The organism is Actinomadura rugatobispora (assembly GCF_055379765.1).
Genome location: NZ_AP029191.1, coordinates 230,289 through 341,321, shown reverse-complemented (window position 1 = coordinate 341,321; position 111,033 = coordinate 230,289). Strand labels below are relative to the sequence as shown.

Annotated in this window: 112 protein-coding genes and 5 pseudogenes (2 of these 117 running past the window's edge); 73 read left to right on the top strand and 44 right to left on the bottom strand. The window is 68.7% G+C overall.

Annotated features, from left to right (window positions below):
• From ACZ466_RS01280 to ACZ466_RS01265, 4 genes are all read left to right on the top strand, one after another.
• A protein-coding gene (locus tag ACZ466_RS01280) for an SDR family NAD(P)-dependent oxidoreductase (protein WP_378280908.1) crosses the window boundary here: on the top strand, positions 1–397 show its final stretch. Its footprint begins 440 nt before the window's first position; 397 of the gene's 837 nt are visible here — the last part of the coding sequence; the start codon falls outside the window, past its left edge; the stop codon is at positions 395–397.
• Between the two features lie 164 nt (positions 398–561).
• Complete coding sequence (locus ACZ466_RS01275) at positions 562–876, top strand: Dabb family protein (protein WP_378280909.1); 315 nt, start codon at positions 562–564, stop codon at positions 874–876.
• 97 nt (positions 877–973) lie between these two features.
• Complete coding sequence (locus ACZ466_RS01270) at positions 974–1,408, top strand: alcohol dehydrogenase catalytic domain-containing protein (protein WP_378280910.1); 435 nt, start codon at positions 974–976, stop codon at positions 1,406–1,408.
• A 283-nt stretch (positions 1,409–1,691) separates the two neighbouring features.
• Entirely contained in the window at positions 1,692–2,012 is a 321-nt protein-coding gene (locus tag ACZ466_RS01265; RefSeq protein WP_378280911.1) for a hypothetical protein, read from the top strand.
• 314 nt (positions 2,013–2,326) lie between these two features.
• Here ACZ466_RS01265 and ACZ466_RS01260 read toward each other — a convergent pair.
• The 3 genes and pseudogenes from ACZ466_RS01260 to ACZ466_RS01250 all read right to left on the bottom strand — a co-directional run.
• Positions 2,327–2,572: pseudogene (locus ACZ466_RS01260) on the bottom strand (transposase); the annotation flags it as partial.
• Between the two features lie 200 nt (positions 2,573–2,772).
• Positions 2,773–3,720 (bottom strand): alpha/beta hydrolase, encoded by a 948-nt coding sequence (locus tag ACZ466_RS01255; protein WP_378280912.1) that lies wholly within the window; start codon positions 3,718–3,720, stop codon positions 2,773–2,775.
• 104 nt (positions 3,721–3,824) lie between these two features.
• Entirely contained in the window at positions 3,825–5,423 is a 1,599-nt protein-coding gene (locus ACZ466_RS01250) for a GMC family oxidoreductase (protein ID WP_378280913.1), read from the bottom strand.
• Positions 5,424–5,593: 170 nt separating this feature from the next.
• Between ACZ466_RS01250 and ACZ466_RS01245 the strand changes: the two genes are divergently transcribed.
• Together ACZ466_RS01245 and ACZ466_RS01240 are read left to right on the top strand one after the other, a co-directional pair.
• Positions 5,594–6,370, top strand: coding sequence for an SDR family NAD(P)-dependent oxidoreductase (locus ACZ466_RS01245; RefSeq protein ID WP_378280914.1), 777 nt, complete (start codon positions 5,594–5,596; stop codon positions 6,368–6,370).
• 51 nt (positions 6,371–6,421) lie between these two features.
• Positions 6,422–7,177: an SDR family oxidoreductase gene (locus ACZ466_RS01240; protein WP_378280915.1), complete on the top strand. Its 756-nt coding sequence runs from the start codon at positions 6,422–6,424 to the stop codon at positions 7,175–7,177.
• A gap of 59 nt (positions 7,178–7,236) precedes the next feature.
• On the opposite strand, the gene ACZ466_RS01235 is transcribed toward ACZ466_RS01240, so the two are convergent.
• The 3 genes from ACZ466_RS01235 to ACZ466_RS01225 are packed head-to-tail and all read right to left on the bottom strand — an operon-like array spanning position 7,237 to position 9,510.
• Positions 7,237–8,112 carry an alpha/beta fold hydrolase gene (locus ACZ466_RS01235; protein WP_378280916.1) on the bottom strand — a complete coding sequence of 292 codons (876 nt, stop codon included), beginning with the start codon at positions 8,110–8,112 and terminating at the stop codon, positions 7,237–7,239.
• Positions 8,109–9,032 carry a hypothetical protein gene (locus ACZ466_RS01230; protein ID WP_378280917.1) on the bottom strand — a complete coding sequence of 308 codons (924 nt, stop codon included), beginning with the start codon at positions 9,030–9,032 and terminating at the stop codon, positions 8,109–8,111. Before ACZ466_RS01230 ends, ACZ466_RS01235 begins: the two co-directional genes overlap by 4 nt.
• Positions 9,025–9,510, bottom strand: a complete 486-nt coding sequence (locus ACZ466_RS01225) for a Zn-ribbon domain-containing OB-fold protein (RefSeq protein WP_378280918.1) — start codon at positions 9,508–9,510, stop codon at positions 9,025–9,027. Before ACZ466_RS01225 ends, ACZ466_RS01230 begins: the two co-directional genes overlap by 8 nt.
• 123 nt (positions 9,511–9,633) lie before the next feature.
• On the opposite strand from ACZ466_RS01225, the gene ACZ466_RS01220 reads away from it, so the two are divergent.
• The 9 genes from ACZ466_RS01220 to ACZ466_RS01180 all read left to right on the top strand — a co-directional run bounded on the left by ACZ466_RS01220 (position 9,634) and on the right by ACZ466_RS01180 (position 20,069).
• Positions 9,634–10,824: a thiolase family protein gene (locus ACZ466_RS01220; protein WP_378280919.1), complete on the top strand. Its 1,191-nt coding sequence runs from the start codon at positions 9,634–9,636 to the stop codon at positions 10,822–10,824.
• 50 nt (positions 10,825–10,874) lie between these two features.
• A complete protein-coding gene (locus ACZ466_RS01215; RefSeq protein WP_378280920.1) occupies positions 10,875–11,354 on the top strand; it encodes a VOC family protein in 480 nt (159 codons plus the stop codon).
• A gap of 67 nt (positions 11,355–11,421) precedes the next feature.
• A complete protein-coding gene (locus ACZ466_RS01210; RefSeq protein WP_378280921.1) occupies positions 11,422–13,176 on the top strand; it encodes a thiamine pyrophosphate-binding protein in 1,755 nt (584 codons plus the stop codon).
• A gap of 15 nt (positions 13,177–13,191) precedes the next feature.
• A complete protein-coding gene (locus ACZ466_RS01205) occupies positions 13,192–13,974 on the top strand; it encodes an enoyl-CoA hydratase/isomerase family protein (protein WP_378280922.1) in 783 nt (260 codons plus the stop codon).
• A 1-nt stretch (position 13,975) separates the two neighbouring features.
• Positions 13,976–15,097 (top strand): acyl-CoA dehydrogenase family protein, encoded by a 1,122-nt coding sequence (locus tag ACZ466_RS01200; RefSeq protein ID WP_378280923.1) that lies wholly within the window; start codon positions 13,976–13,978, stop codon positions 15,095–15,097.
• Positions 15,094–16,104 (top strand): acyl-CoA dehydrogenase family protein, encoded by a 1,011-nt coding sequence (locus ACZ466_RS01195; RefSeq protein WP_378280924.1) that lies wholly within the window; start codon positions 15,094–15,096, stop codon positions 16,102–16,104. The genes ACZ466_RS01200 and ACZ466_RS01195 overlap by 4 nt, the downstream gene beginning before the upstream one ends.
• A gap of 150 nt (positions 16,105–16,254) precedes the next feature.
• Positions 16,255–17,880: an AMP-binding protein gene (locus tag ACZ466_RS01190; protein WP_378280925.1), complete on the top strand. Its 1,626-nt coding sequence runs from the start codon at positions 16,255–16,257 to the stop codon at positions 17,878–17,880.
• 112 nt (positions 17,881–17,992) lie between these two features.
• A complete protein-coding gene (locus tag ACZ466_RS01185) occupies positions 17,993–19,135 on the top strand; it encodes an acyl-CoA dehydrogenase family protein (protein ID WP_378280926.1) in 1,143 nt (380 codons plus the stop codon).
• Between the two features lie 181 nt (positions 19,136–19,316).
• The gene (locus ACZ466_RS01180) at positions 19,317–20,069 is read left to right on the top strand and encodes an SDR family NAD(P)-dependent oxidoreductase (protein WP_378280927.1); all 753 of its coding nucleotides are present in this window, start codon (positions 19,317–19,319) and stop codon (positions 20,067–20,069) included.
• A 48-nt stretch (positions 20,070–20,117) separates the two neighbouring features.
• Here the strand turns inward: ACZ466_RS01180 and ACZ466_RS01175 are convergent, their stop codons facing one another.
• The 5 genes from ACZ466_RS01175 to ACZ466_RS01155 form a co-directional block, all read right to left on the bottom strand.
• Positions 20,118–22,448, bottom strand: coding sequence for a xanthine dehydrogenase family protein molybdopterin-binding subunit (locus ACZ466_RS01175; RefSeq protein WP_378280928.1), 2,331 nt, complete (start codon positions 22,446–22,448; stop codon positions 20,118–20,120).
• An 8-nt stretch (positions 22,449–22,456) separates the two neighbouring features.
• Entirely contained in the window at positions 22,457–23,347 is an 891-nt protein-coding gene (locus ACZ466_RS01170; protein WP_378280929.1) for an SDR family NAD(P)-dependent oxidoreductase, read from the bottom strand.
• Between the two features lie 62 nt (positions 23,348–23,409).
• Positions 23,410–24,597: an NAD(P)/FAD-dependent oxidoreductase gene (locus ACZ466_RS01165; protein ID WP_378280930.1), complete on the bottom strand. Its 1,188-nt coding sequence runs from the start codon at positions 24,595–24,597 to the stop codon at positions 23,410–23,412.
• Positions 24,590–24,784 carry a ferredoxin gene (locus ACZ466_RS01160; protein WP_378280931.1) on the bottom strand — a complete coding sequence of 65 codons (195 nt, stop codon included), beginning with the start codon at positions 24,782–24,784 and terminating at the stop codon, positions 24,590–24,592. The genes ACZ466_RS01165 and ACZ466_RS01160 overlap by 8 nt, the downstream gene beginning before the upstream one ends.
• Positions 24,785–24,794: 10 nt before the next feature.
• Positions 24,795–26,015, bottom strand: a complete 1,221-nt coding sequence (locus ACZ466_RS01155; RefSeq protein WP_378280932.1) for a cytochrome P450 — start codon at positions 26,013–26,015, stop codon at positions 24,795–24,797.
• Between the two features lie 289 nt (positions 26,016–26,304).
• Between ACZ466_RS01155 and ACZ466_RS01150 the strand changes: the two genes are divergently transcribed.
• The 7 genes from ACZ466_RS01150 to ACZ466_RS01120 all read left to right on the top strand — a co-directional run bounded on the left by ACZ466_RS01150 (position 26,305) and on the right by ACZ466_RS01120 (position 31,732).
• On the top strand, positions 26,305–27,312 hold the full coding sequence (locus tag ACZ466_RS01150; RefSeq protein ID WP_378280933.1) for an alpha/beta hydrolase: 1,008 nt from the start codon (positions 26,305–26,307) through the stop codon (positions 27,310–27,312).
• The gene (locus ACZ466_RS01145) at positions 27,309–27,893 is read left to right on the top strand and encodes a carboxymuconolactone decarboxylase family protein (RefSeq protein ID WP_378280934.1); all 585 of its coding nucleotides are present in this window, start codon (positions 27,309–27,311) and stop codon (positions 27,891–27,893) included. The genes ACZ466_RS01150 and ACZ466_RS01145 overlap by 4 nt, the downstream gene beginning before the upstream one ends.
• 63 nt (positions 27,894–27,956) lie before the next feature.
• A complete protein-coding gene (locus ACZ466_RS01140) occupies positions 27,957–29,432 on the top strand; it encodes an aldehyde dehydrogenase family protein (protein ID WP_378280935.1) in 1,476 nt (491 codons plus the stop codon).
• Positions 29,429–30,193 carry an SDR family NAD(P)-dependent oxidoreductase gene (locus tag ACZ466_RS01135; RefSeq protein WP_378280936.1) on the top strand — a complete coding sequence of 255 codons (765 nt, stop codon included), beginning with the start codon at positions 29,429–29,431 and terminating at the stop codon, positions 30,191–30,193. The genes ACZ466_RS01140 and ACZ466_RS01135 overlap by 4 nt, the downstream gene beginning before the upstream one ends.
• Entirely contained in the window at positions 30,190–30,432 is a 243-nt protein-coding gene (locus ACZ466_RS01130; RefSeq protein ID WP_378280937.1) for a Clp protease/crotonase-like domain-containing protein, read from the top strand. Before ACZ466_RS01135 ends, ACZ466_RS01130 begins: the two co-directional genes overlap by 4 nt.
• A 2-nt stretch (positions 30,433–30,434) precedes the next feature.
• Positions 30,435–30,917: a (2Fe-2S)-binding protein gene (locus ACZ466_RS01125; RefSeq protein ID WP_378280938.1), complete on the top strand. Its 483-nt coding sequence runs from the start codon at positions 30,435–30,437 to the stop codon at positions 30,915–30,917.
• On the top strand, positions 30,914–31,732 hold the full coding sequence (locus ACZ466_RS01120; protein WP_378280939.1) for an FAD binding domain-containing protein: 819 nt from the start codon (positions 30,914–30,916) through the stop codon (positions 31,730–31,732). Before ACZ466_RS01125 ends, ACZ466_RS01120 begins: the two co-directional genes overlap by 4 nt.
• 13 nt (positions 31,733–31,745) lie before the next feature.
• On the opposite strand, the gene ACZ466_RS01115 is transcribed toward ACZ466_RS01120, so the two are convergent.
• Both ACZ466_RS01115 and ACZ466_RS01110 read right to left on the bottom strand, forming a co-directional pair.
• Positions 31,746–33,161 carry an MFS transporter gene (locus ACZ466_RS01115; RefSeq protein ID WP_378280940.1) on the bottom strand — a complete coding sequence of 472 codons (1,416 nt, stop codon included), beginning with the start codon at positions 33,159–33,161 and terminating at the stop codon, positions 31,746–31,748.
• A gap of 137 nt (positions 33,162–33,298) precedes the next feature.
• Positions 33,299–34,093, bottom strand: a complete 795-nt coding sequence (locus ACZ466_RS01110; RefSeq protein ID WP_378280941.1) for an SDR family NAD(P)-dependent oxidoreductase — start codon at positions 34,091–34,093, stop codon at positions 33,299–33,301.
• Positions 34,094–34,290: 197 nt separating this feature from the next.
• Between ACZ466_RS01110 and ACZ466_RS01105 the strand changes: the two genes are divergently transcribed.
• Entirely contained in the window at positions 34,291–35,343 is a 1,053-nt protein-coding gene (locus ACZ466_RS01105; protein WP_378280942.1) for a Rieske 2Fe-2S domain-containing protein, read from the top strand.
• 145 nt (positions 35,344–35,488) lie between these two features.
• Positions 35,489–36,151: a TetR/AcrR family transcriptional regulator gene (locus ACZ466_RS01100; RefSeq protein ID WP_378280943.1), complete on the top strand. Its 663-nt coding sequence runs from the start codon at positions 35,489–35,491 to the stop codon at positions 36,149–36,151.
• A gap of 19 nt (positions 36,152–36,170) precedes the next feature.
• Here the strand turns inward: ACZ466_RS01100 and ACZ466_RS01095 are convergent, their stop codons facing one another.
• Entirely contained in the window at positions 36,171–37,076 is a 906-nt protein-coding gene (locus ACZ466_RS01095) for an NAD(P)-dependent oxidoreductase (RefSeq protein WP_378280944.1), read from the bottom strand.
• 112 nt (positions 37,077–37,188) lie between these two features.
• On the opposite strand from ACZ466_RS01095, the gene ACZ466_RS01090 reads away from it, so the two are divergent.
• From ACZ466_RS01090 to ACZ466_RS01070, 5 genes are read left to right on the top strand one after another with little or no spacing between them, the layout of a single operon-like run.
• On the top strand, positions 37,189–38,367 hold the full coding sequence (locus ACZ466_RS01090) for a thiolase family protein (RefSeq protein WP_378281025.1): 1,179 nt from the start codon (positions 37,189–37,191) through the stop codon (positions 38,365–38,367).
• Between the two features lie 47 nt (positions 38,368–38,414).
• Positions 38,415–39,857 (top strand): aldehyde dehydrogenase family protein, encoded by a 1,443-nt coding sequence (locus ACZ466_RS01085; protein WP_378280945.1) that lies wholly within the window; start codon positions 38,415–38,417, stop codon positions 39,855–39,857.
• Entirely contained in the window at positions 39,850–40,806 is a 957-nt protein-coding gene (locus ACZ466_RS01080) for a PDR/VanB family oxidoreductase (RefSeq protein WP_378280946.1), read from the top strand. Before ACZ466_RS01085 ends, ACZ466_RS01080 begins: the two co-directional genes overlap by 8 nt.
• 23 nt (positions 40,807–40,829) lie before the next feature.
• Positions 40,830–42,287 carry an aldehyde dehydrogenase family protein gene (locus tag ACZ466_RS01075; RefSeq protein WP_378280947.1) on the top strand — a complete coding sequence of 486 codons (1,458 nt, stop codon included), beginning with the start codon at positions 40,830–40,832 and terminating at the stop codon, positions 42,285–42,287.
• Between the two features lie 44 nt (positions 42,288–42,331).
• Positions 42,332–42,571 carry a hypothetical protein gene (locus ACZ466_RS01070; RefSeq protein WP_378280948.1) on the top strand — a complete coding sequence of 80 codons (240 nt, stop codon included), beginning with the start codon at positions 42,332–42,334 and terminating at the stop codon, positions 42,569–42,571.
• A gap of 74 nt (positions 42,572–42,645) precedes the next feature.
• On the opposite strand, the gene ACZ466_RS01065 is transcribed toward ACZ466_RS01070, so the two are convergent.
• Complete coding sequence (locus ACZ466_RS01065; protein ID WP_378280949.1) at positions 42,646–43,563, bottom strand: MBL fold metallo-hydrolase; 918 nt, start codon at positions 43,561–43,563, stop codon at positions 42,646–42,648.
• Positions 43,564–43,935: 372 nt separating this feature from the next.
• Between ACZ466_RS01065 and ACZ466_RS01060 the strand changes: the two genes are divergently transcribed.
• From ACZ466_RS01060 to ACZ466_RS01030, 7 genes are all read left to right on the top strand, one after another.
• On the top strand, positions 43,936–44,286 hold the full coding sequence (locus ACZ466_RS01060; RefSeq protein WP_464042667.1) for an SDR family NAD(P)-dependent oxidoreductase: 351 nt from the start codon (positions 43,936–43,938) through the stop codon (positions 44,284–44,286).
• Positions 44,287–44,458: 172 nt separating this feature from the next.
• Complete coding sequence (locus tag ACZ466_RS01055) at positions 44,459–44,650, top strand: hypothetical protein (RefSeq protein WP_378280951.1); 192 nt, start codon at positions 44,459–44,461, stop codon at positions 44,648–44,650.
• A 495-nt stretch (positions 44,651–45,145) separates the two neighbouring features.
• Positions 45,146–45,907: an ABC transporter ATP-binding protein gene (locus ACZ466_RS01050; protein WP_378280952.1), complete on the top strand. Its 762-nt coding sequence runs from the start codon at positions 45,146–45,148 to the stop codon at positions 45,905–45,907.
• Positions 45,904–48,663, top strand: a complete 2,760-nt coding sequence (locus tag ACZ466_RS01045; RefSeq protein WP_378280953.1) for an ABC transporter permease subunit — start codon at positions 45,904–45,906, stop codon at positions 48,661–48,663. Before ACZ466_RS01050 ends, ACZ466_RS01045 begins: the two co-directional genes overlap by 4 nt.
• 58 nt (positions 48,664–48,721) lie before the next feature.
• Entirely contained in the window at positions 48,722–49,945 is a 1,224-nt protein-coding gene (locus ACZ466_RS01040; RefSeq protein ID WP_378280954.1) for an ABC transporter substrate-binding protein, read from the top strand.
• Positions 49,946–50,076: 131 nt separating this feature from the next.
• Positions 50,077–50,832 carry an SDR family NAD(P)-dependent oxidoreductase gene (locus ACZ466_RS01035; RefSeq protein ID WP_378280955.1) on the top strand — a complete coding sequence of 252 codons (756 nt, stop codon included), beginning with the start codon at positions 50,077–50,079 and terminating at the stop codon, positions 50,830–50,832.
• On the top strand, positions 50,829–51,275 hold the full coding sequence (locus ACZ466_RS01030; protein ID WP_378280956.1) for a MarR family winged helix-turn-helix transcriptional regulator: 447 nt from the start codon (positions 50,829–50,831) through the stop codon (positions 51,273–51,275). Before ACZ466_RS01035 ends, ACZ466_RS01030 begins: the two co-directional genes overlap by 4 nt.
• A gap of 234 nt (positions 51,276–51,509) precedes the next feature.
• Here ACZ466_RS01030 and ACZ466_RS01025 read toward each other — a convergent pair whose 3' ends face one another.
• Positions 51,510–51,650: a biotin/lipoyl-containing protein gene (locus tag ACZ466_RS01025; protein WP_464043999.1), complete on the bottom strand. Its 141-nt coding sequence runs from the start codon at positions 51,648–51,650 to the stop codon at positions 51,510–51,512.
• A 429-nt stretch (positions 51,651–52,079) separates the two neighbouring features.
• Positions 52,080–52,777, bottom strand: a pseudogene (locus ACZ466_RS01020) (biotin carboxylase N-terminal domain-containing protein); the annotation flags it as partial.
• A 267-nt stretch (positions 52,778–53,044) separates the two neighbouring features.
• Between ACZ466_RS01020 and ACZ466_RS01015 the strand changes: the two are divergent.
• Both ACZ466_RS01015 and ACZ466_RS01010 read left to right on the top strand, forming a co-directional pair.
• A complete protein-coding gene (locus ACZ466_RS01015) occupies positions 53,045–53,815 on the top strand; it encodes an SDR family NAD(P)-dependent oxidoreductase (protein WP_378280958.1) in 771 nt (256 codons plus the stop codon).
• Between the two features lie 188 nt (positions 53,816–54,003).
• Entirely contained in the window at positions 54,004–55,224 is a 1,221-nt protein-coding gene (locus tag ACZ466_RS01010; protein ID WP_378280959.1) for a cytochrome P450, read from the top strand.
• Positions 55,225–55,360: 136 nt separating this feature from the next.
• Here ACZ466_RS01010 and ACZ466_RS01005 read toward each other — a convergent pair.
• The 3 genes and pseudogenes from ACZ466_RS01005 to ACZ466_RS00995 all read right to left on the bottom strand — a co-directional run.
• Positions 55,361–55,921, bottom strand: a pseudogene (locus ACZ466_RS01005) (transposase); the annotation flags it as partial.
• Positions 55,922–56,343: 422 nt separating this feature from the next.
• On the bottom strand, positions 56,344–56,670 hold the full coding sequence (locus tag ACZ466_RS01000; protein ID WP_378280960.1) for a tyrosine-type recombinase/integrase: 327 nt from the start codon (positions 56,668–56,670) through the stop codon (positions 56,344–56,346).
• Positions 56,671–56,911: 241 nt separating this feature from the next.
• Positions 56,912–57,184: a hypothetical protein gene (locus tag ACZ466_RS00995; protein WP_378280961.1), complete on the bottom strand. Its 273-nt coding sequence runs from the start codon at positions 57,182–57,184 to the stop codon at positions 56,912–56,914.
• Between the two features lie 642 nt (positions 57,185–57,826).
• Here ACZ466_RS00995 and ACZ466_RS00990 point away from each other — a divergent pair.
• Positions 57,827–58,123 carry a hypothetical protein gene (locus tag ACZ466_RS00990; protein ID WP_378280962.1) on the top strand — a complete coding sequence of 99 codons (297 nt, stop codon included), beginning with the start codon at positions 57,827–57,829 and terminating at the stop codon, positions 58,121–58,123.
• 598 nt (positions 58,124–58,721) lie between these two features.
• On the opposite strand, the gene ACZ466_RS00985 is transcribed toward ACZ466_RS00990, so the two are convergent.
• Complete coding sequence (locus ACZ466_RS00985; protein WP_378280963.1) at positions 58,722–60,179, bottom strand: FAD-binding protein; 1,458 nt, start codon at positions 60,177–60,179, stop codon at positions 58,722–58,724.
• A 457-nt stretch (positions 60,180–60,636) separates the two neighbouring features.
• Positions 60,637–60,780, bottom strand: a complete 144-nt coding sequence (locus ACZ466_RS00980) for a hypothetical protein (RefSeq protein WP_378280964.1) — start codon at positions 60,778–60,780, stop codon at positions 60,637–60,639.
• Between the two features lie 971 nt (positions 60,781–61,751).
• Here ACZ466_RS00980 and ACZ466_RS00975 point away from each other — a divergent pair.
• Both ACZ466_RS00975 and ACZ466_RS00970 read left to right on the top strand, forming a co-directional pair.
• The gene (locus ACZ466_RS00975; protein ID WP_378280965.1) at positions 61,752–61,886 is read left to right on the top strand and encodes a hypothetical protein; all 135 of its coding nucleotides are present in this window, start codon (positions 61,752–61,754) and stop codon (positions 61,884–61,886) included.
• A gap of 372 nt (positions 61,887–62,258) precedes the next feature.
• Complete coding sequence (locus ACZ466_RS00970; protein WP_378280966.1) at positions 62,259–62,453, top strand: CsbD family protein; 195 nt, start codon at positions 62,259–62,261, stop codon at positions 62,451–62,453.
• 1,211 nt (positions 62,454–63,664) lie between these two features.
• Here the strand turns inward: ACZ466_RS00970 and ACZ466_RS00965 are convergent.
• From ACZ466_RS00965 to ACZ466_RS00950, 4 genes are read right to left on the bottom strand one after another with little or no spacing between them, the layout of a single operon-like run.
• Complete coding sequence (locus ACZ466_RS00965) at positions 63,665–63,961, bottom strand: cytochrome C oxidase subunit IV family protein (protein ID WP_378280967.1); 297 nt, start codon at positions 63,959–63,961, stop codon at positions 63,665–63,667.
• A 5-nt stretch (positions 63,962–63,966) separates the two neighbouring features.
• On the bottom strand, positions 63,967–64,548 hold the full coding sequence (locus ACZ466_RS00960; RefSeq protein WP_378280968.1) for a cytochrome c oxidase subunit 3: 582 nt from the start codon (positions 64,546–64,548) through the stop codon (positions 63,967–63,969).
• Positions 64,545–65,324, bottom strand: a complete 780-nt coding sequence (locus ACZ466_RS00955) for a hypothetical protein (RefSeq protein ID WP_378280969.1) — start codon at positions 65,322–65,324, stop codon at positions 64,545–64,547. Before ACZ466_RS00955 ends, ACZ466_RS00960 begins: the two co-directional genes overlap by 4 nt.
• Complete coding sequence (locus ACZ466_RS00950) at positions 65,321–66,061, bottom strand: hypothetical protein (protein ID WP_378280970.1); 741 nt, start codon at positions 66,059–66,061, stop codon at positions 65,321–65,323. The genes ACZ466_RS00955 and ACZ466_RS00950 overlap by 4 nt, the downstream gene beginning before the upstream one ends.
• 178 nt (positions 66,062–66,239) lie before the next feature.
• Here ACZ466_RS00950 and ACZ466_RS00945 point away from each other — a divergent pair, with 178 nt between their 5' ends.
• Positions 66,240–66,830 carry a TetR/AcrR family transcriptional regulator gene (locus ACZ466_RS00945; protein WP_378280971.1) on the top strand — a complete coding sequence of 197 codons (591 nt, stop codon included), beginning with the start codon at positions 66,240–66,242 and terminating at the stop codon, positions 66,828–66,830.
• A 52-nt stretch (positions 66,831–66,882) separates the two neighbouring features.
• On the opposite strand, the pseudogene ACZ466_RS00940 reads toward ACZ466_RS00945, so the two are convergent.
• From ACZ466_RS00940 to ACZ466_RS00925, 4 genes and pseudogenes are all read right to left on the bottom strand, one after another.
• Positions 66,883–67,153, bottom strand: a pseudogene (locus tag ACZ466_RS00940) (transposase); the annotation flags it as partial.
• Positions 67,154–67,312: 159 nt separating this feature from the next.
• Positions 67,313–67,729 (bottom strand): ATP-binding cassette domain-containing protein, encoded by a 417-nt coding sequence (locus tag ACZ466_RS00935; protein ID WP_378280972.1) that lies wholly within the window; start codon positions 67,727–67,729, stop codon positions 67,313–67,315.
• Positions 67,626–67,937 (bottom strand): iron chelate uptake ABC transporter family permease subunit, encoded by a 312-nt coding sequence (locus ACZ466_RS00930; RefSeq protein WP_378280973.1) that lies wholly within the window; start codon positions 67,935–67,937, stop codon positions 67,626–67,628. The genes ACZ466_RS00935 and ACZ466_RS00930 overlap by 104 nt, the downstream gene beginning before the upstream one ends.
• A gap of 223 nt (positions 67,938–68,160) precedes the next feature.
• A complete protein-coding gene (locus ACZ466_RS00925) occupies positions 68,161–68,388 on the bottom strand; it encodes a hypothetical protein (RefSeq protein WP_464042658.1) in 228 nt (75 codons plus the stop codon).
• A 163-nt stretch (positions 68,389–68,551) separates the two neighbouring features.
• Here ACZ466_RS00925 and ACZ466_RS00920 point away from each other — a divergent pair, with 163 nt between their 5' ends.
• The 3 genes from ACZ466_RS00920 to ACZ466_RS00910 all read left to right on the top strand — a co-directional run bounded on the left by ACZ466_RS00920 (position 68,552) and on the right by ACZ466_RS00910 (position 70,488).
• Positions 68,552–69,049: an SRPBCC family protein gene (locus ACZ466_RS00920; RefSeq protein WP_378280975.1), complete on the top strand. Its 498-nt coding sequence runs from the start codon at positions 68,552–68,554 to the stop codon at positions 69,047–69,049.
• Complete coding sequence (locus ACZ466_RS00915) at positions 69,046–69,891, top strand: SDR family oxidoreductase (protein ID WP_378280976.1); 846 nt, start codon at positions 69,046–69,048, stop codon at positions 69,889–69,891. Before ACZ466_RS00920 ends, ACZ466_RS00915 begins: the two co-directional genes overlap by 4 nt.
• A 474-nt stretch (positions 69,892–70,365) precedes the next feature.
• Positions 70,366–70,488 (top strand): oxidoreductase, encoded by a 123-nt coding sequence (locus ACZ466_RS00910; RefSeq protein ID WP_378280977.1) that lies wholly within the window; start codon positions 70,366–70,368, stop codon positions 70,486–70,488.
• A 1,004-nt stretch (positions 70,489–71,492) separates the two neighbouring features.
• Here ACZ466_RS00910 and ACZ466_RS00905 read toward each other — a convergent pair.
• On the bottom strand, positions 71,493–72,620 hold the full coding sequence (locus ACZ466_RS00905) for a homogentisate 1,2-dioxygenase (protein WP_378280978.1): 1,128 nt from the start codon (positions 72,618–72,620) through the stop codon (positions 71,493–71,495).
• A gap of 120 nt (positions 72,621–72,740) precedes the next feature.
• On the opposite strand from ACZ466_RS00905, the gene ACZ466_RS00900 reads away from it, so the two are divergent.
• Positions 72,741–76,073: an acetyl-CoA carboxylase family protein gene (locus tag ACZ466_RS00900; RefSeq protein ID WP_378280979.1), complete on the top strand. Its 3,333-nt coding sequence runs from the start codon at positions 72,741–72,743 to the stop codon at positions 76,071–76,073.
• Positions 76,074–76,122: 49 nt separating this feature from the next.
• Positions 76,123–76,716 carry an NADPH-dependent FMN reductase gene (locus ACZ466_RS00895; protein WP_378280980.1) on the top strand — a complete coding sequence of 198 codons (594 nt, stop codon included), beginning with the start codon at positions 76,123–76,125 and terminating at the stop codon, positions 76,714–76,716.
• 74 nt (positions 76,717–76,790) lie between these two features.
• Here the strand turns inward: ACZ466_RS00895 and ACZ466_RS00890 are convergent, their stop codons facing one another.
• The gene (locus ACZ466_RS00890) at positions 76,791–78,482 is read right to left on the bottom strand and encodes a class I adenylate-forming enzyme family protein (RefSeq protein ID WP_378280981.1); all 1,692 of its coding nucleotides are present in this window, start codon (positions 78,480–78,482) and stop codon (positions 76,791–76,793) included.
• Positions 78,483–78,592: 110 nt separating this feature from the next.
• On the opposite strand from ACZ466_RS00890, the gene ACZ466_RS00885 reads away from it, so the two are divergent.
• The gene (locus tag ACZ466_RS00885; RefSeq protein ID WP_464042654.1) at positions 78,593–79,231 is read left to right on the top strand and encodes a carboxymuconolactone decarboxylase family protein; all 639 of its coding nucleotides are present in this window, start codon (positions 78,593–78,595) and stop codon (positions 79,229–79,231) included.
• A 67-nt stretch (positions 79,232–79,298) separates the two neighbouring features.
• Here ACZ466_RS00885 and ACZ466_RS00880 read toward each other — a convergent pair whose 3' ends face one another.
• Positions 79,299–80,066: a dienelactone hydrolase family protein gene (locus ACZ466_RS00880; RefSeq protein WP_378280983.1), complete on the bottom strand. Its 768-nt coding sequence runs from the start codon at positions 80,064–80,066 to the stop codon at positions 79,299–79,301.
• A gap of 150 nt (positions 80,067–80,216) precedes the next feature.
• On the opposite strand from ACZ466_RS00880, the gene ACZ466_RS00875 reads away from it, so the two are divergent.
• From ACZ466_RS00875 to ACZ466_RS00865, 3 genes are all read left to right on the top strand, one after another.
• A complete protein-coding gene (locus ACZ466_RS00875; RefSeq protein WP_378280984.1) occupies positions 80,217–80,993 on the top strand; it encodes an SDR family NAD(P)-dependent oxidoreductase in 777 nt (258 codons plus the stop codon).
• 147 nt (positions 80,994–81,140) lie between these two features.
• Positions 81,141–83,147, top strand: coding sequence for an MFS transporter (locus tag ACZ466_RS00870; RefSeq protein WP_378280985.1), 2,007 nt, complete (start codon positions 81,141–81,143; stop codon positions 83,145–83,147).
• Positions 83,148–83,201: 54 nt separating this feature from the next.
• The gene (locus ACZ466_RS00865; RefSeq protein WP_378280986.1) at positions 83,202–83,765 is read left to right on the top strand and encodes a hypothetical protein; all 564 of its coding nucleotides are present in this window, start codon (positions 83,202–83,204) and stop codon (positions 83,763–83,765) included.
• Between the two features lie 175 nt (positions 83,766–83,940).
• On the opposite strand, the gene ACZ466_RS00860 is transcribed toward ACZ466_RS00865, so the two are convergent.
• Positions 83,941–84,561: a flavin reductase family protein gene (locus tag ACZ466_RS00860; RefSeq protein WP_378280987.1), complete on the bottom strand. Its 621-nt coding sequence runs from the start codon at positions 84,559–84,561 to the stop codon at positions 83,941–83,943.
• 162 nt (positions 84,562–84,723) lie between these two features.
• Between ACZ466_RS00860 and ACZ466_RS00855 the strand changes: the two genes are divergently transcribed.
• The 11 genes and pseudogenes from ACZ466_RS00855 (at position 84,724) to ACZ466_RS00805 (ending at position 94,183) form a co-directional block, all read left to right on the top strand.
• Complete coding sequence (locus ACZ466_RS00855; RefSeq protein ID WP_378280988.1) at positions 84,724–85,518, top strand: IclR family transcriptional regulator; 795 nt, start codon at positions 84,724–84,726, stop codon at positions 85,516–85,518.
• 159 nt (positions 85,519–85,677) lie between these two features.
• Positions 85,678–86,826 carry a cupin domain-containing protein gene (locus tag ACZ466_RS00850; protein ID WP_378280989.1) on the top strand — a complete coding sequence of 383 codons (1,149 nt, stop codon included), beginning with the start codon at positions 85,678–85,680 and terminating at the stop codon, positions 86,824–86,826.
• Positions 86,823–87,734 carry a 4-hydroxy-tetrahydrodipicolinate synthase gene (gene dapA, locus ACZ466_RS00845; protein ID WP_378280990.1) on the top strand — a complete coding sequence of 304 codons (912 nt, stop codon included), beginning with the start codon at positions 86,823–86,825 and terminating at the stop codon, positions 87,732–87,734. Before ACZ466_RS00850 ends, dapA begins: the two co-directional genes overlap by 4 nt.
• Positions 87,735–87,829: 95 nt before the next feature.
• Entirely contained in the window at positions 87,830–88,510 is a 681-nt protein-coding gene (locus tag ACZ466_RS00840; protein WP_378280991.1) for a DsbA family oxidoreductase, read from the top strand.
• A gap of 5 nt (positions 88,511–88,515) precedes the next feature.
• The gene (locus ACZ466_RS00835) at positions 88,516–89,352 is read left to right on the top strand and encodes an SDR family NAD(P)-dependent oxidoreductase (protein WP_378280992.1); all 837 of its coding nucleotides are present in this window, start codon (positions 88,516–88,518) and stop codon (positions 89,350–89,352) included.
• 44 nt (positions 89,353–89,396) lie between these two features.
• Entirely contained in the window at positions 89,397–90,365 is a 969-nt protein-coding gene (gene trxB / locus ACZ466_RS00830) for a thioredoxin-disulfide reductase (RefSeq protein ID WP_378280993.1), read from the top strand.
• 149 nt (positions 90,366–90,514) lie between these two features.
• Positions 90,515–91,273: an SDR family NAD(P)-dependent oxidoreductase gene (locus tag ACZ466_RS00825; protein ID WP_378280994.1), complete on the top strand. Its 759-nt coding sequence runs from the start codon at positions 90,515–90,517 to the stop codon at positions 91,271–91,273.
• Between the two features lie 373 nt (positions 91,274–91,646).
• Positions 91,647–92,267, top strand: a complete 621-nt coding sequence (locus ACZ466_RS00820; RefSeq protein ID WP_378280995.1) for a TetR/AcrR family transcriptional regulator — start codon at positions 91,647–91,649, stop codon at positions 92,265–92,267.
• Between the two features lie 208 nt (positions 92,268–92,475).
• Positions 92,476–92,734 (top strand): annotated as a pseudogene (locus tag ACZ466_RS00815) (integrase core domain-containing protein); the annotation flags it as partial.
• Positions 92,735–92,903: 169 nt separating this feature from the next.
• A complete protein-coding gene (locus tag ACZ466_RS00810) occupies positions 92,904–93,536 on the top strand; it encodes an RNA polymerase sigma factor (RefSeq protein ID WP_378280996.1) in 633 nt (210 codons plus the stop codon).
• On the top strand, positions 93,536–94,183 hold the full coding sequence (locus tag ACZ466_RS00805; RefSeq protein ID WP_378280997.1) for a hypothetical protein: 648 nt from the start codon (positions 93,536–93,538) through the stop codon (positions 94,181–94,183). The genes ACZ466_RS00810 and ACZ466_RS00805 overlap by 1 nt, the downstream gene beginning before the upstream one ends.
• 295 nt (positions 94,184–94,478) lie before the next feature.
• On the opposite strand, the gene ACZ466_RS00800 is transcribed toward ACZ466_RS00805, so the two are convergent.
• The gene (locus ACZ466_RS00800; RefSeq protein WP_378280998.1) at positions 94,479–94,604 is read right to left on the bottom strand and encodes a hypothetical protein; all 126 of its coding nucleotides are present in this window, start codon (positions 94,602–94,604) and stop codon (positions 94,479–94,481) included.
• Here ACZ466_RS00800 and ACZ466_RS00795 point away from each other — a divergent pair.
• Both ACZ466_RS00795 and ACZ466_RS00790 read left to right on the top strand, forming a co-directional pair.
• Complete coding sequence (locus tag ACZ466_RS00795) at positions 94,603–94,803, top strand: hypothetical protein (RefSeq protein ID WP_464042648.1); 201 nt, start codon at positions 94,603–94,605, stop codon at positions 94,801–94,803. The genes ACZ466_RS00800 and ACZ466_RS00795 overlap by 2 nt on opposite strands.
• Before the next feature lie 824 nt (positions 94,804–95,627).
• Positions 95,628–95,993, top strand: coding sequence for a hypothetical protein (locus ACZ466_RS00790; protein ID WP_378281000.1), 366 nt, complete (start codon positions 95,628–95,630; stop codon positions 95,991–95,993).
• Positions 95,994–96,275: 282 nt separating this feature from the next.
• Here the strand turns inward: ACZ466_RS00790 and rpmF are convergent, their stop codons facing one another.
• The 3 genes from rpmF to rpmB are packed head-to-tail and all read right to left on the bottom strand — an operon-like array spanning position 96,276 to position 96,990.
• A complete protein-coding gene (rpmF, locus tag ACZ466_RS00785; protein WP_378281001.1) occupies positions 96,276–96,440 on the bottom strand; it encodes a 50S ribosomal protein L32 in 165 nt (54 codons plus the stop codon).
• Between the two features lie 8 nt (positions 96,441–96,448).
• On the bottom strand, positions 96,449–96,754 hold the full coding sequence (rpsN, locus tag ACZ466_RS00780; protein WP_378281002.1) for a 30S ribosomal protein S14: 306 nt from the start codon (positions 96,752–96,754) through the stop codon (positions 96,449–96,451).
• Positions 96,754–96,990, bottom strand: a complete 237-nt coding sequence (gene rpmB / locus ACZ466_RS00775; RefSeq protein WP_378281003.1) for a 50S ribosomal protein L28 — start codon at positions 96,988–96,990, stop codon at positions 96,754–96,756. The genes rpsN and rpmB overlap by 1 nt, the downstream gene beginning before the upstream one ends.
• 74 nt (positions 96,991–97,064) lie before the next feature.
• Here rpmB and ACZ466_RS00770 point away from each other — a divergent pair, with 74 nt between their 5' ends.
• The gene (locus ACZ466_RS00770; protein ID WP_378281004.1) at positions 97,065–98,216 is read left to right on the top strand and encodes a CobW family GTP-binding protein; all 1,152 of its coding nucleotides are present in this window, start codon (positions 97,065–97,067) and stop codon (positions 98,214–98,216) included.
• Positions 98,217–98,722: 506 nt separating this feature from the next.
• On the opposite strand, the gene ACZ466_RS00765 is transcribed toward ACZ466_RS00770, so the two are convergent.
• Positions 98,723–99,754, bottom strand: a complete 1,032-nt coding sequence (locus ACZ466_RS00765; protein WP_378281005.1) for a dipeptidase — start codon at positions 99,752–99,754, stop codon at positions 98,723–98,725.
• Positions 99,755–100,023: 269 nt separating this feature from the next.
• Here ACZ466_RS00765 and ACZ466_RS00760 point away from each other — a divergent pair, with 269 nt between their 5' ends.
• A complete protein-coding gene (locus tag ACZ466_RS00760; RefSeq protein WP_378281006.1) occupies positions 100,024–100,611 on the top strand; it encodes a hypothetical protein in 588 nt (195 codons plus the stop codon).
• Positions 100,612–100,784: 173 nt separating this feature from the next.
• Positions 100,785–101,345, top strand: coding sequence for a sigma-70 family RNA polymerase sigma factor (locus ACZ466_RS00755; protein ID WP_378281007.1), 561 nt, complete (start codon positions 100,785–100,787; stop codon positions 101,343–101,345).
• 68 nt (positions 101,346–101,413) lie between these two features.
• On the opposite strand, the gene ACZ466_RS00750 is transcribed toward ACZ466_RS00755, so the two are convergent.
• From ACZ466_RS00750 to ACZ466_RS00735, 4 genes are all read right to left on the bottom strand, one after another.
• The gene (locus tag ACZ466_RS00750; protein WP_378281008.1) at positions 101,414–102,181 is read right to left on the bottom strand and encodes an ABC transporter ATP-binding protein; all 768 of its coding nucleotides are present in this window, start codon (positions 102,179–102,181) and stop codon (positions 101,414–101,416) included.
• The gene (locus ACZ466_RS00745; protein WP_378281009.1) at positions 102,181–103,188 is read right to left on the bottom strand and encodes a FecCD family ABC transporter permease; all 1,008 of its coding nucleotides are present in this window, start codon (positions 103,186–103,188) and stop codon (positions 102,181–102,183) included. Before ACZ466_RS00745 ends, ACZ466_RS00750 begins: the two co-directional genes overlap by 1 nt.
• Positions 103,189–103,234: 46 nt before the next feature.
• Entirely contained in the window at positions 103,235–104,314 is a 1,080-nt protein-coding gene (locus ACZ466_RS00740; RefSeq protein WP_378281010.1) for an ABC transporter substrate-binding protein, read from the bottom strand.
• 89 nt (positions 104,315–104,403) lie between these two features.
• Positions 104,404–104,991 carry a hypothetical protein gene (locus tag ACZ466_RS00735; RefSeq protein WP_378281011.1) on the bottom strand — a complete coding sequence of 196 codons (588 nt, stop codon included), beginning with the start codon at positions 104,989–104,991 and terminating at the stop codon, positions 104,404–104,406.
• Between the two features lie 437 nt (positions 104,992–105,428).
• On the opposite strand from ACZ466_RS00735, the gene ACZ466_RS00730 reads away from it, so the two are divergent.
• Positions 105,429–106,304 (top strand): hypothetical protein, encoded by an 876-nt coding sequence (locus ACZ466_RS00730; protein WP_378281012.1) that lies wholly within the window; start codon positions 105,429–105,431, stop codon positions 106,302–106,304.
• Between the two features lie 66 nt (positions 106,305–106,370).
• Here ACZ466_RS00730 and ACZ466_RS00725 read toward each other — a convergent pair whose 3' ends face one another.
• Complete coding sequence (locus tag ACZ466_RS00725) at positions 106,371–106,835, bottom strand: helix-turn-helix domain-containing protein (protein WP_378281013.1); 465 nt, start codon at positions 106,833–106,835, stop codon at positions 106,371–106,373.
• A gap of 471 nt (positions 106,836–107,306) precedes the next feature.
• Here ACZ466_RS00725 and ACZ466_RS00720 point away from each other — a divergent pair, with 471 nt between their 5' ends.
• The 5 genes from ACZ466_RS00720 to ACZ466_RS00700 all read left to right on the top strand — a co-directional run.
• Positions 107,307–108,320 (top strand): beta-ketoacyl-ACP synthase III, encoded by a 1,014-nt coding sequence (locus ACZ466_RS00720; RefSeq protein ID WP_378281026.1) that lies wholly within the window; start codon positions 107,307–107,309, stop codon positions 108,318–108,320.
• Positions 108,321–108,405: 85 nt separating this feature from the next.
• Positions 108,406–108,657 carry an acyl carrier protein gene (locus ACZ466_RS00715; protein ID WP_378281014.1) on the top strand — a complete coding sequence of 84 codons (252 nt, stop codon included), beginning with the start codon at positions 108,406–108,408 and terminating at the stop codon, positions 108,655–108,657.
• Positions 108,657–109,511: a (3R)-3-[(carboxymethyl)amino]fatty acid oxygenase/decarboxylase gene (gene scoE, locus ACZ466_RS00710; protein WP_378281015.1), complete on the top strand. Its 855-nt coding sequence runs from the start codon at positions 108,657–108,659 to the stop codon at positions 109,509–109,511. Before ACZ466_RS00715 ends, scoE begins: the two co-directional genes overlap by 1 nt.
• Positions 109,512–109,532: 21 nt before the next feature.
• Positions 109,533–110,117 carry an FcoT family thioesterase gene (locus tag ACZ466_RS00705; RefSeq protein ID WP_378281016.1) on the top strand — a complete coding sequence of 195 codons (585 nt, stop codon included), beginning with the start codon at positions 109,533–109,535 and terminating at the stop codon, positions 110,115–110,117.
• A gap of 41 nt (positions 110,118–110,158) precedes the next feature.
• Positions 110,159–111,033 carry the 5' portion of a long-chain-fatty-acid--CoA ligase gene (locus tag ACZ466_RS00700; protein ID WP_464042641.1) on the top strand. The gene runs 724 nt beyond the window's last position, so 875 of the gene's 1,599 nt are visible here — the first part of the coding sequence; the start codon lies at positions 110,159–110,161; its stop codon lies off the right edge, out of view.

Below are 111,033 nucleotides of genomic sequence, written 5' to 3'. Positions count from 1 at the left end.
CTACCAGAGCGCCAAATGGGCCGTGGGCGGCTTCTCCCTGGGACTGGCGCAGGAGGTCGCGCCGTTCGGTGTCAAGGTCACCGTCCTGCAGCCGGGCGGGATGCGCACCGACTGGGCCGGGTCCTCGATGAAGGTCCCGCCGGTCAGCGAGCCCTACCAGCAGACCGTCGGGACCTTCGCCGACATGATCCGCAACGCCGACCCCGAGGCCGCCGCCGCCGACTCCGCCGACCCGGCCCGGGTCGCCGAGATCATCGTCGACCTCGCCGGACGCGACGACGCGCCGACCCAGATCCTGCTGGGCCGCGACGCCCTGCAGTACTGGGACCAGGCCGCCCAGGCCCTGGCCGAGTCCGACGCCAGGTGGCGCGGCGTCTCCGAGTCCGCCTGGGGCTGAGCGCCGCAGCGCCGCCACGCCCGTCAGGCCGAAACGGCCCGAGCCGGGCTCACCGGTTGAAGGTGGGGCCGGCTTCGGGTGTGCGATCGGCGCAGAGCCGGACTGCCGGCCTCCAGCATCGGGCCCACCACCCCGCACCTTCTACCCGACCGGAGGAACCGGGCATGAGCACCTCGTCCGTCATCAAGCACGTCAACTTCTGGTGGCTCAAAGAGCCGGACAACACCGACCACCGGCACGCCCTGACCGAGGCGGCGCAGGCGCTGGCCGGCATCGACGGGGTCATGGACGTGAGCGTCGGGCCGCGCACCGGCACCGACTGGGAAGGTCCGGACACCACCTTCGACTACGGACTGATCGTCACCTTCGAGTCGATGGACGCGCTGCGCGCCTACCAGCCCCACCCGATCCACCTCAAGGCCATCGAGGTCAGTGAGCGGGTCTGCGACCGCTTCCACGCCTTCTACTTCACCGCGTAACCCACCAGCCCGGTATGTCCGCCCATCGGGCCGCGGTGTCGCCGACGACGACAAGGACTCTCCGACATGACCTATCCGGACGAACACCCCGTGATCGATGCTGGGGCGGTCCCGAGCAGCTCGCGCTGCGGGAGATCACCCGCCCGTACCCGGTCCCGGGCAGGTACTCCTCCAGGTCAAAGCCGCCTCGGTCAAAGCTGTGGACCGCCGGGTCCGCGAAGGCTACATGGACGGACACCTCCGGCTGCCCTACACCGCGGGCAGCGACTTCTCCGGCATTACCGCCTGGACCGCCGTGGTCGACGACGGCCAGGTGCACGCGGGGCGGCGTGTGCTGATCCAGGGCGCCGCCGGCGGTGTCGGCCACCTCGCCGTCCAACTCGCCAAGCACCGCGGCGCCCACGTGATCGCCACCGCCTCCCCGCCAAGCACGACTTCGTGCGCCGGCTGGGCGCCGACGAGGTCCTGGACTACGCCGCCCCCGGCTTCCCTGCCACGATCGGTGATCTCGATCTGGTCATCGACGGTGTGAGCGCGGCGAGCATGGCCGCCCTCCACCCCGCTATCAAGCCGGGTGGACTGGCCAGCTCTCTGTTCGACCCGCACCCGGCGCCTCCAGCGCAGATCCGGGCCCAGGTGGTCGGCACGGTCGCCGCCGCCCGGGCCCCTGCGACAACCTCCCCAGGCCCTCGCCGAACTGGTGGCCGACCGGCGACTGACGGTAGCCGTCACCGCGACCTGGCCGCTGGTCGTGGAGCGGATCTTTGCGATGCGGATGGCGGGATGCGGTGCTCGGCGCATTGCCAGGAGTCTGGATGGTGAAGGCATACCGTGCCCATCGGAGCATGACCGGGCCCGGAATCGGCATCGGACTGCTTCTGGCTGGAGGGCGGACACGGTCTTGGCCCATCTTGGGGAACCCTCGCTACACCGGTTACGAGGTCTGGAACAAGCAATTTAAGTTCGGGCGGGAAGGCAGCGCCTTGACACCAGCCACGGCCGCGCGGCTCTTGGTTGCCAGCGATGGGCTCCACGACTTAAGCACCTACGAGCGGGACGCCCGATGCAGCCAGGCGATCGGGATCAGGTTCAACGACAACGTGGCGATCAGGGTGGCGATCGTCAGCAACGGCTGACGGCCTGGAACTGCGAGTTCGATGACTGGGTCCAATCACTTGCGGCGCCTGGCACCGACCATGTTCGCTCGGGGGCACCGGCACCGGATGACAGGCGGTGACACGGGGTGGCACGCACGTGGTGCTGGATGGGTGCTCGACCGCCCCAACCCCGCCGCTGAACTTGATAGGTCCGGCTGTTGTAGGGCTACCTCTCGCCCATTGAATTCGTTCGCCTCCAACGACGAACTGCTGCGCGGGCCGGGCGGCTCCTCTACCAGGGAACGGGGCCGTGGTTGCCGTGGAACTCCCCGGAGGGGGCGGAGCCCTTCTCACACCGTCGGATCCGAGGCCACTAGACCGAACACCGCGGGCTGCTCCCGCAGGATCGTGATGTCGGCCAGGCAGTCCCCGCCCAGCGTGGCCGATACCGCCAGATCGAGCACGATCTTGCCCGGGCCGTGCGTGGCCAACGGCTTGCGCAATGGCGCGAGCGCCGCCGACAACGCCCTGGCCAGACCCGTCTTCTCGGCACAACGCAACAGCACGACCGCGCCGCCCCGCATGATGCGCGACGCCAAGATCACCCAGGTCTACGAACGTCACCAATCAGATGCAACGCCTCGTCATGGCCCAGGCTTTGCTGAAGCGTTGATCGCCCAAGGTGATTCCATTGATCAATTCCTGCCACCTCGCGGAGGTGGTGGGCAAGCACTGTGAGTGGGCGTGCAAACGACACAAACGTCGGTGGTCACTCTGGACGGAGACTGCGCCGGGAAAGCTACAGGCCGGCAGTGTCGAGTCGGGCCGCGATCCAGTCCGCGATGCGCTCTCGCGCCTGTGCTCCCACTTTCGGATACATGTTCAGGAATCCATGTACGCATTCGGACCAGACGTCCAACTGGGTCTCGTTTCCGGCCGTCCTCCACCGAGCAGCGAGGAAGAGCGAGTCGTCAACGAGTGGATCGAGGTCGCCGACGGTGAAGAGCGCTGGTGGCATGCCAGAGAGGTCGGCCGCGTATAGGGGTGAGTAGCGTGCGCTCCGAGTCTCACTCTCGGTCAGCCCCGGGAAGGCGTTCCTGTGGAACTGATCCAGCCATGTCGAGGGCAGTACCAGCGTTTCCTCCGTGGCGGCGGCCTGGCTCGGAGTCCTACCGACGTCGTACACCCCGAACATGAAGCTTGCCGCGACGACTCGTTCGATGTGGTTCTCGGCTTTCATCCAGTTCAATACCTGCGCCGCGAGGTAACCGCCGGCGGACGCGCCGGCGACTAGCAGGCGGTCTGTTCCGAACGATCGCTCGGCCGTGTCAAGGAGCCAGCGCGCAGCGCCGATGCAGTCCTCGAGGCACGCGGGGAAGGGGTTCTCGGGAGCCAGCCGGTAACTGGTGCTGACGACTGCGACGTGGGCATGGCGAGCGATCAGGTCGTTGATGAGGTCATCATCCGCGGGGTCTCCGATGCAGAACCCTCCGCCGTGAATGTTCAACAGTACGGCGCGAATAGGGCCGTCGGGACGGATGATGCGGGCACGCAGCCGGCCTTCTGGACCGGCGAACGTCGACTCGACCGGCTTCAGTGTCGGTCGTAGATCCGGGGAGAACTTCGCCGCGCGTAGTGCGGCAAGCCCTTCCTCTGTGGTGACGTCCGGGTGCGGCATGGACGCGAGGGCGGAGTTGATCTCGCGCACCTCGTCCATGTACTCGGAAGCAGGCAGAACGTCAGTCATCGGCACCCTTCCTATTGCGATCGTCGGTCGGCCGCGCGATCGCCGGAACGCGATGCGTGCTCTCGATCCGTTTTTAGTGGCGATGCCTCGGGGCGGTGGCCATCTCAGACGCTGACCGAGGCTGCTTTCACGGCCGGAGTCGCGGCGGCCTTGATCAGGTCTGCGCCCTTCTCGGCGACCATGATCACGGCCGCGTTGATGTTCGAGGAGGGGATGGCCGGCATGACGGAAGCGTCAACGACCCGAAGTCCCTCGACGCCGAGGACGTTGAGGTCGGTTCCGACCACGCGTCCGATGCCGGCGGTGCCGCACGGGTGGTGTGCGGTCATCGCCGTTCGACGGACAAACGACAGGATGTCCTCGTCCGTGCGCGATGCCGGTGCACTGATCGGCTCGGCGCCCAGTACCTCGGCCAGTGCCGGCGCGTCGCGGATCTCCCACAGTCGACGGATGCCTTCGGCGGTGAGGTGCTCGTCGGCTTCGGTGGTGAGGTAGTGGTGACGAATGACAGGACGCTGCAATGGATCTGTCTTCCGCAGGCTCACCGAGCCTCGGCTGCTCGGTCGGCAGACCCAGCCGCACAGTGAGAAGCCATCCTTGGCCAGTCCGATCATCGCTCCGACCATTGCCGGAACCCCGCTCACCTGGAAGTCGGGTGCTGTCGATCCGGTCGTCGCGCGGATGAAGCCCGCGGTCTCTCCGACATTGGAGGACACGGGGCCGGTGCCCGAACGCTCGTACTCGGCGAACGCCTCCGCGGTCAGTTGCGAGGGGAGCGAGGGGAGCGACGAGGCGAAGACCATGCCCACGCGCAGGTGGTCCTGTAGTGCCTGGCCGACCGGGAGGTCGGCCTGGACCGCGATGCCGAGTGCGCGAAGGTCGGCGGCGGGACCCACGCCGGAGTGAAGGAGCAGGTGTGGCGTGGAGTACGCGCCAGCGGCGAGAACGACCTCGCTGGTGGCTCGCACGAAGTGTGGGCGGCCGCTGACCAGCAGGTCGACACCGATGGCCCTGCCGGACTCGAACCGAACCGCCGTGGTGACCGCACCCGTGACGATCGTCAGGTTCGGGCGCCCCATGGCGGGCCGGAGATAGCCGCTCGCGGTGCTCCAACGGTGCCCGCGCTGCATGCTCACCTGGGGGTAGCCCACGCCTTCGACGTCCAGATCGTTGAGGTCGTCGTTGTACCGGTGTCCGACCTGGGTCGCTGCGGCAATGAACCGTTCGCTCAGGGCGCTGCGGTTACCGCACTCAGAGATGACCATCGGGCCGTTGGTGCCGTGCGCGGGCCCAGCGCGCGAGCTCGTCTCCAGCGTGGCGAAGTACGGCAGGACGTCCGCGGCCGACCACCCTGTCGCGCCCTGCCGGGCCCACTCGTCGTAGTCGAGCGCCGCGCCGCGCAGGAAGATCATCGAGTTGATCGTCGAGGAGCCTCCGAGTACGCGCCCGTGGTGCAGCGTCATCCGCCGGCCGTCGAGTCCGGGCTCGGGCTCTGAGATGTCGTTCCAGTCGTAGTCCGTGCCCAGGAACGTGGGCGAATTGATCGGCACATCGAGCCCTGCGGCGTCGTCGGCGCCGCCCGCTTCCACCAGCAGCACGCTGGCCGACGGATCCTCCGTAAGTCGGGCGGCGACCACGCTGCCCGCCGACCCCGCTCCGACCACGACGTAGTCGTATCCGTCGCCCGGCTCCTCTGATGTCACCTCATGCTCCTCGCGGTTCAACCCGGTGTCACACTGGCACTATATGCGAATCTTGTGTCAGTGTTGCACACGTCACCTCGCCGCGGAAGCGGCTCGGGCGGGACGAACCGCACTCAGCCACTCGCCCCGGCAGATCCGTTCCCGGGGCCACGAACAGGAAAGTAGGAGCCATGAGAGGTCTCGACGGAAAGGTGTCGCTCATCGCGGGCGCGGCGCCGGGCAACATCGGTGGTGCCACTGCCCACCGACTCAGCTCGGAGGGCGCTCGCGTGGTCGTGTCGGACATCAATGAGGACGCGGCCCGGGCGCTTGCGGAGCAGATCGTTGCGGAAGGAGGTGATGCGGTGGCGATCCAGGTCGACCTCTCTTCTGAGCAGTCCGTCGTCGGGATGATGAAGTTCGCGGTCGACTCGTTCGGTGGCGTGGACCACCTGTTCAACGTTGCTGCCGACCTCTCACCGGCGACGATCGGGGCGGACAGCTCGCACAACGTGCTCGATCTTCCGATCGAGGTCTGGTCGCGAACGATCGACGTTACGCTGACCGGATACATGTACACCATCCGCCACGCCATGCCGCTGATGATCGAGCGCGGTGGCGGGTCGATCGTCAACACGATGTCGGCGGCGGTGTGGATGGCGGAGCCCGTGCGGGCGTCGTACAGCGCTGCGAAGTCCGGTGTCGAGGCGCTGACCCGGCACGTCGCTCGTGTCGGTGGCCGCCAGGGCGTCCGATGCAACGCGGTCGCGCCTGGCACCGTCCTGACCGAGGCGCTGTTGCGGACCCTTCCTGAGGAGATCCAGCGACGGCAGCTGGAGGAGATTCCCTCGACGCGCCTCGGCAAGCCGGAGGACATCGCCGCGGCGGTCGCCTTCCTCTTCTCGGACGACGGCGAATGGGTCAACGGCCAGGCACTGTCGATCGACGGTGGCCTCATCATGCGCTGAGCCGTTCGACCCCGGCAGCCCAGTCTCGAACGAACAGTAGAGGAGAACGCAGTGGCGAAGTCGCTCGTGGGTCGCGTTGCGGTTGTCACCGGATCTGCGGCAGGCATCGGTCGCGACTACGCGCGAGGTCTTGCGCGTGAGGGGGCCCAGGTGGTCGTGGCCGACATCGACCCCGACGGTGCCGCCGGCACCGTGGAGCTGATCGCAGCCGAGGGCGGCGAGGCGGTCGCACTTCCGGTCGACGTCAGCAGTGAGGAGAGCACCCTCGCACTGGCAGAGCAGGTGGAGCAGCGATACGGAACCACGCACATCCTCGTCAACAACGCCGCGATCTTCCACAACCTGCGGAAGGACCCGCAGCTGACAGTGTCCGTCGCATACTGGCGCAAGGTGTTCAGCGTCAATCTCGACGGTGCTCTCTTGGCTACGCAGGCGTTCGCGCCGATGATGCGGAAGGCGGGCTGGGGTCGAGTGGTGGTGCAGACCTCGACTGCGGCCTACCAGGCAAGCGGCGTCTACGGGACCACCAAGTTGGCCATGCTGTCGCTGATCCGCGGCTTCGCCAAGGAGCTCGGCGAGTACGGCATCACAGTGAACGGCATCGCGCCCGGCGCGATCGCGACCGAGGCCATGTTGGACACGGTGACCGAGGCGCGGCGCCGGCAGCTCCTGGACGCCCAGTTCATCAAGCGACCCGGGACGACCGAGGACCTGGTCGGGCCGCTCCTGTTCCTGTGCAGCGACGCCGCCTCTTGGCTCACCGGCCAGACCTTGGTCATCGACGGCGGCGCGACTCCGCGACTGTAGGCGCCGTCGTACGGCGCCGCCCGGCACGACGTCGGGCGATGCCGTACGACCACCTTGCCTCAGGCGACCAGACGCGGGTCGACCTCGCCCAGTGCTTTGAAGATCATCTGGAGGAACACCTCGTTGGCGTCACCCGCCACCATGTGCCGGGCTCCAACCACGGTGACGTGGCGGGTGTGGGCGCCGAGCGCCAGGAAATCGTCCACATCGGACGGCAGGATCACGTCGCTGAGCTCGCCCCGCACCACCTGCACGGGACGGCCTGCGGCGTCCAGGGCTCGGGTGCCGGCGACCATGTCCCGCGTCTGCTTGGCGTACCACGGCGGGTTGGCGAAGTTGAGGGTCCGCGGGTCCCAGTGCCAGACCCACCGGTCGGTCTCGGGATCGTGGCGCAGGTTTCGCCGGAGGCCCGCCGGGGTCGCGTGGCGCTTGCGGTGGGGCTGGTAGCGCGCGATGGCGTAGGCGGCTTCCTCGAGCGTGGCGAACCCGTCCGGGTTGGAACGCATGAAGCCGACGATCTTGTCGACGCCTGTCAGCTGCATGGTCGGGGTGATGTCCACCAGCACTACCGCCGCGATGCCGTCCGGGTCCACCTGAGCAGACTTCAGGCTCGTCACGCCACCTAGAGAGGCGCCGACCAATATGACCGGCCGGGCGAAGACGTTCTGTCGCAATGTGGTCAGGTCGCGAGCGTGGTCGGGAAACGCGTATCGACCCCGCGGGTCCCACGAGCTCTCGCCATGCCCGCGTAGGTCGATGGCGGCTGTGGTCAGGCCGCGCTCGGCGAAGTGCTCACCGGTGCGTCCCCAAGCGCGCCGGGTCTGGCCGCCGCCGTGCAGCAGCACGACCTGCGGGTGTTCTGGGCCCCACACGTCGCCGACGAGAGTGTTGCCGTCGGGACCGGTCCAATGGTGGGCCACCGGGCTGATGCTCATGTCGAGCTCCTCTCGCCGTCGTGAAACTCGAGTTGCACTCCGAAGGTCCGTCGGTAGTCGGGCCGAATCACGTCTGTGCCCGGGTCATCCTCGAGCAGGCCCCCCTCGACGAGGGCCGCCACGGCGCTCGCCCGGTCGGTGACCTCGAGGGCCAGGGCATATGGCCCGAACCCCCAGGCCTGGTGATACTCCCGCGCCGGGCCGCGCTCGCCGGGCTCGACCACCTCGAGCGCCGCGGACCCCGGGTGGTCGAAGGTGAAGACCGCGACCCGATCGTCACGGCGCCGGGCGACCGCGGCGGAGGGACTCCAGCCGAGATTGTGATCGAGCGTGGTCAAGGTCGAGTCGATGTCGTCGACGATCATCGTCCGCGCCGACACGCGCTTCACCGGGTGGCCGGCCGGCGGCTGCTTCGTGTCGTCGGCCTTGGTCGGGAAGTTGAGCGCCGGCACGAACTCCAAGTAGAGGCCTCCGTCGGAGGTCGGATCGTAGTCGCCGGGTCGGTCAGCGGCACGCCCGAGCCACAGTCGGGGGAACGGGAGCTCCCCCTCGGGCTCGTCGAGCCGGAAGATCGCGCCGGCTCGGCTGAGCCGGCGCGCCAGCTCCTCGACGTCGTCGACCGCGATCGGCGTGGAGTGGGTCTTGTAGAGGCGACCTCCCTGAGCGTCGTACATCGCGCGCATCTGCGGATGTCCGATCGACGGGTCGGGTGAGTCGAGCGGCGCGATGATCTCGACGTGGGTCGGCGACACGGCCAGGTCGAGGTTGGTCCGGCACCATCTGGCGTCGAAACCCCAGTCCGGCCAGACCTGGCGCCAGATCCCGCGAGGCTCGAAGAGTCCGAGCGGTCCGCGCAGGACGTCGTACGCCCTCTGGGAGTCGTGCACGAAGAGGTCGGCGGACGCCAGCTGCTCAAACATCGGTGACCTCCGGGGCGGGGGCGAACTCGGGAAGCGCGACCTGCTCGCCCGCATCGTCTGTCTCGACCGCGAACCGTACGGCTACCCGCATTCCGATGTGCACCGCGGCGGGGTCGCAGTCGACGATGTTGGTCGTGAGACGCACATCGTCCTGCTCGACGAGTGAAACGATCGCGACGACATAGGGCGGGGGAAACGCGGGATGCCACGGATAGTGGTTGATCGTGAACGCCTCCACCCGGGCGCGTCCCGAGACGGGGCGCGGTGCGACGGCTCGTGATGAACACGAGGAGCACACCGGTAGCGGTGGGTGGCTGAGGTGGCCGCAATCGGAACAGGTGGTGATCACCAACTCGCCCGACAGGCCGGCGGTGAAGAACGGCCGGGTCTCCGGGGTCAGTGCGGGTAGGGGCCGGAGGGGAGGGGATCCGGCACCGGCGGGTGTTCCTGCGTTCACGATCGGTCGCCTCTCGTCCATGTGCCTCGGAGTGCGCTGGGCGGTCGCCCGAGTGCACCGCTAGGTTACAAAGACATGTTAACTGTGTCATCGTGTAACCAGCGTGCCCCCAGTGGCCGCGCGATCGACCACGCGGGAGGATCCATGACTCGGCACCAGTCCACGTTCGAGTCGAGCTCAGTGATCTCGGGCATCGGCCAGTCGCAGGTAGGGCGTCGACTCGGTCGGAGCGAGCTCGACCTGACCCTGGAGGCGCTACTGCGGGCGATCGCCGACGCCGGCCTGCGGACCTCCGACATCGACGGACTGTGCTCGTGGCCCGGCGCGGTCTACGTCTCCGACGGATTCAGCGGCCCTGGCGTTCCCCAGGTGCAGGATGCGCTGCGCTTGCAGTTGCGGTGGTTCGACGCTGGGCTTGAGGGCCCCGGTCAACTCGGCGCGGTGGTCAAGGCGATGCTCGCCGTCCATGCGGGGCTCTGCAAGCACGTGTTGGTCTACCGCACGGTGACCGAGTCCAGTGCGCAGATGGGCGCCTCGAGGGCCAGTGCATTGCCTTCGGACACGTCCACCGCGCCGGCATACCAGCAGTGGATGCTGCCGTACGGGTCGATTTCGTCGGTGACCTGGATGTCGCCGTATGCCACTCGCTACATGCACGACAACGGGATGACACGGGAGCAGCTGGCGCAGATCGCCCTGAACGGCCGGCGTCACGCGCGGCTCAACCCTCGGGCGGTGTTCCGCGACCCGCTCACGATGGACGACTACTTCAACGCCCCGGTCATCGCGACCCCGCTGTGCCTCTACGACTGCGATGTGCCCGCCGACGGCTCCACCGCGATCATCGTCTCCGCGGCCGACACGCGCGACGACCTGCCTCGTGACCCGGTCAGGTTCGCCGCCGCCGGGACGGCCCTGACCGGCCGGCCTTCGTGGGACCAGCGCGCGGACCTGACCACGATGGCCGCGCACGATGCGGCCCGTCACCTGTGGGGTCGCACCGACCTCCGGCCGGGGGATGTCGACGTCGCCGGTCTCTATGACGGTTTCAGCATTCTCACCGTGCTCTGGCTCGAGGCCCTCGGGTTCGCACCCAAGGGTGAGGTCGGCGGCTATATCGAGGGCGGCGAGCGAATCGCCATCGAGGGCGACCTTCCACTGAACACCGGAGGTGGCCAGCTCTCTGGAGGCCGACTCCACGCCTTCGGCCACCTGTATGAGGTCGTCACGCAACTGCGCGGCGATGCGGGCGATCGCCAGGTCACCGGCGCCGAAGTCGGCGTGGTGGCGGCAGGCGGAGGACCACTCGCCGGATGCCTCCTGCTGACACGGTAACGAGAATCGATGCGTTACAAAGTCGCAGATACTGTGACATCATGCAGGACATGACAGCCCCCACTCTGCCGAGCATCCTCGGTGAGCCGTTCCACACCGGCCTCATCGTCGACGACCTGGATGCGGCGATGGCCGACCTGGGAACCGCGATGGTTCTGAAGTGGGCACCCGTCGTTCGGCGCACCGGGATCATCCACACACCGGCGGGACCGCAGTTCCGAGACATGGTCATCACGTACTCGAAGGGCGTCGGCAACCACATCGAGTTGGTGGAGTACATCGACGACACCGCCTACACCTTCATGCGTGGGGGACCGGCCCATCACGTGGGCTTCTGGGTCGACGACCTCGAGGCCTCGATGGCGGCGCTCGACGCGCTGGGTTTTCCGTCGGAGGCCGCCGGCGCCGGCGACGACGGCTCGGTGTGCGAGTTCTCCTACCACTTCAACCGGCACAGCGGGATCTGGATCGAGATCGTCGACGTCGCTTCCCGCCCCGCCCTGGAGCGCTGGGCACGACCCGACTCCTGACCGACCTCCGACCGGTACGACAGCGCTCCGACGCCCGTCGGCACCGACTGCACCGAAAGTAGGAAGCATGGCAACCGAACGATTCACCGACACCGACATCCGCGTCGGAGAGGCCGTCGCCCGCGTACTCGAGGAGGCGGGCGTCGACATGGTCTTCGGGATCATCGGCGGTGACAGCTGGATGCTGTTCGATGCGCTCAACGAGCACAAGGACACGATCCGCGCGGTGACGGTGCGTGAGGAGTCGCTGGCCGGCGTCATGGCGGAGGTGTACGGACGTCTGACCGGCCGCCCCGGTGTCGTCTACGGCCAGGGCGCGTGGGTCATCTCGAACGCGCTGCTCGGCACGCTGGAGGCCAAGCTCTCCAGTTCGCCGATGCTGCTGCTCGCCGACCTCTCGGACGGGCACCCGTTCGCACACCACGGCTACTACCAGACCGGTGCCGGCGCGTACGGCGGGTTCGACGCCAAGACGACGCTCGACGGCGTCACGAAGAGGACGACGGTCGTCACCGAGGGGCCGATGGCCGTGCAGACGGTGCAGCTGGCCATCAAGCACGCCACCAGCGGTGAGCGCGGGCCGGTCGCCGTCCTCTTCTCCAGCCGGGCCCTGAAGAGCAAGGTCGGTCCCTCCACGGTGCCGACGATCTACCCGACCCAGCGCTACGTCGAGCAGCACAAGCCCGCGGCTCCGGACGCCGGCATCGCTGAGCTCGCACAACGGTTCGCGGCGGCGTCGAAGCCGGTCATCGTCGCCGGCAACGGTGTCCGGATCAGCCAGGCATACGACCAGCTGGCCGATCTGGCCGCACGGTACGGCGCCCCGGTGGCCACCTCGAGCAACGGCAAGGGGGTCTTCAACGAGAAGCACGAGCTCGGGCTGGGCGTGTCGGGCCAGTTCGGCACCCCGCTCGCGAACGCGACCATCGCCGCGGCCGACCTGGTGGTCGTGCTCGGCTCCAAGCTCGCTCCGACCGACACCGCCAACGAGTCGCCCGACCTGATGGACCCGACTCGCCAGGACATGGTCCAGATCGACATCGAGCCGCAGAACGCCGCTTGGACCTACCCGGTGGACCAGAGCCTCGTCGGCGACCTGGCCGCCACTCTCGACCGGCTCGCCGAGCTCGATGTCGACACGCGGCCGTCCGCCGAGGTCGTGGCCGAGCGGGTGGCCGCGGTGGAGTCGGCCCGCCGGGAGTTCGGCTGGTTCGATGACGAATCGAGCACGGACGACCGCGAGCCGATGCTGCCGGAGCGCGTGGTGAAGGTCCTGAACGAAGCGCTGCCCGACGACGCGATGATCACCTGCGACGCCGGCGAGAACCGCCTGTTCATGATGCGCTACTTCCAGTGCGCCGGTCGGGGCGACTACCTCCAGTCGGCCGGCGTGGGCGGCATGGGGTACGCCATCCCTGCCGCGCTCGCGGCCAAGCTGGTCGACCCGTCGCGTCCTGCCGTGGCGGTCTGCGGAGACGGCGGGTTCGGTATGAGCCTCAACGGCATCATGACCGCCCTGGAGCAGGACATCCCGATCATCGTCGTGGTCATGAACAACAACGTGCTGGGCTGGGTCTACAACGGCCTCGGCAAGCGCCACATCACCGCCGAGCTCGGCGAGTACGACTTCGGCGCCGTCGCTCGTGCCATGGGTGCCGAGGGGGCGCGCGTGTCGAACTCCGAGCAGTTCGCGAAGGCGATGGAAGAAGCGCTGGCGTCCAACAAGCCCTACGTCATCGATGTGGAGGTCGCCCTGGACAAGGAGCACACCTACCTCAAGACGGTGTCGCCGTTGATGTCCGGCAACACGAACAAGGCCTGAGCGCGAGGGACCTCGATGACCGATCTCCTCTACGACGTCAGCGGCCATGTCGCGACGATCACCCTCAATCGGCCGGGGCGGAAGAACGCCTTCACGCTTGAGATGGTCGACGAGTGGGCGGCCCGGCTCCGCGAGGCCCAGGCCGACCCGGTCGTACGCGCCGTCCTGTTGACCGGTGCCGGGGACGCGTTCTGCGCAGGCGTCGACCTTGACGCCTTCGCCGAGCGCGAACGGACGCCACTGGCGGAGAAGCGTCTGCTCGACGAGCGCGTGCACCAGGTCGCCTTCGCGGCCGAAGCGCTGTCGAAGCCGTACGTCGCCGCGGTGGGCGGCGTGGCCGTCGGTGCCGGGATGGACATGTCCCTCATGTGTGACATCCGCCTAGCCGGGTCCTCGGCGCGCTTCTCCGAGGGCTACGTCCGCGTCGGCCTTGTGCCCGGTGACGGTGGGTGCTACTACCTGCCGCGGATCGTAGGAACGGCGAAGGCTCTCGACCTGTTGTGGACCGGCCGCTTCGTCAACGCCGCCGAGGCGCTGGAGATGGGCCTCGTCAGCGCCGTCCACGCCGACGAGGAGCTTCCCGCAGCCGCACGCGAGTACGTTGAGCGCCTGGCGGCGATGCCACCCATCGCCGTCTCGATGATCAAGCGCTCGGTGCGTGACGCGCAGCGTCACGAGCTGCGCGCAGCACTCGATCTCATCTCGTCGCACCAAGCGGTGGTGACGTCCACCGACGACTCGCGGGAAGCCATGCAGGCGTTCCGCGAGAAGCGTCAGCCCGTCTACTCGGGGCGCTGAGATGCTGGACTTCGACGAAGGGCCCGCCGCCGGCACGGCAGAGCTGCGTGAGCGAGTGCGCGCGCTGACAGCGCGGTGGCGTGACACCGGACGCTACGAGCCGCGGCCTGACAACTGGATGCGCGGGTTCGACCCAGAGTTCTCGGCTGCTCTCGCGGCCGCCGGACTGATCGGCCTGACGTGGCCGGTCGAGTACGGTGGTGCCGCCCTGCGTAACGTGGACCGGTTGGCCGTAACGGAGGAACTCCTGCGGGCGGGGGCTCCGGTCGCCGCCCACTGGATGGCGGATCGCCAGATCGGCCCGGCGGTGCTGCGGCACGGTAGCGAGGAGCTGCGCCGGGAGCTGCTGCCCGACATGGTCGCAGGGCGAGCCGTCTACTGCCTGGGGATGAGCGAGCCGGAGGCCGGCTCGGACCTGGCGTCGGTCCGGACCACGGCGACCGAGCGACCGGACGGTACGTTCGTGCTGCGCGGCCGTAAGGTCTGGACGACCAACGCCCATCGGGCCACCCACATGTACGTGCTCGCCCGGACCGATCCCGGCGAGCGCAAGCATGAGGGCCTGAGCGAGTTCATCATCGACATGGACACTCCGGGCATCACGGTCTCGCCGATCCCGGACATCGCAGGGGAGCACCACTTCAACGAGGTGCTCATCGACGACGCCGTCGTGCCCGCGCGTCGCATCGTCGGTGAGCGCGGCCGTGGCTGGTCGCAGGTCGTAGAGCAGTTGAGCTTCGAGCGCGGGGGACCAGAGCGGGCCCTTTCGTCCTACATCTTGCTCGCCGGCATACTCGCCGGCCCGCGCGCTGCCGACGGCTCCCTCGATGTGCAGATCGGGCAGGCGGTCGCGCGTCTCGCGATGCTGAGGCGACTCGCCTATCGCGTGGCGCGGCTGATGGACAACGGAGCAGCACCGGTACAGGAGGCGGCGACGCTCAAGCTGCTGGGCAACACGTTCGAGCAGGACCTCGTCGACCTCGCCCGGCAGGCCCACGATGGACCGCTGACGGCCGACAGCCTGGTCGGGCAGGCACTGATGTCGATGCCCGGCTTCACCATCCGCGGCGGAGCGGCGGATGTGATGCTGTCCCTCATCGCTCGACAGGAGTCAGTCGCATGAGCCGACGTACCGCTGAAGGGACCGCCGTCCTCGCCGAGCGCCACCGCGACCTCGCGGGGCTGGTGCAGGACATCGCGAAGGACTCGCCATCCGCGTTCGGCCAGGAGCCGCCGGCGGCGTGGCCGCGGCTCGTGGAACTCGGGCTCACCGCGATCTCGGTGGCGGAGGACGCCGGTGGCTCGGGCGGCACGTTCCTCGACGAGGTCGTCCTCTGCGAGCAGGCCGCGCTGCGAGGGCTCGACCTCCCGCTTCCCACGAACCTGGTCGCGTCCTGGGTGCTCGGCCACGGCGATCAAGCCGTCACCCCCGTGACGCGTGGACTGATCGTCGACGATGGCTTCGACGACGGTCGCCTGGTCGTGCCGTGGGGCAGATGGCTCGACGAAGTGGTCTTGATCGCAGCCGACGGCACCGTGTCGGTTGCTCGCGAGGTCAACGTGGTGACGACCGGTGAGGACCTGGCGGGCGGACCTGTGGACACCGTCGCCCTCGGTGGGGTCGTCGAGGTCGGTCGGTGGGCCGGGCAGCGGACGACAGCGCGGGCTCGCGCGGGAATCCTGTGGAGCGCCCAGGTCCTGGGAGCCGCGCGCGGGGTCCATGCCCTGGCGCGGGCACACGTCATGACCCGGGAACAGTTCGGCAAGCCACTGGTGCGGATCCCGGCGGTCGCCGCGTCTGTGGCGCACATGCGGACCGGACTCATCCAGCTCGAGAGCGTCGTGGAGCGCGCCGCCCTGCTCGCCGAGCGGGACGCCGCCGGCGGCTTCCTCGAGGCCGCAGCCATCTGCCGCACCATCGCCGACGAGGTCGCGACCGATGTCGCGGCGCGGGGACATCAGCTGCACGGCGCCATGGGAATCACTGAGGAGTACGGACTGGGTGCCTACACGAGGCGGCTGTGGTCTTGGCGAGACGCCGATGGTGGCGCCCGGAGATGGTCCGAACTGGTCGGCCGCGCGGCTCGAGAGGGCGGCGAGTCGGCGGTCTGGGATGCGTTCACCGCATAGGTGGCACGCATTACGAGGTTTGTGTCATTGTGTCGAACAGTGGTTTGTCGCGGTGGCCCCGCGATGGACGAGCACAAGTCGTGGAGTGAGGATGAGAACGATGAGCTTCTCAGTCACTGAGGCGGGTCGACCGATCGCGAGGGGACGACGGTGACCGCGGCCTGGCAGCCCGACGACGCGGTCTCGCTGCCCGTCGTCCTCGACCGTCGCGCCGAGATGTCGGGTGATCGTGTCGCGGTGACGATCAATGGCGTCGACATCAGCTACGCGGACATGGCCACTCGCTCGATCCGCTACGCGAACGGCCTCCTCCGGCTCGGGGTGGGGCGCGGCGAGCCGGTCAGCATGCTCATGGCCAACTCGACCGACCACGTCCTCGGCTGGCTCGGTGCGTCTCGCCTGGGCGCGGTCGACATCCCGATCAACACGGCGTACACGGGCGACTTCCTGCGCCGTACCTTGCAGAACGCGAACAGCCGCGTCCTGCTGTGCGACGACGAGTACCTGGACACGGTGCGCGACACGGCCCGTGACGGGGGCGTCGAGATCGTGGTGCTGCGGGGCGGAGACTCGAGCGGGCTGGCGCGATTGCGCGCCGCCGGGCTGGACGCTGTGCCGTGGGAGCATCTCGAGGAAGGCGAGGCGTCCCGCCTCAACCTGCCCGGCGAGATCTCCTACCGTGACATGTCGTCGGTGATTTACACCTCCGGCACCACGGGTGCCTCCAAGGGGGTCACCTTCAGCCACAACTACCTGCTCTCGGCCGCAAGGCAGATGCTGGGGCTCTACCAGTCCACCGAGGACGACACCTACTTCGGCTCGATGCCGATGTTCCACCTCGCGGCGAAGGCGTGTGGCGTGGTCGGCTCGCTCCTCACGGGACAGCACACGGTTCTCGACCCCAAGTTCTCCGTGAGCCGAACCTGGCAGCGGGTCCGGGAGACGGAAGCCACCGTGGTGCACCTTCTCGGGTCCATGATCGTCATGCTCTACAACCAGCCCGAGACTCCGGAGGACGCCGAACTGCCGATGCGGGCGATCTTCGCTGCGCCCGTGCCCGGTACCATCCAGCAGCAGTTCGAGGAGCGGTTCGACTGCAAGATCGTGACGTGCTACGCCCTGAGCGAGGCGTGCCAGATCACCAAGGGCGGGCTGGACGTCCCGTATCCGCCCAATTCGGCCGGTCGAGTGAACGATGAGTTGTTCGAGGTGCGGCTGGTCGAGGACGGCGACGTCGACGTTCCCCTCGACACCACCGGTGAGATCGTCGTCCGGCCCAAGAAGTCGCAGGTGATGTTCAGCGGCTACTGGCGCAATCCGGCGGCGACACAAGAGGCCATGGACAACCTGTGGTTCCACACCGGTGACCTGGGCCGTATCGATGAGGACGGCTGGTTCTACTACGAGGGCCGCAAGAAGGACGCACTGCGGCGCCGGGGAGAGAACGTCTCGGCCGCCGAGCTCGAGGACGTGCTGCGTCAACACCCGGCAGTGAACGATGCGGCTGCTGTCGGCGTGCCGAGCGAGGTCATGGAGGACGACATCTTCGCCGTCGTCGAGCTCGTCGAGGACGCCACGGTCGACTACGCCGAACTCCAGGAGTTCTGCGCGCAGAAGCTCCCGTTCTTCATGGTCCCTCGCTACTACGAGATAGTCGCCAGCCTCCCGCGTAACCCGATCGCCAAGGTGGAGAAGTATCGCATCAAGTCCCAAGGCCTGACGACCTCGACGTGGGACGCCACGGCGAAGGACTTCGTCGAAGCGAAACCGGTCTGACCACCCTCTGTTCCCACCCCAGGGCGCCGTGCGCGCCCTGCCGCCGGCCGACATCGGGCGGCGGCAGGCTGCCTCATGCGCGGAATCGACCGCAAGACGAAGGACCAGCAACATGAAGCGCGACCTCTACGACGACGAGCACGAGGCTTTTCGATCGACGGTGCGCCGGTTCTACGCCGACCTCACGCTCGAGCAGGACGAGTGGCGCTCGGCGGGCGTTCCTCCTCGGTCGTTCTGGCTCGACGCGGGCAAACTCGGTCTGCTCGGAATCCAGATCCCCGAGGAGTACGGCGGGGGTGGGATCGACAGCTTCCTGTTCAACGCCATCCTCACGGAGGAGGCGCAGCGGGCCGGATTGGCACTCGGTGGTCTGCGCGTGCACACCGACATCTGCATGCCCTACTACCTGCACCTCGCCACGGACGACCAGAAGGCTCGGTGGCTGCCCCGATTGGCTTCGGGTGAGGCGGTCGCGGCTCTGGCGATGACCGAGCCGGGCGCGGGCTCCGACCTCCGTGGCATCACGACAGGTGCTCGCCGGGTCGGTGACGGCTTCGTCCTCAACGGCGCGAAGACCTTCATCTCCAACGGTGGCAATGCCGACCTGATCATCGTCGCGGCTCGCACGGGCGACGCCGGTGACCGCGGCAGGCTCAGCCTGCTGGTCGTCGAGCGCGGCATGAAGGGATTCGAGAGCGGCAAGCAGCTGCACAAGATCGGCCTGAAGGGTCAGGATCTCGCAGAGCTCGTCTTCGACGACGTCGAGGTCCCGGTCGAGAACCTGCTCGGCGAGGAGGGGCAGGGCTTCTCCTACCTCACGCGCAACCTTGCTCAGGAGCGGTTGTCCATCGGCATCAACAGCCAGGCGGCGGCGGCCGCGGCGGTCGAGGCCACCGTCGAGTACGTCAACACCCGCGGCGTCTTCGGCACCACGCTCTCGGCGTTCCAGAACACGAAGTTCGAGCTGGCCGCCTGCGCCACCGAGGTCGAGGCCGGCCAGGCGCTGGTCGACCGAGCGCTCGTGGCCAACGAGACCGGTGATCTCGACCCGGCCGACGCGGCCAAGGTGAAGCTGTTCACCACCGAACTGCAGGGTCGGGTGCTCGACCGATGCCTGCAACTCTTCGGCGGCTATGGCTTCATGGAGGAGTACCCCATCGCGCGGGCGTACGTCGACGCCCGCGCCGCCCGGCTGTACGCGGGCTCGAGCGAGATCATGAAGGTGATCATCGCCAAGTCGATGGGTTTGAGATGACGGCAGCGCCCGTTGGCGTGCCGGCCGTCGCAGGTGGCCTTCGGATCGGCGGAGCGGCTCTTCGCCCGCCCGGAGCGTTGACGTGATGGCGGTCACGGCGACATGATGTCGCATATCTCGTAACTCTGTGCCAGAACTGCCTTGGGGTGGTTCGGACGCACGACCCAAGGATGTGGATTGAATGGCGCAGGACTTCGACCGCAAGGTCGCGATGGTGACCGGTGCGGCGACCGGGATCGGGGCAGCGACCGCCCGGCTGCTCGCCGAACGCGGTGCCAAGGTGGGTCTCGTCGGGCTGCAGGAAGACCTGCTCGCGGGTGTCGCCGAAGAGTTGAACGGGGCTGCCGACGGATCCGCGATCGCCGTTCCGACGGACGTCGCCGACCCCACGCAGGTGGAGGCCGCCGTTACCCGCATCGTCGACGAGTTCGGCGGGCTTCACCACGCGGTCAACAACGCCGCGGTGCCGGGCCAGGAGGCCGATCTGCACGAGATCGACGTCGCGGACTGGGCGCGCACGATCGGGATCAACCTCAGCGGCGCGTTCTACGGGATGAGATACCAGATCCCGCACATGCTCGCCGCCGGCGGCGGCAGCATCGTCAACATCGCGTCCGTGAACGCCACCAAGCCGCTGACACAGCACGGCGCCTACACCGCGAGCAAGCACGGCATCGTCGGGATCAGCCAGAGCGCGCAGCTGGACTACGTCACCCGCAACATCCGGATCAACGTGGTCTCGCCCGGTGTCACCGACACCCCGATGGTCGGCAGCGGTGGCGACCTCGCCGACGTCATGAAGTCGATCGTGCCCTGGGGCCGCATGGCAACTCCCACCGAGGTAGGTGAGGCCGTGGTGTGGGCCTTGTCGGACCAGGCGTCCTACCTCGTGGGGCAGCAGATCATCGTCGACGGCGGTTTCGTTCTGCGCTGACCGAAGGTGCCGACAGAGCCGGAAGGGCAGCGGCTTGCCGCTGCCCTTTCAGACTCCGGTCCCGCTCCGGTCCCGGCCGGCTTCCCGAGCGTGCAACGCCCGCCACACGCGCTCAGGTGTCGCCGGGATGGACACCTGCCCGGCGCCGACGGCGCGCAACGCGTCGATCACGGCGTTGTGCACGGCGGCCAGGGACCCCGTAGCGCCGGACTCGCCGACGCCCTTGGCGCCCAGGGGGTTGAGGGGCGTCGGCGTGACCGTGTGCATGACTGCGATCGACGGGAGATCGGCGGCACTGGGCATGAGGTACTCGGCCAGGCTGGCCGTTGTCGGAAGACCGCCCGGATCGAAGGTGATCTGCTCGAAGAGCGCCTCGGCGATGCCGGTGCCGATCCCGCCATGAACCTGTCCATTGACGATCAACGGATTGATGACCGTGCCGCAGTCGTCGACGGCCAGGAAGCGTCGGATGCGCACCTTGCCGGTGCCGGTGTCGATCTCGACGATGGCGATGTGGCAACCGTACGGCGCAGTGCCCGCACCTTGGTCGAAATGATGCTCACCGGCGAGACCAGTGTGCTCGGCGAGGGCGGCCACCTGGGACCAGTCGTAGCGTGAGCCGCCCGCGATGAACTCCCCGTCTACGAGCCGAATCTCATCGGTACCGCACGTGACCTGCTCGGCGATGAGGGCGTGCGCCTGCTGGAGCAGGTGGACCGAGGCGAGGTGTACGGCGGACCCGCCGATCTGCGCGGACCTTGAGCCGCCCGTGCCCTGACCGAAAGAGGTGAGGTCCGTGTCCGCGGGCGCGAGGGTGAAACGCTCCGGTGCGATGCCAAGGACAGCGGAGGCGATCTGGCTGTACATCGTCCAGTGACCCTGCCCGTGTGCGGATGTGCCGACCCGGAGTTCGATGTCACCGCTGGACCCGAGGATGACGCGGGCGCCTTCGGCGGCGAGGCCGATCTTGGGGCTGGCCGATACCTCCACGTACGAGCTGATCCCGATCCCGAGGATGCTGCGTCCCGCAGGGTCCTGCGCGGCCTGCTCGCGGCGAAGCGCCGTGTAGTCGGCCGCGGACAGAGCGGTCTCGAGCGCGCGGTGATAGTCGCCGCTGTCGTACGTCTCCCCGCCCGCGTTCGTGTAGGGGAACTGTCCGGGCACCACGAAGTTGCGTCTGCGGACCTCGGCCGGATCCATCCCGAGCCGCGCCGCGAGCTCGTCCATGGCGCGTTCGATGACGTGAATCCCCTCCGGTCGTCCCGCGCCCCGCAGAGCGCCCGTCGGTGCGGTGTTGGTCATCACGCAACGAATGCGCGCGCGCAGGTTGGGAATGTCGTAGGTGCCGGTGAGCAGGCCCCGTGCGGTGTGGATGGGGCTGACGCCCACTCCTGGGTAGGCGCCCGCATCGCCGAGAGCCTCCACCCGCAGGCCGAGCACCTTGCCGTCCTCCTCCGCGACCAGGCGCACGTCGAAGGCGTATCCACGGCCTTGCATGGTGAGCAGGTTCTCGTGCCGGGTCTGCGTCCACCGGAGCGGAACGCCCAGGTGGCGGGCGACTGCGATCACCAACAGGTAGTCGGCGTCGAACGGGGTCTTGCCGCCGAACCCGCCTCCGACGGCGGGACAGCGAACCCGCAGCCGGTCAAGGGGGATGCCGAGCAGCGCCGAGATCATCAGACGTGACCGGTGTGGCATCTGGGTGGAGGCGATGACGTCCAGGCCGCCGTCTGCATCGAGTACGACCAGGACCGCTGCGGGCTCCATCGGCATGACACCCATGCGGGGCTGCTCGACGCGGACGGCGACTTCGACCGGCCCGGCGATGTCGGGGTCGCCGGTCTCGAGCAGCGTCTCGAGGCAGACGTTGCCGTCGAAGTCCTCGAAGAGCCGCGGGCTGCCCGGGGCCAGCGCGTCTTCGGCCGACGCAACCGCTTCGAGTTCCTCCACGTCGACTTCCACTCGGGCCGCGCCGGCACGCGCGGTGGACGCGGAGGTGGCCACGACGACGGCGATCGTCTCACCGACGAAGCGGACCCTGTCGCCCACCAGCAGCGGGCGGTGCAGTCGCGGATCCATGGGGAGGGTGGCGGGGGACGCGGCGAGCTTGGGCAGGTTCAGGTCCGTCGCCGTGAGCACGGCGACCACCCCCGGCAGGGCGCGGGCCGCGGCCGTGTCGACGGCCCGGATCCGGCCGTGTGCGGTGCGGGAACGGACGAGACTGACATATCGCATGCCTGGAACCTCGAGGTCGCCGGTGAACGCCGTGGCCCCGCGGAGCAGTCCATCGTCCTCGTGGCGGGTGCGGGGATCGCCGACCGCAGGACGCGATCGGTCCCCGCCGGTGCCCGGAACCGAGGTGGTGGTGCTGGTGGTCATCGCCGTCCTCAGATCGGGCGGCCGAGGTTGGAATCCTCGGTGAAGAGCACGTGGCCGTCGGCGATCGCCTTCTCCAGGTCGTCGAGGTCCCAGTCGTTGCCGCCGGGCACCCAGGTCTCCGCCCCGGTCCAGCGCATCTCCTGGATCGCGTCGGCGCTCGCGAAGAGAACACGGCCCGAGAGCGCGGCCGAGCGGTCGCTGGCCAGGTAGAGAACGACCCGGGCTGCGGCATCGCTGGTGTAGAACTGCCGCATCTCGGGAGTCAGGACGCCGCTGGAGGTCACCCGGCCGTCGCCCCAGGCGCGGCTCGCGAAGCGCGGGGAGATGGTGTTCGCGCGGATCCCGAAGGCGTCGCCCTCGATGGCCAGCGTGCTGGTCATGGCGACGATGCCGCCCTTGGCCGCGCTGTAGTTCGCCTGCGTCGACTTGCCCCGGACACCGCTGCGCGAGGTGGTGTTGACGATGGCACCGCCGCCGTGGTCGGCCATGTGCGCGAATGCCTCGCGGGAAACGAGGAACGTGCCCGTGAGGTGCACGTCGATGACCTTGCGGAACGCCGCGTCGCTCATCCGCGGGACAGGGGCGTCGATGACCACTCCGGCGTTGTTGACGAGGATGTCGATGGTCCCGAATGACTCGACCGCCGTTCTCGTGATGCTGGCGGCGCCCTCGGGGTCGGACACGTCCGCGTGGTTGACCACCGCGTGCCCGCCGGCCGCGACGATCTCGGCCACGACGTCGGCGGCGTTGTCCGATCCCAGCGCGTCACCCTCGACAGTGACGTTGAGGTCGTTGACGACCACCGCGGCACCCTCGCGGGCGAAGTCGAGCGCGTAGCGCCTGCCGAGGCCCGCTCCGGCTCCCGTGATCGCCGCGACCTTGCCACTGAGCTCACCCATCGGAGCCTCCTTCGTTCGTTCTCGTGCACGTGGGGAAGCCTGGACTGGGAGCAGGGCATGTCTCAGCCGGTGGCTGCCTTCATCCGCTCCACGAGCTGCCGGCGCAGGGCTCGAACCTCACGCGGCATGTTCCAGCTCAGTGCGCCGACGATCTCGCCTTCGACGCGGTAGACCGCGGCGAACCTGCCTCCTGTGTACGACCCGGCGACGACTTCGACCTCGCAGTCGCCACCCAGGTGGCCGTAGGCCTGGATCTTCACGTCGTACTGGTCGGTCCAGAAATAGGGGACCGGCGCGAACGGCACCGGGTTTCCCATGATCGCCTTGGCGACGTTCATGCCCTGCTCGGTGGCGTTCATGCGGTGCTCGATGCGCAGGTGCCGGCCGATGCCGGGGTGGTACCAGCGGGCGACGTCGCCGGCCGCCCATACGTGCGGATGGGCCTGGTTGTGCTGGTCGCATACCACGCCGTTCTCGATGGTCAGCCCGGAGTCCGCCAGCCACTCCGTGTTGGGCAGCGAGCCGATGCCCACCAGCACCGCGTCGGCCACGACCGGGTCACCTTGGTCGAGGTGGATGTGCGACCGCCCGTCCGAACCGGTCTCGATGGCCGGCACGGAGGTCCCGAGCCGGAACTCCACGCCGTGTCCGAGGTGCAGGTCGAGCACATGGGCGGCGATCTCGGGTCCGAGTTGGCGCACCAGAGGTGCGGTCAGCACGTCGATCACCGTGACGTCCAGGTCCATCTGTCGTGCCACGGCCGCGGCCTCGATGCCCAGGAACCCTGAGCCGATCACGGCCAGCCGAGCGGTGGTGCGCAGGTCTCGCCGCAGGCGGGTCGCGTCCTCAAGGGTTCGCAGTGTGTGCACGCCGACCTGTCGGGCGCTGGGGAGCGTTCGCGGGCGCACCCCGGTCGCGATCACCAACGCGTCGTACGGGATCTCGCGATCGCCAACGGTCACCACGCGGCGGCCGAGGTCCACGGAGTCGGCGGGTGCGCCGAGCACCCATTCGGCCTCGAGTGCCTGGAGGGTCTCCTCGTTCCGGAGGTGGGTCTTCCGCAGCGGCCAGTCGCCCTTGAGGACCTGCTTGGACAGCGGGGGACGGTCGTACGGCGGCTCGGTTTCGTCGCCCACCATCACCAGTTCGCCGGCGAAGCCCTCGCGGCGCAGTGCCTCGGCCACGGTGAGGCCCGCCGCCGAAGCGCCGACCACGACGACCCGGGCGGGCCGGGGGTGCCGTTCACTCATCGATCATGATGGCCAGGGCCGGGCACACGTGGGCGGCCTCGCGGGTCTCGTCGTGCAGCCGCTCGGGCGGGTCGGCGTCGAGGAGCACCACGATGCCGTCCTCGTCGCGCTGGTCGAAGACGTCGGGCGCGCTGAACACGCACTGGCCCGCGCCGACGCACTTCTCCTCGTCGATGGTCACCTTCATGGTCGTCCTCTCACCACTTCACGGGCAGTGCGTCGATGCCGTACACGACGTTGTCGGTCTTGAACACGATGTGGTCCATCGGTACCGCGAGCTCGAGCGTCGGGATCCGGCGGTAGAGCGTCGAGTAGACGACCTCCAGCTCGACCCGGGCCAGCGGCTGGCCCAGGCACTGGTGCGGGCCGTATCCGAAGGCGAGATGATGGCGCGCCGAGGGACGGTGGATGTCGAGGACGTCGGGGTTCTCGAAGGTTCCGGCGTCTCGGTCGGCCGCGTCGTGGGCGGCGACGATGCCGTCGCCGGACTTGATCTGGTGGCCGTGGAACTCGAAGTCCTCGGTGGCCACGCGCCGTCGCCCGACGTGGAGGATCGTCAGGTAGCGCAGCATCTCCTCGACCGAGTTCGCGTGCACCTTCGCGTCGTCGGTGGTCCGCAGTTCCTTCAGGGCCTGAGGGTTCCGGAGGAAGGTGAGCGTGCCGAGCGCGATCATGTTGGCCGTGGTCTCGTGACCGGCGACCAACAGCAGCTGGCACATGTTGACGACCTCGTCGCGGCTCAGCCGGCCGGTGCGCATCTGCTCGGTCACCAGCCGACTCACCAGGTCGTCTGCGGGAGCTTTGTCCTTCTCGTCCACGACCCGCGCGAGCAGCTCCATCATGCCCTGCATCGCCGCGACGGCCTCTTCGGCAGTGGACAGCCGCGAGATCATCGTCCGGCTCAGCTCGTGGAAGAGGTGCCGCTCCTCGTACGAGACGCCCATCATCTCGCAGATCACCAGAGACGGGACGGGCAGCGCGAGGGCTTCGACGAGGTCGGCCGGGTTGGGGCCGGCGAGGATGTCGTCGATCAGGCCGTTGACGATCTTCTCGATCTCCGGGCGTAGAGCGCGCATTCGCTTCACCATGAACTCCCGCGTGAGCATCCGGCGCAGTCGATCGTGCTCGGGGTTGTCCATGTTGATGAAGGTCTTCATGACGCCGCGGCGGCCCTTCTGCCCGGCGCTGTTCCAGGGGTACCCGGCCCGGTCCGTGTCTGCGCTGACCCGGGGGTCGGACAGGATGTCCCGAACTTCCCGGTAACCGGTCACCAGCCACGGCTGGGAGCCGTCCCAGAGCCGGACCCGAGTGATCCGCTCGCGCTCTTGGATGCTGAGCACCTCGGGCGGCGGGTCGAACGGGCACGTGCGAGCCATCGGGTAGTCGCTGACGGTGTCGGTGTCGGTGTCGGTGGTCACGGGCGCGGGCCTTCCTGGAGACGTGACAGAAGAGGGCGGACATGGCGTTGCACACTGCGCCGATATGTGTGTCATCGTAGCGTGTGATGCGGATCTCTGTACAGGTTGCCTGTACATTTTTCCCGGAGCACTTGTGTGACGGAATGTCCTCGTGATGTGCTTACGTCACAGATGCTCTATCGGTGTGACATAGTGCAGCGTGACCTCGGTCATGAGGAGTCCGTCGTCAGGCCCCTGCCTGGTCCTGATGAGGCCAGATTGGAAATAGTCCGAGATGAGGAGTGCCCAGATGGCGGTGACGTCCGAGACGATCAGCTTCATCAGCGGCCCTGGACTGTCGCTCCATGGCGTCATCTACCTGCCCGACCAGGCCCGGCGCCCAGCCGCCGGGGCGCCGGCGATCATCCTGTGTCTCGGCTACAGACCGGTGTTCGGGATGTTCGCCCCGAAGTACGCACGCGGCTTCGCCGAGATGGGTTACGTCGTCCTCACCTTCGAGTACCGAGGATTCGGGGAAAGTGAAGGCCCGCGCTGGCGCCACATCGCGCAGGAGCAGCTCGAGGATGTCCGCAACGCGATCACCTACGTGACCACCCGGGCGGAGGTCGACGCCGACCGTGTCGCCCTGTGGGGTGACGCCAGCTACGGCGGAGCACATGCTGTGATGGCCGGCGCCCTCGACCAGAGGGTTCGGTGCGTCGCTGCCACCACACCCTTCGCCGACGGCGAGGCTCTCCTGCGCGACACCCGCACACCGTGGGAGTGGCAGGACTTCCTCGCGCGCGTCGACGCCGACCGCCGTGCTCGCGTCCTCGGCGGGGGCGAAGCAGTCGCGCCCGAGGAGATCATGAACTTCGAGCCCGCTTCGCACGTGCGAGCGGCGAAGCACGCCGAGAAGCACCCCGAGCTCGCGGCGCTGCGCTACCCCTTGTCGGAGACGGCCGACTCGACGATGGCCTACAAACCGGTCGACTACGTCGACCGGCTGGCCCCTCGGCCGCTTCTGCTGATCGCCGCCGAGCTCGACCGTACGACGCCCACGAGTCAGGCAGAACAGCTCTACGGCGCCGCAGGACCCCCCAAACGTCTCGTGATCCTCAAGGGCGCCGGCCACACTGACGTCCACGGGGCACGACTGGCCGATGTGATGGAGATCGGAGCCCGGTGGCTTGCTCGTCACCTCGGCCCGCGAACCGCCGACATCGTGCGAGTCGAGGGGGACCCCGAGGCCGAGGACGTCGACGCCCGCGTCCCGGCCGACCTGCGCGACCTCATCGAGAAGGAGGCGATCCGGTGACCGCACCCAAGTCCCAGCCGTTCATCGAGCCGGTGCCGGCGGCGGATCGGGTCGGCGAGGTTCGTGAGCGGCTCAATACGCTGCTGCCCGCGGGAACGTCCTTCTCGGCCGCGACGCCGGATCGCAACCTCCCCTGCACGCTGGTCAAGCACCCGCACTTCTTCGAGCCGTGGTCGCAACTCGGCACTCGGTTCCGTACCGGTGTGCTTCCGCCGCACGACCGCGAGCTGATCACGCTCCGGGTCGCGCACCGGGTGGGCAGCCCGTACGAATGGGCCCATCACACCCGCTCGGCGAAGCTGTCCGGCGTCACCGACGCGGAGATCAGCGCGGTGATCGCAGGTCCGGGCGACGACGCGTGGGACACCACGACCGCCGCCAAGCTCCAGGCCGTCGACGACGTCTACGACGACCAGAGGGTCTCGGCGGAGACCTGGCGGAGGATCGCCGAGGAGTACGACGAGCAGCAGCTCATCGAGCTCCTCATGCTCATCGGCTTCTACTCGATGACGGGATGGATGCTCAACTCCATCGGTATCGAGGTCGACGGTTGGCTCAGCGAGCCGCACCGCACACCCTGACCGACGACCCACGCGACCCGAGCGACGGCCCGAACGGCCTCTGAGTAAGCCCGAAGGAAGTTCATGAAGCAGTACGAGTGGGACCGGCTCTACATCGACGGGGCCTGGAGGCCACCGCATGAGCCGACCCAGGCCGATGTCATCGGCCCCGCGACCGAACGTGTCATCGGCCGTGTGCCTGTCGCCACCGCGAAGGACGCGGAGGACGCGGTGCTCGCGGCCCGGGTGGCCTTCGAGGAAGGACCGTGGCCGCGGCTCACCTACCGTGAGCGCGCTGAGGTGCTGCTCAAGATGAGCGGCATCATGGTGAAGCGACGGGACGAGCTGGCCGGTATCGACTCCGTCGAGGTCGGCCGCACCCGCGCGGCGACGACCTCGTTCGTCGACGTCCCGATCGAGCGCTGGATCGACTTGATGGAGCGGGTCGTCCCGGGGTTCGAGTTCGTCGAGCCGATGCTGCCCAACATCGTCGGCTCCCTGGTCGGCCAGGGCGTGGTGCACCGTGAGCCGTTCGGTGTGGTCAGCGCGATCAGCCCGTTCAACGCGCCGTGGATGCTGAGCCTGTTCAAGCTCGGCCCGGCAATGGTCGCAGGGTGTACCACGGTGCTGATGCCTTCGCCGCTGGCGCCACTTTCCGCGTTCGTGCTGGCCGAGATCGCGGACGAGGCCGGCCTGCCGGCAGGAGTGCTCAACCTCGTCACCGGGTCGCCCGAGGTCGGCGAGGTGATCACTACGCACGAGGCCGTCGACTTGGTGAGCTTCACGGGCTCCGACGCGACTGGACGCCGCATCATGGCGCAGGCCGCCCCGACCCTGAAGAAGGTGGTTCTCGAGCTCGGTGGCAAGTCCGCCAACATCGTGCTCGAGGACGCCGACCTCGACCGGGTCGCCACCGACGTTCTCCGCAACTTCACTGCGAACTGCGGTCAGGGGTGCGGCATGCTCACCCGCACCCTGGTGCACCGATCCCTCCACGACGAGCTGGTCGAGCGGGTCACGGCCCTTGCGAGCGGGGTCAAGATCGGCGACCCGGCCACCGACCCCACCGTGACGGTCGGGCCGATCATCAGCGCCGGCCAACGCGAACGTGTCGAGTCGATGATCGCGCGTGGCGTGGAAGAGGGCGCCCGGATCGCTGTCGGCGGCAAGCGGCCGGAGGGCCTGGACACGGGCTACTTCCTTGAGCCGACTGTGATGGTCGACGTCGAGAACTCAATGAGCGTCGCTCAGGACGAGTTCTTCGGCCCGGTCATGGTGGTGATCCCCTTCGATGACGACGAGGAGGCGATCAAGATCGCCAACGACAGCCGCTACGGGTTGGCCGGGGGAGTCTGGTCGCGCGACGTCAGCCGCGCCTACTCCGTTGCGCAGCGCATCCGGACCGGGTCGGTCGCCGTCAATGGCGGCGGTGGCCGGGTCACCCCCCACGGTCCTTTCGGCGGCTACAAGCACAGCGGCCTTGGCCGGGAGTGGGGGCGGTGGGGCCTCGAGGAGTACCTACAGCACAAGACGATCACGTGGCCGGTGGCTGCCGGATGAGGCTTGAGAACGCGTCCGCGCTGGTGACCGGTGGTGCGTCGGGCCTCGGCCTGGCGACGGTCCGCTCGCTTGTCGAGCGCGGGGTCCACACCGTCGTCGTCGACCTGCCTTCCTCCCAGGGCGCCGAGATCGCCGACGGTCTCGGCGACCTGTGCACCTTCGCCCCCGCGGACGTCGCCGACGCCGAGGCCATGTCAGCCGCGGTCGAGGCCGCTGCAACGGTGGCGCCGCTGCGTGCGCTGGTGCACTGCGCCGGTCGCGGGGGCACCGTCCGGGTGGTTGACCGACACGGTGTGCCGGGCGCCCTCGACACCTACCGATCGCTGATCGAAACCAACCTGGTCGGCAGTTTCAACGCCCTGCGGCTGGCCGCGGCCGCGATGGTCGGCAACGAGCCCGTCGAGGGTGAGCGCGGCGTTTGCATCATGACCGCCTCGGTTGCCGCGTGGGAGGGGCAGACCGGCCAGACGCCGTACGCCTCGGCCAAGGCCGGCGTGGTCGGCATGACGCTGGTGGCCGCGCGTGACCTGGCATCGCGGCTGGTTCGGGTATGCACAATCGCCCCCGGCACCTTCGACACCCCGATCCTGTCCCGATTCTCCGACGAGATCCGGGCCAACCTGGCCGCCGCGGTACCCCACCCTGCCCGGCTCGGCCGGCCGGAGGAGTACGCCGGGTTGGCGATGCACATCATCGACAACCCGATGTTGAACGGCGAGACGATCCGCCTCGACGGGGCGATCCGGATGCCCGCTCGATGAGCGGTGAAGTCCTGACCGAGCGGATCGGCGGAGTGCCGTCGATCGTGGTCAACCGACCCGAGGTCCGCAACGCGATCAACGCCGCGGCCTCGGTGGCGATCGCCGAGGCGCTCGACGAACTCGACAACGATCCTGCCCTTGCGGTCGGCGTCATTGAGCCGGTGCGCTCCTCCGAGAACGCCCGCGAAGGCGCCCTGGCGTTCAAGGAGAAGCGCACGCCCCACTGGAAGGGACACTGAGCATGTCCGAGCGCTTGCGCATCTTCTTGACGGTGAATGGCGCGCAGGCCGAGCTCGAGGTAGAGCCGCGCACGTTGCTCCTCGAGGCACTGCGCGATCATCTCGGGTTGCGCGGCACCCGCACCGGCTGCGAGACGACGACGTGCGGCGCCTGCACCGTGCTGCTCGACGGGCGCTCTGTGAAGTCGTGCACGGTCCTTGTCGCTCAGGCGCGGGACCGTACCGTCACCACGATCGAGGCGCTCGCCGGCGAGACCGACCTTCACCCGGTGCAGGAGAGCTTCAGGAACTGTCATGCCCTGCAGTGCGGCTTCTGCACGCCGGGCATGGTGATGGCCGCCGTGAGCGCGCTCGAGGAGGGTCGCGTCTGCGACGAGGAGAGTGCGCGGCGGGCCTTGAAGGGCAATCTGTGCCGCTGTACCGGGTACCACAACATCGTGGCTGCGCTGCTCGCGACCGCCGATGCTCAGAAGAGACCGTCGTGATCGACCACGACTTCGCGCTTGATCTGCCAACCGATCTGCATGCGGCGCTGGCTGCCTTGCTCGATCCGAGCCGACCTGCCATTCCGTTGGCCGGCGGACAGAGCCTCCTGGTGGCGATGAAAGCAACGCAGACCGGACCTGAGCGTCTGGTCGACCTGTCCGGCGTACGGGAGCTGCGTGGCTTCGACGTAGCCGGCGAGCGGGTGCGGATCGGGGCGATGACGCGGCATGCGGAACTCGAGCTGGATCCGCACATCCGCCGGGTCGTCCCCTTGCTGGCGCAGGCGGCATCGGCCGTGGCCGATCCGCAGGTGCGTCATCTCGGCACCCTGGGAGGGTCGCTGTGCAATGCCGATCCGGCGGCCGACCTCCCCGCTGCGCTGGTGGCGCTGCGAGCCCTGGTCCACTACCGCGACCAGGATGGCGAGCACGTCGACGACGTGGAGACTTTCCTGAACGCACGCAGGGCCGCGGCGCGACCGCTGCTCGTGACGGCTGTCGATGTGCCCGCTCATGATCGACTCCCGTGGGCGTTCCAGAAGTTCCGCCCGCGCGCGATGCTCTGGGCGGTCGTGGGTGTCGCCTACGTCGGTGGGGAGGTGCCCGGGATCGGACTGGCTGGAATGGGCTGGACCACGCTTCGTGCGGCGCAAGCGGAGTCGGCGCTACGCCTGGGGCGGCCCTACGACGAAGTGGCGGCTTTGGCTGACGCGGGCTCTGATCCACTCTCGGACGCCACGGCGACGGCGGACTACCGGCGTCATCTCGCCCGTGTCCTGCTACGGCGAGCGCTGGCGGGCGAGAGCACGCACTGACTGCGACACGACCTCAGCTGCGCACTCCGGCATCCTGGGGAGGGTCGTGGGTCGTGCGCGCCAGTGTGCGATCGGCGAAGGTGAGCACGGACACCGCGAGTCCAACGATCACCAGAGCGATCGAGATGATGCGGAAGCCGCCGTCGTCGACGCCGTCGGCGTACGCGACGGCAGTGAGGGCGCTCGAGCCGATGGCGCCAAGGTACGTCGCTGTTCGGTACAGGCCGGACGACGTGCCGAGGTCGCAGGCCGGCGCCTGAGCGTAGAGCGCGTTCTGGTTACCCGTGCTCATGCCGCCCAGGACGATGCCGAAGCCGAACGCCGCGAGTAGGAGGAACGGGATTGGCGTGTCGTCCCGGAGCAGGATCAAGCCGGCGGCGGTGACGGTCACGGCCACGGCGGCGACACGCAGCGAGGGGCGGATCAAGCCGCGGCGCGACAGCAGCCAGCTGAGGGCGGCGGCGACGCCGGTCATCGGAACCATCACCAACCCCGCGACCCAAGCGTCGAGGCCACGGCCTTCCTGCATCCACTGGGTGTAGGCGTACATCATCGTGTACGTCGTGCCGTAGGTGAGCCCGGTCCGCAGGTAGGTGCGGGTCAACGCGCCGTTCCGGGCCAGCGATCGTACGTCGATGAACGGTGACGACGCGCGTCGTTCCCAGCACAGCAGCACGACAAGACCGATGACGGAGACGGTGAGAGCTGTCCAAGTGACGCGGCCCAGTGTCTGCATGGCGGCGAGGAGGCCGCCGATGGTCGCTGTGAAGAGCACGACGCCAATGGGGTCGATGCGCGTCAGCGCTGCCCCCGGCCTGAGTGGGGCGCGCTCGTCGCGGGGAATCCAGAGCATGGTCATGGTCAGACAAAGCGCGACGACGGGCACGTTGAACAGGAAGACGGCGCGCCATCCGGCCAACTCGACCAGCAGCCCGCCGATCGGCAGACCGGCAGCGGTCGTCACTTGTGCTGCGACCGTCATCACGCCCAGGCTGGGGCGAGGATCCCAGCCTTCCTCGCGTTGCTGACGGGCACGGATGATGAGCATCGCGTTCGGGAAGGCCGCCGAGGTGCCGACGCCGATGAACACGCGCGCGAGCACCAGCATCCCAAGGCTGGTGCCCAGTGCGCCGACGACGCCGAAAACGGCCACCAGTGCCGAGCCGATGAGGAAGACGCGGCGCGCTCCGAACACCTCACCGATGCGTCCGAGCGTCGGTTGCGCCACCGCGCACACAAGATAGAGGACCGACACGAGTACGGCGGTTCGTCCCGGCGAGATGCCCAGATCGCCGCCGATCGGGACGAGCGCTGTCGCGATCATGGAGGAGTTCACCGGGTTGAGCATCGAGCCGAGCGCGAGGGGTGTCAGGAACTGCCACTCGCGGGGCCGAGCGTCGGCGGTACGCCGGTCACGGCGCTGCGCCATCTCGCCCGGGGTCGTTGCGCGACGAGAGCGTGACACGCTGTCCCGACCTCCTGTCACAATGACACGCTGACGGTGTTGCCGGTTCGGCTCGCCGGCGTCGCCGCCCCGTGTGTCCGCCGAAGCCGCCGCGACGAGGATCAGATCTCGGGGATTCCGTCCATCTTGGGACCGCCATCGGCGTGGAGCACCTCGCCGGTGAGGTACGAGGCATGGTCGGAGACGAGGAACAGCACCAGCTTGGCGATCTCGAGCGGCTCGGCCACTCGACGCAGCGGCATGCGTTCCTCGCTCCCGGACACATCAAGATTGCCCCGGCTCCAGGAGCGCTCAGCGCCCTCGGAGCGAGTCAATCCGGGCGCCACGCAGTTGACGCGAATGCCTCGTGGTCCGAGCTCGGCCGCGGCGACCTTGGTCAGCATCTCCACGCCGCTCTTCGCGGCGCTGTAGGCCGCACCGCCGAGCGTGCCGGTCGACGCGGATGAGGAGGAGATGTTCACGATGGAACCGCCTCCATCAGCCTCCAAGTGGGGGATGGCCGCCTTCGTCGCCGAGAAGACGCTGGTCAGGTTCAATGAGATGATCCGGTCCCACTCGGCGATGTCCAGGTCCACCATCGGCTTCAAGTAGGAGCCACCGGCATTGTTGACGAGCACGTCCAGGCGACCGTGGGACGCGACGGCGGCGTCGACGAGGGCGCGCATCTGGTCGTCGTCCCTGACGTCGGTCGGTACCACCTGTGCCTTGCGGCCGGTTGTCGCTGCGATCTGCTCGGCGGTCGCGATCAGCCGCTCCTCGTTGCGTGCCGCCAGGACCACGTCTGCGCCGCGCCGCGCGAGCAGCAGTGCGATCTCTCGGCCGATGCCGGTCCCGCTGCCCGTGATGATGGCGGCCTTGCCGGTCAGGTCAGTGACATCCGTTGCGGGAGAACTCAAAGCCGGGCCTTCCGTTTGTGCCGTCCGGTGGGTGTCTGAGGACCTGGTGAGGTAGGTCGTTTGACTCGATGTCATTACAGCACACATTCAGGTACAATGTGACATGGTCGGAGTGTGAGTCCGGCTCGCGAGATCGCGATGTGAGCGGGTGAGCTGGAGAGCGGCGCCCGGCGTGGTGCCACGACAAGGGAGTTCCCATGGCCGAGGTTGAGATGATCCGCCAGTACGGCACCGGCTGGTACCACGCGTTCTGGAGCGGGGAGCTCCAAGCCGGCGGGGTGATGCCGCTCCGGTACTTCGGGCGCGACCTGGTCGCCTTCCGAGGTGAGAGCGGTGATGTCCACCTGCTCGACGCGCACTGCCAGCACATGGGAGCTCACCTCGGACACGGCGGCGAGGTGCGCGGCGAGAGCATCATGTGCCCCTTCCACAACTGGGAGTGGAGCGGCATCGATGGCGCCAACACAAAGATCCCGTACCTCGACCGGTGCATCAAGAAGAGCCTGGGCACGCACCGAACCCAGGAGCAGGACGGCATTGTTTACATGTGGTTCTCGCGAAAGGGCGACGAGGAACCGACATACCTGCCGCCTCGAGTGGCAGAGTCGGAGGACCCGGCCTTCTACCCGCTGTATCCGCACGGCGCTCAGCGGGCGAACGTGACCTTTCCGCCGCAGTTCGCCTTCGAGAACGTTGCGGACATCAGCCACCTCCGGACGGTCCACAAGTGGGCGGACGTGCCGTTGCTCAACGGCGGAGGTGCCGACGGCGACATGTTCTTCACCGACTTCACCGGACACGTCCCGACCCGCGAGGGGGACGTCAAGGTGCGCATTGAGAACTACCAGTGGGGCCTGGGCGTCGTCTACAGCCGACTCCACGGACTTCACCCCACTGCTCAGATCAGTGCCATCACGCCGATCGACCACGAGACGTCGGTCTACTCCCTCTCGATCTGGGTCGGTCGGCTCGACGACACCGACGAGCCCAAGGGGCGCGCGAAGGCCGTGATCGACGAGCAGCGCAAGCAGGCCCTCAACGCCGGAGGCAACGACCGGATCATCTGGGACAACCAGATCTACATCGAGAACGCTCCGCTCGTGGGTGACGAGCGCAAGACCATCGGCGCCTTCCGCGCCTGGGCCCGCCGCTTCCGCGAGGACAACGCGCCGCAGCCCCCGAAGGCGGCGCCGGTCCCTGCGGACCTGCCGTTCCCGGAGTCGCCGACCACCTACACGCCGGCGTCGTGACCGACGGCGCCGGCACGGGACCGGCAATTCCAGCGCGGACGACGGCGCCGAGTCGGGCTCGTGGCGCGATGATGCGATAGTCTCGCGCCGACGTCCGACCCGGCGGGTAAGAGTCACAAGAAGAACAATTGTAGGGAGTTCGAACATGGCACGCCGCGCCGAGAACCTGGCTCCGGGTGATGCCACCCGGGCCCGGCTGGTCGATGGGGCCGCCGCGTGCTTCTACCGCTACGGAGTCGGCAAGACGACGATCGACGAGATCGCCCGTGAGGTTCGACTGTCCCGTCGGACGGTCTACCGCTACTTCGCGTCGAAGGAGGACATATTCGTCGCGGTCATCTCCCGCGAATTCGAGGAGTTGAGCCGCGAGGGCCGGCTCATCTACGAGAGGGCGTCGTTCGGCGAGGGCGTCATCGAGGTCGCGCTGTTGATGTCCCGGCGAGTCAACGAGAGTCCGACCTTGTCCCGTCTCTTCGCAGTCGAGGAGTCCGGCCAGACGATGGAGGCGTTGTTCGGCGGCACGGAGTTCACTCGCCTCGTTGAACGCTTCCTTGCGCCACTGATCCGCCGCGCGCAGCAGCGCGGAGAGTTGCGCAAGGACATCACGGTCGCCGACGCGACCGAGTGGGTCACGCATCTGGTGTTCTCGATGCTCGGGCCCAACCCGGTCATCAGTCGCCATGACGACGAGCACGTGAAGTTCATGCTTCGCACGTTCGCGTTGCCGGGGCTGATGCTGCCCGAAGCCGAGCAGGCGGTCGAGGCGCCGAAGGCCGGCACGCGCCGGTCGCGTGGCAAGGAGCAGTAGCCCTCGCCGCGGCGTCGGGTCAGCCGGTGAGGCCCTGAGCACCGACCTCGGGAACGATGTGCTCGATGAGGAAGTCGGCGATGGGGGTCGGCACGTCGTGCTGACCGGCGAGACCGGCGGCCAGTGCAAGGTCTTTCGCCCACATCCGTGCCATGCCCTCGCGGCCGGTCGTGTAGGTCTCCTCCTGGGCGCGAATCCGGTCCCAGTTGTTGCTGACCCAGCTCGAGCCCACTCCACCGGCGCCGATGACCTCGAGCAGCGACTCGTCGAAGCCGCAACCCCGGGCGATGGCCAGGGCCTCCCGCACCAGCGCGACGTTGCTGGTGGCGAGGAAGTTGTTGACGATCTTGGCGCTGACGCCGGCGCCGGTCTCGCCGACGTGGAACACGTTGCTCGCCATGAGGTCGAGCACCGGGCGGCAGCGCTGGACCGCTCGAGTGGGCCCGCCGACCATGAAGGTGAGGGTCCCGGCCCGAGCGGCCACGTCGCCGCCCCCGGTCATGGCCACGTCGATGACGTGCACGTCCTGGCGCATCGCGATGTCCGCGAGCTCTCGCACGAAGGCAGCGGAGACCGTGCTGTGGATGGCGATCACGGTGCCGGGTGCGGCGGTCGTGAGCGCTCCCGGGCCGGTGGCGTCGCCGAGCAAGGCCGCCCGCACCTGCGTCTCGTCGAAGACGGCCACGCACAACACCTCGACGCCAAGGCACGCCTCGCCGGAATGCGCAGCGGCGGTCGCCCCGAGATCAGTCAGTTCCGCCACGGCCTCGGCGCGAGTGTCGTACACGACGGTCTCGACGCCCGCGGCGCGTACGTTGCGGGCCATCCCTGCCCCCATGTTGCCAAGCCCGATGAAGCCGACGCGGAGAGCCAGGCCGGGTGCGTCCGGCGCGGTCGCGGCGGGCGGGGGAGTCGAAGCGCTCATCTCATGTCCTCGCGGGTTCCGTGTGTGAAGTCGGTCGCATATCATGACACCATGACGCAGATAATGTATCAATGTGACTAAGGAAGTCTGCGTCGCCGAAGGGGCAATCATGGTGAACGCCGCAGTGGTGGTCGGGGCGCTCCGGTCGCCCATCGGCAAGGGAAAGCCGACGGGCGCGCTGGTCGGCATTCATCCGATCGACCTGCTGAGCCAGGTGCTCGCCGCACTTGTCGAGCAGACCGGGGTCGACCCGGCAGAGGTCGAGGACGTGGTCACCGGCTGCGTATCGCAAGTGGCCGAGCAGTCGGCGACGCCAGGACGCTGGGCCTGGTTGGCGGCCGGCCTGCCCGAGCACGTGCCGTCGGTGACCATCGACCGCCGCTGCGGTTCGAGCCTGCAGTCGCTGCAGTTCGCTTACCAGGCCATCGCCGGTGGCAGCCAGGACGTGGTCGTCGCGGCGGGTGTGGAGTCGATGAGCCGGGTGCCGATGGGTTCCAACCGGCAGGGCGCCGATGCGTTCGGCGGCGCCGCGCGGCGCTACCCGCCTGGGCTCGTGTCCCAGGGCATCGCCGCCGAGCTCGTCGCGGCCCGCTGGGGGCTGGGCCGAGAGCTGCTCGACGAGTACTCGGTCACCTCGCACCGGCGTGCGGCGCAGGCCCGCGCGGCCGGCGCTTTCGACGCCGAGATCGTCCCGATCCGCAGCGCATCCGGAGCGGTGGTCTTGGACCAGGACGAGACGATTCGCGAGGGTTCGACGGTCGAGGCGCTGTCCGGCCTTCGGCCCGCCTTCGAGAATGAGGTCGACAAGCAGCGATTCCCCGAGATCGGCTGGTCGATCACGGCGGGTAACTCGTCGCCGCTGGCAGATGGGGCTTCGGCTCTGCTCGTTGTCAGCGAGCGGTATGCGGAGAAGAACGGCCTGACGCCGATGGCGCGGATCGTCGGTGGCGTCGTGACCGCCGAGGACCCGATCCAGATGCTCACGGCGCCGATCCCGGCGACGACGAAGCTGCTCGACCGGTTGGGGCGCGAGCTCGACGACATCGATCACGTCGAGGTCAATGAAGCCTTCGCCCCCGTGCCGCTTGCCTGGGCGGGCAGCCTCGACGCCGACCCGGATCGACTCAACCCGCGCGGTGGTGCGATCGCACTAGGGCATCCGACGGGCGCCTCCGGCGCGCGGTTGGCCACCACGGCCGTGCACGCCATCGGGGGTTCGACGAAGAGCGCCCTCGTCACGATGTGCGAGGCGGGCGGCATGGCCAACGCGTTGCTGCTCGAAGCTCTCTGACCCCGAACATGCCGAGCCTGAACCGGCTCACAGCCCGAAAGGCGGCCATGGACGTCTACTTGATGTACATCGACGGTGAGTGGGTGCCGGCACGGTCCGGCAGGACCTTTGAGTCGGTCGACCCATGGTCCCAGGAGGCGTTCGCGCGCATCCCCGAGGGTGACGAGACCGACGTCGACCGAGCGGTAGCGGCCGCTCGCTCGGCAGTCGTCGAGTCGGACTGGGCTGCGAGTGCGTATCCCCGCGCCGCGACCCTGCGCCGCTTCGCCGACCTGCTCGACCGGGATGTCGAGCGCCTGGCCAGGCTGGAGTCGCGTGACAACGGCAAGGTCATCCGCGAGGAGCGCGGGATGTACGGCTCGATCAGCGGGTACTTCCGCTACGCCGCCAGCGTCGCTGAGACCTATGTCGACACCGTCCCCGCGGGTCGCGACCCGCGGGTCCTGGCGATGACCCGACGAATGCCGTACGGCGTGGTCGGCATTCAGTCGCCGTGGAACACGCCGGGCGTGATCATGGCCCAGTCGGCCTCTTCCGCGCTGGCGGCCGGCAACACGATCGTGGTCAAACCCTCCGAGGTCGCCCCGGTCTCGACCCTCGCACTCGCTGAGCTCGCCCACGAGGCCGGCTTCCCGCCGGGAACCTTCAACGTCGTCACGGGCATGGGCGCCGTCGTCGGCGCCCGGTTGTGCTCCCACCCCGACGTGGCGAAGCTGGCGTTCACCGGTAGCCCGGCGGGAGGCAGGATCGTTGCCCGGCACGCGGCGGACCGGCTGGTTCCAGTCGTCATGGAGCTCGGCGGCAAGTCGGCCAATGTGGTGTTCGCCGATGCCGATGTCGAGAAGGCGGCCCTCGCCGTGGCTCAGGGCTTCACCGCTGCGGCCGGCCAGAGCTGCATGTGCGGTGGCCGGGCCATCATCGAGGACTCCATCCACGACCGAGTCCTCGAGCGGGTCCTCGAGTACGTCGACGGCCTGGTGATCGGCGACCCGTCCGACGAGGCCACCGACATGGGTCCGACCGCCACCGTCGGTCAGCTCGAGCGGATCAGGTCTTACGTCGCGGCGGGTCGCGAGGACGGCGCCCGTCTGGTCTACGGCGGGGAGCAGCTCGACCACCCCCAGCTGATCCGGCCGGCGATCTTCACCGAGGTGTCCCGCTCCATGCGCGTCTTCCAGGAGGAGGTCTTCGGTCCGGTCTTGGCGATCTCGCGATTCAAGTCCGAGCGGGATGCTGTCGAGCTCGCCAACGACACCGCGTACGGGCTGTCGCTGGCCGTGTGGACGAAGAACCTGGACCGTGCGCATCGGGTGAGTAACAAGCTGTCCGCCGGCACTGTGTGGGTCAACCAATACCGGCGCGGCGACCCGGCGTACGCGATGGGCGGGATCGCCGAGAGTGGTTACGGCCGGGTCAGCGGGATCGAGGGCTACGAAGAGATGACCTACACCAAGAGCGTGCAGATCCTGCTAGAGGACGGCGATGGCTGAGCGCTCGCCTGAGGTCGAGCTGTCCCTCGTGGTCTTCGGTCGTCGCGAGGTCGCGGACCGCGTGGTCGAACTGGAGCTGGGTCCGCGACCCGGCACCGCCCTGCCGGCGTGGGAGCCAGGGGCGCACGTGGAGCTCCAGCTCGCCCCGGACCTGCTTCGTCACTACTCGTTGTGCGGCGACACGGGCGACGGTGGTCGCTGGCGGATCGCGGTGCTGCAGCCCGAGACGAGCCGCGGCGGCTCGCGGGCCGTCCACGAGAACCTGCGACCGGGCGCCGAGGTGATCGTGCGAGGACCGCGCAACCGCTTCCCCCTCGTCGATGCCGATCATTACGAGTTCGTGGCGGGGGGGATCGGCATCACCCCGTTGATCCCGATGATCGCCGAGGCTGACCGACGCGGAGCGAGCTGGCGGCTGACTTATGGCGGCCGCAGTCCCGCGTCGATGGCCTACGGCGAGGAGCTCGAGCGTCGCCATCCGGGCGCCGTCGAGCTCTGGCCGCAGAACGAACGCGGTCTGCTCGACTTGGACGTCGTGCTCAAAGAAGCCGGTCTCGGGACGGCGGTCTTCGCCTGCGGGCCCGACGGGCTGCTGGCCGCACTCGAGCAGCGGGCGGCGGGCGCGGACTGGACTCTCCGTCTCGAGCGGTTCGTCGCCGGTCAGGTGGACGATGGCGAGAACCGGGCGGTCGAGCTCGAGCTCGTCGACAGCGAGGTCACGATCGTCGTCGCGCCTGACGAGACGCTGCTCGAAGCGGTCGAGAAGGCCGGCGTCTTCGCGATGTCGTCCTGTCGTGAAGGCATCTGCGGGACGTGCGAGACGCGGGTGCTGGCCGGACGACCTGAGCACCGTGACTCCTACCTGACCGACGAAGAGCGAGCCGAGGGCGACGTGATGATGATCTGCGTGTCGCGGGCGCTCTCCGACAAGCTCACCCTCGAGCTGTGAGCCGACGATTCTTGGAGACTTCGATGACCGCCACGACGGAAGACGCTCGCGAGATCACCGTCGACGACCGCGCTCACATCTATCTCGACGGCAAGTGGGTCGAGCCGACGGGCGAGCAGGATCTGGTGGCGGTGACGAACTCGGGGTCCGGCGAGGTGCTCGCCAAGGTCGCTCAGGCATCGATGGCCGACGTCGATCGCGCGGTTCAGGCCGCGAGGCTGGCCACGGAAAGGTGGTCGTCCTCCTCGGTGGCCGAGCGGGCGGCGCTGCTGGAGCGACTCGCCGATGAGATCGAGGCGCGGGCCGACGAGATCGCTTGCACCGTGGCGCTCGAGGTCGGCACGCCGCTGCGGATGTCGCGGCTGCTCCAGGTCGGGCTGCCTCTCAGCGTGCTGCGCGGCTATGCCGCCGACGTGCGAGAGCTGGAACTGGAGCAGACGATCGGCAACTCTCTGGTCCATCGGACGCCGGTCGGCGTGGTCGGTGCGATCACCCCGTGGAACTACCCGCTGCACCAGATCGCCGCGAAGCTCGGTGCCGCCATCGCGGCGGGCTGCGGGACGGTGCTCAAGCCCGCCAACGTCGCTCCGCTGAGCGCGTTCATCCTTGCCGAGGCGGCGGATGCGGCCGGCGTGCCGGCCGGCCTGCTCAATGTCGTCACGGGTGAAGGTCCGGGGGTGGGCGAGGCGATCGCGGGGCACCGGGACGTGGGCATCGTCTCCTTCACGGGATCGACGCGGGCCGGCGCTCGCGTCGCCGCGGTCGCGGCGGCCAACATCACGAAGGTCGCCCTCGAGCTTGGCGGCAAGTCCGCCAGCATCATCGCCGAGGACGCCGATCTCACCACGGCGGTGAAGGCGTCGGTTCGCCACGCGTTCACGAACTCGGGACAGACCTGCACGGCGTGGACCCGCATGATCGTTCCGCGATCCCGGCTGGTCGAGGTCGACGAACTCGTGGCCGCTGAGATGGCCAAGATGCCGGTGACGCACCCTCTCGCTGAGGGCGCGCGGCTGGGCCCGCTGGCATCCGCTGCCCAGAAGCGAACCGTCGAGGACTATCTCGAGGTCGCTCGTGCGGAGGGCTTGCGTGAGATCGCCCGAGGCAGCGTGGACGACCTCGGCCACGAGGGCGGCTACTACGTCGCACCCGTCGCCTACTCCGACGTGCCACGCGGCTCGCGTCTGGCGCAGGAGGAGATCTTCGGCCCGGTCTTGGTGATCGTTGGACACGACGGCATCGACGACGCGGTCGCGATCGCCAACGACTCCGACTACGGTCTCGCCGGTGGAGTATGGTCCGCCGACGAAGAGCGGGCGGTGGCCATCGCCAAGCGCATTCGCACCGGGCAGATCGACATCAATGGCGCGCGGTTCAACCCGCGAGCTCCGTTCGGTGGCTTCGGTCGGTCCGGCATCGGGCGCGAGCTCGGCCGGTTCGGCATTGAGGAGTTCCTTGAAGTCAGCGCCATTCAACAATGAGCGCGCTGGGCCGCGCGCAATGATGGAGGGGAGGCGAAGCACCCATGAGCACCGGCCAGAACATCACGGGATACTTCTTCGACTGGCGCCGCGAGGCCGAGCGCGACGGTTGGCACCTTGCGGACGGCACCTGGCGGCACCAGGAGACACATGAGGAGCACGCGGACGACTTCTATGTCTACCTCGGCAGCGAGTACTGGGTCGAGGCTTGGCCGGTCGGCGAGGGGTCCGGGGCGCGCGAGCCCGACCGGCCGGCACATCGTGAACGGGAAACCGCCGGGTAGCCGCTCGTCCCAGACCTCGCCTGTCGCGACACGAGGGCCCGGCAGATTGCCGGGCCCTCGTGCGTGTGTGCGGCTCAGTGCTCAAGGTATTCCAGGCCGTGCACATGCGAGTCGTCGCCCGCGGTGAGCTTCCCGAAGACGCGGTCAGGGAAGTGTCCGCCGGCGAAGTAGACGTTCTCCTCTTGGAGAATCTCGTTGATCTTCGCCCGGCTCTCGTGGGCCTTCGCGGAGTCCTGGTCGAAGACGAAGCTCATGCCGTCGTGCTGGAGCTCGACGGGACAGTGGAACGCATCACCGATGACCAGGGCCTTGCCGTCCGTCCCGTTGGCGAGCACCGAAACGTGGCCCCAGGTGTGACCCGGGGTCGGCACGACGACGACGCCCGGGAAGATCTCGGTCTGCGAGTCCACGAGCTCGACTGAGCGGCGCATCATCGCGATCTGCTCGTCCGTGGCGCCCTTGACTCGCTCGGCCGGGTCGGTCTCGGTCGACCAGTAGTCGAGCTCGGCGGTAGCCATGAAGTAGCGAGCGTTCGGGAAAGTCGGCTCGTCGGGTCGTTCGGGATCGATGACCCAGCCGACGTGGTCCAGGTGCAGGTGGCTGAACACGATGCCGTGGACGTCCGCGGGCTCCAAACCGACGGTGGACAGGCTCTCGAGCAGAGCGCCTCCGATCAGGTCCCCGCGGAACTGGCCGTTGGTCAGTGCTGTGACGTCGACCTTGTTGGGTCCGAAGCCCAGATCCACCAGCACGTTGTGCTCGCGGGTACGGATGAGGAACGCACCGACGCTCATGACCAGCAGACCGTCGTCGTCGATGACCTCAGGATGCCTGTCCCAGACTCCTTCGGGGGCATCGGGATAGTGGGTCGGTGCCTCCACGTGGTGCACGCCGTCCGGCAGGAATGTGACCGTCAGGCCGCCGAGCTCAAGGGAAGTCAGAGCAGCGCTCCAGACGCGAGGACTCTGCTCCTTAACGGGTGTTGAGGACATGACGAGTCGTTCCTTTCAGCGGGGGTCGAGCTTCGGAAGCACGCCGAACCGCCCGGTCAGGACCCCGAGCGTTCTTCGGAGAAGGTGCGTCCCAAGTGGTGACACTATCGCGGGATTTTGTGACAGTCGATACTCGTCGGCAGATTTCGCGAACTGAGCCGACCCTGTCCGGGGAGCGGACGGGAGCCCTCAGCCGCCCACGACCGCGCGGCCAAGACCTGGGAGCAGCGTCCGTGAGTGGACACGACCGAGCGACCCATCAGTCGGAGCCGGATGGCATCGCGCCAGAGATCATCGCGCTCGTCGCACTCGACCGCTTGCCCTTCGAAGACCGCGAGCGATCGGTCGGCGAACTCGTTGACCTGACGGGCCGTGTCGTCGCGGTCACAGGAGGAGGTGGAGGTGCGCTCGGCCGGGCACTGGTCGATCGATACGCATCTGCCGGAGCGGCCGTTGCCGTCCTGGACATCGAGTTCGCCCAGGCTGAGGAGGTGGCGGCGCGCTACCGAACGGTGGGGTGTGCCCACGCGGCCACTGCGGGCCGACGTCACAGAGTGGGAAGACATTCATCGGGCGATGCGCACCGTGGACCGCGAGCTCGGCCCGCGCGACGTCCTGGTCGACGATGCCGGTGGAGCCATGCGTTCACACGGCCGATTCATGGACCGGCTTCCGGAGACGATTGCGCGGCTGGTCAATCTCAACTACCTGGGCACCATGTAGCGAGCCGTGCGGCTCTGGAGGTGATGATCCCGCGTGGGTCGGGCCGAATCGTGAACATCGCGTCAGAGGGTGGCAAGACCACAGTGCCCGGCCTGGTGGTCCACAACAGCACCAAGTCTGGGGGTCAATCGGATTCGCCCGGAACCTGGCATTCGACTCGCAGGGCACGGGGGTGTCCACCGTTGCCGTTCGTCCGGGTGTGATGGTCGGCCCCCACGCGCTCGAGCGGATGCGTGGGGGATCGACGCCACAGAGCCGGATGGCGTCGGCCGGCGGCATGGAGAAGTCGAACATCGGCCGCTTCTCGCTGCCCGAAGAGGTCGCTGCGATGGCGGTGGTGTCGTCCTCGGCGGCAGGTGCGTGACTGAGCGGCACGGCTGTCTCCGTCGGAGGCGGGATGACGGACTTCTGACGACGTGGCCTCGGCGCACCGACGTCCAGGCCCCTACGCCTGGCTACATGATGTCTCGGGGAGTGGCGCAGCGCGACGACGACGGTTTGTGCGCCCGGTAGCCCCTCGGCAAACCGGCGAGGGATACACAGAGTCACGAAAAGTGTGTCAGTGGCCCCAGTAAGCGGCGGAGAAGATCCTCCAGTGCCACCGGAACATGGTCGACAGACCCTACTCGGCACGAGAAGTGGTGTACGTGACGAGGTAGTGCGCCAGCGTGACCGACGTGAGGTGGTGCATGTCGTAGATCGCATCTATGCATGTCAGAGGCTAAATCGAGGCGCATTGGCCGAGAGAGGCCGTCTGGTCGACGAAGGCTTGGTGTGATGCTTGACACATGAACGTAAATCTGTGACTGTCAATTGGCCGCATGTTGAGACCTGAGCGTCCCAGGGAACGGGAGACGACGTGTTGAAGCGACAAGAGCGGACACCGGCCGGTGAAACGTTGCTCGAGGTGCGCGGACTGCGAGCGGGCTACGGCGCCGGCGCGGTCGTCCGTGACCTCGACCTGACCGTCGTGTCCGGTGAAGTCGTCGCCCTCGTGGGCCCTAACGGTGCCGGGAAGACGACGACGCTGCTGACCCTGGCGGGCGAGCTGTCGCCGCTGGCCGGCGAGATCTCGTTCTTCGGCGACAGCCGCCCCCAGCGGCTGCACCAGCGCGCGAGCCGCGGGCTCGGGCTCGTCACCGAGGAGCGCTCGGTCTTCATGCGCCTCACCACGATGGAGAACCTTCGAGTCGGTCGCTGTGACATCGACTACGCCTTGGACCTGTTCCCAGAGCTGAAGTCGAAGCTACGCATGACCGCCGGACTGCTTTCCGGAGGGGAACAGCAGATGCTGACGCTCGCTCGGGCCCTCAGTCGGTCACCACGTCTTCTTTTCGTCGACGAACTCTCGCTCGGTCTGGCTCCCCTCGCTGTCGACCGCCTGCTGACCGCGGTGCGTCGCGCAGCAGATGACGGCCTGGGCGTCCTCCTCGTCGAGCAGCATGTCGACAAGGTTCTGAAGCTCGCCGACACCGCCATCGTGCTCCGACGGGGCACGGTCGAGATGGCCGCACCCGCGGCCGAGCTCCGCGAGCGGTTCCACGAGATCGAGGCCTCGTACCTGCAGGGCGGCGGACGGTCGGACCACCACGACGACGAGTCCGTGGAGGTCTCACGATGACCTGGATCCAGTACGTGCTCCTTGGCCTGGGCATGGGCAGCGCCTACGTCCTGCTCGCCCAAGGCATCGTGTCGATCTACCGAGCCTCCGGAGTCGTGAACTTCGCGCATGGAGGCCTGGCCATGGCCGGCGCCTACCTGTACCACGTCGAGTTCCGCACCACTCTTGGCTGGAGCGAAGTCCCGTCGTTCATCGTCGCCGTGCTGGCGGTCACACTCCTCGCAGGCCTCATCCATCCGTTGGTGATGAGGCCGCTGCGGCGGTCGGCAGCCCTGACGCAGGTGATCGCGACCCTGGGCATCCTCATCGTTCTCCAGGCGATCGCATCCCTGCGCTGGGGGACCGCTCTGGTCTCGGCGCAGCCGGTCCTTCCTTCAGGATCGATTCACCTCGGCAATGACCTCGTGCTGCCCGCCGATCGCCTGTGGCTCACGGCGATCGCGGTCCTGGTCACCGCTGCGCTCTACCTCTACGGCCAGCGCGCTCTGTCCGGGATCGCGGCTAGAGCCGGTGCCGAGAACCAGCGCTCGATCTCGGCGCTCGGCTGGTCGCCAGATCGTCTGTCCACCACGAGCTGGGCGGCGGGCGGAGGCTTGGCCGCGGTCGCGGGCATCCTGGTCACTCCCTACTCCGGTCTGAACATCACTGTCCTGACCTTCATCGTCATCGCAGCCCTCGCCGCCGCGCTCGTCGGTGACTTCTCGAACTACTGGCTGGTCCTCGTCGGCGGTCTCTCCATAGGCATCGTCCGGAGCCTCATCGCAGGACCGCTGGAGCAGTACGTACCGACAGGCTCCGAAGACGCCGTGCCCTTCTTCCTGATCCTGATCATGATGATCATCCGCGGCCGCGGTATTCCGATGCGAGGGGCCGTCGCAGACCGGCTGCCGTCACTGGGGTCGGGCCGAATTCGGCTAGGCCTCGCCATCCCGGCGGCCGTCGTGACGCTGGTCCTCGTCATGTTCGTGTTCAGTGACGACTGGAACATCACTATCGGCGTGATGGCCATGGTGTCGATCATCATGGTCTCGGTCGTCGTCCTGACCGGATTCACCGGGCAGCTTTCACTGGCGCAGTACGCCCTGGCGGGCTTCGGAGGCCTCTTCGGGGCGCGCATCGCCGGTGGTGCGTGGCACCTGCCGTTCAGCGTGGCGCTGGTCGTCGGCACGATCGGTGCCGCAGTGTGCGGCGTCATCCTCGCACTGCCGGCGCTCCGGACGCGTGGGGTGAACTTGGCGGTGATCACGCTCGGCATGGGTCTGGCCGTCCAGTCGCTCATCTTCAACAACAACCAGCTCACCGGTGGCACCGCCGGGGTGAGGCTCGACCCGCCGACCGTTTTCGGGCACAACATCGATCCAATCCTGTCGCCGACCGACTACACGGTTTTCACGCTGATCTGCCTGATCGTCGTCATGGTCCTCGTCGCCAACATGCGTAGAGGAGCCTCGGGACGCCGACTGATCGCTGTGCGGACCAACGAGCGCGCCGCGTCGGCGCTCGGGATCGACGTCGTCCGGGCGAAGATCGTTGGCTTCGCCATCAGCTCCGGCATCGCCGGCTTCGGAGGCGTGCTGTGGGCCTACCAGTACCCGAACGTCGTTCTCGGCACGGGCTTCCAGCCGATGGACTCGATCAACGCCGTCGGACTCACCGTTGCCGGTGGACTCGGTTGGGTGTTCGGTCCGGCGCTTGGGTCGGGCCTCCACCCCGGCGGTATCGGACGTGTGATCTCGGAGCACGTCGTTGCCATCGAGTCCTACATCCCGCTCGTCGGTGGTGTCGCCCTCCTGCTGATCCTCATCACCCACCCCGATGGGCAGGCAAGCGTGATCGCCCATGGTGGGAAGCGGATCGCGAAGCTCTGGGCAAGGGGACCGAAGGCCGGCGCTTCGGATGCGGCGGCGGCCGACCGCGAGCGGGACGAGCGGCTGGGACACGTCGATCCGGTCGAACCCGAGACGCTCAGTGTGCGGGGACTCGGTGTCCGGTACGGCGGCGTTGTCGCGCTCGACGGCGTCGACCTTCAGATCGAGCCCGGAAGCGTCATCGGTCTCATGGGTCCGAACGGTGCGGGCAAGACCACCTTCATCGATGCCGTGACCGGCTTCGTGCGACCCGTGACGGGAACGATCCACATCGGTGGAGCGGAGGTGACGCGCCGGGCCGCGTGGCGCCGGTCGCGCTTGGGAATGTCCCGCTCGTTCCAGTCGCTCGAGCTCATTGACGACATCACCGTTCGGGAGAATCTGCTGGCCGCGGCCGAGGAGCAGAACGGCCGGCACTACCTGACGGACATGATCTGGCCTCGCAAGCCACCGTTCTCCGCGGCCGCCGCGGCAGCGGTCCGTGAGTTCGGCCTCGCAGAGGTTCTCGACCGGATGCCGAGTGAGATCCCGTATGGAACTCGGCGCCTGGTGGCGATCGCTCGTGCCGTGGCGTCGAGCCCGTCGATCTTGCTGCTGGACGAGCCCGGCGCCGGCCTGGACGAGACAGAGAGCGCCGAGCTCGGTCGGCTTGTTCGCGGGCTGGCTGATCGCTGGGGGATGTCCGTGCTTCTGGTCGAGCACGACGTCCGCATGCTGATGGAGACCTGCGACCGCATTCTCGTCCTGGACTTCGGCGAACCGATCTTCGAAGGCACGCCTTCGGAGGTCGCTGAGGAACCTGCGGTCCTGGCCGCCTACTTGGGCCGGTCCGAAGCAGACGTCGCCGCGGACGAACAGACGGATCCAGAGCCGAGTCCGACCCTCTGAATCGCGGATGTAGCCATCAGCACCATCACACCACCCCATCACAGAAGGAAGCCACCTCATGCACGCACGCCCTAAGGCTGCTGCCGTCGCCACCCTGTTGCTCACCAGTCTGTTCGGGGTGACGGCCTGTGGTGATGCCTCCAGCACGCGCGGTAGTTCCGATGCCATTCAGATCGGCCTGATCACGCCGGTCGACACGAGCAGCAACAGCTACGACGACGCCGTCTCGGGAACTCGGGCCGCCGTTGCCGCGATCAACACGGCAGGAGGCGTGAACGGCAAGAAACTCGAGCTCGACTTCTGCAACGAGAAGACGGATCCGAACGCCGCTGCTGCTTGCGCTCGCAAGGCCGAGTCGGGGGACCAGATCGCCACGGTGGGCCTGTTCAGCACCAACATGCAAAGCGTCCTCCCGCAGTTCAAGACGCTTCCGAACATCGCGCCGTTCGCGCTCACTCCGGCCGAGATCGCCTGCCCGACGTGCTACACCTTCGACTCGTTCTCGATGGGTGCATTCATGAGTGCGGCAGACCTTGCGAGTCAGGCGGGCGTGAAGAGTGCCACGATAGTGACCTTTGACGTTCCGGTTTCGCATGAGGTCCAAGAGGCCACGAAGCGGCAGATGGAAGCGGCCGGGATTACTGTTGCGGACGTCATTTATGTGCCGCCGACGACGTCGGACTTGTCGAGCTACGCGCAGAAGGTAAAGGAGATCGGCCACGAGGGGCTCCTGCCGATGGTGACCGCGCAGGGTGCGTACTCGCTGCTGCAGGCTTTGCGACAGATCGACTTCCAGCCGACGCTTATCACCAACGACAACCAGGTGCCGCCGGCCAACATCGCCAAGCTCGGTGACTTCATCGAGGGCGCGCGGCTGGGCCTCGCCGTTCCGCCCGTGAGCGCCGCCGACAAGATCCCTGGTGTCAAGAAGTTCGTCGCCGACATGAAGGCCGCCGAGGAGGCCGGCGACAAGAACGCCGCCGACCGGTCCGCGCTCGCCATGCACTGCTGGCTCGCGGTCTACGCGGTCGCGGAGATCGCGAAGGGCGTCGACGGAGACGTGAATCGGAGGTCGTTCACCGATGCGCTGAAGTCTGCTAAGGACGTCGGCCTGCAGGGCATTCTCCCGCCGTGGACGCCGACCGCCAAGTCGCCCAAGAGGGTGCCGCCGGGCATGGTCCAGCCGCTCGTGTACTTCGGCGTGGTCGAGAATGGCGTGCTCGTGCTGTCGAACGACGACCCGTGGGACCTCTCCCAGAAGAAGTTCGTCCCCACGAGCTGACGACACGCACCCAGTCGAGGTATCGGAACACCCTATGCACAGGTAACCTGTGCATAGGGTGGTCTGCCTCGCCCCGCTGCCATCACTTCACTCCGGGGACGCCTCGGGGTCACCACCCGAAGGAGGCATCCGTGGATACCCAGAGGCATGCGGGCAAGGTCGCACTCGTCACCGGCGCAGCCAACGGCATCGGCCGCGCCACCGCCGAGCGTCTCGCGCGGGAGGGCGCCCGCGTGGTCGGGTGCAACATCAGCGACGAAGCGCGGGCGCGTGCGGAGGAGCGATTCGCCGGGCTCGAACTCGACATCGAGCTGGTCAAGGCGGACATCGCCGTACAGGAGGACGTCAATCGGCTCGTGGCCACAGCCGGACCAAGGATCGACCTGCTCGCGAACGTGGCCGGAGTGATGGATGGCTACACCGCGCTCGGCGACCTTGCCGACCACACCTGGCACCGGGTCCTGGAGGTCAACCTCACCGGGCTGATGCGCATGTGCCGTGCGGTCCTCCCGGGAATGATCGAGCAGGGTGGAGGCGCCATCGTCTCTGTCGGCTCACGGGCGTCGCTCGGTGCGGGGCCGGCCGGAGTCGCCTATGCGACGACCAAACATGGTGTCCTAGGTCTCGTGAAAAGCATCGCCTACTACTACGGGCCGCAGGGGATCCGCTCCAACGCCGCGCTGCCGGGCACGGTGCGTTCGGAGATGCACAAGAGCTCGGACCGCACCGGATGGGCGTTCGAGCGGGCGAGTCTGGCGAAGGCCACCATGCCACCCAAGGGCGAGCCGGACGAGATCGCAGCGCTGATCTCGTGGCTCGGGAGCGACGAGGCCTCGTTCGTCAACGGCGCGGTGGTCTCGGCGGACGGGGGGTGGTCGGCCGCATGAGCGGACTCGCCGAACACGCCGGGTCGGGACTGGCGGCGGAGCTGCTGCTGGCGACCATCCGGCTGCGAGCGCGACTTCGCGCCGAGCAAACCTCGTTGACTTCTGGTCAGTCGATGTCGCAGCTGTCCGCGCTCGGACGTCTGGCCGACGTCGGTCCGGTGACGACCACCGAGCTGGCCGCACTGGAGCACGTGAGGCAGCAGTCGATGGCGGAGACCGTGGCCGCGCTACGCGTCGCCGGGCTGGTCGAGGCCGTTCCCGACGTGAGGGATCGCCGCCGGATGCTGCTCACCATCACAGACAGCGGTCGGGAGTTGGTGGAGAGCGTCCTGAGGCACCGGGCCGCATGGTTGTCCGAGGCCATCGACTCGCGCCTGAGCAGCGAGGAGACCGAGCTTCTCGCTGCCGCCTGCCCCCTCATCGCACGCCTGGCGGAGGCCTGATTCGTGACGCTTCTCGCTCAGGACGGCGAGGTGGTGACGATGAGCTGGGCTGACGGCCCTTCGAGAGTGACGCGACATTGTTGCGCCGAGGTGCCGCCGAACGGTAGGTGCCCGTCAAAGGTGCAGCCCCAGGCAGGACGAGGGTCGCCGCTCGGCGAGCGTGTCGTGTTCCCTGTGGCTCCCAGGCGGACGAGCTTCGGATGTCGAGTCGTCCTGCGGTCACGAGCCATTTGCTCATCGCGTCGCCTCCTCGAGTTCGCAGATGTCCGCGCGGTTGGCGACGGTCCGGCCGACCTCGGCCTGGAGGTCGGTGACGGTGCCGGTCTCGTGGACCTTGAGCGGCTGCTCCGTCTTCATGGCCTCGATGACGACCACAGCGTCGTCCTCGGCGACGTCCTGGCCCTCCTCGACGATCTTGACGATGGTGCCTGCATCGCCGCCGGCGGCGGCGCCGGCCTTCTTGCGGCCCGCACGCCTCAGCCTCTTCGCGCCGCTGGCGGGGCTGCGGCGAGCCTGCCGGGGAGCACGACCTCGAGCCGCTCGGGCGCGACCTCGACGACCACGCTCGGTCGCCGCGCTCGACGACGACGGACTGCCGCTCGCCTGGCCCAAATCAGCGGAGCCGGCCTCAGCGTGCTCGCCGGCGTAGGGCTCGATCCGGTTGTCGAACTCTGTCTCGATCCACTGGGTGCAGGCTCGAGCGAGCCGTCGCCGGACGGGTTGGATGCACCGACGTACGCCGGGTCGGACACGACCGCGCGGTGGAACGGGATCGCGGTCGGCATGCCGTCGACCCGGACGGAGGGGCCGCTTGGCGGGCTCCACGCCGACAGGGTGCTCGGAGCGGGCATGAAGTCGCAGCGAGCAGTCGCGCGTGGAGACCACGACCACGTTGCCGTAGTGGTCGGCCGGCCACCGGGTCTCGCCGTGGCGCGGCCGGCGAGGGACTTCTCGACCAGGCACTCGCCACGGCCGAACGCCGTGAAGGCCTCGCGGACTCGTAGGCGTCAGGGATCTCCCCGAACGTGCGGGCGACCTTGAGACCGCGGCCACCGCCGCCGAAGACCGCCTTGATGACGAACGGCAGGCCGTTCGCCTTCGCGAACTCGACGACCTCGTCGGCGTCCTTGACCGGTCCCTGGTGCCGGGGCCAGCGGCGCGTTCGCCTGGATGGCGGCCGGCGGGGGACCGACCCGGGTCAGCCCGGCGTGGATGCCTGCCCGGGCGAACTCGGCGTTCTCGGCGAGGAATCCGTAGCCGGGGTGGACCGAGTCGGCGCCGGGCTTCTCGGTGACCCAGATGATCTTGGCGATATCGAGGTAGGAGTCCGCCGGGGTGGCGCCGCCGAGCGAGCGAACCTCGTCGGCCGGCCGCACGTGCAGGGCGTCGCGGTCCGGGTCCGCGTAGACGGCGACGCTCCTGATCCCGACGCCCTTGCACGCCGGATCAGTGTCGGCGTGACAATCGACAGTCCATGAGCGAACGGTTCGACGTGCACGCAGTGTCTTCCGCGGGGTGAGCGGCCCGGAGGGGGCAGTTCCCGCAACGGCCAACCGGCACTGTCCGCCTGCTGGCTCTTGACACGGGGAACAGCGGCGCGGGGAGGCGATGACGTGCGGGATCCATCAGCCGGCTCGGTCTCATACGAGGACCCTCCATGACATAGTTCACAATGCGCGAATATTGTGCCAGTATGTCAATCGATGCACGAGGCGGAGTGCGACTCTTCAGTCGGCTGGCCGGAATCCCTGCGAAGCGAGGGTCGTTACGTGAATGAGTTCGAAGGCAAGATCGCTCTGGTGGTCGGCGCATCCGTGCCGGGCAACATGGGTGATGTCACTGCGCGGACGCTCGCGGACAAAGGCGCCACCGTTGTCGTTTCCGGCCTCGGGCGGGAGCCGTTGGAGGCGTTGGCCCGTGACATCGGCGGGTACGCGGTAGAGGCGGACATCACCCGGCAGGATGACACGCAGCGACTGGTGGCAGCGGTGATCGAGCGCTACGGCCGGCTCGATATCGCCGCCAACTTCGTGGGGGTCGCGGACCGGGTGTTGATCCGTGACATCACCCCGGAGCATCTCGAGCGGATGACATCGATCAACTACCACGGCACGGTGTGGTTCATTCAATCGGTCGCCGACAAGATCGTTGATGGCGGCGCCATCGTCACGACATCCTCGCTGGGCGCGTACGACGCGTTGGTGGGTGTGGCGGGATACGTCTCCGCCAAGCGCGCCGCCGATCGGTTCCTCCAGGCCGCCGCAATCGAATACCGCGACAAGCGGTTGCGCATCAACTCCGTCATCCCGACCGCCAACGACACTCCGATGTTGCGCAAGGGAATCGAGCAGTACGGCGTCGCGTTCGAGGACCACATGAAGGCCTTCATCGACCTGACGCCGCTCAGCCGGTCCTCCACCGCCCAGGACATCGCCTGGCTGGTATGCGTGATGCTGCGCGATGAGTTCTTCGAGACCGGCCAATCATGGCACTACGGCGGGGGCAACTCGTTGCTCGGGCATCCACGCTCGCTTGGCTGAACGGCACCTGCCTGGAGCGAATGCGAATCACGGTCGCGTCGAGGGCGGCAGCTGCCCGTCGTGCGAGCGAAGATCTGGGAACGACTTCGGAGACCGCTTTCGGCGCCTGGTCGGCGGCAGCGATTGGATTGACATATGGGCACACCATCGTGCCATCCTGACACCCTGATGATCCCCAAGGACCTGCCATGAGCGACCTGGCCGACCGCATTCGCTTGGACGATCCGTCGTGGTATCGACAAGACGATGCCCACGATCTCTTGGACGAGGCGCGTCGGGTTGACCCGGTCTTGTACTTCGAGGACTTCAACACATTCCTGCTCACCAGGTACGAGGACATCCGGTACGTCAGCCGAACGCCTGAGATCTACAGCTCGGCGCACGGCATCACGCTGAACGATGCCAAGTACGGCGACATCACGCACTCCTTCTTCCCTGAAGGCGCAGAGCTCATAACTGCGACCGATCCGCCTCGGCACCGCGAGCTGCGACGAGTGATCCAGCCGACTTTCGCGCCACGCGCGATCGCGGACATGGAGCCGCGGATCCGCGCGAACGCGATCGACCTCGTAGCCCGGATCAAGCCGGGCGAGGAGATCGACGTGGTCGACCAGATCGCTGTGCCGTTGCCGATCCATACGATCTGTGCGGTGTTGGGAATCGAATCGGTGCCTGTCGACCATATTCGTTCCTGGACCGACGACGTGGAGCGTATGGGTGGGGACCTCAGCAAGGCCGAGCTGGCGGAAGTCGCGCAGAGTCTGGTGCCACTCAACGAGTTCCTCGTGGCAGCTCTTGAGGCGAAGCGAGGTTGCACGGGGGCCGATCTGATTTCGACCCTGTTGCAGGCCGAGATCGACAACGAGAAATTGAGGGACATCAATATCCTCATGTTGACCACGGCAACCCTCGTGGCCGGCAATGGGACCACGCGCAGCCTCATCGGCAACACGATCGACACTCTTGCCGCGCACCCCCGTGAGCTCGATCGACTGGTTTCGGACCCGAGCCTCTGCGCATCCGCCATCACCGAGGTGCTGCGCTTCACGGCTCCTGTCCCGGGCTTCTTGCGAACGGTGACATCAGACACCGTCCTCAATGGCACTAGGATCCGACGAGGTCAGCACGTCTACATGTGCTATGGCGCCGCGAACCGTGACCCAAGCGTGTTCTCCGACCCGCATCGCTTTGACGTTGGTCGGGACCGAAGGCCGGTCCACCTCTCGTTCGGGTCGGGTGAGCACGCGTGCCCCGGTAATTTCATTGCCCGCCTAGAGGTGCAGGTTCTTCTCAACGAACTCGTCACTCGCTTCGTCGGGTGGGAAGTCGGCGCCGATCCAGTGCCTGTCATGTCGATCATGACCAACGCGTACGAGCGTCTTCCCGTCACGTTTCATACGACACTGTGACTGCTGCGCAGAGTCCCGAGCTTCAGCCGATGGCTCGGACTCGTGCAACGCTCCCGGCAGATGCGCGTAAGCGAAGCGTCTAGTACTGCAACGACAGGTTGTGTCTCTAGTTCGTTGCTGGGTGCGTCTTCTCCATTCAGACCATTTCAGGGCGTGGTCGATTAAGTGTTTCGTGCGCATTGCGACGTGGTTTCACAGGCGACGGATTTCGTTGATGCTCAGAGGGCGAATACCTGCCGGTAGGTATTCGCCATCTCCCCTTATTGGCCGCCCGCTGGAGCCTGACCAGGAAGGCGGAAGCAGTCATGGAAAAAGTGATGTGGCGATACCATGACTGGTAGCCGCGGACAGATAGTGGTCGAGTCCTGTCCTGGGTCAACTTCATCGAGATCATTATCTGCGTTTTGGGAACGGCGACCACGTGCGCGATTCCGCGTTCTTCCATCCACCACCGCAACCGCCGCACCTGCCCGTATGCTTTGTTCGCGGTGACCCACCGGAAGGGGATTCCCGATGCGACCACCCGTGCGAGCAAGGCCTTGCCCAGATCGGGCTTGGTGGCAAACTCCACTTCATCACCGATACCCGCCTGGCGGCATCGTTCACGGTCTTCGGTCCACGACTTCGGCAGATAAAGCTCACGATCGATCAGCGCCCGCCCCACAGGACTCGCATAGGCGCAGAACGCGCTGATGCGACGCAGGCGTGCCAGGCTCCAACGACGCGAGTTGCTCTGGTCGTCTACTGATTGTCATGTGGGCCCCGCCCGGAGGGAGCCACGGGAGCCAAATCGGGGAGCCAACGCCTCTCGATGGCGCTGGACTTCCTCAGACTTGCCGGGACTCCCTCAAGGGGTTTGCGCAGGTGAGGGGCTCCCCGTTCGTCTCAGAGCAGGGCCCGACGAAGATCGATCCAGCTGAGTTGCTTCAGACCGAAGAGGTCACTGGTTCGAACCCAGTATCGCCCACCCGATTTCACCAGCTCAGACAGGGTCCCGGAGATCACTCCGGGACCTTTTTCGATCTTCGAGGCGGGAGCCGAACGGGGAGGCACCGCCACGCGACGTACGCCGACCGAAGACGGCGTTCATCGTGGCGGCTCCCTCGTTGATGACCGGCCTCAACTGGTGCCGGTACACCTTCTGGTGACCGCCGTACCGGCGTGCCCGACGAGATCCGCGATCGTCTCGAGGGGCACGCCGCTGTCGCTCATACTCGAGACGAACGAGTGACGGAGTTCGCGGGGAGTCCAGTTCTCCCCGATCTTCGCGTTCTTGGTGATCAGCCGGAATCCCCGCCGCACGTGAGCGGGATCGAGCGGCGTTCCGGTCCGGGAGCAGAAGACGAGGCCGGTGCCTTTCCACGCTTGGTCGGCCTTGAGGCGCTGAGCCGCCTGGCGCGCGTGACGCTTGCGAAGGGCGTCGACCGCTTCGTCCAGGAGTTCCAACGTGCGGCGGGACCTCTGGTCTTGGTGTCGCCGTGCGCTCGTACCGAGCGCCAGACGTAGACGGCGAACCGATCATGGTCGAAGCCGACCTCGGCCACCGGCCGCCATGCGGGCTCATCGTCCACCCATGCGACGACGTGATCCCACTGGAGTGCCCGCGCCTCCTCGGTTCGGATGCCGATCATGAGGCTGAGCACGACGTACGCGTGCAGCCGCGACGACTTGGCCTGCTCCATCACGGTCACGGCTTGGTCGAGGGTGAGCGCCTTGCTCGGACGTCAGCCCCTGCCCTTGGGCGTAGTGACCAGTTCGGCACGATCTCGTCTCGCGCCTGAGCCTGCCGGACGGCGCGCTTCAGGATCGAGTGAACCCCCTGCAGGCTCCGGGTGGACAGCACTTCCGTGAGCCCATCGAGCCAGTCATCGACGTCGTCCGCGCTCAAGTCCTTGAGGTTGGTCTTGCCGATCAGCGGGATCACGTGCTTCTCGGCGAGGATGCGATTCGTCGTGATCATCCGGGAATTCGCGGAGTGTGAGGTGCCAGAACTCGTCCATGGCACGTGGGCTGGGCTTTACCCTCGGTTCTCGTGCCTTTTCGGCTGCCGTACTTGATGTTCACCCGCGTTATGAGCTGGCTGGTTCGCGGTGATACCTCTTGGTGTTGCGGCATGAGGTCGCGGTGCTGCGTCGGCGGGTCGGGCGGCCCAGACTGGACTGGGCCGACTGCGGTGTCTCGGCTCTGGCGCGTCGACTTCCGCTGTGGCTGCGCTCGCATCGGCTCGTGACGCCGAGCACGCTGCTGGCCTGGCATAGGCGCCTGGTCGCCAACCACTGGACCTACCCGAGCAGGGCCGGTCGTCCGCCTGTCTCGCAAGAGGTCCGCGAGTTGGTGGTGGGGCTGGCCACTGAGAATCCACGATGGGGGCATCGCCGCATCAAGGGCGCTCCAGTATCAAGAGGACACACTTGGAGGGTGGGGCGAATACGATGAGAATACTAATAATTGCCTGATGTATTGCACGAGCGCCCTGCGAGCGGGAGGGTACGATGCGCCTTCCGGTGGCCTAAGTCCATGGACTGGGTGGTGAAACTCACGCGTGCACAGGGCTTGATTCCTTAAAGTTGGGAGTGGCAACTTGGCAGCTAGAAATTCTGAAGTGCTCGATTGTCTCCTCCGGATTGCAGCGGACGAGCGCGTATCGTGGAAGTCGCTTGCTTTGGCTGGGCGGGGAATTACGGCAGAGGCCAAAGCCAGGGAATGGGTTTTGCTGGTAGGAAAGCCAACTTTCGATGGGGTGGAGTTGGCCAATCTCCTCATCCATCGCGGAAAATTGCATGAAGATCTTATGAAGGCATGGAATTGCCTCAACTCTCAAGAGATTGATGAGGTTGCATTCATGAATCGAATGAAGGCGATTGTGGAGGCTCTTGAACGGTGGATTCCGGAGGGCTAATGTGAGTTTTGGTCACCGAAAGCCCAGCTCAACACGTACCTGGAGATACTGACACCTCACAGGTGGCGAGAAAGCCCTTCATGGGTGAGAGCCTGTTCCTGAATGTCGCCTGATCAGGGGCTGTGTATGTGACGGGTCGGGTGATAGTGGAGGTTGGTTGTTCGGGTGGGGGGTGGCGGCTCGGAGGGGCGGTGGTGTCCGGTCTGTGGGCAGCGGCTGGTAGGTCGTGCTGGGAAGCTGCGGCGTGATGGGGTGTTCTGCTCTGATGCGTGTCGATCTGGGCATCGGCTATCTGGGGAGGACGGCCAGAACGGTCCTCGCCGGCTGCTGGAAGCGCGGGTTCGGTCTGGAGATCACCGTTATCGACGTCGAGGACCTGCTGGACGAAGGGGCTCCCGGGCACGCCGCCTCTGAAGGCCGGGCGGCGGCCGTCCTGCCCCGCCTGTCCCCGCGCTACCGGACGGTGCTGGAGCTGCGCTTCTTGCAGGGCTGTAGGCAGCGGCGGCGCTCGGAGCCAGCGTCGGCGACGCGAAGGTCCTGCAACACCGTGCCCTTCGCTTGGCGGCGAGACTCGGCACGGGTGATCCGGCTGCGGACTTCACGGTCCCGGAGGGAAGACACCTTGGCCCGGAGTGAGGATTCCGTCGGGGTCGTAGCGTTCACGGGCCGTCTTGAAGGCGGCCCATGCGGGGCCGTAGTGGGCGCGCCACTCCTCAGGTGTGGTGGGTATGGAGCCGACCGGGTATTGGTAACCCCCGACGGCTTGGGCGCGCTGGTAGAGGGAACGGTTGGCCTCCACCATCTCCTGCGGGTTCTCGGCTCCGGGTGAGGCGGTTCTGAGCAGTGTGAAGAGGAAGACCGTCTCCTCGTCGGGCAGGCGCAGCAAGGGCAGGTGCAGGCGGGCGCGGGGGAAGGGATAGAGCAGGACCACGCCGCTGGCGCCGACCTCGGTCTCGGTCAGGTCCTTGATGGCGGCCTCTACGAAGGCGTCGGTGCGGCTCGCGGGCAGGAGCATGTTCCACCAGGGGTGCGGGCGGTACCACTCGCCTGTGGACTTCAGATAGACGACGCCTGCGGCGAGCCGGTTGAGGAAGTCGAAGTAGGACATGTCCTGGATCTGCCGGTCGCCGGGCTGGTCGCGCAGACCGTCGAGAAGCCTGGCGTCGTCGGGCGGGGTCGTGCCGTTGAAGAAGGCGACCGCTTCGAGCTGGTAGCTCCAGCCGGCGGAGCCGGTCGGCAGTCCGAGCTCTCCCTCCACGTAGGCGAAGCGGCCGTCGTTGACCACGCGCCGCTGGTCGGCGGTCAGCGCGGCGACGCTCGGGTAGGAGAGCAGGTAGTGGCGGACCGTCGCGGGGGCGGGCAGCAGGCGCAGGGTGGCCTTGGTGATGATGCCGCACTGTCCTCTTCCCGCCAGCGCCGCGCGGAAGAGGTCGGGGCGCTGCTGCGCGGAACACCTCCTCAGGCTGGCATCCCCGGTGACGACCTCCAGCTCCACGACGCTGTCCACCTGGGCTCCGTGGTGGTGGGTCTGGCCGCCGAGACCGCCCACCGCGAGCGTGCCGCCGACCGAGAGCTCCAGGTAGTCGGTGAAGACCGGAGGGGTCAGGTTGTGGGCCAGGGTCGCCTGCGCCAAGCTGCTCCAGAGCGCGCCCGCCTCCACGACGGCCGTGTCCTCCCGCACCTCAACCGAGTTGAGCGGGGTCATGTCGATGATCAGACCGCCCGCGACCTGACCCTGACCGAAGGTGGCGTGTCCCTGGCCGCGCGCGGCCACCTGCAGGTCGTGCGTCCGGCAGTACTTCATCATCAGCATGATGTCCGACACGGCACCGGGCTCCAGCACAGCCCCGGGGGTCCGATGGACCAGGTGCCCGAAGTCGTCGGCCGCCTGGCCGCGCGAGGCGGGATCGGTCACCACCTTGCCCTTCAGCGGCGGCAGGTCGACCATTCCGGGAGACTGGGCGGCGTCTGTGACCCACGTGCGCGTGGACGGGTCGAAACCGACCACGGCCGCCCCCGCGGTGAGAAACGCCTGTCTCCACGGATGCCACGTCATACCCGACCCCTTCGCAGCGCGGTCACATCGCGTCGATCATCGCCGACGGCACCCGGCGCCGCTACCCGCACGAAACCGGATGACAGCCACAAAAGGGTTACTACGGCGCTTCGGGTCTCGACAGGCGAGCCGTGGGGCAGGCGAGCATCATCGAGGCAGGATCGACCGATGAGTGCGACGTGCCTGGCACGGTCTACCGCCCGAGACGCACGAACCGAGGAGACCCGATGGCGGACAGCATCATCGACGGCAACCCTCACCTCGCGAGCGCCGACTCTCCAGATCGTGTCGATCATCTGGTCCCCAAGCCACGAGGCAGCGTGAGCACAACCGCACGTCCTCACCCGCGACCAAGGCCGACTCGTCAGGCACCGGGGGCGAGGCGGGCCCGGTGGCACCGACGGCGGAAGGCCGGCCGTCGCGTCCCACCGGGACAGGTGGTGCGTGGGCGGTGAGGTCAGCTCAGCCCGCTGACGGTGCCGCCGAAGATCGCCTTCTTGACCGAGATGACGTATCCGTCGCCGTTGGCCAGATACCAGTGGCCAAAGGTTCCGTAGGAGCCGCCGAACTGCAGGACGACCTGGTTGTCGTTCCATGACACTGCGATGATGCCGACGCAGTCGGTGCCACCCGCGTTGCCGGCTCCGGCCTCGAAGTCGGTGTCGTCGGTGAAGTAGAGCTGGTAGCCGAAGACGTAGCCTTGGCTGTGCAGGTCCCGCAGCTCGTGCCGTCAGGGTGCTGAGCGGAGTATCACGTGGTTCGAGCGGGTGCACTTGCTGATCAAGGTATTGATGAACAGCGTGAACGTCTCCATGTGGATCTCGCACTCATCCGCGACCATAGGGTCGAGTCTGGAATAGCCCGCATGCCGCGCGATCTGGGAATCGGTGAAGGAATGGCCCTTCACCTCGGTTGTTCGGGGGAATGGATTCCCCTAGATCGGATCCCTTGACTGGTCGAGAGTGCCTCGCTTGTACGGACGTTCTCTGGCTGGCCCTTCACAGGGAAGCGCGTCGAGGCTGAGGAGGTCTGTTCTAACCATGAAGGCAGTCCGCGATATCTTCGGACTATCTTTGTCTGAGGCTGCTGAGGGTGCGGAGCGTTGTCAGACTGGCCGAACTGGTGGAATGGCAGGGGTGAGAGAGCGTTAATTGACTGGCAGTCGGTTGAAGAACGCTTGGGAATCGCTCTACCAGGTGCCTACAAGGCGATGCGCTTCGCGGCGGGTGTCCGGACGTTGAACGTCAGCCAGTCGTCGCCCGTGCGTGCGCGAGCAAGTCTCCGCCGCTCCGGTCGGCGATGTGTGAATTTCTGCGGGGGGCAGCCAGGGCGGTCCCCTGGTCCCTAGATCATTGACGCGGGCTGCGCGGCCACCGGCCCGAGACGCCGACTTCCCGCCGACCCGACTGTGGCCAGCGACCTGGCGTGCGTGTGCGTGGTGGACGGCGCAGGAGGCGAGGAGATCGCAGCCGGCCCCGTGGGCTGCTCGCGGTCACCACCGCAGGCACGGGAGATGGGGATCGGCCACCACCTGACCGACCGGTCGGCGAACCCGAGGACAACGGCGAGCTCGTGGCCTTCCTCACCTCCGACCGGGTCGCGTTCATCACGGGCTGCACCGTTCTCATCGACGAAGTGCTCCCCACCCGCGTCGTTTCCTACGCGGACGAACGCGGCTTGATGCCATCGGCGGGCCACAAGGCATGATTCCACTTTGTCCTCCGCCCCCTCTGCCGACCGTATGTTTCCACGGGCAGGAGCCGACTCAGCGTCGGTGCGCGACGTCCGGGGGGCGAAGGCGCGCCGGTAATGCCGACCAACACCAGATCCCCGGCCCCTCCGAAGCCTGACTCAGCAGTGTCCCCACGGGCGTAGCGACGCGGCTTCATTCGCCGAGGGTTGCGGCTGTGCCGTTCTCGACTCGGAGCGCTCAAATACGAGCGCTCTCAGGTCGCGGCCGTGGCACAGTATCCGGCACCCAAGGGCTGTCGGGGCGAATAGAACGGGCCGCGGCGGGCACGCGATCCTTATCGGCCGGTACGAGCCGCGGACGCGGCGCCGACCGGAGGGGGGAACATCATGGGTCTGCTCGACAAGCTGAAGAACAAGACGCAGCGTGCCAAGGGGCGCGCCAAGGAGGAGGCGGGGCACGAGTCGCGCGATCCGCACCTGAAGGCTGAGGGCCGCAAGGACCGCATTGCGGGCGGCGCCAAGCAGGTCGGCGAGAAAGTCAAGGACGCGGCCCGGGAGGTGCGCCGCACCACCGAGCGGTGATGTTCGCACGTGCGCCGCGACAGACTGGTCGTTGCCTGGCCCGGCGCCCTGTCGAGTGGTCGTCGGTTCGAACACGTCAGGCCCCAGCGGGCGTTGACGCGCAGGTTGATGTATCGCTGCCGACAGCGCCCCTCGGGCGTACGCGAGTAACCGTTCGCCAGGCCGTCCCGGAGGTTGGCGGGCCGTCGTTGGAAGCGTGGGGGAGTCGTACGCCGCGGCAGTCCTCCCAGACGAGGTCCGTCAGTGTGACCGCAGGAGCGTTCTGCAGCTGCGGGACGGTCGGGTGCGCAGAGCTTCGGGCAACGCTCGGCGTTGTCCTTTCCGCATCTTCCGGCGTGCAACGGCCATGTAGCAGCACCGCACCCGCCAGGCTCCCGAGCACGACGCGGCCGCTGCGTGCATTCGCCGAGGCGGCGTTCATGTGAAGAACACTCCCGGGATGGGCGCGGTGGCTGCCGCCAAGCTTGGGTCGGCCGGTGCCCAGGGGGTCCGATGGCGCCGTCGGCGGCCAGAGCCGAAGGGTTCGTGCGGTCGATGCCCATCTGCCCGGCGCAGTAAAGCAGCCTGGCCGGGCCGCATTACACCCCCAGATCAGGAGCACATTGATCTTCGCGGCCCAACCGGGTGGGGCCGCGGGCGGCGGGTTGGGGATGTTGACCGAGGGCCGGAACCACGCGGACCCAGCCACGGGGTCTGCTCCAGTGACAGGGGCGGCGGAACGTCGGCTCCCAGACGGTTTCGACCAGGTGGCGTGGTTTGGCCGGCAGGTCGACGGTGGTGGGGTCGTCCACCAGTTGGCATCCGAGCGAGCCCGCACACCCGCGCTTGCAGCAGCGCGAACCGTACGGTCGCCTCCTTGGGCTCGGGCCTGCCGCCGTCGCTGACGATGACCAGCGCGGCTATACGCCCTTCGGCCTCTCCACGGCGGCCAAGATCCGCCGGCGGTGCCTTCACCGACTCGATGCCCCAGACCCAGCACCTCATCCTGAATTCGGCGATGACCCACCGAGGATTCTCTTTGGCCATTGGCCGGGTAGGTCCAGCGCCTTGCGACCGGCCGAGAACGCGCCGACCGTGCCGCCGGGTGGCGACGCCCATCGGGTCCCGCGTCCACAGCGACAGCTCGGACTGGATCGCGGGCCACCGTGGTGGAAGGTTTCGGCGGCCGAACGATCGGCTCGGGGTCCGGCCGATCGTTCGGCCTGCCGCTGTCAGACGAGGTAGATGACCAGCAGGGCCAGCCAGAGGACGGCCAGCCAGCCGTCGGTGGCGAGCCGCAGCCAGCGGGGCGCGTGGCGGACCTCCATGAAGTAGTGGATGATCAGGCGGCATTTGACCAGGCCGAGCACGACGATGGCGGCGACGAGTTCCTTGCCCACGACCGTCGCGGACTGGGATTCGCCGGGGGTGAGGAGCCAGGCGAGGACGGTCGCGGCCGACAGGGCGGCCCAGGCGATCAGGACGGTCCGCTTGTCCTTCTTGAGGGCCTGGTCGGTGGGTGTGGTCACGTGGGTCACCTCATCAGGTAGAGGATGGCGAAGATGACGACCCACAGCAGGTCGATCATGTGCCAGAACAGGACGCTCTGCTCGACGATCGTGGGCCGCCTCCTGCGGGTGTCGCGTAGCTCGCGGACCGCGACGCCCAGGATGATCAGCCCGAAGGCCACGTGGACGAGGTGGACGCCGGTGAGGACGTAGTAGAAGCCGAAGAACTCGTCCTGGATCGTGTAACCCCGGCTGATCTCGACGTACCACTCGTAGGCCTTGATCAGGGTGAACAGCACTCCGCACGCGCCGGTGGCCAGGAGCAGCCGCTGGGCGTTGCGCACCGCCCCTTCCCGGACGGCGATCACGGCGAGGGCGGCGAACAGGGAGCTGGTGAGGAGGACGACGGTGTTGGTGACGCCGATGCCGACGCTCAGGTGTCGCTGGGAGGCGGTGAACTCTTCGGCGGACATGGCGCGGAAGACCATGTAGGTGACGAAGTAGCAGCCGAAGAAGAACAGGTCGCCGAGGACCATGACCCACATGTCGACGTCGCCGGGCAGTCGCCGTTCCCGGGCCGGCCGACCGTTTCGCAGGGCGGCGGTCATCGGGCGTCCTGCAACTCGTAGAGGGCGGGGGTGTCCACGGTTTCGCGACTGGCGGCGATGCGGAAAAGGGCCAGGAAGCAGACGATCCACAGGCCGAAGACGACGAGGGCGATGTAGAGCGTGATCATGCCGTTCCAGGCGAAGGCGCCGGAGTGGTGGAGCCACATCTGGCTGGCCAGGATCTCGGTGACGATCTGCCAGATGGTGATGTAGGCGAACCATTTGGGGAAGATGCCGTTTTTGTCGTAGAGGATGGCGATGGCCATGACGGTGTAGGCGGCGGTGAAGCAGCCGAGAGATCCGTTGTAGGACAGCATGCCCAGGTCGTAGAGCAGATACAGGACGTCGGGGGAGCGGTCGGGGCGGAAGGTCGCGGTGAGCCAGCAGGCCAGGATCAACTGGAACCCGGGGATGGCGCCCACGCCCATGGTGGCGATGTAGGCGTAGGCGAGCATCTTGCCGGATGACATGCGCATCATGAAGTAGCCGATGATCCCGTTGGAGATCGCGGCGCCTCCGGCGATCACCAGGAGGAACACGAAGCCCACCTGGATGCCTAGCTGGTGCTGGTCGAACCAGGCCGCGGCCTGCATGGCGTTGACGTCCGGGCGGGGCGGCGGGGTGGCCCGCCCCAGCAGGCATATCCCGACCGACAGGGCGGTGTAGAAGACGCTGAACGCCCAGTAGAAGATCCAGACCTCCCGCTTGCCCAGGCGTTCCGGCTTCGGCGGCCCGCCGGAGCCGTCCTCGGTGAGAACGGCGGCCGTGTCCGTCATGACGTCGCCCTTTTCTGCTCGGCCTGGTGTTTCAGGGCGATGCGCAGGATGAAGAACATCACCGCGACGAAGAGCGTGAAGGCGCCGTTGCGCAGCCAGAACGACACCAGCCCGTCCCATGCCAGCGGACCGTCGCGGAACACGGCCGCACCCGCCGAGGGCACCATGGCCAGCGCGGTCAGCAACGAGTAGTGCCCCACCCAGCGCGGGAAGACCGGCGCCCGGCGGTCGTCGGCGTAGACGGCCAGGGCCAGGAGCGCGAACTGGGCGACCAGCATGCCGATCGGCGCGATGAAGATGATCCAGGCCAGGTCGTTGAGCACCTGGATCAGTTCGTCACCCCGGCCGGGCCGGAAGGCGGCCACGGCGAAGAAGACGTTCGACAGCGCGAACAGGGTCGCCCCGGCCACGACGGAGGTGAGATAGGAGAAGGCGTAGATGTGGCTCTCGCTACGCATCCGCTGCATCTGCACCATGATCAGCACGAAGAACGGGACGATCAGGATGCCGAACAGGTTGAAGCCGACCATGCTGAACCGGATCAGCGGGGTGTTGTCCCGGTAGAACGTCCCGACCTCGGCCGCGCTCATGTCCGGCGACATGGGCGGGAAGAAGCCCGGGAAGGCGACGAACAGCACCAGCAGGACGAGACCGAGCACGGGCGCGGACCACAAGATCACCTGCTGGGCCCGCAGAGCCGAGACGGCCGATTCCTCTTTCTCTGTGAGGACCTGCATACCTTCCTCTTCTCTGGCTGTAAAGCGCGTTCTCCTCATGCGCGAGGGGTACTTCTGTGCTGGCAGCATGCATCGTTTCCTGACGGTAGTCAATGATCGAGATGCGGTAGGATCCGTTGCCATGGCGAAAGTTCCTCCCAGATCGAAACATGACCATGGTCAGGGAAGGGCCGTTCCTGTGCGCGCGCGTTCCCACGTCAGCCGGGACGCGATCGTGCAGGGGGCGCTGGCTCTGTGGCGGACCAAGGGCTTCGCCGAGACCACGGTCACCGACATCTGCAAGGCCGCCGGCGTCTCCAAGGCGTTGTTCTACGTGTACTTCGCCCGCAAGGAAGACGTGCTCTGGGAGATGGAGGTGTTCACCATGCGCGACGCCCATCGCGCCGCCGAGGCCGTCGCGTCCCGCCCCTACGAGCTCGTCGACCTGATCGAAGCCGTCATCGAGCTCCTGGAGCACAACATGCGCCGCTACCCCCCAGAGCTGATCTTCGAAGCCGTCATCGAGACCTACCGCACCGAACGGCGCGCCCTGGCCGACGGCGCCACCGACGCCGACCTCGCCTTCCTCTTCCTCGAGCCGTTCCAGCAGGCGCAGCGCGACGGCAAGATCCCCGCAGAGGCGGACGTCGCCCGGACCGCGCGCATCGCCCAGATGCTCGTCGCCGACGGCATCAGGGACTGGGCCGCCGCCGACTTCTTCGACCGCCCCCTGGCCGGACCTCTCGCCCGAGAGATCAGCACCCTGATCAACGGCCACCAGCATCCCTGAACACGCCAGGCGCCAAGGCGCGGCGGCGGGCGTCGAGGCGTCGGAACGGTGAGCGGACGATCGCGGCCCGGTCAGGGAAGATATCGACCACGTCGGTGCTGCGGCGGATCTCCTTGTCCAACCGCTCCTGGGGAGCGTTCGACCAGATCTGCCGTCACAGCTGCCGCAGGAAAGCCGCGAAGGCTTTCAAATCGCCCTTGGCCTGGTTCCAGATGCTCGGCCTGCAGGAAGTCGACCACACGGGCGTGCCGGGCCTGTGCTTCCTCGGCGGCGGGCTGGTCGAATACGGTGCACACCAGTGCGGCCACCCATGGCTGCGTGGACAGGCGTGCCGACGTGTGGCGGCGTCGCAGCGGCACCGGTCGGCTTGTCAGCATCTGGTGACTGTCAGTGGTGATGGTGGACCGTGAATTCTGGAAGGCCAGAAGAGCGCTGGGATGAAGAAGTTGCTCTGAGCTGGTGAGACGCCGTCTCGGCGGTCCTCAGTTTGGCCGGTCGGCAGGCATCAAGATCGACACCCGCCCATCCGGAGTAGTGGGCTGCACGCTCTCTCGCCCTAGCTGTGGCAGGGGCCGGGCCCCTTCCTCCTTACTGAGGCCAAGGGAGTTTGTACTGCGGGTGGGGAATCGCCCGTTCCCACACCTGATCGAATGCCGCCGGTCGTCGTGCTGGGGCACCACCGCGCGCTGCCGGATGGCCTGTCTGGCGGGCATCCGCCACAGGTTCCGCCCGTCCAGCGACACGATCCCGCCGGTGGGCCGCAGTGCCCGGTAGACGGTGCGCAGCAGCGTCGACTTACCGCTGCCGTTGGGGCCGATGGGCCCGATGAACCGGTGGGGTTCGGCGACCACGCGCTTGGAGCCGATCTCGGCGGTGAGGTCCGCGATGTCCAGCCGCATCACGCGCCCCCCGTCGCAGGACGCCGCAGCAGCAACAGGGCATGCCGAGCGCGGTGGTGAAGATGCTGACGGGCGGCTCGTTCGGACGGTCCACGGTGCGGGTGGCGATGTCCACCGCGACCAGGAACACCGCGCCGAGCAGCATGGCCACCGGCAGCACCCGCCGGTGGTCGCCGCCGACGGGGAACCGCGTCGTGTGCGGGACCATCAGCCCGACGAACCGATTCCGCCGTCGCGGTGAGCAGCGATCCCGTGACCAGCAGCGCGATCCGCAGCGACCGCACCGAGGCGCCGGGCCCGGCCGCGGCGTCGTCCCCGGCCATCAGGGCGTTCATGTTCTGGGTCCGGTTTCTTCGACGACCACCACGCCGGGCTCGCCCAGATGCCGCTGGACCAGTCGACGTGCTGACCGCCACGATCGAGCGGATCCCTCAGCGGATCGAGGAACACATCGCCGCGATCCCCGCCGCCCAGCCCTCGAGGATCATGACGGCCAGGACCACGGACAAGAGCAGCGTGCCGTTGCTGTTTCGGTGCGGGAACGGGCCATCGATCACGGAGGCGCCGTGGCCGCATGGTCTCGTGTTCTGGCCGGGACCGGCGAGTTGCGCCCGTAGCCAGGCGTGGGGTCGTCCGGTCCACGCTTCGTCCGTCGTCACCTCACCTGCGCGAACTCGTTGGACGCGCTTCACCCAGATCGTCCGGCAGCCGTCTGAGACCGCCGCGCCCGAATCCGGGTATGGGTGTTGACCTGCATCGACATGTCATCTACTCTACAGAAAATTCTTCTGTTTTGCAGAGTAAGCCTGGAGGGCATGTTCAGTGAAGGTGGAAGAGTTGTCCGCTGACGGGCTCGCCTATCGGCGCACGTTCGTCGTGCCGTGCGATCCGCTGCACGCGTTCAAGGAGTTCACATCGGGACAGGGCGGATGGTGGCCGCACGATCACAGGCGCGGCCCTCAGCCTGTCCTGGGCATCGGGTTCGAGCCTGCCGTCGGCGGAGACTGGTACGAACGGTCTATCGACGGCTCTCGTGTGCGGCGAGGAAAGGTGCTTGTGTGGGACCCGCCGCGCCGCGTCGTCGGTGAATGGCCGCTCATGCTCGGCGTGGACGCCTCGATCGACGAGGTGGGAACGAGCGAGCTCGACGTGCGGTTCAACGAACACCGTGAGGGTGCCACGCGAGTCGACCTCGAGCACCGTGGGATGCACTTCAACACCCGACCTGATTTCGTCCGCCGGATGTTCTTCTCTCCGTACGGGTGGGACCTGGTCGTCGACAACTTCTCGGCCTACCTCGCCAGCGAGCCGTGGCGATGAGCCGGGTGCTGGTGACCGGAGCGTCGGGGCAGGTCGGCGGGGCGCTGGTTCGAGGGCTCGCGGCCGCCGGAGTGTCCTGCCGAGCGCTGATGCGCGATCCTGCCTCCACCACCCTCCCGGCGCAGGCGGAGGCGTTCCGGGGCGACTTCACTGATCCATCGTCGCTGGCCGGCGCTCTGCGGGGAGTGGAGAGCGCCTTCCTGATGGCGCCGGCCAGGCAGTTGCCTTCCTACGCCCGCACCTTTTGCGACCTCTTGGTCGACAGCGGGGTCAAGCACGTCGTGCTCCTGTCGTCCCTCGCGGTGGAGATCGCCGGAAGCAGCCCGCTGACGACCGAACATGCTGAAGCCGAGCAAGCACTCATCGGAACCGGAGTGGGATACACGTTCCTCAGGGCCGGCGTGTTCTCGGCGAACACGCTGATGTGGGCTCCGGCGGTACGTGGCGATGGACGGGTACGCCATCCGTTCGGCAACTCGGCGGTCGCCCCGATCGACGGAGACGACATCGCCGAAGTCGCCCTTGAATGCCTCACATCGGACGAGCACCTTGGTGCGACTTACCCGCTGACGGGGCCCGAACGGATGCTCCCATCTGAGCAGGTCGCCATCCTCGCGGACATCCTCGAGCGGCCGCTCCGCTTTGCGATCATGCCTGAAGGTGAGGCCGTCCAGATGATGGAACACGCCTACAGCGCCACAGACGCCACCGCGATCGTCGAGGCGCTGCGAAGTGATCAGGTGGCGTGGAGCGATCCGGTCGACACGGTCGAACGAATCACGGGCAGGCCGCCGACGACATATCGGGAGTGGGCAGAGCGGCACGTCGACTACTTTCGCTGACGATCGTCCCGAATGGCTGATTGTGGCGCTGACGTGCCACGTCCGCTCGATGTTGCCCCGCGGCTCTTTCGCCGTCCGATGTGCCGGCGAGGACGCTCGCCGAAGGACCGAGGTGAGGCATCGGCTTCCGGCAGTCCCCCAGGACGAGGAAGTGATCACGACTACGGCATTCGACCCCATTGAGCTGGGCCGCGAGCGGCCGGCCAGGCGTATCGTGATGGCGCTGATGACCCGCGGCCGTGCTTACGGGGCCAGCGGGCGTCGGCGGGCTTGATCGTGACCGAGGGCAAGGGCTGCCCCGACACCGGGCCTGCACTCTGATCAGCAGGTGGCGGCGTGGCAGAAGATCACCGATGCGATGCATGCCGGCAGGGTCGGCCACACCGACTTCCTGCCCGGTGGCCTGCACCCGGTAGGCCGTCTCCGGTCGCAGCGGTCGGCCAGGTCTACCCTCACGAGGGTCCGAAGGACTTCTTGAAGCCCCAGCATCTGACGGGGGAGGAGATCGCTCTTACGATCGCCGACTTCGCCGACACGGCCCGCAACGCGGTTGCGGCCGGGTTCGACGGATTGGAGCTGCACGGCGCGAATGGCTAGCTGATCCACCAGTTCCTGGCGCCCGACTCCAACCGGCGCGCCGACGGGTGGGGCGGGTCAGCAGAGGGCCGGGTCCGGGGCGCCACCGAGACCTACCAGCGCGTTGGTCGCCCGGCTGAGCCCGCTGAAGCTGCCCTACCTGCACCCGATGGAGTCCTCCGGTGCCCGCGAGGTGGTGCTGCGCCTGCACAAGGAATGGCCGCACCTTCATCCTCAACCCGTCCAGACGAGCTGTCGCTGATCGAGGACGGCATCGCCGACCTGATCGCCTACGGCGCCCTGTTCCTGGCCAACCCGAACCTGCCTGCCCGCTGGCAACACTCCCGGCAGGGTCACGTTCTTCGGCGGCGACCATTGTGGCTACACCGACGCGGCCTGGAGCCGGTCGCGCCAGTGGCTCCCCGAAGGACCGGATAGGGGTCCTGCGCATCCCCAGCCAGACCCCGGCCAGGTTGATGAACACGTTTCTCGGTTCGGCGTTGGAGGCTGCGAGCCGGTCGGCCGAGCAGATCGGGGCGGCCCGGTGTGCTGCGGTCGCTGGTCATGATGATGGCTGAGGCGCCCTGTCGGCCGGAGGCCGACGAGGTTCGCGGCGCCGACCTCGGCGAACCTGGGCCGGGATGATCGAGTTGGCCATGTCCGAGCGGCGGTCGGGGTCGTACTTCCCCGAGCGGCTGCTTGCCGGGCCGAGCGGGCCCCACGTCCTGGCTGTGTCCAGGTGGGCACGGGCCGGCACTGCGATCGCGTGGGCCGACTCGGAGTCCTCGGGCAGGTCCCGGTGCGCAGGATGTCGGCCAGCACCATCGCATCGATGTTGTCGGACTTCTTGGGGGCGACCGAGTACTGATTTGAGCGCCGGCCGGACGTATCGCGCGGCATTCTTCGGTTGACTTCGCAATCCCGGCGACCCGCACGGCCCCGGTCTTCGCTCAGAATGCGCGCCGCGTGGGCTCGAGCCGCGATCGCAACCGGCCATGACCGATGCCCGGGCCGGGGCTCGACGTTCAGCGGCCGGGGCCGCTGAAACGCTGGCGTTCGTAGAAGTCGGGGATCTCGGCCTGCTCGAACGCCGATGTGGGGCGCAGGGCCTGCCTGGTGTCGATGTTGAGCAGGTAGAAGGGCATGCGCTCCATGGGGTGCCGCAGCATCGCCGCGCCGGGGCCGTGGTTCATGCCGCCCGGGGTCACTGTCATGAGGCCGATGGGCCGGCCGGGTACCCCGTCGCCTTCGGGGGAGCCGAGGTTGATGATGATCTCGTCGTAGTCGACGTTGCGGTGGTAGGGCTGGACATGTGCGGCTTCGGGGTCGTTCTGCCAGATCCTTGGGGCCATCGTGCAGAACCACACGCCTTCGGCGGCGAAGGTGGCGTGCGTGATCGGCGGGACGTCCATCCGCTCGGAGGTGACCGGCCTGATGTCGCGGAGCCTCAGCCGGTACGGGGTGACGCTGCCTTGCCAGCCTTCGACGTCCAGCGGGTCGAACGGGTGGAAGATCGACGACAGTCTCTCGCCCCGTTTGACGACGATCTCCCACTCCGGACCGTCCAGCCCGGAGCCGTGCGCCCTGAGCGCGTCCAGTCGCGGGACGTCCAGGACGCCGATGTCGAACGGCAGGAAGTGGCCCAGCAGCCCTCGATCGGGAACGCCGACGGCGGCGGTGGTCTCCACCACGTACGACAGGTTGTCTGTCGTGTGGGGGATGAGCCGGTAGTTGGTGCCCTTGGGGATGACCAGGTACTCCAGCGGGCCGTACTCGAGTGTGCCGTAGTCGCAGACCAGCAGTCCCGAGCCCCGCTGGACGAGGATGACGGTGTCGCCGTCGGCGTTGCGGAACAGGTACGGCGCCGGACGCCGGCGTCTGGAGATCGACAACCGCATGTCGGCGCACTCCAGCAGCGTGGTGGGCTGGGCGCGTTCGTCGGCGTCGTCCTCGGCGGGCAGGTCGTCGGTGAGAATGCCGCGCGGCCGGATCGGTCCCTCGACCCGTGTCCACTCGGTCGTCGGGTGCGCCCGGTAGAGCTGCGAGCAGTCGCCGGCGAACCCGTCGCGGGCGTGGTGCTCCTCATAAGTCCCCTGCGGCCACGCGCCCTGGGCCTGGCGTATGACGGTGCCTTGCGCGTGCTTCGCCCACATGGCCCTGACTCCTCTCACCTCACCGGAATACCCGGACCGAATTCCTCCGAGTCGACGGACCCTATTGCCCGCACCCCTCCGGCGCCCTACTCTCCAGAATAGTATTCTGGAGGAGATCGGATGCCAAGAGCTGTCAGCAACGAACCGGAAACATGGCCGGACCCGCCCGCCCCCGCGGAGTGGTCGGCCGGGGGGCTGCTCATCGCCAACCGAGGAGAGATCGCGATCCGGGTCGCGCGCACCGCGGCCGAGTGCGACATCCGCAGCGTGGCCGTCTACGCCGAGGACGACGCCGCCTCCCCCCACCGTGCCCACGCCGACGAGGCGGTAGGACTGACGGGTGGCGGCCCCGGCGCGTATCTCGACATCGCCCAGCTCGTCGACGTCGCCCGGCGCGCCGGATGCGTCGCCGTGCATCCCGGATACGGCTTCCTCAGTGAGAGCACCGAGTTCGCCGCCGAGTGCGAACGCCTAGGGCTCGTGTTCGTCGGGCCCCGGCCCCGGACGCTCGCGCTGTTCGGTGACAAGCTCGCCGCCCGGCGGCTGGCCCGCGACTGCGGCATCCCGGTCTCCGCGGGGCCCGATGAACCCGTCACGGTCGAGCGGGCCAAGGCGTTCCTCGCAGAACTCGGAGACGGCGCGGCGATCCTCCTGAAATCCGTCTCAGGCGGTGGCGGGCGGGGCATCCGTGTGGTGCGTGACGAGAGCGAACTGGACGAGGCGTACGTCCGGGCGTCCGCCGAGGCAGGGCTGGCGTTCGGCAGCGGCGCGGTCTATGCCGAGGAGCTCATCCAGCGCGCGCGGCACATCGAGGTGCAGGTCGTCGGGGACGGGACCGGGGCGGTCACCGACCTCGGGGAGCGGGAGTGCAGCGTCCAGCGCCGACACCAGAAGCTCATCGAGACGGCGCCCGCCGTGGCGCTGCCCGAACCGGTGCGCCGCGAGCTCGGCGGCGCGGCCCGGCGGCTGGCCGAGGCTGTGCGGCTGCGCGGTGTCGCCACGGTCGAGTTCCTGCTCCGTCCGGACGGACGTTTCGTCTTCCTGGAGGTCAACCCGCGGCTGCAGGTGGAGCACACGGTCACCGAAGAGGTCACCGGGGTCGACCTGGTCGCCACGCAGCTCGCCATCGCCGCCGGGGCCTCGCTCGGCGACCTGGGACTGGGCCCGGGCGAGGCTCCCCGCGTCCGCGGCCGGGCGATCCAGGTGCGCGTCAACGCCGAGATGATGTCGCCGGACGGCTCCACCCGCGCGGAGGGCGGCACGCTGTCGGTCTACGAGCCGCCCACCGGACCGGGGGTCCGCGTCGATGGCTGCGGCCTGGCGGGATACACCGTCAACCCCCGGTACGACTCGCTGCTTGCCAAGGTGGTCGTGCACACCGCCTCCGAGGAGGTCGCCGTCACCGCCGCGAAGGCCGACCGGGCGCTGCGCGAGTTCCGCCTGGAGGGGGTCGCGGTGAACCTCGGGCTGCTGCGCGCCGTCCTGCGCCATCCCGCGTTCACGGCGGGCCGACTGGTCACCGGATTCGTCGATGAGAACGCCGCGGAGCTGACCGAGGCCGCCTCCGCCTTCGTGCAACACGACCTGGCCACCGGGAAGGACGAGTCGCCGGACCTGCCGCCGGGATCGACCTCGGTCGGGGCTCCGTCGCCCGGTGTCGTCGTCGAGGTGACCGTCGCCGCGGGTGACGACGTGCGGCCCGGCGGCCAGGTGGCGGTGATCGAGGCCATGAAGATGCAGACCGTGGTCACCGCGTCGAGCGGCGGGGTGGTGCGTGAGATCTGCGTGTCCGTCGGCGACGTCGTCGAGCATGGTTCCCGGCTGGCGATCCTGGACGACACCGGCGGCACTGCTGCGGAGGACACGGCGGACCGCGTCCTGGACCTCGACGCGATCCGCCCCGACCTCCAGGAGGTGCTGCGGCACCGGACGGCGATCCTGGACGAGGCACGGCCCGAGGCGGTCCGGTCGAGGCACCGCCTGAACCGGCGGACGGCGCGGGAGAACGTGGCGGATCTGTGCGACGACGGCAGTTTCGTCGAGTACGGCGGGCTGGCCGTGGCCGCGCAGCGCGCCCGGCGGGACCTGGCCGATCTCATCGACCGGACACCGGCCGACGGGCTCGTCGCGGGTATCGGCCGGATCAACGGTGCCGACTTCCCGGACGAGCGGGCGTCCTGCGCGGTGATGTCCTACGACTACACCGTGCTGGCCGGAACCCAGGGAATGCAGGGACACCGCAAGTCCGACCGGTTGTTCGATCTGGTCAAGCGGTTCCGGCTTCCCGTGGTGCTGTTCGCGGAGGGTGGGGGAGGCCGGCCCGGCGACACCGACTACGCCGGTGTCGGCTACGGCGACCTCGTCACCTTCCCCCTGTTCTCGGGACTCAGCGGGCTGGTGCCGACCGTCGGTGTCGCGTCGGGACGCTGCTTCGCCGGCAACGCGGCGCTGCTGGGCTGCTGCGACGTCATCATCGCGACCGCCGACGCCACCATAGGCATGGCGGGTCCGCAGATGATCGAGGGCGCTGGACTGGGCCGCTTCGCCCCCGAGGAGGTCGGGCCGGCATCGGTGCAGACCGCCAACGGCGTCATCGACGTCCTGGTGGCCGACGACCGCGCGGCGGTGGAGACGGCGCGGCGCTACCTGGCCTACTTCCAGGGGCCGCTCTCCTCCTGGGAATGCGAGGACCAGCGCACGCTGCGGTGGCTGGTCCCGGAGAACCGCAAACGCGTCTACGACATCCGGTCCGTGATCTCCGTGCTGGCCGACAGCGGCTCCGTGCTGGAGCTGCGCGAGGGGTTCGGGACGGCGATCGTGACCGCCCTGGCCCGCGTCGAGGGCCGGCCCGTGGGCATCGTGGCCAACAATCCGCTGCGCCTTGGCGGTGCCATCGATGCCGATGCCGCCGACAAGGCCACGCGCTTCCTGCGGCTGTGCGACGCCTTCGACCTGCCGGTGCTGTTCCTGTGCGACACCCCCGGCTTCATGGTCGGACCCGAGGCCGAGAAACAGGCCCAGGTGCGCCACTTCGCCAGGTTGTTCCTCCTCGGGGCGGCCCTGACCGTTCCCACGTTCACGGTCGTCCTGCGCAAGGGGTACGGGCTGGGCGGTGTCGCGATGGCCGGCGGGAGCTGGCGCCTGCCGATCTTCACGATCGCGTGGCCGACCGGTGAGTTCGGGGCGATGGGCCTGGAGGGCGCCGTCCGGCTGGCCCATCGTGCCGAGCTCGCGGCGATCGAGGACCCGGCCGAGCGGCAGCGCGTCTACGAGGAGATGGTGGCCGGGGAGTACGAGCGCGGCAAGGCGCTGAACGCCGCCACCTACTTCGAGATCGACGACGTCGTCGATCCGGCCGAGACACGTGCGCGACTCGCGCACGCCCTGGCCGCCCGGCCGCCGTCCCGTCCCGCACGGGCGGAGGGCCGCAGGCATCTCGTCGACAGTTGGTGACCAGGTGACGGCAAGTGTGACGACAGGTGTGACGAAAGGTGGACGTGCCATGCAGGAGGAGCCGATCAGGCTGGCGGTGATCGTCGGCAGCACCCGTGACGGCCGGTTCGCGACCACGGTCGCCACGTGGTTCTCGGGAGAGGTGGGCCTGCACCTCAAGGCCGAGGTGGATGTGATCGACCTGGCCGAGGTGCCGTTGCCGGTGGTCATGCAGGCGGCACCGGTGAACACGGGTGTGTACGAGTCCGCCGAGGTCCGTGCGCTGGCGGCCCGCATCGAGGCGGCCGACGCCTTCGTGGTCATCACCGCCGAGTACAACCACAGCTTCCCCGCCTCGCTGAAGCTCGCGGTCGACTCGGTGCATCTGGAGTGGCGGGGCAAGCCGGTGGCCTTCGTGTCCTACGGGGGGCTGTCCGGAGGGCTGCGGGCCGTCGAGCATCTGCGGCAGGTCTTCGCGGAGCTGCGCGCGGTGACCGTGCGCAACACCGTGAGTTTCCACATGATGTTCGAGCAGTTCGACGAGCACGGCCGGCCGCGGCAGGCGGCGCAGGTGAGCACGGCGACGGCGACGATGCTCGCCGAGCTGGAGTGGTGGGCCCGTGCGCTGCGGCGGGCCCGCAGGGACTCGCCGTTCATGTGGTGATGGTCCGGCCCGTGCTCGCCTTCCGCCGCTGGTGAGGGGCGAGCACGGGCCGAATCGTTGCGCGTGTGCCGGGCTCAGCCCGACGCGTGCTCGCGGCCGAGTTCTTCGGCGATCCGCGCCCGCAGCCGATACTTCTCGATCTTGTTGGTGGGGGTCCTGGGCAGTTCGGGGATCACCCGGACGTACCGGGGGCGCATGAACCGGGGGACGTTCTCCTGGGCCCAGTCGAGCACCTCCTGCTCGCTCAGCGTTCCCCCCTGCTCGTCGTCGACCGGAACCACGAAGGCGGCGATGTCATGTTCGAGGGAGTCGGCGCCGGCGACGGGGACGACGGCGGAGACGGCCACTCCGGGCATGCCGTTGAGCAGGTCCTCCAGTTGGGCGGAGGAGATGTTCTCGCCCCGCGTGCGGATGCGGTCGCCCACGCGGTCCACGAAGTAGGCATGGCCGTCGCCGGTGCGGCGCACCAGATCGCCGGTGTGGAACCAGAGGTTGCGGGTGGCCGCGGCGGTGGCGTCCGGACGGCCGAAGTACTCGCGAAGCAGCAGATGAGGAAGCCGGGGCCGCACCGCCAGCTCGCCCGTGCCGTCCCCCTCGACCGGCTCGTCCATCTCGTCGAGCACCGCGACCTCCATGAACGGGGCCGGCCGTCCCATGAAGCCCTTCCCGATCGGGGCGTCGCCCTTCATGACGGGCGCGCCGAACCCGGCGAGCAGATCGAGGATCTTCCGGTGCCAGGGGTCGTCCCGGCCCGGTGCCTCGTCGATCACCCCGAAGTAGGAGCAGCCGGTCTCCGTCTGGCCGAAGCCCGCCGTCACGAACGGCACACCGAAGCGCTCGGCGAAGGCGTGGTGATAGGCCGGCAACGGTTGCATGTGCACCATGGTCAGGCTGTTGTCGGCGTCTGCGGGAGCGGCCGGCTCGTTCATCAGCCAGGGGATCATCACGTCCAGCAGCACCGCCGTGGTCGCTTCCGTTCGCCGCACCCGGCCCCAGAAGTCGTGGCTGCTGAACTTCTGCCAGACGGCCACCGTCGCCCCCGCCCACACCGCACGGGCGACATTGAAGATCGCTCCACCGACGTGGTAGAGGGGCAGGTCGTTGTAGACCACGTCACCGGGCCCGATCATCCGGCGTACGAAGAACGTGTACTGGTTCATCCACCGGAAGGGCTGGACGACGCCCTTGGGACGCCCTGTGGTCCCGCTGGTGTAGATGATGTTGGCCGGATCGGAGGGCATCCGGCTCACCGCGGGCTCCGACGCCGGACCGTCCGCCAGCTCCGCCCAGGTGAGCACGCGGCGCCCTGCCGGCAGGCGTGCGGGGACCTCGGCGGGGCCGTCCCCGTCGATGACCACGCAGGCGGTCGTCAGGGCATCGCTCACCTCGGCCAGTGCCGCGAGCAGGGCCCGTTCGCAGACGACCACCCCGACACGGGCGTCCGCGAGCTGGTAGGCCAGCGTGCCGGCGGTCAGATTGAAGTTGACGGGCGTGTAGATGAGACCGGCGCGCCAGGCGGCGAACATCGCCGTCGCCGCGGTGACCGGGTCGCGGGTGAACACCGCGACGCGGTCGCCGGTGGCCAGGCCGAGCCGCAGGAACCCGCCGGCCACACGCCGCACCGCCTCGTCGAAGTCCCCGTAGGACAACGTGGTGCCCGACTCCTCGGCCACCATGAGCGGCCGGTCGCCGTGGCGCCGGGCTCCTTCGCGCAGGCCCTCGATCACCAGCCGGTCGTCCCGGCGCAGCTCCGCGAGCACGTCCATGACACTCCCCAGATCGAATTCTTTTAAGCAGATTGCTATTCTGTTTCGCATCGGGAGATCGAGTCAACACTCACTTCGCCGTTGGAGGGACGATGCCCCGGCTTCGACAGGTGCCTCGCGATGAGGCCGTGGACCCGGTCGTGCGCTACATGTACGACCGCAAGTACGGCGACCGGGATCCGGTGGCCCAGCCCGGTACGGAGAGCGGCACTCCCGGCGACTGGGAGCCCGTGTTCGCCCTGGTGCCGGACGTGTTCGAGCACGCCGTGCGCGGCTTCGCCCTCTACCAGAGCCCGGACAGGCTGCTGAGCCCGCTGTTGCGCGAACTGGCCCAGGCGCGGGTGGGATGGGCCTGCGGCAGTCAGTTCGTGTACTCCCAGCACTGCAAGATGCTCCGGCAGTCCGGGGCTTCCGAGCAGCAGGTGGCGGACCTGCCCCACTGGACGGTGTCGGAGGCCTACAGCCACCTCGAACGCGCGGTGCTGTCCTACGCGGACTGCATCGCGTTCGACCACGGCCGCGTCCCGGACGAGTTGTTCGCCGCGCTGCAGAGGTCCCTGTCGGACGAGGAGATCCTCGAGCTCACCTACATCACGGCGCTGTACGCGATGCACGCCGTGATGAGCCGTGCCCTGCGCACCGAGTTCGACGACCGCGCCGAACCGGTCACCGAGGTTCCCGCACCGGAGGGGTACGCCCCTCGGCCTCGCCCGCCCTTCCGGCTTCCGCCGCGCGACCCGAAGCCGTAGGGCGGAGCGTCGCCCGTCCCCGAGCCCGTGGTGGTCCGATCGGCTCGGGGGCGGGACGTGTGCACCGCTAGTCCTTGGATTCGAGCAGGTGCAGCAGGCGCACCCACGCGTCGAGAGCGGGTTCGGCGCGGTAGGCGTCGGGACGCGCGTCGCAGCAGAAGGCGTGGCCCGCGCCGGGGTGGACGACCGTCTCGTACCGCACGGAGGCGGCGTCCAGGGCCTGTTCGGTCGCCGTGATGTCGTCCGCGGAGATGGTGGGATCCTCGGCGCCGTGCACCAGCAGCATGCGCGCTGAGATGCCGGCGGCCCGGTCCAGCACGGCGTGCGGTCCAGCGGCGATACCCGGCCCGTAGAACGCGGCCACGGCGTCGAGGCCGGGGATGGCCGTGGCGGCGGTGAACGCCGCTCGGGCCCCGAAGCAGAAGCCGACCAAGGAGCATGTCGCCTGCGACGTCGGGTACAGGCGGGCGTGCTCGACGGCGGCCGCGACGTCGGCGGTCACCTCCTGGGGGCCGAGCTCGGCGATCAGCCCCATCGCGGTGGGGCGATCGGTGTAGTCGACCGTGCGGTGGCCGGTCCGGTGGAACAGCTCCGGCGCCACCGCCACGAAGCCGTGCGTGGCCAGCCGGTTGGCCACCGACTGGATGTGCGCGTTCACACCGAACGCCTCTTGCAGCACCACCACCGCCCCTTTGGGCGTCCCCCCGGGCTCGGCCGCATAGGCGCGCATCGGTCCCGCCGGCGTCGCGAGATCGGTCCAGGCGGCGTGCGGCGAGAGGGGGCCGTCCTCGGTGGAGAGGGGTTCCCGCGAGCGGCGAGCGTCTCGTCCCGGCATCTGTCCTCCTGGTTGCTGCCCGCCCGATCCTGCGACCGAGCCGTTCGTCCTGGATCCGCCATGACTGTTGACGGGCCCCCGCTTCGACTGCACTATACAGAATACGAATCTGGAGAGCGGGAAAGTCCAGCTCCTGACGATGGGAATGTGATGGGGCGACTCGATGGCAAGATCGGTTTCATCACCGGGACGGCGGGCGGGCAGGGCAGGGCCGCCGCCCTGGCCTTCGCGGCCGAGGGAGCCCGGGTCGTCGGCTGCGATGTCCGGCCCGACGACGACGCCGAGACCGCCGCCATGATCAGGGCCGCGGGCGGTGACATGATCTCCCTGGGCCACGTCGACCTCTCCGACCCGCGGGCGGCGCAGGACTGGATCGCCCGCGGCGTCGAAGCCGCCGGCGGGATCGACATCCTCTACAACAACGCCGGTGCGATGAGACCAGGAGGCATCGCGACCACGCCCGACGAGGACTGGGCGTTCACACTGAGACACGAACTCGACCTCGTCTTCCACACCTGCCGGGCCGCATGGCCCCACCTCATCGAACGCGGCGGAGGGGCGATCATCAACACCGCCTCCGGTGTCGCCCTGCGCGGCAGCACGTGGGGAACGGCCCATGCCGCCGCCAAGGGCGGTGTGGTCGCCCTGTCGCTCCAACTCGCCGCCGAGGGTGCCGAGCACCGGATCCGGTGCAACACGATCAGCCCCGGGTTCATCGAGTCCCCGGCGACGGCCGCGATCATCGCCCAGGGGCGGGCGCCGAACGGCGCGCCGCTCCCGCCCGTCCCGCTCGGGCGGATCGGGCAGCCCTCCGATGTCGCCCACTGCGCGCTGTACCTGGCCTCCGACGAGGCCGAATGGGTCACCGCGACGAACATCGTCATCGACGGTGGCGCCGCCGGTATCCGCAACGCCGGCCTGGGGTGACCCGGCCGGGGAGCACCGATCCCGCCCAGGCGCCGCACTCGCGCCGGCGCCGGCCCGCCGCCCTGGCGACGGCCCACGATCCCCGCATCCCACCGACGGCTCGGCCGACCTCTACCCATCCCACCCCCGTCTTGCCGGGAGAGGCTCATGCACCCCCGACCACCCCACCCCGTCCCGCCCGAAATCATGCGCAAGGTCAGCCGCAGGATCTTCCCGATCATCCTGGCCGGCTACTTCATCGCCATCCTCGACCGGTCCAACGTCGCGGTCGCCGCACTGACGATGAACGAGCGGATCGGCCTCACCGCCGCCCAGTACGGGCTGGGCGCCGGGCTGTTCTTCCTCACCTACGTGGCGCTGGAGATACCGAGCAACGCCGTCCTGGCCAAGGTCGGCGCGCGGGCCTGGCTCGCCCGGATCATGATCACCTGGGGTGTCGTCGCCGCCGCGATGGCCTTCGTCTCCGGCCCCGGCTCCTTCTACGCGCTGCGCCTTCTGCTGGGTGCCGCCGAGGCCGGGTTCCTGCCGGGTGTCATCTTCTACCTCGCCCGGTGGTATCCCGCCGAGTACCGGGGCAGGGCGTTCGGCACACTCCTGCTGGCGGCCCCGCTGGCAGGAGTGATCAGCGCTCCGCTGGGCGGGCAACTGCTGCGGCTGGACGGCCTGCTGGGACTGGACGGCTGGCAGTGGCTCTTCCTTCTCGAGGCGGCCCCTGCCGTGGTCCTCGGCTTCGTGCTGCTGCGCCACCTCAGTGACGATCCCCGCACGGCCCCATGGCTCGCCGACGACGAGCGCCGCGTCCTCCTCGCCGCGCTGGACACCGGGTCCGCCCGGTCGGGAGAACCTCGCGAGGACGGCAGGAACGCGCTCGGCTCGCGAGCGGTGTGGGCGGTGCTGCTGAGTCCCGTCGTGCTCACCTTCGCCGTCATCGGGTTCCTCCTGCAGGCCAACACCACCGGACTGCAGCTGTGGATGCCCTCGATCATGAAGTCCGCGTTCGGTGCGGGGACGACGGCCGCGACCCTGCTGGCCGCCGTCCCCTACCTGGTGGCCGCCCTCGCCGCGTGGGCGGGCGGGCGGCTGGTCGACCGGCGCGGCGGCGTGCGGCCGCAGATCATCGTGCCGTGCCTGCTGGCCGCGGCCGGGATGACGGCCAGTGTGCTGGTCGGCGGCGGCGCAGTCGGCTTCGCGCTGCTCGCGTTCGGGGGCGGCGTGGTCACCTGGGCGTTTCCCGCGTTCTGGAAGATCTGCTCGCAGCTCACCACGGGGGCCGCGGCCGCGGTGTCCATCGCACTGATCAACGCCACGGGTTCACTGGCCGGATTCGCCATGCCCTGGATCATCGGTGAGGTCCGGCAGCGCACGGACAGCTTCTCCGTGCCGATGTACCTGATCTCCGGGGGGCTCGTCCTGGCGGCCGTCCTCTGCTGGACGGTCTCCGGCCGCATCGCCGACCCGCCGGTCGGCCCCCCGCGAAGAGGAACGTCCGAGAGCGAGCCTCCCGCCCCCGCTGAGGCGGAGAGCGGTGAAGGACTCGTGAAGACAGCGCCGGCCCGCGCGCGGAAGCGGGCTCCACGGAAGGAGAACACGATGGTCAGGATCAACGTGCCCGAGGGTGAGGACCCGATGGCGTACGTCATGAGCAAGGCCGGGTCGCCGACCCTCAACCGGCACCGGGCCGAGTCCATGGCGGCCCAGTACGACAACGAGAGCACGCTGTCGCCGCGAGAGCGTGAACTGTGCCGGATGCTCATGGCCCACATGATGGGCTGCAACCACTGCCGGCAGGTCAGGATGTGGCGGGACCGGCCGGGGTTCTGCGAGGAGCCCATCCCGGAGAGCTTCTACGCCAACGTCCTGCAGTACGCCTCGGCCCCCGACTACACCGAGCGGGAACGGCTCGCCGCCGAGTTCTGCGAGCGGCATGGGGGCGACCATCTCTCACTGGCCCAGGACGAGGACTTCTGGGAGCGCATGCACGCCGCGTTCGGCGACGAGGAGATCGTCGATCTGTGCATCATGGCCGGCACCTGGGAGGCCGGCCGGCGGATGTTCCAGGTGCTGCAGGTCGACGGCATGTGCGGCGTCCCCGCCGCCGACGGCGAGATCGAGCTGAAGATGCCGCGGGTGGTCGAGCAGGCCCGGCGGCGGTAGGGCGACACCGTCGTCCCGGGTGTCCCGCGAGGTACGAACGACCAAGGAGTCCTGATGTCCGACGCCGTCCGGCGCCTGCGGTACGACGAGCTCGACGACGACCTGCGTGCCGCTCTGGCGCCCCGCGTCGAGCGGCTGGGCTACCTGGGGGAGTTCTTCGCCCTGGCGGGGCACCAGCCGGCCGCGTTGCTGGCCTTCCACCGGTTCACCGAGGCGCTGAAGGAGGCGCTGCCTGCCGAGGTCACCGAGGCGGTGGCGCTGACGGTGGCGACGGAACTGAGCAACGACTACGAGCGCTGCCAGCACGAGCGGCTGGCACTGCGGCTCGGCTTCGACCGGCAGTGGATCGCGGCGGCCGGCGGCCGGGCCGGAAGCGACCCGGCCGCTCTCGGACCGGCCGCCGCCTGCGCCCGTCGGCTGGCGCTGGCGATGGTGGCCCGGCACGGACACGACGTCGCCGCGGAACTCGACGATGCCGTGCGGGTGCTGGGGGAGCGCGACACCATCGGTGTCACGCTCCTGGTCGCCCGCTACACCGCGCATGCCACCGTCGCCAACGCCTTCGCGATCCAGCCGCCGGTCGGCTCCGTCTTCGACGAGCCGGTGGGCGGCGGGTGAGCCAGGGCCTGTCTCGACGTGCCCTCAGGTACCGCGCGAGCGCGTTATCTGGGCGGTGAGGCGAAGCCGGAGGCGAGTGTCATCGGCCAGATCACGAAGCGATGCCGTGCTCGCCAAGGCCCGGTCAGGGGTGAGCCGCCAGGCGAGCGCCGTGGGCCGGGCTTTGAAACTCAGCCTAGGGCGTTTCGGTTGCGGGCGGGCCAGGGCGCTGGAGTGTGAACGGTTCGGCGATGGGCGTGTACAGCGGGCCGCCCAGCCTGGCCATCGGCTCCAGCGCCTTGGCGTCCACCCGGTGACCGTCGAACACCGCCGAGGCGATGTGGATCCACTGCACCTGCCCGAACACCATGGTGCCGTTACCGATCTCCAAGATCCGCACGACCTTGCACTCCAGCGCGGCAGGTGCCCGGGCGACGCGCTGGGGCCGCACCGTTCGGCTCTCGCAGGCCTCGATGCCCGCCCAGGCGAACTCGTCCTCGCCGTGGGGCAACTCCGCACTGGTCAGGTTCATGGCCTCGACCAGCGGCGCGCTGACCACGTTGACCACGAACTCGCCGGTGTCGCGCGCGTTGCGAGCGGAGTCCTTCACCAGGCCACGCCTGCGGCTGCTGGTGAAGTGGACGATGGGCGGTTCGCTGGAGACCATGTTGAAGTAGCTGTGCGGCGCCAGATTGCTGCGCCCCGCGGTGTCGACCGTGGCGACCCATGCGATGGGCCGGGGCACCACGAGGGAGGTGAGCAGCGAATAGACGCGCCGTGCGGACAGCGCCGAGACGTCGATCTCGAAGTCGTTCACGGTGATCCTCCACAATTGCAGATTATGATTCTGTATAACAGAGAAGCCTTGATGATGCACGCCTGGGTAGGCACAGGAGGGGCGAGATGGGTGAGCGGCAGGGAACCGCGGAGAGCCGCGAGGGTGCGTTCGTGGTCCTGAGTGACTGCTAGATTCTGTACCATGGAATCGTCGCAGGGTACGCCCGGAGCCTACGGCCCGGCGCCCCGCTACCCGATCGAATCGGTCGACAACGCGCTCCGCCTGCTGTCGCTGTTCCGCGACCGCGAGCGCATCCGGGTGAAGGACGCCGCCGAGGTCCTCGGCGTGGCCACCGGTACGGCTCACCGCCTACTGGCGATGCTGGTCTACCGCGGCTACGTGTCGCAGGACCCCATGTCCAAGCTGTACGTCCCGGGGGCGATGCTGCTGTCGATCGGGCTGCAGGCCGCACGCCGCTCCGATCTGCGCGAGGCGGCCCAGCCCTTCCTCGACGAGCTCAACGAGCGGCTGGGCGAGACGATCCATCTGGCCACCCTGGAGGGCACCGAGGTGCTCTATGTCGACGGGCGGGAGAGCCACTGGGCGCTCCGTGTGATCTCCCGGGCCGGCACGCTGCAACCCGCGCACTGCACCTCCGTCGGCAAGGCGCTCCTCGCCGAGCTGTCGCGGGAGCGCCTGCTGGAGCTGTATCCGCAGGAGCGCCTTCCCCAGCCGACACCGCGCTCCATCGGCATGCGAAGCCAGCTTCTGATCGATCTGGAGTCCGTCCGATCACGGGGCTACGCCCTCAACTTCGGCGAACTCGAGGAGGGGGTCGGCTCCCTGGCGACCACCGTGCACGGGCCTCAGGGGCTGTGCGTGGCGGCGCTCAGCGTGGGCGCCCCCCTCAGCCGTCTCGACGATCTACGCATGCAGCAGATGGCGGAGGAGCTCAAGCAGACGGCGGCCCGTTTCCAGGAGTCTCTGTCGGGCTGATCCGCCGACCGCTCAGCAGCGCCTGTCGAGCCCCACCACCGGGTTCGACAGGCGCTTCGTCATTCCCGGGCCCGCTGCGCACCGGGCGCGCTCCATCGCCTCCGTCTCGGGCGTGGTCCTGGAAAAGGGCGGTTGTCCCCACTTCCACAGTGCTCTACTATGCAGAAAAAGGTTCTGCAAAGGGTGGTGATGGTGGTGGGGAACCCGGACGGTCCCGCCCACGGGGCTCTCTTCATCGATCAGATCGGGGCTCCCGCGCCCGCGCTCGACGACCTGTGGCCGTCGATCGTGATCACAAAGGAGGAGATCGACGCCGAGGTGGAACGGCTGTCGGAGGCGCCACGGCCGGAGAACGGCCGCCGCCGGTCGCTGATCGTGCATCCGCGCGACGTCGGGCCGGGCCACGGGCTGGCTCCGGGCATCCAGGTGGCGCTCGAAGTGCTGCTGCCAGGGGAGCGGACGGCGCCCATCCGGCACAACTCCTCGCAGGTGGTCTTCTGCATCGCCGGCGGGGGCACCGCGATCGTCGGCGCGCGCACGCGATCGGCCCGGCCGTTCGAGCGCCACGACGTCTGGAACATGCCCTCGATGGCCACCTACGTCCACGTCAACGACACCGCGGAACGCCAGGTACGGCTCGTCTACAGCAACGCCGCGCTGCTGGAGAAGCTGAACATCCACTATGTGGACGTCAACCCCGGGGAAAGTGTCCTGGGCGGCGAGGAAACCGGCGAGGAGTCGTCCGCCACCCCGTTCGAGGAGACCTTCCCCCTCGACGACGAAGGCGCCTGGCTCATGTGTTACGAACGGCTGGTCAACCCTCCGGTGAACGAGTCTCCCTCGTTGATGTGGCGCTGGCACAAGGTCAAGGAAGAGCTGGACAAGCTCCACGCGCTCGGCCCCTCCTACCGGGGAAGGCGCCTCTACCTGCTCTACAATCCCGCCACCGGTCGGACGAACGGCACCACGCACAACTTCTTCGCCACGATGACGATCAGGCCGGCGGGCATCGTCGACCGGCCCCACCGGCACACCGCCGCCGCCGTCAATTACTACTTCCAGGGCAGCGGCCACAGCACGGTGGGGGGCCAGGTCCACGAATGGAAGGCCGGCGACCTGATGCTGTCGGCTCCTGGATGGGCCGTGCACAACCACGTCAGCCATGAGGAGGACGTTTACGAGCTGACCGTGCAGGACAGCCCGCTCAACCTGGCGATGGACTCCCTCATGTGGCAAGAGGACCTCAAACGGCCACCGCTGCTCATCGGCTCGCACGCCGGCTGGTCCACCAACAGGGACCAGATGTGAGCGCCGCCGAACTACCGCCCGCATTTCTCCGCGGTTCCTACGTGCCCCTCATCACCCCGTTCACAGACGGGCAGGTGGACTACGACGCCCTCGCCGCCCAGGTCGAGCGTCAGGTGGAGGCGGGGTCCGACGGAGTGGTGGTCACCGGAACGTCCGGTGAACCCAGTGTTCTCACCGGCGCGGAGCGGGCCGCTTGCTACGAGGTCGCGGTCGGCGCCGCGCAGGGCCGGATCCCGGTGGTCGCCGCGACCGGTGCCGGCTCCCTGGCCGAGACGCTGGAGCTGTCCCGGCACGCCGCCGGAGCGGGGGCCGCCGCCCTGCTGGTCGTCACGCCCTACTACATCAAGCCGCCGCAACGAGGGCTGATCGACCACTTCACGCGCGTGGCGTCCATTGTCGATCTACCGGTGCTCATCTATCACATTCCGGGTCGCAGCGGCGTCACCATGACCGTCGACAGCGTGCGCCGGGTGGCGGAGGAGGCCCGTAATGTCGTCGGGGTCAAGCACGCCTCCACCGATCTGGCCTGGGCGACGGAACTGCTGACCACGCTGGGCCCGGACTTCCGGCTCTTCTGCGGGCTGGAGGAGATGTCGTTCCCCATGCTGGGAATCGGTGCATCCGGCCTCATGAACGCCGTCGGCAATATCGTTCCGAGACGGGTGGCCGAGCTTTGCCAGGCCGTGGCCAAGGGTGATCTCGCCATGGCACGGATTCTGCATTACGAACTCTTCGAGCTCAATCAGGCGGTCTTCTGGGACACCAATCCGATACCGATCAAGTACCTCATGACCCGGCTTGGAACGCTGGCCGGCGGTGAACATCGTCCCCCGCTGTCACCGCCCGTCGGCGAAGTCCGTGCCCGTTTGGACGAGCTGGCCGTACGCCTGGCGCAGCGCCTGAAGTGAGGCTCGCCCGGCCGACTGTTCCGTCACCAGATCACCTTTGACGCACTGCCGAACCAAGATTCGCCAGAAAAGAAGACCAACAAGGAATGGCCATCATGAGTGCCCCCCCACGTTCCCGCGGTGCCGCCGTGGTGACGTTCGATCTGTGGTCCGACTTCATCTGCGGCCACTGCTACTACGGCACCCGGCGTCTGGTGGACGCGCTGGCCGGACTGCCCGATCAGACGGCGTTCCAGTTGCGCTGGCGCAGCTTCCAACTCGATCCCCGCCCTGCCGGCCGGCGCCCTGGCGGCGACCTCTACGACTACCTGGCGCAGTTCAACGGCAGCCGGGACGCGGCGCGGGCCGCGGCGGCCCGGATCGGGCCCGTGGCGGCCGCGGAGGGGATCGCTTTCCTGCCGGACCTTGCCCGCCCCGGCAACACCGCGGACGCGCACCGGCTGGTGCACCTGGCCGGAGAGCACGGCCTCCAGACCGAGCTGGCACTACGGCTTTACCAGGCCTATTGGAGCGAAGGTCTGCCGATCTCCGACCACGGCGCGCTGTTGGAGATCGCCGTCCAGGTCGGCCTTGATCGCGAGGTGACCCGGCACATGCTCGCCGGCCCGCGGTTCGCCGCCGAGGTCGTCAATGACCAGAGCCTTGCCGCCGACCTAGGCGTACGGGGAGTACCCGCCGTGGTGGCCGATGGCCGAGCCGCCTTCAGCGCCACCGAGCCGCGTACCGCGCTGACCGCGACCCTGCGGCGCCTGCTCGGCGAAAGAACCCGAGCGTGAACAGCGTGTCCATCAACAACACGACCGCGTCCACGCTGGGGCGCGCCGGCATCGCAAAGAAGGCTGACTCCATGCCAGAACTGAATGACAAGGTCGCGATCATCACTGGAGCCGGCCGCGGTCTCGGCCACGCCTATGCTCTGGAGCTGGCCGAGAGGAACGCCACGGTCGTCGCCGTCGACGTTGATCACGCGGCCGCGGCCATGACGGCGCAGACGATAAGGAGCCGCGGTGGCAAGGCCGAACACTTCGGTGTCGATGTGACCGACGAGCCGGCTTTGGACGGAATGGTGGCGGCCGTACTCGAACGGCTGGGCCGCATTGATATCCTGGTCAACAATGCCGGCGGCGCCATGGTCGCTCCCGGCCCGGCCGAGGAGCTGACTCTCGAACAGTGGAATCGTGTCCTGTCGGTCAACCTGACGGGAACATGGCTCGCGGCGAAGGCGGTCATCCCCGCCATGAAACGCGCCGGCCGCGGAACTGTGATCAACGTCTCGAGCACGACCACACGGCGCGCCTTCCCACTGGGCCTGGCGCCCTACATAGCGGCCAAATCCGGTGTCGAGGGACTCACCCGTGCCATGGCCCGAGAACTGGGCCCTTTCGGAATCACCGTCAACGCCATTTCGCCGGGCATGGTGCTGATGGACAAGGCCGAGCGCGCCACGCGGCCGGAGATGCTGCTCGGCATCGCCGAACAGGTCCGATCAGAGCAATGCATACCGCGCGAGCAGACGACCGAGGACATCTGCGGAGTCATCGCCTTCCTGGCCTCCGGGGAGGCGGCCTTCATGACCGGTCAGGTCGTCGAGGTCGACGGTGGTTGGGCACTCGGCTGACCGGGCCCGCCGAGCGACACGACCGACGCCACGAAGGAGCGACCATGAGTGCGGTTCACAACGTGATCGTCATCGGCTCGGGCCCGGCGGGCTACACCGCTGCGATCTACGCGGCCCGCGCCGACCTCGAGCCGCTGGTCCTGGAGGGATCGGTGACCGCGGGCGGAGCGCTGATGAACACCACCGACGTCGAGAACTTTCCCGGCTTCCCCGACGGCGTCGCGGGGCCCCGGCTGATGGGTCACCTCCGCAAACAGGCCGAGCGGTTCGGCGCTCGACTCCTCGCCGACGACGCCACCGAGGTCGACCTCACCGCCTCGCCCAAGGTCGTCAAGGCCGGTGGCCACGCCTACCTGGCGCGGTCGGTCATCGCGGCCACCGGCTCCGAACACCGCGCCCTGGGCTTGGAGAACGAGAAGCGGCTGTCGGGTCGTGGAGTGTCCTGGTGCGCGACCTGTGACGGGTTCTTCTTCCGCGGCCAGGACATCGTGGTGGCCGGCGGAGGCGATACGGCCATGGAAGAGGCGATCTTCCTGACCCGGTTCGCTCGCAGTGTCACCGTGGTGCACCGCCGCGGCAGCCTGCGCGCCAGCAGGATCATGCAGGACCGCGCCTTCGCCAACGAGAAGATCGGCTTCATCTGGGACAGCGAGATCATCGACGTCCTGGGCGAGAACCGGGTCAACGGTGTGCGCATCCGCAGCCATGGAACGAACGAAGAGTCCCTCCTCCAGGCGACCGGCCTGTTCGTCGCCATCGGTCATGCTCCGCGCAGTGACCTGTTCCGGGGCCGGCTCGACCTCGACGACAACGGCTATGTGCTGGTGAACGCCCCTACGACCGCCACCAGCGTGCCCGGCGTCTTCGCGTGCGGGGATCTTGTCGATCACACGTACCGGCAGGCCGTCACCGCGGCCGGGACCGGCTGCTCCGCCGCCATCGACGCTGAGCGCTGGCTCGCCGATCAAGGCGCTGACCCCGCCGTGCCCGTGAGGCTGACCGCGAAACCGTGACGCCGCTGCCAGGCCGACCCGCCTGCCGCCTCGACCGCGATGGCCCGTCGCCGGGCAGCGCCGACGTCTCAGCGGTTGTGGCGGAGCCCCGCTCCAAGAGATCCGTTTGCATCTACGGGTAGATCGTCTACCCGGGTCGGGAGAGCGTTGTGGGAGTACTCGATCGTTTCCGGCTCGACGGCCAGGTGGCCATCGTGACCGGCGCCTCTTCCGGGCTGGGCGCGGCGTGTGCCGTGGGCCTGGCGGAGGTCGGTGCCGATCTGGTGCTGGCGGCGCGGCGCGCCGATCGCCTTGAGGCCACCGCAGAAGCGGTGCGAGGACTGGGCAGGCAGGCCAGATGCGTCCAGGCCGATGTGACCGATCCGCAGACGTGCCGGCGAGTCGCGGAGATCGCGGTGCAGATGGGACCGGTGGGCGTTCTGGTGAACAGCGCCGGCATCGCTGCGGCCGTCCCGGCATCACGGGAGAGTCCCGAACACTTCCGCTCGGTACTGGAGGTGAACCTCATGGGCTGCTACTGGATGGCGCAGGCGGCCGCCGCCGTCATGGACACGGGCGGCGCGATCGTCAACGTGTCGAGTGTCGCGGCGCTGGTTTCGGGCGGGCTGCCGCAGGCCGCCTATTCGGCGTCCAAGGCAGGGCTGCTCGGGCTGACCCGCGACCTGGCCGTACAGTGGTCCTCGCGGAAGGGGATACGGGTGAACGCCGTTGCCCCAGGCTTCTTCACCTCCGAGATGACCGGCCAGCTCGATGAAGGCTTTCTCGACGGCCAAGTCGAAAGGTTGCCGATCCCACGGCTGGGCGAACCCGAGGAACTCGCCATGACGGTGCTCTTCCTCGCCACCCGGGCTTCCGGTTACCTCACCGGCTCGACCATCGTCGCCGACGGCGGTCTCACGATCTGCTGAGGGGCTCTTTATCCTCGGTGGGGGTGCCCACGTCACAGCGCGATCGCGGGATCGGTCTGATCCGCCGGATATGGCGATCGACCAAGATCCGCACCACCCGCCAGAGGCTTCGCGCGCTGTTCACCGGGCCACGTAGGCCCCGCCGCCGGCGCTGGCCGACGAGGGCCACCACGGCGCCGGTGAATTCGGCGTCGCCCATCGCTCAATTGAAGACCTGGCACAACCTGCGGTCAGAGCCTTCTCGGGAGCGGGCCGATCCATGGACGCCGACCACGTGCACAGCCGGTGACGGTGAGGACCTTGCTTGAATTTTGGGGTGCCTGTAGGGTCGAGGGGGTCGTTCTTGCAGCTAGATGGCCTGGTGGTGAGCACTATGGCAGACCACGGTACATCGATCGGGCGGCGTGGTGACGCCGCGGAGGACGCCCGCGTGCGGGCCGCCGCCGTTCGGCTGTTCGCCGAACTGGGCTATGACATGGTCTCCACGCAGATGATCGCGGACGCCGCCGGTGTCGATCAGAGCACCGTGGCCGATCGCCATGGCGGCAAACGGGCTCTGTACGTGACGTCGATGAATTGGGCGGCACAGCAATGGCAGGACCAGGTGCAGTCGATGAGGGGGGACTACACGCCCGACGTCGGCGGTCTGATCCGGTTCGTGGATCGGTACCTGGAGTACTGCCGGGAACATCCGGAACTGCCCCGGCTGTTGGTTCATCGCTGGTTCTCCGATGCCCGTGACGTCGCCGGGATCAATGAAGAGATCATCGTTCCCCGGGTGAGGGAAGCGGTCGAAGTCGTCCGGTCGGCCCTCGGCCCCGACGCCGACCCCGAGGCAGCGCTATGGACGCTCGGCTGGTCGATCTACGGCTACCTGCAATCCGGCTATCTGGACGAGTCCGGCGAACGGCGCACGCCAGACGATCCGCAGACGCTTCGCCGCTTCCGCCACCACCTGCGTTGGCTTATCCACAAGATGGCCGCGACAACCTGACCAGGCAGGCGGGCCAGGAATCCGGGGGCTGGCGGATCGGCGGCCGCCTCGGGCACACCTGCTGCGCCTGGCGCGCGAGGTTGTGGGTTCGAGTCGCACGCGACCCACCCATCCTGACCATCTCAAACGCGCCAGATCGACCCCGGTGGCGATCACGCCTGAGGTCAGTCTGAGACCAGAACGCCGCACACGTCGGCACCACACCTTCTGCGACCGGCTGGGCGTCATCCGGTCCCGCGGCGCGGTTGGCACCAGCGTCGACAACGCCGCCGCCGAATCCCTCAACGCCACGCTCAAACGCGTAACCCCGCAAGGCGCCCGGCAACGGCCCACCGCCCCCACAACACGCCAGGCCCGTCTTCGGCTGGGCCACCCGCTACAACACCCGCCGCAGGCACTCCCGCCTCGGACAACTCTCACCGATCAACTACGAGGGAACCATCGGCAGCCGGCTCGCTGCCGCCTGAAATCGGTGTTCACAGTTCGGGGGAGCCCGGAGAACGTGCGCCGCTACTTCCACCCTCGCCGGAGGCGATCGCCGAGGTCACCAGTTTGTTGGGCCCCGGCGACCGCCGCCGGTGAGGTGGCGGTGAGCGCGGGCGGGAACCTGGTGGGGTGGGACGGACAGTGCAGGGCGTGGAGACAAATGTGCGAGCCCGCATACGAGCGGGCGATGCGGTCGCCTTTGAGGGTCTGTTCGACGAACACTCCCGTCGGGTGTACAACCACGCCTTCCGGCTGACGGGGAACTGGTCGGTCGCCGAGGACGTGCTGTCGGTGACCTTCCTTGAGGCGTGGCGGCTACGTGACCGGATCGATCGGGACGGCGGCTCGCTGCTTCCGTGGTTGCTGGGCATCGCGACCAATGTCGCTCGCAACGTACGGCGTGCGGCGCGCCGTTATGAGGAAGCGCTGGCCCGGCTACCACCAGCCGAGGCGGTGCCGGATTTCGCCGAGTCGGTCACCGAACGCGTCGACGACGCCGAGGAAGTGGCGGCCGTGCGGACGGCGCTGGCGGCGCTGCGCCCGAGCGAGCGCGAGGTGTTCGCGCTGTATGTGTGGGCCGGGTTGAGCTATGCCGAAACCGCGCAGGCGCTCGGCGTGCCGGTGGGCACGGTCCGCTCACGGCTGTCACGGGCGCGCAAGAAGCTGACCAGGCAGGTCAGGCCGTCTCGGTCGGGCCAGACGACACCGGAACCGCGGGGCGGCCGTGGACAGGTAACCGATGAACGCGGCATCGCGATCCGATCCGTTCTGGAGGAGAACTGATGGACATCACTCCGTCTCACCCCGGCCTGGGCGAGCGCGACGAACTGGCGCGGCTGCTACCTGCCCCTGCGGAGCGGGAGCTGCCGGGCGAGCGGCGTCGGGCGATCAAGGAGTTCATGATGGGTGAGCTCCGCGAGGCCCCGGGGCCCGCGCAACGGGGGCGGCGCCGTCTGTGGCGGCGACCGGTCGTCCTGATCCCCGCGCTCGCCGCTGCCACGGCCCTGGCGGTGGGCCTGTCCGCCGCCGTCGGCCAGACACCTGCCTACGCCGTGGCCGAGAACGCGGACGGCACCATCACCATCGAGATCCACAGGTGGGAGGACGCCAAGAAGCTCCAGGCAGACCTGCGCGCGATGGGCGTCAACATCGTGGTGGACTTCGTGCCGGGTGGCAAGCGGTGCCGTCCACCCCGGATCACCGATCCTGCGCCGCGTGAGCAGTACCGGCACACCCTGCTCACCTTCGTTGAGAGCCACCACGTATCCATGGGGTTCGTCACCAAGCTCGGCCCGTCCGCGATCAAACCCGGCCAGACGGCGGTGATCGAGTACTACCACCCCGAGAACGCGGGAAGCGCGTTCAACGGCTGGATCGCCAACGGCCGTGTAGCGCCGTGCGTCTTGGAGGACTCCGTCCAGCCCTGGTGACGAACGCCGTACCCTCGACGGCGCCCCGGACCACAACCCGGGGCGCCGTTGTATCAGTTCAGCCGGTCGAGCATCTACCGCAGCATCATTGCGGCTCATGACCGTGGCCCCGCCGGTATCTTCGTCGCGCGGGCCGAGCAGATCGGCTGACCGCTCCCGGACCGGCATCATCTGCTCCCACCAGCAGTGCCCGCGTCGACAGCGGGGCCGATGCCGTGCCCCGACGAGGCCAGGGACGCCCAGCGCACGACATGGGCCAAGCTGGCCGCAGGCGGGGAGACGTGGGACGCGTTGATCACGAAAGCTGCACCCGGTCGGCGTGGCGATCATCGACGCCGTCCATATCGCCGAGGGCCGGCACCACCTCGACATCGCCTCGGGCGCCGGGCCGGGGCTGAGCATCGCGGCGCTCGCGTGTCATGCTGACCGACCTCGTGCCACAGATGCTCGACGTGGCCGCGTTCGACAGCGTCTCGGTGCGGTTCGGGTACATGTACCGCGTGTTCAAGCCCGGCGGGCGCCTCTGCTCGTCGGTGTGGGGCCAGGCCGAGGACAAGCCGTGGACTGCCGCCACCGCCCCGGACACGCAGCTGCCCGGTGGGGAGACCGTAACAACTTGAACATTCACCGCTCGGTGGCGATGCGGGCGTTTATCGATGCCCATTCCGACTGGCTGAGGCCACTTGCCTGCCGACGCTCCCGCGCTCAGCCCGGCTGAGAGCGTGTGCCGCCCTGCTCCCTGACCGGCATGATCGACGGCTCCTGACCATCACGGGCCTCAACCTCAACATCACACCCGACATCACCAATTTAAACTGTTTTTGCGACATATCAACGGGTTGGCTGGGTCGATGGATGACGCGGCGCGGAACTTCTCATCCATCCACGATTTGGGGTCGCGTCGTACAAGGAGCTCACCCGGTTTACATCGGAGTCGAGATGACCGCCTTCGGTCAGTGGTCATGAGCTGCAGCATGCCCTCTACCTGCATAGTCGCGCCGCCCTGTCCGACTGCAAGGTCGGTGGTCGGTCCGCTACCGCCTATGGCGGGACAACCGATCAATTGTCTGACGCGTCCTAGTGGCATGAACCAGGGAGTAAAAGGAGTTCGCCGCGAACCCAAATGAGTGACATGACGGCCTGCCGACTCACCGCACCGGGACAATGGCCAACGCACCGGCCTTCGAATGACGCAACAAGGTAAACAGAAACTGCACGGGGAAGGTTTCTGATGCGCGCACGACTCAAGCATGCGGAGTGGCGTGCCCCAAGGCATACGGTCCTTCTGACATCGATCATCTCCCTTGCTCTTCCACTCGCCGGCTGTACTGGCGAGGGCGATCCTCCGACCGCGACGGCCGAGCCCCGGGCGAGCGCGCCTGCCACGGCGGTGACAGGTCCGATAACCCCGCAAGAACTAGAGTGGCTCGAGTCGATCAGGAAGATGCATCAGAAGATCGATAAGGAGCGGGTCGCGGACGACAGTCCCACCCTTACCGCGGGAACCCTGCGCGGGTACGCGACGATGCTGCGCGGGTGCAGTCGTGAGTTGAGCCGAATCGGCCCGCCGAGTGATCGTCTCCGCCCCGTCCAGGAGAGCGCCAAGAAGGGGTGCGAGCGCTATGACGCGGGAGCGAAGTGCTTCGCGGACGCCGCCGAGATCGGCGTCCCGATCGCCGGCACCGCCGAGGAACGGAGGTTCGACCGGGCGATCGACTGTGGGTTCAACGAACCCGGAGAAGGCAGCCGGCTTCTTGCCGAAGCGCTCATCAAGGGGGAGCAGGTGAAGAAGGCGACCGCGCCATCTTGATCGACGACCGGTACCGACAGGGCTTCCAGCCGCGCGTCACGCTGGCTTGAAGTGCTCTGAGCCGCCGTTTCGTGCTTCGTGGCCGGAGTGTCGAACGGGGAGCCACCGCCACGAGACCTGCGCGGAAGGCGTGCATCGTGGCGGTGCCCTCGTTGGTGACCGGCCTCAACTCGTCGAAGGTTCGCCTAGTGATGATCTACATCGTAAAGGCGATCGGTCGTGGTGAGGCTCACCCTCCCCGTGGGGCGGGTCGGTCATGGGAACCTTGCGCGCTCAAGGTGCTCAGGGGCGCAGTAGCCCGCGGCGGTAGGCGGGGGCGAGGTTGCGCGGCACCATGAGCTGCTGTCCCTCGACGGTGAGGGGCACCAGATCGGGCCGCTCGGCCTTCCACTGGGCCCGGCGCTTGCGGGTGTTGCTGCGGGACTTCTTGCGCTTGGGGACGGCCATGACGCTCCTTACCAGCTCGACTTGGTGACACCGGGCAGTTCGCCGCGGTGGGCCAGCTCACGGAAACGCACTCGTGACAGGCCGAACTTGCGCAGGTGCCCGCGCGGGCGTCCGTCAACGGCGTCGCGGTTGCGGACACGGGGCGCGCTGGCGTCCCGGGGCTGCCGCCGCAGTTCGGCCACGGCCCCCGCGCGGGTCTCCTCGTCGGTGTGCGGGCTGCGGATGAGGCGCTTCAGCTCGGCCCGGCGCTCGGCGTACCGGGCGACGGTGGCCCGGCGGCGCTCGTTGGCGGCGATCTTGCTCTTCTTGGCCATCAGACCTTCTCTCCTCGGGCGCGGATACGGGCGACGGCGGCCTCGATGCCGATCTTGTCGATCGTCTTGATCGCGCGGGCGGACAGCCGCAGCCGCACGTGCCGTCCTTCGCTGGGCAGCCAGCACCGCTTGGTCTGGATGTTGGGATCGAACCGGCGCGAGGTGCGCCGGTGCGAGTGCGACACCTTCTTGCCGAAGCCCGGCTGGGCCCCGGTGAGCTGGCAACGCGCGGGCATCGCCACTCCTTTCTCTCCTCCGTGCATGGAATGATAGCGATAACCGTTTTCATTTGCGGAGAGAAGGGGTCTCGATGTCCGTTCCCGTCGTGCTGGTGGCCGGACTGCACGGTGCGGCCCGTGCCGCCGTCGTCGACCGGCTGCTGCGCGAGCACCCCGGCGCCTTGGCGATCCACCACGACCTGCGCCAGATCACCGGCGGGCTGGTGGTTCGCACCGTCCGCGACGCCGACGTGGTGCGCGAGCAGGTCGCCGTCCGGCTGGAGCATGGCTGCGTGGCCTGCACCGTCGGCCTCGACCTGATTCCTCAGCTGCTGCGGTACGCGAGTCAGGCCCCACTGCTGGTGGTGGACCTGTGGGACAGCGTCGAACCGAAGTCGGTCGCCGAAGTGGTCGGCCATCCCGAGGCGGACGCCGAGCTCCGGCTCACCGGGGTGCTGACCGCCCTGGACGCCGAACTGATGCCCACCGACATCTGCCGCGGTGAGCGACTGGCGGAGATCGGCAAGCAGGCCGCCGTCGGCGACGAGCGCTATCTGGCCGAGGTGCTGGCCCACCAGATCGAGTACGCCACCGTGCTCGTCGTCCCGGACACCATGCCGGCCCCGCTGCCCCCGGTCGACGAGGACGACATCGAACTGTGCCGCGAGGTGCTCGGGCACCTGACCCCGATGACGCCGATCGTCCTGCCCCGCGACTCGCTGCCGGTCGTCACCGGACCGGGTCTGTGCGTCCATGAGCTGGCCGCGCGTGTCGACCCGGCCAGCGCGCAACTGCCCTGCATGGCGCACACGCCCGCGGTCGACACCGTGGTCTGGCATCGCACCCGGCCTCTGCATCCGGGGCGGTTCTTCGACGCCATGGACGACCTCGCCACCCGGTCGGTGCGCAGCCGCGGGCGGTTCTGGCTGGCCAACCGCCCGGATCGGCTGCTGGCCTGGGACGCGGTCGCGGGCATCGTCAGCATCGAGGACACCGGTCCCTGGCTGGCCGCGCTCCCCGAATCGGCCTGGGAGAACATCCCGCCCGCGCGCCGCCTGGCCGCCTCACTGGACTGGACGCCCGAGCACGGCGACCGGGTCCAGCACCTCGTCCTCACCGGCCCCGGACTCGACCAGGGAGAGATCCACGCGCTTCTGGACGCTTGCCTGCTGGCTCCTGGCGAGCCCATGACCGCGGTGGACGACCCCTTCGCCGATCTCCTCGACCTCAATGCCGCCGGCTGAAGGTGCGGAGACGCGGCGTGCGACGTGAAGCGGCGAGGTCGGCCGCGCCGGTGAACGCACCGCAGGAGCGACAGGTCACGTGATGGTGATGGCCGCTGCTCTCGCAGGGCGAGTCCGAGCGGGGCCAAGCCGTAGGACAGCAGGAAGTCCAGGTACGACACGCGTGCGTGCTTGTCCGGGGCGAGCTCTCGCTGGGTGGCGGTGAACCATTGCCGGTGAGAACGTAGGCGGCGAGTCCGGGCAGGGCGCCGACTCGCGGCTGGTCAGTGGTAGCGCCACACCGGTCGCGGAATATCCGGTGGCGATGACGGCCGTCAGGGCGGCGAGCCCTGCCGGGAACCAGGGGTGGCGGGGTGAACACCTCGCGGATCCCACTGCGGCGCTGGATGTCGCCTGGATCGGCGACGATCAGCAGGGCCTGGACGAGCACCTCTCCCGCTGGTTCGGCAAGCCCGTCGACTGGTCTCGCCTCTGCGGAGGATCGGAACGGCCGGGAGCGACTCGGATCAGGCGAGTTGGGCGGTGAGCAGCCGGTGGAGGTTGCCGCCGAGGATCTTGCGGATGTCGGGCTCGGGCAGGCCGCGGGCGAGGAGTTCGCCGGTGAGCAGGGGCAGGCCCGAGGGGCCGGCCAGGCCGGGGAGGGTGGCCATGACGTCGAAGCCGGCGGTCGCCGCGGGGTCCTCGCAGCAGGGCGGGGTGAGGTCGGAGAAGACCTCGTGGACGAAGTCGGGGCCGAGGCCGACGCGGTCGATGCCGGCCACCGATGCGACGTGCTCGATGTGGTCGGCCAGCCGGGCGATGGTGTAGCCGGACGGATCCGCGGCCAGGAAACCCGGCAGGAAGTTCACGCAGACCACGCCGCCGGACGCCGCGACGCCCCGGATCTGGTCGTCGGTCAGGTTGCGGTGGTGGTCGCGCAGGGCGCGGGCGCTGGAATGGGTGGCGATCACCGGCCGGGACGCGAGTTCGAGGGCGTGGTCCACCCCGCTCGCGCCCAGATGGGAGATGTCCAGCAGGATGCCGAGCCGTTCCATCTCGGCCACGGCCTGGACGCCCGCGGCGGTCAGGCGGCTTGCGGTGGCGTCCTCGCCGCTGCCGTCGGCGAGCGGGGTGCGTCCCCAGTGCGCCATCGAGGCGACCCGGACACCGAGCCGGTGCACGGTCGCGAGGAGCTCGATGTTCGCGTCCAGCCCCGGCATGCTCTCCAGCGCGAGGACCAGCGCGATCTTCCCCTCGGCCAGGGCCGCGTCGATCTGCGGTCCGTCGAGGCAGAGCCGGACCTCCTCGGTGTTCCCCTCGGCGATCGCGTGGGCGCACTCGATCATCCGGAGCGTCTCGCGCAGCGCCCCTTCGGGTCTGAACCGGTCGTCGATGAACACCGGGAGCACCTGGAGGTCGACTCCGCCCGCGCGCAACTGCGGCAGCCACCGCTCCCTGAAGAAGGACGCCCACCGGGCGGGCGGGCGGGCCACCACCGCCATCAGCAGGTCGTTGTGGGCATCGGCCACCACTGCGCTCTCATGCAAATCAACAGGCATGACCGGCACTGTAGGGGGTGGCCGGACAAACGGACCGCTATCGGTCGGCTTCCCCGCGCCGTACGTTCGACGCCGGTGATGGTCGCGATGATCGAGAGTCCGGCCAGGAGCACCGCTGCCCAGCCGTCCCATTCAGGCCGTGGGGTCCGGGGCGGGCATGACCGCGGGCAGGCATGGACGAGCCGAACGGTGCCGCATAGAGTTGCCCTGTCGGCTGCGATGCGTGAACCGGTGCCGCTACTCAAGAGCCCTGGAGGGTTCCACACCCCATGGAGCTGTGGTCGGCGGTGCGCGTGGTCCGCGCGGCGGCGTTCTCCGTGACCTGCGCCGGGCTTGCCGCGGTCGGCCACCTGGCCGGCGGGGGGAAGGTGGCACCGTCCCTCCTGACCGCCGGATTCGTCCTGATGTTCGTCCCGGCGCTGATGCTGACCCGCCGCGAACGCACGATCGGCGAGATCCTGCCCGCTGTCGCGATCTGCGAGGTCGGGCTGCACCTGCTGCTGTCACGATGCTGCGCCCCGCAGGGGACGGCCGCGGCCGCGGACGCCGCCGCCTCGCACGGGACGGCCGTGCACGACGCGGACGGGTCGTCCGGATTCGGGATGCTGCTGATGCACGCCGTGGCGGTGCTGATCACGTCGTGGTGGCTCGAACAGGGCGAGGCGGCACTGTGCTCCTTTGTGCGCTGCGTGGCCGCCTGGGCACTGCGGACCCTGGTCTGGCTGCGTCCCCCCGCCCCGTACGGGGCCGCGCCGTCCAGGCCGTTCTTCTGGCAGCGCCACCCCGTGCCGGCGCGGGTGCTCAGGCACGTCATGGCGCGGCGAGGCCCCCCGGCACGGCGCATCGCCCTCGTCTGACCATGTGACCCGCGGTCGGACCGGGGTGACGCATGCCGCCGGACGGCCGGGCCGTCCGGCGCTCCGACCTGTCTGCGGGCTGCCCGACGGCGTGCGGCGCACGCCGGTGCGCACCCCGCGGTTCCAGACGCACGGCGCAAGCCGCGTGCCGACCACTCAAGGGAACGATCAGCGTGAAGTCCGCCATCGACGACCAGCAACTCACCCAACTCGCCCTGTCCGCGTGCCGGGGAACGCCCGCGGACGTGGAGAGGTTCTTCGGCGCCGTCTACGCCGACGTGCAGCGCTTCATCTCCCATCTGGACGGCGCCCACCGGGCCGAGGACCTCACCCAGGAGACGTTCGTGCGCGCGCTGCGCGGCCTGCCCGCGTTCGCCGGGCGCTCGTCCGCGCGCACCTGGCTGCTGTCCATCGCGCGGCGGGTCGTCATCGACCGTTACCGGTCGGCCGCCCGCCGTCCGGTGGTCACCGGCCTGGCCGAATGGCAGCACGTCGTGGAGCGGAGCCAGGCCGGCGCGGTTCCCGGCTGGGAGGAGGGCGTCGCGCTGACCGCCCTCCTGGACGAGGTGCCGTGGGAAAGGCGCGCGCCGTTCGTCCTCACCCAGATCCTGGGCCTGTCCTACGCGGAGGCCGCCGACGCCCTGCAATGCCCGATCGGCACGGTCCGCTCACGCGTGGCCCGGACCCGCGCACAGCTGGCCGGGACGATCCGCGCCGCCGAGCGGCCGGCCTGACCGGTGCCCCCTGGACCGGGACGCCTTCCGGTCCAGGGGGCGCTTCCCGCGCGCAGTTACCGCACGGGTCAGGTGAACGAGGCCACCGCGATGTGCGGCCGTCCGGTGATGGGGTGGGCCCCGATATGGGCGCGGACGCCGAAGACCTCTGCGACGAACTCGGGGGTGAGCACCTCCAGGGGCGCGCCCGCCGCCCTGACCTGGCCGTCCTGCAGCACCACCAGGTGATCGCAGTAGGCCGCCGCGTGGTCGAGGTCGTGCAGTGCCGCCAGCAGGGTGAGGCCGAGCGAGCGGATGAGGTCGAGCAGGGCCAGTTGCGCGCGCACGTCCAAGTGGTTGGTCGGCTCGTCCAGTACCAGCAGCGGGGCCTCCTGGGCGAGCGCCCTGCCCACCAGGACGCGCTGGCGCTCGCCCCCCGACAGTGTCGAGAACAGCCGGTCGATCGCCCAGAGCATGTCCACGCGCTTGAGTGACTCGTCGACCACGGCGCGGTCGGCGGCGTTCTCCCGCTCGAACAGGCCCTTGTGCGGGGCCCTGCCCATCGCCACGACCTCGCCGACGGAGAACTCGGCGCTCAGGTCGCCGTGCTGGGTCACCACCGCGCGCTGCCGGGCGGCCTGTCTGGCGGGCATCCGCCACAGGTTCCGCCCGTCCAGCGACACGATCCCGCCGGTGGGCCGCAGTGCCCGGTAGACGGTGCGCAGCAGCGTCGACTTGCCGCTGCCGTTGGGGCCGATGAGCCCGACGAAGCGGCCGGGTTCGGCGACCAGGTCGATGTCGGAGATGATGCGCTTGGAGCCGATCTCGGCGGTGAGGCCCGCGATGTCCAGCCGCATCACACGCCTCCCGTCGCACGGCGCCGCAGCAGCCACAGGAAGAAGGGCACGCCGAGCGCGGTGGTGAAGATGCCGACCGGAAGCTCGTTCGGACGGTCCACGGTGCGGGTGGCGATGTCGACCAAGACCAGGAACACCGCGCCGAGCAGCATGGCCACCGGCAGCACCCGCCGGTGGTCGCCGCCGACGAGGAACCGCGTCGCGTGCGGGACCATCAGCCCGACGAACCCGATCCCGCCGACGACGCTCACCGCCGTCGCGGTGAGCAGCGACCCCGTCACCAGCAGCGCGATCCGCAGCGACCGCACCGAGGCGCCGAGCCCGGCCGCGGCGTCGTCCCCGGCCATCAGGGCGTTCATGTTCCGGGCCTGGGACAGCAGGAACGCCGTGCAGACGGCGATGACGGCGGCCGGGACGCCCACGTCGGACCAGGAGGCGCCCGCGATGCTGCCCATCAGCCAGAACATCAGCCCGTGCAGCTCGGTCGGGCTCACCTGGAGCTGGATGTAACTGGTGGCGGCCGAGCACAGGTAGCCGATGGCGACCCCGGCCAGCACCAGCCGCGAATCCAGCAGCCGGCCGCCGCGCTGCGCGAGCACGTACACCAGCAGCACGCTCAGCGCCGCGGTCAGGAACGCCGCGCCCGTCACCCCGAGGCCCCCGAGGGCGGTCGCGCCGAACGCCACGACGAGCACGGCGCCGAGGGAGGCCCCGGACGAGACGCCGAGGATGTAGGGGTCGGCGAGCGGGTTGCGCACCATCGCCTGGAAGGTCACGCCCGCCACGCTCAGCCCGGCGCCGACGACGCCCGCCAGCAGCACGCGCGGCGTGCGGATGTCCCACACGACCTGGTCGCGCAGCGGGTCGCCGGGGCCGGCGCCGGTGAGCCGCGCGCCGATCGTGTTCCAGACCGAGGCGACCGGCAGGTTGACCGAGCCGATCGAGACCGCCGCCACCGAGCACGCGATCAGGGCCAGGAGCAGGCCCGCGAGGAGGAACCAGGTCATCGGCCCGGACACCATGTGGGGGCCGCCGGTTCGCGGGGTGCCGCGGTCAGGCATCCGGCTGCACCGCCTTGGCGAGCTTCTCGGCGGCGGCGGCGTTGAGCGGGCCGAGGAAGACGCCGTCGGCGACCGTGGTGTAGGTCCCGGTCCGGGACGCCTTCCACTGCGGGTAGGCCGCGAACAGCTTGCGGGCCTCGGCCGCCGCGTTCTCCGCCGGCTGGAAGAGGCCCACCACCAGGACGTCCACCTGGGCCGCCGCGAGCTGCTCCTTGTTGATGGTGCTGACCGCCTCCGGGGCCAGCCCCTCGAACGCGTTGGTCCCGCCGGCGGCGCGGACGACCTCGTCGGCGACCCGTCCGGTCCAGACCGCGGGCAGGCCGCCGGCGTTCATCATGGACATGCCCGGGTAGGCGATCAGCACCTTCTTGGGAGGCCGCCCGGCGGTGCGCGCCCGTACGGCGTCCAGGCGGCGCCGCAGGCCGGCGGTGACGTCCGCGGCCTTGTGCTGGACGTCGAAGACGCGGCCGAGCAGGCGCAGGAAATCGTGCGAGGACTCGATCGAGGCATGCCGGTGGGCCCGCTTCTCCGCCGGGGTCGCCTCGGGCTTCCCGTACGCGCAGTTCACCGGGTTGACCAGGGTGTTGATCCCGGCCGTGGCCAGCTGCTCACGGGTGGCCAGCCCCTTCTTGGCGTCGAAGCCGCCCGACCAGTGCGAGACCACCAGGTCGGGCCGGGCGGCCAGCACCTGCTCGGCGGGCACCTCGAAGTTCTGGTTCATGCTCAGGCCCCCCGTGGGGAGGGCTTTGATGGCCGGGACCATCGCCGGGTCATCCGACACCCCGTAGGACTGGGCGTTGGCGAGGATGTGGCGCTGGAGGCCCAGCATGATGAAGCTCTCGACCTCGCCGACCGAGGTCCCGTTGAGGATGAGCACCCGCTGAGGCGGCCGGGCGATGACGACCTTGTGGCCGCAGTTGTCCAGAGTGAGCGGGTAGGCGGTCCTGCCGGGTGCCGCGGCACGGGCGGCGCCGGCGGGTTCGGCCGCGGGGGTGCCGCAGGCGGTGGCCGCGAGCGCGAGCGCGAGCGCGAGGGCGGCGGCCGCGGGCAGCGGGAACGGGCGATGGAACATGGGAATCCCTGTCTCCGACGGTGAATGGAACGCGCGAAGGCGCGGTGGCGTGACGGCACACCGCACCCGCCCACCGGCGGAGCGTGGGATCAGGTGACGGCGTGCGGACGGGCCGTCGGAGGCCCGCGGCGGCGTACCGCACGGGCCAGGACCGTGCCTGGCCTGGGTGTGACCGCTCGGGTCCGCGCGGGGCGCCACGGCGGCCGGTCGACCGGGCCGGGCCGCAGCAGCGGCCATCCGAGCGCGACGATCGCGAAGACCGCGCCGAGCAGCCACCACAGGGCCCGTTCGGCGCCTGCCATGAGCCCGGCCGCCGTGACCGCCGCCAGCGCGTGCGCGGCCGTCATCGCCGGGCCGGACCCGGCCGCGGGCGCGGGGGCCGCGGCCATGTGGTGGGACGGGCCGGAGGCCGCCACGGTGAACACGAGGTGGAAGGCCAGCTGAGCCCAGCCGAGCACGATGAGGATCTTCCAGAACGACAGCGTCCGGCCGGCCGCGCCGACGCTCAGGCCGCCCACCAGGACGCCGGTCAGCAGGACGGCCCACAGGGGCGGGAGCCGGGCGGGGGAGAGGCCCCCGCCGAGTGCGTGACCGGCGAGCGCGAGTGCGGTGGACGCGGCCGTGAGGAAACCGCCCCGCACGTACCGCAGAGTCTTCACCACACCCGGCCCGGCCACGAGAACAGCGTAGAGGGCGGCCGGCCAGGGCCCGCATGCGCTCCCCGCCAACATGTGACGTTCCAGGTCGGTGGTACGGCCATTGCCTGAACCGGCTCCGATCGTGTCGTCGTGGGTGGCACCGTGATGTACGGCCGCGACGGGGATCCGGTTCAGGGAATCCGGTGAAAGGGACGACCGCGCGGAGATACGGTCGTGCGCTTTCCCGGGATCGCTGATGGCGTGCCGACTGCGATCTGTGAGTGCGTCATGGTTATGATTCGTTCCGGTGTGAGCGGTCACCGGCGGACGCTTGACGCTATGCGTCAAGGCGATCGAGGGCCGGATGGTACCGTTCCAGAACTCGGGAGAAACCCCTTCATAGGAGCGCGGAAATCGGCTTCGTCTCGTCGGCAAGGCAGAGCGTCAAGTTCAGGATCGGGGCTTTCCTGCTGGTCTTGGCGGCGGTCTTCGCCGCCTCGTTCTGGACGGGCGGTTCGGTCGGCCCGGTCGCGGGAACCGGCGACGGCGGCGGAGCGGAGGGCGGCGCGGGGCCGGTGCCGTCGGCGCCCTCGGGCCTGCAGATCTCCGAGGACGGCTACACCCTCGTCCGGACGATGAGCGAGATCCCTCCCGGGGAGCGGACCGAGTTCGGGTTCATGCTGCTCGGGCCCGGCGGCCTGCCGGTGACCGGCTTCACCCCGGTGGACGGGGCGCGGCTGCATCTCCTCGTGATGCGCCGCGACCTGGCGGGATACCAGCATCTGTATCCGGCCGAGGCTGGGGGCGGGCAGTGGTCGGTCACGCTCACCCTGGCCGAGGCCGGCATCTACAGGTTCCTCGTCTACGCCCAGCCTGAGGGGGCCGCACGGCCGGTGCTCCTGGGGGCCGAGGTCGTCGCGCGGGGAACCCTCCGGCCCCGCCCGCTGCCGAGGCCGGAGCCGGTCGCCCGGGTGGCCGGCTACGAGGTCGGGCTGACCGGCGCGCCGGTCGCCGGGCGGGTGCGGACCCTCACATTCTCGGTCTCCGAGCGCGGCCGTCCCGTCACCGGTCTGCAAGGCCGCCGCGGCGGGCTGGCGGTGGTGCGCGCGGGCGACCTCGCCCTGCTGCGGACGCCGCGGGACGCCGTCCTCGGCGCCCACCGGGTGGGCGCGGGCCCGGACCTGCGGTTCCCCGTCGCGCCGCCCAGTCCCGGCGCCTACCGGCTGTTCCTGGAGTTCCGGCACCGCGGCGTGAGCCACACCGCGGAGTTCACCGTCCTGGCGGAACAGCCCGCGGCGATCTCCCCGGACGGCCCGCTTCCGGGGGAACGCGACCCGCACGGTCACGGGTGAGGCGGAGATCGGTGCCGGGCCCGTCTCGTAACGGGGAAACAGTCCTGGAACGCAGGGGATCACGCGTCAGTCCTGGGGAACGGGGACCCGCAGGACCAGCCGGGTGCCGGTGTCGACGTTCAGGAGGATCGCACCGGGCGCCTCCGCCCGGCCCTTGCCGGCGCGGGCGTCGTCGGTGACGAACGCCACCCCCTCAGGCGTGATCAGCACCTTCTCGATCCGCATGCGCCGCTGGGGGAGCGGTTGCAGCGCCAGCAGCGGGCCGAGCCGGGCCAGTACCCGTCCCGCGGCGGGACGGGTCACGCCGAACATCGCGCCGAGCTGCCGGACGGTCGCGTCCGTCCGGTAGTAGACGGCCACCAGCAGGACGCGGTCCGCCAGCGGCAGGGACCACTGCCGGCCGGGCAGGCCGTCGGCGACCTCCTCGCCGACGGCGCGCTCCAGGCCGGTCACGATCTCGGTGAATTCGTCCGGGGGCGATCCGGTGAAGAGCTGGATCGCCCCCGTGTTGGCTGCGCTGATCGGCTGCATATCAAAGGAGTCGGCGGGAGCCCGCGGCTGGTTCCCCGAGCCGGCGAATCCCGTGGAAGGCCATGCGGCGCGGGACCGCGGCCTCCGCCAATGGCCCTTTCATCACGTCCGGCCTCGATCGGCGGCATGGGTTCGGCACAACGGCATCATGACTGCGGTAAACGTGAGAGTAAATACGCGCGGTGACCGTGGTGTGAACTCCGGGTGCGCGGAGTGAGAACGCCGATAAAGACGTCGCCCGCTGTTTTCGGCCAGCACACTATTCAGCGTTACGAGACGGCATCCGCCGCGTATTGACATCTCACGACATCGGATGTTTAGGTCCACCTCGGGCACTTAGGTGCTTTTCGGGAGGATTTAACCGGGCTCGTTCGGGGGGTGGGTGCCGTGGCCGATGCTGGGGCCGCCGATCAGGATCGGCGGTATAGGGACGCGTCCGAATCAGGATGGCGGCCGCACCCCCGGGCGGCGGTGCTGTGCGGCGTGGGCGGCCACGTCCCGCCGTCAGTGGTCACGAACGCGGATCTGGCCGCGCGCGTCGACACCACCGACGAGTGGATCCGGACGCGCACCGGCATCACCCGCCGGCACGTCGTGGACCCGGGGACGGCCACCTCCGACCTCGCCGAGCGGGCGGGCGCCGCGGCGCTGGAGTCGGCGGGCGCGGCCACCGTGGACGCGGTCGTCCTCGCCACCACCACCCCCGACCACCCCTGTCCCGGGACCGCTCCCAAGGTCGCCGAGCGGCTCGGCATGAGCGGCACGCCCGCCTACGACGTCAACGCCGTGTGCTCCGGCTTCGTCTACGGCATGGCCACCGCGACCGGGCTCATCGCGGCGGGCCTCGCCGACCGCGTGCTGCTCATCGGCGCGGACGCCTTCACCACGCTGCTCGACCCCGAGGACCGCGACACCGTCGCGGTCTTCGGCGACGGCGCCGGCGCGGTGGTGCTGCGTTCCGGCGATCCCGGCGAACCCGGCGCGGTGCACGCGTTCGACCTGGGCAGCGACGGCTCGCTCGCCGATCTGATCATGGTGCCCGCCGGCGGCTCCCGGTACCCGACCCGCGGGACGGTGCCCGGCGCGGTGCCCCGCGCGGAACCCGGCGCGGAGCCCGGCGCCGGCGACGTCTGGTTCTCCATGCAGGGCAGAGCCGTCTACCGGCACGCGGTCCGCAGGATGACCTCCTCGTCCCGGGCCGCGCTGCTCCGGGCGGGCTGGACGACCGGCGACGTCGATCTGCTCGTCGGCCACCAGGCCAACATCCGCATCCTGCGGGCCGTGGCCGACGAACTCGGGATCCCGCACGACCGCGCCTGCGTCGACCTCGACCAGGTGGGCAACACCGCCGCCGCCTCCATCCCCCTCGCGCTGGCGCACGCGGCCTCCTCCGGTGCGCTGCGGGAGGGCGACAGGGTGCTGCTCACGGCGTTCGGCGGCGGCGCGACCTGGGGGTCGTGCGTGCTGACCTGGCCGAAGACCTGAGGCGCCCCGGACCGCAGGCACCCGAGACCGAACCGCATCTGGAGGGCGGGATCCCCACGCCCCAGGCGAACCGCGGAGGACGAACGTGGACAAGGACCATGTGCAGACGATCGTGACCAAGCTGATCTGCCGCGAGGCCCCCGACCTCGGCACCGACATCCCGCCGGCGGAGCGTTTCGAGACGCTCGGCGTGGACTCGATGACGGTGGTGGACATCGTCGCGGCGGTGGAGCGCGAACTGGAGATCGGGATCCCCGACGAGGAACTGGGCTCGATCTCGACCGTCGAGCGGCTGGTGGACCTGGCGCTCGCGCACACCCGGACGAAGGAGCAGTAATGATCATCGAACCGCAGGGCGGCGGGCTCGGGGTGGTGGTCGCGGAGTTCACCGCCGCGACCGCGTCCGACGAGGACGTCGCGCGCCTCCGGGAGACCGTCTACCGAGAGAAGATCGTGCTGCTGAAGGAGCAGCACCTGAGCCCGCGGGAGTTCCTCGACCTGGGCCGCCGGTTCGGCCGCCCCGAGGCCTACTACCAGCCCATGTACCACCACCCGGACGTCCGCGAGGTGTTCGTCTCCTCCAACGTCGAGGAGCAGGGGCGGCAGGTCGGCGTTCCGAAGACCGGGAAGTTCTGGCACTCCGACTACCAGTTCATGCCGCGGCCGTTCGACATCACGCTGATCCACCCGCAGGTCGTCCCGCGGAAGAACCGCGGCACGTACTTCATCAACCTGGCCCAGGCGTACGAGAACCTGAGCGATGAGCTGAAGAGGGCCGCCGAGCACACCCGGTCATGGCACAGCGTGCGGCGCTACTTCAAGATCCGGCCATCGGACGTCTACCGGCCGCTGTCGGAGGTCGAGGCGGAGGTGGAGAAGGAGACCCCTCCCTCGTCCCATCCCACGGTGGTCACCCACCGGTTCACCGGTGAACGGCTGCTCTACGTCAGCGAGGGGTTCACCTACGCCCTCGAAGACGACACCGGGGTCGAGCGGCCCGCACTGCTCAAGGAGCTCATCGCGGCCACCGGGCAGTCCGATCCCACCTTCGAGCACCCGAACATCCACGTCCAGACCTTCGACAAGGGCGACATGCTGATCTGGGACAACCAGAGCCTCGTGCACCGGGCGCTGCACACCGCCACCCCCGAACCGGCCGTCTCCCACCGCGTCACCGTCTACGACGCGTGAGCAGAGGCCCAGGAGCGCGAGATGACCACGCTGACCCATCCGGCCGATCGGGCCCGTCCGGCTCCCTTTCCGGACGCCGACCACCCATGCGACCAGGACCTGCTGGCGGAGACGCTCCGCTGCTACAAGCCGCACTGCCGGTACCTCACCTCGATCGGCACCAGAGTGCGCGACGGACACCTGTCGGCGATCGCCGAGCTGCGGATCCCCGAGTCCTGCTACATCGATGACACCGGCCACCTCAACGCCGTCGAGGTCAACATCTGCTACAACCAGATGCTCTACTACGTCATCGCCAAGGCCATCAGGGAAGGGCTCGCTCCGGAGTTCGGCGGCTGGACGCTGCCGGACTACTGGGAGCGCAGGCTCGGCGCCGTCCTCATCGTGAAGCTGCAGAGCTCCTTCCAGCGCCCCATCGACGCGCGCCACTTCTTCGGCGAGTTCACCCTCGGCCGTGCCAGGAGGTTCCGGCCGCCCGGCCGGGCCCCCGGGGACGAGGAGACGCTGATCTCGATGGACACCTCCTTTCGCTACTGGGACGACAACGACGGCCGCTGCTCCGGCCAGGTCAAGGTCGCGGTGACCGAGGGCGCACCCGCGTTCTGAGACCCGCGGCGCGACCCTGCCCCCGACCGAAGGGAGATCGTGTGTACTTCGCGCAACTGCAGACCGTGGCCTCCGCCATCCGGTTCCACGCCGGACGCATCGGTGACCAACCGGCGATCGTGTGCGCCGGTCGGTCGCTCGGCTACGCCCGGCTGTACGGGGAGGCCTGCCGCGTCGCCCACGCGCTCCGCGCCGAAGGCGTCCCGGAGCAGGGCCGCGTCGCCTATCTCGGCAAGGAGTCCGTCCATTACTACGAGGTCTTCTTCGGGTGCGCGCTGAGCGGGACCGTGCTGGTGCCCATCAACTGGCGGCTCACGCCCGTCGAGGTCGAGCACGTGCTGCGCGACTCCGACAGCGAGGTGCTGGTCGTCGACCGCGACCTGCTGAAGGCGGCCGCCGAGGTCGTGTCCGCGTCCCCGCGGCTGCGCGCGGTGGTGGTGCTGGACGCCGGCGCCGCCGGTGACACCGTTGTCACCGGCGGCGCCGGGGAACGGGATTTCGACGGCTGGAAGGCGGCCCGGCCGCAGAGCGATCCGGGGATCGTCACCGACCCCGAGGACCCGATCGTGCAGCTCTACACCAGCGGGACGACCGGGCTGCCCAAGGGCGTCGTGCTGGCGCAGCGCAGCCTGTTCAAGATCCGGGACGCGCTGGCCAAGGAGGGCCTGGACTGGATCGACTGGCGCCCCGGGGACGTGAGCCTGATCGGGATCCCGGGGTTCCACGTCGGCGGGATCTGGTGGGCGATGCAGGGATTCAGCGCCGGTGCCACCAACGTGGCCATGCCGCGTTTCGACAGCGGCGTCGCGGTCGGGCTCATCCGCGACCTCGGTGTCACCACCGCGTGCATGGTCCCCTCCATGCTCCGGCTGCTGCTGGCCGAGCCGGGCAGCGGCCCGGACGACTTCCGCACCCT

Coding starts and splice junctions, on each gene's coding strand:
- ACZ466_RS01275 (WP_378280909.1), top strand. CDS start 562: ATGAGCACCTCGTCCGTCATCAAGCACGTCAACTTCTGGTGGCTCAAA.
- ACZ466_RS01270 (WP_378280910.1), top strand. CDS start 974: ATGCTGGGGCGGTCCCGAGCAGCTCGCGCTGCGGGAGATCACCCGCCC.
- ACZ466_RS01265 (WP_378280911.1), top strand. CDS start 1,692: ATGGTGAAGGCATACCGTGCCCATCGGAGCATGACCGGGCCCGGAATC.
- ACZ466_RS01255 (WP_378280912.1), bottom strand. CDS start 3,720: ATGACTGACGTTCTGCCTGCTTCCGAGTACATGGACGAGGTGCGCGAG.
- ACZ466_RS01245 (WP_378280914.1), top strand. CDS start 5,594: ATGAGAGGTCTCGACGGAAAGGTGTCGCTCATCGCGGGCGCGGCGCCG.
- ACZ466_RS01235 (WP_378280916.1), bottom strand. CDS start 8,112: ATGAGCATCAGCCCGGTGGCCCACCATTGGACCGGTCCCGACGGCAAC.
- ACZ466_RS01230 (WP_378280917.1), bottom strand. CDS start 9,032: ATGTTTGAGCAGCTGGCGTCCGCCGACCTCTTCGTGCACGACTCCCAG.
- ACZ466_RS01225 (WP_378280918.1), bottom strand. CDS start 9,510: ATGGACGAGAGGCGACCGATCGTGAACGCAGGAACACCCGCCGGTGCC.
- ACZ466_RS01220 (WP_378280919.1), top strand. CDS start 9,634: ATGACTCGGCACCAGTCCACGTTCGAGTCGAGCTCAGTGATCTCGGGC.
- ACZ466_RS01215 (WP_378280920.1), top strand. CDS start 10,875: ATGACAGCCCCCACTCTGCCGAGCATCCTCGGTGAGCCGTTCCACACC.
- ACZ466_RS01210 (WP_378280921.1), top strand. CDS start 11,422: ATGGCAACCGAACGATTCACCGACACCGACATCCGCGTCGGAGAGGCC.
- ACZ466_RS01205 (WP_378280922.1), top strand. CDS start 13,192: ATGACCGATCTCCTCTACGACGTCAGCGGCCATGTCGCGACGATCACC.
- ACZ466_RS01200 (WP_378280923.1), top strand. CDS start 13,976: ATGCTGGACTTCGACGAAGGGCCCGCCGCCGGCACGGCAGAGCTGCGT.
- ACZ466_RS01195 (WP_378280924.1), top strand. CDS start 15,094: ATGAGCCGACGTACCGCTGAAGGGACCGCCGTCCTCGCCGAGCGCCAC.
- ACZ466_RS01185 (WP_378280926.1), top strand. CDS start 17,993: ATGAAGCGCGACCTCTACGACGACGAGCACGAGGCTTTTCGATCGACG.
- ACZ466_RS01180 (WP_378280927.1), top strand. CDS start 19,317: ATGGCGCAGGACTTCGACCGCAAGGTCGCGATGGTGACCGGTGCGGCG.
- ACZ466_RS01175 (WP_378280928.1), bottom strand. CDS start 22,448: ATGACCACCAGCACCACCACCTCGGTTCCGGGCACCGGCGGGGACCGA.
- ACZ466_RS01170 (WP_378280929.1), bottom strand. CDS start 23,347: ATGGGTGAGCTCAGTGGCAAGGTCGCGGCGATCACGGGAGCCGGAGCG.
- ACZ466_RS01165 (WP_378280930.1), bottom strand. CDS start 24,597: ATGAGTGAACGGCACCCCCGGCCCGCCCGGGTCGTCGTGGTCGGCGCT.
- ACZ466_RS01160 (WP_378280931.1), bottom strand. CDS start 24,784: ATGAAGGTGACCATCGACGAGGAGAAGTGCGTCGGCGCGGGCCAGTGC.
- ACZ466_RS01150 (WP_378280933.1), top strand. CDS start 26,305: ATGGCGGTGACGTCCGAGACGATCAGCTTCATCAGCGGCCCTGGACTG.
- ACZ466_RS01140 (WP_378280935.1), top strand. CDS start 27,957: ATGAAGCAGTACGAGTGGGACCGGCTCTACATCGACGGGGCCTGGAGG.
- ACZ466_RS01135 (WP_378280936.1), top strand. CDS start 29,429: ATGAGGCTTGAGAACGCGTCCGCGCTGGTGACCGGTGGTGCGTCGGGC.
- ACZ466_RS01130 (WP_378280937.1), top strand. CDS start 30,190: ATGAGCGGTGAAGTCCTGACCGAGCGGATCGGCGGAGTGCCGTCGATC.
- ACZ466_RS01125 (WP_378280938.1), top strand. CDS start 30,435: ATGTCCGAGCGCTTGCGCATCTTCTTGACGGTGAATGGCGCGCAGGCC.
- ACZ466_RS01115 (WP_378280940.1), bottom strand. CDS start 33,161: ATGGCGCAGCGCCGTGACCGGCGTACCGCCGACGCTCGGCCCCGCGAG.
- ACZ466_RS01105 (WP_378280942.1), top strand. CDS start 34,291: ATGGCCGAGGTTGAGATGATCCGCCAGTACGGCACCGGCTGGTACCAC.
- ACZ466_RS01100 (WP_378280943.1), top strand. CDS start 35,489: ATGGCACGCCGCGCCGAGAACCTGGCTCCGGGTGATGCCACCCGGGCC.
- ACZ466_RS01095 (WP_378280944.1), bottom strand. CDS start 37,076: ATGAGCGCTTCGACTCCCCCGCCCGCCGCGACCGCGCCGGACGCACCC.
- ACZ466_RS01085 (WP_378280945.1), top strand. CDS start 38,415: ATGGACGTCTACTTGATGTACATCGACGGTGAGTGGGTGCCGGCACGG.
- ACZ466_RS01080 (WP_378280946.1), top strand. CDS start 39,850: ATGGCTGAGCGCTCGCCTGAGGTCGAGCTGTCCCTCGTGGTCTTCGGT.
- ACZ466_RS01075 (WP_378280947.1), top strand. CDS start 40,830: ATGACCGCCACGACGGAAGACGCTCGCGAGATCACCGTCGACGACCGC.
- ACZ466_RS01070 (WP_378280948.1), top strand. CDS start 42,332: ATGAGCACCGGCCAGAACATCACGGGATACTTCTTCGACTGGCGCCGC.
- ACZ466_RS01065 (WP_378280949.1), bottom strand. CDS start 43,563: ATGTCCTCAACACCCGTTAAGGAGCAGAGTCCTCGCGTCTGGAGCGCT.
- ACZ466_RS01045 (WP_378280953.1), top strand. CDS start 45,904: ATGACCTGGATCCAGTACGTGCTCCTTGGCCTGGGCATGGGCAGCGCC.
- ACZ466_RS01040 (WP_378280954.1), top strand. CDS start 48,722: ATGCACGCACGCCCTAAGGCTGCTGCCGTCGCCACCCTGTTGCTCACC.
- ACZ466_RS01030 (WP_378280956.1), top strand. CDS start 50,829: ATGAGCGGACTCGCCGAACACGCCGGGTCGGGACTGGCGGCGGAGCTG.
- ACZ466_RS01010 (WP_378280959.1), top strand. CDS start 54,004: ATGAGCGACCTGGCCGACCGCATTCGCTTGGACGATCCGTCGTGGTAT.
- ACZ466_RS00995 (WP_378280961.1), bottom strand. CDS start 57,184: ATGATCACGACGAATCGCATCCTCGCCGAGAAGCACGTGATCCCGCTG.
- ACZ466_RS00985 (WP_378280963.1), bottom strand. CDS start 60,179: ATGACGTGGCATCCGTGGAGACAGGCGTTTCTCACCGCGGGGGCGGCC.
- ACZ466_RS00970 (WP_378280966.1), top strand. CDS start 62,259: ATGGGTCTGCTCGACAAGCTGAAGAACAAGACGCAGCGTGCCAAGGGG.
- ACZ466_RS00960 (WP_378280968.1), bottom strand. CDS start 64,548: ATGACCGCCGCCCTGCGAAACGGTCGGCCGGCCCGGGAACGGCGACTG.
- ACZ466_RS00955 (WP_378280969.1), bottom strand. CDS start 65,324: ATGACGGACACGGCCGCCGTTCTCACCGAGGACGGCTCCGGCGGGCCG.
- ACZ466_RS00950 (WP_378280970.1), bottom strand. CDS start 66,061: ATGCAGGTCCTCACAGAGAAAGAGGAATCGGCCGTCTCGGCTCTGCGG.
- ACZ466_RS00935 (WP_378280972.1), bottom strand. CDS start 67,729: ATGCGGCTGGACATCGCGGACCTCACCGCCGAGATCGGCTCCAAGCGC.
- ACZ466_RS00930 (WP_378280973.1), bottom strand. CDS start 67,937: ATGGTCCCGCACACGACGCGGTTCCCCGTCGGCGGCGACCACCGGCGG.
- ACZ466_RS00915 (WP_378280976.1), top strand. CDS start 69,046: ATGAGCCGGGTGCTGGTGACCGGAGCGTCGGGGCAGGTCGGCGGGGCG.
- ACZ466_RS00905 (WP_378280978.1), bottom strand. CDS start 72,620: ATGTGGGCGAAGCACGCGCAAGGCACCGTCATACGCCAGGCCCAGGGC.
- ACZ466_RS00900 (WP_378280979.1), top strand. CDS start 72,741: ATGCCAAGAGCTGTCAGCAACGAACCGGAAACATGGCCGGACCCGCCC.
- ACZ466_RS00895 (WP_378280980.1), top strand. CDS start 76,123: ATGCAGGAGGAGCCGATCAGGCTGGCGGTGATCGTCGGCAGCACCCGT.
- ACZ466_RS00890 (WP_378280981.1), bottom strand. CDS start 78,482: ATGGACGTGCTCGCGGAGCTGCGCCGGGACGACCGGCTGGTGATCGAG.
- ACZ466_RS00880 (WP_378280983.1), bottom strand. CDS start 80,066: ATGCCGGGACGAGACGCTCGCCGCTCGCGGGAACCCCTCTCCACCGAG.
- ACZ466_RS00875 (WP_378280984.1), top strand. CDS start 80,217: ATGGGGCGACTCGATGGCAAGATCGGTTTCATCACCGGGACGGCGGGC.
- ACZ466_RS00870 (WP_378280985.1), top strand. CDS start 81,141: ATGCACCCCCGACCACCCCACCCCGTCCCGCCCGAAATCATGCGCAAG.
- ACZ466_RS00865 (WP_378280986.1), top strand. CDS start 83,202: ATGTCCGACGCCGTCCGGCGCCTGCGGTACGACGAGCTCGACGACGAC.
- ACZ466_RS00855 (WP_378280988.1), top strand. CDS start 84,724: ATGGAATCGTCGCAGGGTACGCCCGGAGCCTACGGCCCGGCGCCCCGC.
- ACZ466_RS00850 (WP_378280989.1), top strand. CDS start 85,678: ATGCAGAAAAAGGTTCTGCAAAGGGTGGTGATGGTGGTGGGGAACCCG.
- ACZ466_RS00840 (WP_378280991.1), top strand. CDS start 87,830: ATGAGTGCCCCCCCACGTTCCCGCGGTGCCGCCGTGGTGACGTTCGAT.
- trxB (WP_378280993.1), top strand. CDS start 89,397: ATGAGTGCGGTTCACAACGTGATCGTCATCGGCTCGGGCCCGGCGGGC.
- ACZ466_RS00820 (WP_378280995.1), top strand. CDS start 91,647: ATGGCAGACCACGGTACATCGATCGGGCGGCGTGGTGACGCCGCGGAG.
- ACZ466_RS00805 (WP_378280997.1), top strand. CDS start 93,536: ATGGACATCACTCCGTCTCACCCCGGCCTGGGCGAGCGCGACGAACTG.
- ACZ466_RS00795 (WP_464042648.1), top strand. CDS start 94,603: ATGCTGACCGACCTCGTGCCACAGATGCTCGACGTGGCCGCGTTCGAC.
- ACZ466_RS00800 (WP_378280998.1), bottom strand. CDS start 94,604: ATGACACGCGAGCGCCGCGATGCTCAGCCCCGGCCCGGCGCCCGAGGC.
- ACZ466_RS00790 (WP_378281000.1), top strand. CDS start 95,628: ATGCATCAGAAGATCGATAAGGAGCGGGTCGCGGACGACAGTCCCACC.
- rpmF (WP_378281001.1), bottom strand. CDS start 96,440: ATGGCCGTCCCCAAGCGCAAGAAGTCCCGCAGCAACACCCGCAAGCGC.
- rpsN (WP_378281002.1), bottom strand. CDS start 96,754: ATGGCCAAGAAGAGCAAGATCGCCGCCAACGAGCGCCGCCGGGCCACC.
- rpmB (WP_378281003.1), bottom strand. CDS start 96,990: ATGCCCGCGCGTTGCCAGCTCACCGGGGCCCAGCCGGGCTTCGGCAAG.
- ACZ466_RS00770 (WP_378281004.1), top strand. CDS start 97,065: ATGTCCGTTCCCGTCGTGCTGGTGGCCGGACTGCACGGTGCGGCCCGT.
- ACZ466_RS00765 (WP_378281005.1), bottom strand. CDS start 99,754: ATGCCTGTTGATTTGCATGAGAGCGCAGTGGTGGCCGATGCCCACAAC.
- ACZ466_RS00760 (WP_378281006.1), top strand. CDS start 100,024: ATGGAGCTGTGGTCGGCGGTGCGCGTGGTCCGCGCGGCGGCGTTCTCC.
- ACZ466_RS00750 (WP_378281008.1), bottom strand. CDS start 102,181: ATGCGGCTGGACATCGCGGGCCTCACCGCCGAGATCGGCTCCAAGCGC.
- ACZ466_RS00745 (WP_378281009.1), bottom strand. CDS start 103,188: ATGACCTGGTTCCTCCTCGCGGGCCTGCTCCTGGCCCTGATCGCGTGC.
- ACZ466_RS00740 (WP_378281010.1), bottom strand. CDS start 104,314: ATGTTCCATCGCCCGTTCCCGCTGCCCGCGGCCGCCGCCCTCGCGCTC.
- ACZ466_RS00725 (WP_378281013.1), bottom strand. CDS start 106,835: ATGCAGCCGATCAGCGCAGCCAACACGGGGGCGATCCAGCTCTTCACC.
- scoE (WP_378281015.1), top strand. CDS start 108,657: ATGATCATCGAACCGCAGGGCGGCGGGCTCGGGGTGGTGGTCGCGGAG.
- ACZ466_RS00705 (WP_378281016.1), top strand. CDS start 109,533: ATGACCACGCTGACCCATCCGGCCGATCGGGCCCGTCCGGCTCCCTTT.